This is a genomic window from Pseudomonas sp. GW823-FHT06B06, from assembly GCF_058795195.1.
Genome location: NZ_JBXAHO010000001.1, coordinates 166,466 through 278,282, shown reverse-complemented (window position 1 = coordinate 278,282; position 111,817 = coordinate 166,466). Strand labels below are relative to the sequence as shown.

Genomic DNA, 111,817 nt, shown 5'->3' with positions numbered 1-111,817 from the left:
CCAACTTTTTGTTGGCGATGGTGTTTTTCTGGGCGTTGGCGATGCTCGGTACCGAGCAGGTTCGCCCGGTCATCGGTGCTGTCGAATCCGGCAGCCTTGCTGCCAAGGCGGGCCTGGGCGCCGGCCAGGAAATCATTGCCATCGACGGCGAGCCGACTTCAGGTTGGGCTGCAGTCAATCTGCAATTGGTCCGTCGCCTGGGTGAAAGCGGCTCCCTGCAACTGCTAGTTCGTGAGCAGGGATCCACCGTGGATTCGCCTCGTGAGCTGGTGTTGGACAAGTGGCTCAAGGGTGATGATGAGCCGGACCCGATTCGTTCACTGGGTATTCGTCCATGGCGCCCGGCATTGCCGCCGGTATTGGCTGAGCTGGATTCCAAAGGTCCGGCCAAGGCTGCTGGCCTGAAGACCGGCGACCGACTGTTGGCAGTGGATGGCAAGGCGGTAGATGACTGGCAGCAGGTCGTCGATACGGTCCGTATGCATCCTGATACCAAAATCATGCTGCGGGTCGAGCGTGACGGTGCTCAAATCGACATCCCCGTGATGTTGGCTGCCCGTGGCGAAAGCAAGGCGCCCACCGGTTACCTTGGGGCGGGGGTGAAAGCGGTCGATTGGCCACCAGAGATGATTCGCGAAGTCAGTTACGGGCCGTTGGCAGCCGTGGGGGAGGGGGCTCGACGCACTTGGACGATGAGCCTGCTGACCCTGGATTCGCTGAAGAAAATGTTGTTCGGCGAGCTCTCGGTAAAAAACTTGAGTGGACCGATAACCATTGCTAAAGTGGCGGGCGCTTCGGCCCAGTCGGGCGTCGCTGATTTCCTGAATTTCCTTGCTTATCTGAGTATTAGCCTGGGGGTTCTGAATCTGCTGCCCATTCCTGTGCTGGATGGGGGGCATTTGTTGTTTTATCTGATTGAGTGGGCGCGTGGTCGTCCCTTGTCGGATCGGGTGCAAGGTTGGGGGATACAGATTGGCATCAGTTTGGTAATCGGAGTGATGTTGCTCGCTCTGGTTAATGATCTGGGTCGTCTGTAACGTCGCTGAATTGCGAATCTGCCGCATTTTGCGGCAGTTTGTTTATTGCCAGTTGGAATAAGAAAGGACTTCATGAAACGTCTGCTGCTAACTGCGGTTCTCACCGTATTGATGATCGCCGAAGTTCACGCCGAGTCCTTCACTATCTCTGATATTCGCGTCAATGGCCTCCAGCGGGTCTCCGCGGGTAGCGTCTTTGGTGCTTTGCCGTTGAACGTCGGTGAACAGGCGGATGATCGACGCCTGGTGGAATCCACTCGTGCGCTGTTCAAAACCGGGTTCTTTCAAGATATCCAACTGGGCCGCGATGGCAACGTCCTGGTCATCACGGTAGTCGAACGTCCGTCGGTTGCCAGTATCGAGATCGAGGGCAACAAGGCGATCTCCACCGAAGACCTGATGAAAGGCCTCAAGCAATCCGGTCTGGCCGAAGGCGAGATCTTCCAGCGCGCCACCCTCGAAGGCGTACGTAACGAACTGCAGCGCCAGTACGTCGCCCAGGGTCGCTACTCCGCTACCGTCGACACCGAAGTGGTGCCGCAGCCGCGCAACCGCGTTGGTTTGAAGGTCAACATCAACGAAGGCACCGTTGCAGCTATCCAGCACATCAACGTGGTAGGCAACACGGTCTTCCCTGATGAAGACCTGATCGACCTGTTCGAACTCAAGACCACCAACTGGCTGTCGTTCTTCAAGAACGATGACAAGTACGCCCGTGAAAAACTCTCCGGTGACCTGGAGCGCCTGCGTTCCTACTACCTGGACCGTGGCTACATCAACATGGATATCGCTTCGACCCAGGTGTCCATTACCCCGGACAAGAAGCACGTCTACATCACCGTCAACATCAACGAAGGTGACAAGTACACCGTTCGTGACGTGAAACTCAGCGGTGACCTGAAAGTCCCTGAAGACCAGGTCAAGTCCCTGTTGCTGGTGCAGAAAGGCCAGGTGTTCTCGCGCAAGCTGATGACCACCACGTCCGAGCTGATCACCCGTCGCCTGGGTAACGAGGGCTACACCTTCGCCAACGTCAACGGGGTTCCTCAGCCCCACGATGACGACCACACCGTAGACATCACCTTCGCTGTCGATCCAGGCAAGCGTGCCTACGTGAACCGCATCAACTTCCGTGGCAACACCAAGTCGGAAGACGAAGTACTGCGCCGTGAAATGCGCCAGATGGAAGGTGGCTGGGCGTCGACTTACCTGATCGACCAATCCAAGACTCGTCTGGAGCGCCTGGGCTTCTTCAAGGAAGTCAACGTTGAAACCCCGGCCGTACCGGGTGTCGATGACCAGGTAGACGTCAACTACAGCGTTGAAGAGCAGGCATCCGGCTCGATCACCGCCAGCGTCGGTTTCGCCCAGAGCGCGGGCCTGATCCTCGGTGGTTCGATCACCCAGAACAACTTCCTGGGTACCGGTAACAAGGTCAGCATCGGCCTGACCCGCAGTGAATACCAGAGTCGCTACAACTTCGGTTATGTCGACCCCTACTGGACTGCCGACGGCGTGAGCCTGGGTTACAACGCTTTCTATCGTACAACTGACTACGACGACCTCGACGTCGACGTTGCCAGCTATGCCGTGGACAGCCTGGGTGCAGGCGTGAGCGTCGGCTACCCGATCAGCGAGACTTCGCGCCTGACCTTCGGCCTGACGGCCCAGCAGGACGAGATCAAGACCGGTGTATATACCGTTGACGAGATTTTCGACTTCGTTAACAAGGAAGGCGACAAGTACCTGAACTTCAAGGCTTCGGCCGGTTGGTCCGAGTCCACCTTGAACAAGGGTGTACTGGCGACGCGTGGCCATTCCCAGAGCCTCGTGCTGGAAACCACTACGCCGGGCAGCGACCTGTCGTTCTTCAAGCTCGATTACCGTGGCCAACTGTTCCAGCCTTTGAGTGACAACTACACCATGCGCCTGCACACCGAGTTGGGTTATGGCGATGGCTACGGTTCGACCGATGGCTTGCCATTCTATGAAAACTACTATGCTGGTGGTTTCAACTCGGTTCGTGGCTTCAAGGACAGCACCTTGGGTCCTCGCAGTACGCCAAGTACCGGCAAGAACCCTGGCACTGCGTTCGACCCGGACCAGGATCCGCTGCCGTTCGGTGGTAACGTGTTGATCCAGGGTGGTGTGGAAGTTCTGTTCCCGCTGCCGTTCGTCAAGGACCAGCGTTCCCTGCGTACTTCGGTATTCTGGGATGTGGGTAACGTATTCGATTCGTCGTGCTCTGATACCACCAACGCTGATGGCACGAAGTCCAACACCAAGTGCAACGACATCAGTCTGAGCAATATGGCCAGTTCCGTCGGTGTGGGTGTGACCTGGGTCACCGCACTGGGTCCTCTGAGCTTTGCGCTGGCCATGCCAGTCAAGAAACCGGATGACGCTGAAACTCAAGTGTTCCAATTCTCCCTCGGCCAGACGTTCTAAGCGTCTGCCCCAAGATAACGACAATGGATTTTGTAGGAGTGCATCGTGCGTAAGTTGACTCAATTGGTTCTCCTGGCTTCCGTACTGGTTGCAGGCCCGGCATTTGCCGACATGAAAATCGCTGTTCTGAACTATCAGATGGCTCTGCTGGAGTCGGATGCGGCCAAGAAATACGCCGTGGATGCCGAGAAGAAATTCGGCCCTCAGCTGAGCAAGCTCAAGACGCTGGAAAGCAGCGCCAAGGGCATCCAGGATCGCCTGATGGCCGGTGGCGACAAAATGCAGCAAGGCGAGCGTGAGCGTCTGGAGCTTGAGTTCAAGCAAAAGGCGCGTGACTTCCAGTTCCAGTCCAAGGAACTGAACGAAGCCAAAGCCGTTGCCGACCGTGAAATGCTGAAGCAGCTCAAGCCGAAACTGGACAGCGCTGTGGAAGAAGTCATCAAGAAAGGTGCTTTTGACCTGGTCTTCGAGCGTGGTGCAGTGATTGATGTCAAGCCTCAGTACGACATCACGCGCCAGGTCATCGAGCGCATGAATCAGCTGAAGTAATCCATGACCGTGACCATTAAGCTCGGCCAGCTGGCCGAGTTCCTCGGCGCCACGCTACGTGGCGACCCGGAGAAAGCAATTACTGGGCTAGCCACCTTGCAGGAGGCTGGCCCAACTCAGTTGAGCTTTCTCGCAAACCCCCAATACCGCAAATACCTGGCAGGCAGTCAGGCGGCAGCGTTGTTGCTCAAGACCGCTGATGCCGAAGGTTTTGCCGGCGATGTATTGGTGGTGCCTGACCCTTACGCAGCGTACGCGCGTATTTCCCACCTGTTCGACCCAAAGCCCAAGGCGGCGGCCGGAATTCATCCGACGGCGGTGATTGCGGCGGATGCGGTGGTCGATCCGACGGCGAGTATCGGTGCATTTGCGGTCATCGAAAGCGGGGCGCATATTGCTGCCGGTACGAGCGTGGGCGCGCACTGCTTCATCGGTGCCCGTAGCGTTATTGGCGAGGGAGGCTGGCTTGCCCCGCGCGTCACGCTGTATCACGACGTGCGCGTCGGCAAGCGGGTGGTGATTCAGTCAGGTGCAGTGCTTGGTGGTGAAGGCTTTGGCTTTGCCAACGAGAAAGGCATTTGGCAAAAAATCGCCCAGATTGGTGGTGTGCTGGTCGGCGACGACGTGGAAATTGGCGTTAACACCGCCATTGACCGCGGTGCGCTGGCTGATACCGTCATTGGCAACGGCGTGAAGCTCGACAACCAGATTCAGATCGCCCACAACGTCCAGGTAGGTGATCACACCGCCATGGCAGCGTGCGTGGGGATTTCCGGCAGCACCAAGATCGGCAAGCACTGCATGCTCGCCGGTGGCGTAGGGCTGGTGGGGCATATCGATATTTGCGACAACGTTTTCATCACCGGGATGACCATGGTGACCCACTCGATCACCGAGCCGGGTGCCTATTCCTCCGGTACGGCGATGCAGCCAGCCGCCGAATGGCGCAAAAGCGCGGCACGTATTCGTCAGCTCGATGACATCGCGCGACGTCTGCGACAGCTGGAAAAGCAAACAGGGGAAGTGACCCCTGGCGGTAATGCTTCATCAGATGGCTGATACCATTTCCATATCAAGTGTGCACAGCCGCTAGACTGCGTCCTTGATTTGCTAGCGGAGTGTGCGTCAGTCGCGCGCTCCCAATCTTTACATAGGCTTCCCCCCGAAATGATGGACATCAACGAGATTCGCGAATACCTGCCTCACCGTTACCCGTTCCTGCTGGTGGACCGGGTCGTGGATCTGGATGTGGAAGGCAAGCGCATTCGCGCCTACAAGAATGTCAGCATCAACGAACCGTTCTTCAATGGTCACTTCCCCGCGCATCCAATCATGCCGGGCGTTCTGATCATCGAAGCGATGGCTCAGGCTGCCGGGATCCTTGGTTTCAAAATGCTCGACGTGAAACCGGCCGATGGCACCCTTTACTACTTCGTCGGCTCCGACAAGCTGCGCTTCCGCCAGCCTGTATTGCCGGGCGATCAGCTGATCCTCGAGGCCAAGTTCATCAGCTGCAAGCGTCAGATCTGGAAGTTCGAGTGCCAGGCTTCGGTCGATGGCAAGCCGGTCTGCTCCGCTGAAATCATCTGTGCGGAACGCAAACTATGAGTTTGATCGACCCTCGCGCAATCATCGATCCGACAGCCGTCCTGGCTGACGGTGTCGAGGTCGGCCCGTGGTCGATCGTCGGCGCAGGTGTGGAAATCGGCGAGGGAACGGTAATCGGGCCACACGTTATTCTCAAAGGCCCGACCCGAATCGGTAAGCACAACCGTATCTACCAGTTTTCCTCGGTAGGTGAGGACACGCCCGACCTGAAATACAAAGGCGAGGAAACCCGCCTGGTGATCGGTGACCACAACGTCATCCGCGAAGGCGTGACGATTCACCGTGGAACCATCCAGGATCGTTCGGAAACGACCCTGGGCGATCACAACCTGATCATGGCCTATGCGCACATCGGTCACGACAGCGTTATCGGCAACCACTGCATCCTGGTCAACAACACGGCGCTGGCTGGCCACGTGCACGTGGAAGACTGGGCGATCCTGTCCGGTTTCACCCTGGTTCACCAGTATTGCCACATCGGCGCCCACAGCTTTTCCGGCATGGGGACCGCCATTGGCAAGGACGTCCCGGCCTATGTCACGGTGTTCGGCAACCCGGCCGAAGCCCGTAGCATGAACTTTGAAGGCATGCGCCGCCGCGGTTTCAGCGAAGACGCGATCCACGCCCTGCGTCGTGCCTACAAGGTGGTCTATCGCCAGGGGCTGACGGTTGAGCAAGCGCTCGCCGAACTGGCCGAATCCTCTGCCCAGTTCCCGGAAGTGGCGGTGTTCCGCGATTCCATACAGTCCTCGACCCGCGGCATCACCCGCTAATCATGGCCAATCTGCGTATTGCGCTGGTGGCGGGCGAGGCTTCCGGCGACATTTTGGGTGCGGGTCTGATGCGTGCGCTCAAGGCGCGCCATCCGGCGGTCGAATTCATCGGTGTCGGCGGCCCATTGATGCAGGCAGAAGGCCTGGTGTCCTATTTTCCCATGGAACGCCTGTCGGTCATGGGCCTTGTCGAAGTGCTGGGTCGGTTGCGTGAATTACTCAAGCGCCGAAAAAAGCTGGTAGCCGACCTGATCGCTGCGAAGCCGGATGTCTTCATCGGTATCGACGCCCCGGACTTCAACCTCAATATCGAACTAAAGCTGCGTCAGGCCGGGATCAAGACTGTGCATTACGTCAGCCCGTCCGTCTGGGCGTGGCGCCAGAAGCGCGTGCTGAAGATTCGCGAAGGTTGCGACCTGATGCTCACGCTGTTCCCGTTCGAAGCGAAATTCTACGAAGAGAAAGGCGTGCCCGTGCGGTTTGTCGGGCATACCTTGGCCGATGCCATTCCGCTGGAAGCCGACCGCGCTGCTGCGCGGGCCGAACTGGGATTGCCTGACGGGCCGTTGGTTGCGTTGATGCCCGGTAGTCGTGGCGGCGAAGTCGGCCGTCTCGGCGCCTTGTTTCTCGATACGGCCCAACGCCTGCGGGCCCTGCGCCCCGGAGTGCGGTTTGTCGTGCCTTGCGCGAATCCGCAACGCCGGGCACAGCTTGAAGAGCTGTTGGCCGGTCGCGATTTGCCGCTGACCTTGCTCGACGGCAAGTCCCATCTGGCGCTGGCGGCGTGCAACGCTGTGCTGATTGCCTCCGGTACAGCAACCCTTGAAGCGTTGTTGTACAAGCGACCGATGGTCGTAGCCTATCGCCTGGCACCGCTGACGTTCTGGATTCTAAAGCGCATGGTGAAAAGCCCCTACGTGTCCTTGCCGAACCTGCTGGCCCAACGCCTGTTGGTGCCTGAGTTGTTGCAGGACGATGCGACAGTTGAAGCGCTGGCCCAAACCTTGTCGCCACTGATCGAAGGTGGTGAAGAGCAAACCCGCGGTTTTGATGAAATTCACCGGACCCTTCGTCTGGATGCCTCCAACCAGGCTGCGGATGCAGTGCTGAACCTGATCGACCCGGTAAAATGAGTAAAGAAAGTATGCAGATGGGGCTGGATTTCACCTTGGTCGCGGAGGTTGAAGAATTGGTAGCCGGAGTCGATGAAGTCGGTCGCGGGCCGCTCTGTGGCGCGGTGGTGACGGCGGCGGTGATCCTTGATCCGAATCGTCCGATCCTCGGTCTCAACGACTCGAAGAAACTCACCGAAGCCCGACGCGAAAAGCTCTTCGACGAAATCTGCGAAAAAGCCCTGAGCTGGTGCATTGCCCGCGCCGAAGTCGAAGAGATCGACGAGCTGAACATCCTTCACGCCACCATGCTGGCCATGCAGCGCGCGGTTGCCGGGCTGCACATCCAGCCGAAACTGGCGATGATCGACGGCAACCGTTGCCCGAAATTACCGATGCGCGCCGAAGCCGTGGTGCAGGGCGATGGCAAGGTACCGGCCATCGCCGCGGCATCGATTCTGGCCAAGGTCAGTCGTGACCGTGAAATGGCGGCTTTCGAGTTGATCTACCCCGGTTACGGCATCGGCGGACACAAAGGCTACCCGACGCCCGTTCATCTGGAAGCGCTGGCTCGTCTGGGCCCGACGCCGATTCACCGACGCTCCTTTGCCCCGGTGCGGCTGGCTTATGAGGCTCGGGAGAGTCTCATCGAGAGTTAGTTGTAAGGCTGATTTTTTTTACCAAGGCCCGGTACAATCCGGGCCTTGTTGTTTTCATGACTTAACGCAGGATCACTATGCCGGCTTCATTCGTTCACCTACGCCTGCACACTGAATACTCCCTGGTCGACGGTCTGGTGCGGATCAAACCGCTGGTCAAGACCCTGGTCGGCATGAACATGCCTGCCGTAGCGGTCACTGACCAGAACAACATGTGTTCCCTGGTCAAATTCTATAAAAACGCCATGGGTGCCGGGATCAAGCCGATCTGCGGCGCTGACCTGTGGCTGTCGAACAAGGACCCGGATAACCCCCTGAGCCGGATCAGCCTGCTGGTGATGAACGCCGCGGGTTATCGCAACCTCACCGAATTGATTTCTCGCGGGTTCATCGAGGGTCAGCGCAATGGCTCGATCATCATTGAGCGCGAATGGGTGGCCGAGGCCAGCGATGGCCTGATCATGCTGTCTGCGGCCAAAGAGGGCGAGATCGGCCAGGCCATGCTCAGTGGTAACCCGCAAGAAGCGGAAAACCTGGCGCGTGAATGGATGGCCGTGTTTCCGGATCGCTTCTATCTGGAAATCCAGCGCACCAACCGCCCCAACGATGAAGAACAACTGCATGGCGCCGTGGCGTTGGCCGAGAAAATCGGCGCACCGCTGGTCGCGACCAACGACGTGCGTTTCCTCAAACAGGAAGATTTCGCCGCCCACGAAACCCGCGTGTGCATCGGCGAGGGCCGTGCCCTCGACGACCCGCGACGATCGAAGAACTACAGCGATCAGCAGTATCTCAAAAGCGCCGAGGAAATGGCCGAGCTGTTCAGCGACATTCCCGAGGCGCTGGAAAACACCGTCGAGATCGCCAAGCGCTGCAACATCGAGGTCAAGCTGGGCACGCACTTCCTGCCCAATTTCCCAATCCCCGATGGCATGACCATCGATGAGTATTTCCGCAAAGTTTCGTTCGATGGCCTGGAAGAGCGGCTCTCCGTCCTGCTGCCCAAGGACACCACCGAAGACTATGAGGCCAAGCGTCAGGTCTACGTCGACCGGTTGAATTTCGAGCTGGATATCATCATCCAGATGGGCTTCCCCGGTTACTTCCTGATCGTGATGGACTTTATCCAGTGGGCCAAGAACAACGGCGTGCCGGTAGGCCCCGGCCGGGGGTCGGGTGCCGGCTCGCTGGTGGCCTACGTGCAGAAGATCACCGACCTCGACCCGCTGGAATATGACCTGCTGTTCGAACGTTTCCTTAACCCGGAACGGGTCTCCATGCCCGACTTCGACGTCGACTTCTGCATGGACGGTCGCGACCGGGTGATCGACTACGTGGCTGAAAAATACGGCCGTAACGCCGTAAGCCAGATCATCACCTTCGGTTCCATGGCGGCGAAAGCGGTGGTCCGTGACGTGGCGCGGGTGCAGGGCAAGTCCTACGGCCTGGCGGATCGCCTGTCGAAGATGATCCCGTTCGAAGTTGGCATGACCCTGGAAAAGGCCTACGAACAGGAAGAGATCCTGCGTGACTTCATCAAGGTCGATGAAGAAGCCGCAGAAATCTGGGAGATGGCCCGCAAACTTGAAGGCGTTGTGCGAAACGTCGGCAAGCACGCCGGTGGCGTGGTGATCGCGCCGACCAAACTGACGGACTTCTCGCCGATCTATTGCGACGAAGCCGGCGATGGCCTGGTAACCCAGTTCGACAAGGACGACGTGGAGGCGGCCGGCCTGGTGAAGTTCGACTTCCTCGGCCTACGAACCCTGACGATCATCGACTGGGCGCTGAAGACCATCAACCGCGACCGCGCCAAGGTCAACGAACCGCCGTTGGACATTGCGTTCATCCCGCTGGACGACAAACCGACCTATCAGCTGCTGCAAAAAGCTGAAACCACCGCGGTGTTCCAGCTTGAATCGCGCGGCATGAAAGAGCTGATCAAAAAGCTCAAGCCCGACTGCCTCGAAGACCTTATCGCATTGGTGGCCCTGTTCCGTCCGGGCCCGCTGCAATCGGGCATGGTGGACGACTTCATCAACCGTAAGCACGGTCGCGCCGAGCTGGCGTACCCGCACTCCGACTATCAGTACGAAGGCCTCAAGCCCGTATTGGCCCCGACCTACGGCATCATCCTGTATCAGGAACAGGTGATGCAGATCGCCCAGGTCATGGCCGGCTACACCCTCGGCGGTGCGGACATGCTGCGTCGGGCGATGGGTAAGAAAAAGCCCGAGGAAATGGCCAAGCAGCGCGGCGGTTTCATTGAAGGTTGTGCCACCAACAACATCGATGCGGACCTTGCCGGTAACATTTTCGACCTGGTAGAAAAATTCGCCGGTTATGGCTTCAACAAATCCCACTCCGCGGCCTATGGCCTGGTGTCATACCAGACCGCGTGGCTGAAAGCGCACTACCCGGCACCGTTCATGGCCGCAGTGCTCTCGGCGGACATGCACAACACCGACAAGGTCGTGACCTTGATCGAAGAAGTGCGCACGATGAAGCTGCGTCTCGACGCGCCGGACGTGAACACTTCCGAGTTCAAGTTCACGGTAAACGACGAAGGTCGGATCATCTATGGCCTGGGCGCAATCAAGGGGGTGGGCGAGGGCCCGGTAGAGGCGATCACCGAGGCGCGGCTGGACGGTCCCTTCAAGGACCTGTTCGATTTTTGCGCCCGGGTTGACCTCAAGCGCATCAACAAACGGACCCTCGACGGCTTGATCCGCAGCGGTGCGCTGGATCGCCTGGGGCCGTACTTCCATGACGAAGCCAAAGCCTACCAGGCCAATATCGACCGTAACCGCGCGGTCTTGCTGACCGCGATGGAAGAGGCAATCAAGGCCGCCGAGCAAACTGCCCGGACCCACGACAGCGGCCATGCCGACCTGTTTGGCGGGCTGTTCGTGGAAGAAGACGCTGACGTCTACGCCAATCATCGCAAAGCCAAGGAACTGACCCTCAAGGAACGTCTCAAGGGCGAGAAAGACACCCTGGGCCTGTACCTGACCGGTCACCCGATCGACGAATACGAAGGCGAAATCCGCCGTTTCGCCCGCCAGCGCATCATCGACCTCAAGCCGGCGCGCGATACCCAGACCGTTGCCGGCATGATCATCGCCCTGCGGGTGATGAAGAATAAAAAGGGCGACAAGATGGGCTTCATCACCCTCGACGACCGTTCGGGGCGGATCGAAGCATCGCTGTTTGCCGATGCGTTCCATTCCGCGCAATCGCTGTTGCAGACCGATGCGATGGTGGTGGTCGAAGGCGAAGTCAGCAACGACGACTTCTCCGGCGGCCTGCGGTTACGGGTCAAGCGGGTGATGAGCATGGAAGATGCGCGCACCAACCTGGCCGAAAGCCTGCGCCTGAAGCTGCATGCCAAGGATCTCAAGGGCGATCAGCTACGCTGGCTGGGTGAGCTGTTGAAGCGTCACCGCGGTGCGTGCCCGATTACCATGGACTACACCAGTCCCGATGCGAAAGCCTTGCTGCAGTTCGGCGAAGGCTGGCGAATCGACCCGGCGGATGCGTTGATTCAAGCCCTGCGTGACCAGTTCGGGCGAGACAACGTCTTCCTCCAATACCGTTAAGGTCAGGGTGACATTACGCAACCCTGGGCTTGAGCAGAATTTTTAATCTCGACCTTAGCGCGCCTCTCCCTTATGGTAGGGCGCGAATAGACAACCGGCCGGCCCAAGCTCCCTTGGACGCCGACCCAAGACGGACGCCTATGAACCCGAATTTTCTGGATTTCGAACAGCCGATCGCCGACCTGCAAGCCAAGATCGAAGAGTTGCGCTTGGTCGGTAATGACAATTCGCTGAATATCGGCGATGAGATCTCCCGCCTGCAAGACAAGAGCAGCACGTTGACCGAAGACATCTTCGGCAAGCTGACCAGCTGGCAGATCGCGCGTCTGGCGCGTCACCCGAAGCGTCCATATACCCTGGACTACATCGAACACATCTTCACCGAGTTCGATGAGCTGCACGGCGACCGCCACTTCTCCGACGACGCCGCCATCGTCGGTGGTATTGCCCGTCTGGAGGACCAGCCTGTGATGGTCATCGGCCACCAGAAAGGCCGCGAAGTACGCGAAAAAGTTCGCCGTAACTTCGGCATGCCGCGTCCGGAAGGCTACCGCAAGGCTTGCCGCCTGATGGAAATGGCCGAGCGTTTCAAGATGCCGATCCTGACCTTCATCGACACCCCGGGCGCCTACCCCGGCATCGACGCCGAAGAGCGTAACCAGAGCGAAGCGATTGCCTGGAACCTGCGCGTGATGGCGCGCCTGAAAACCCCAATCATCGCCACCGTGATCGGTGAGGGTGGTTCCGGTGGTGCGCTGGCGATCGGTGTTTGCGATCAGCTGAACATGCTGCAGTACTCGACCTACGCGGTGATCTCGCCGGAAGGTTGCGCATCGATCCTGTGGAAAACCGCCGAGAAAGCCCCGGACGCCGCTGAAGCCATGGGCATCACCGCCGAGCGCCTCAAAGGCCTGGGTATCGTGGATAAAGTGATCGGCGAGCCCCTGGGTGGCGCTCACCGTGACCCGGCGGCTGCGGCTGCATCGATCCGTGCCGAGCTGAGCACGCAACTGGCGATGCTGAAGAAGCTCGACCACAAGGCGCTGTTGGATCGTCGTTACGAGCGTCTGATGAGCTACGGTCTGTAACAGACCTCGCGGTACCCTTGTAGGAGCTGCCGCAGGCTGCGATCTTTTGATCTTGCTTTTTCAAGATCAAAAGATCGCAGCCTGCGGCAGCTCCTACAGTGGATTTATGTGAAGTGATCGATCTCTATGAATCCTTTCAATATCGATCTATCTGCCAGGCTCCTGCTGAATCTAAAGCCGTGGCGCAACGCCACAACCTGGCGCATCGCCTTCTCCGGTGGTCTCGATTCCACCGTCCTCCTGCACCTTCTCGCACACCTCGCGAAAACCCAGTCCCTGCCTGCGCTCAGCGCCATCCATGTCCATCACGGCCTTCAGGCTGTGGCCGACGCATGGCCGGATCACTGTCAGTCGGTCTGTGGTGCGTTGGGCGTGCCGCTGCACGTCGTCCGCGTGCAAGTGCAACCCGGCGCCAGCCTCGAGCGAGCCGCCCGCGATGCACGTTATGCGGCGTTCAGTGAGGTCACTCAAGCCGATGAAGTGCTGCTGACGGCCCAGCACCGTGACGATCAGGCGGAAACCTTGCTGTTTCGCTTGTTGCGCGGCGCCGGGGTAAGGGGTCTGTCGGGGATGCCGCGCCAGCGTCCTCTGGGAAAAGGGTATCTGCTACGACCCATGCTCGATGTTACGCGCGCTGAGCTGGAAGCCTATGCATCGGAACACAAGCTGAGCTGGATCGAGGATCCTTCCAATCAAGACCGGCAGTTCTCGCGCAATTACCTGCGTCATCAGGTGTTCCCGGCATTGACTGCGCGGTGGCCACAGGCACTCGTGACCATGGCTCGCAGTGCTGCGCATCTCAGTGAGGCGCAGGGATTGCTCGATGATCTTGCGCAAATCGACTTGAGCCAGGCGAACACGCCAAGTGATTTCGATTGGCTGGGTCTGCCGTCGCTCGACCTCGCTCCCTTGGAAAAACTCTCCGCCGCTCGCCAGCGCAATGCGCTCAGCCATTGGCTCGAACCCCTGACCCGACTGCCGGACAGTGACCATTGGTCGGGTTGGGTCGATTTACGCGATGCCACCGGCGATGCCCGGCCGATCTGGCGCCTCGCCGATGGCCAGCTGCACCGGGCGGGTGGGCGTATCTGGTGGTTATCCGGTGCCTGGTTGCGCGCGGTGCCCGCGCCTGGAGCATGGCTTGAACCCGCGCAGCCGCTGGTGTTGCCCGATAACGGCGTACTCACGCTCAGTGGACAAATCCCCGCAGGCATACTGCAGATCCGCTATCGTGAGGGGGGTGAGGTGATGGATCTGCCGGGTCGTGGGCATCGCGATCTCAAGCGCTTGCTCAATGAAACCGCGGTGCCGCAGTTCGTGCGCGGCAGATTGCCGCTGCTGTACAAGGGCGAGCAATTGCTGGCGGTGGCGAACCTGCCGGGGTTGGACGGCAAGGCCCAGGGTGACTGGCATTTACATTGGCAACCACCAGGCGAAGATCAAGGTTTGAGCTGAAAGGGGCTTTCCGGTAGACTACGCTCCCTTCTTGATACAACTTCTGTGGATTCGCCTGAATTGCAGGAGTTGCCGATTACCAAGCAGTCTTTGCTGGGCGATTCCAAAAAATGTGTAGCGAGCAACGAACCGGTGTTTCATTTCCCGGTCTGTCCCAACGCGGCGGTTTTTTTGAAAGGTGCACTGTGATTAATGCAGGTGATCGGGGGCTTCGGCCTTCCTTCGCTTTCCCCGGCGGCTCGGACCGCTTTAACGCAGACTTCTAGGGTTTTTCATGACGCGCTACATATTCGTCACGGGCGGTGTTGTTTCTTCATTGGGGAAAGGCATTGCATCGGCATCATTGGCGGCCATCCTGGAGGCGCGGGGACTTAAGGTCACCATGCTGAAGCTGGACCCGTACATCAACGTCGACCCGGGCACCATGAGCCCGTTCCAGCACGGTGAAGTGTTCGTCACCCACGACGGCGCCGAGACCGACCTGGACCTGGGCCACTACGAGCGGTTCATCCGCACGACCATGACCCAGAACAACAACTTCACCACCGGCCGTGTCTACGAACACGTGCTGCGCAAGGAGCGTCGTGGTGACTACCTGGGTGCAACCATCCAGGTGATCCCGCACATCACCGACGAAATCAAGCGCCGCATCATCAAGGGCGCCGGCGATGCCGACGTGGCGATGGTCGAGATCGGTGGCACCGTGGGTGACATCGAGTCGCAACCGTTCCTCGAAGCCATCCGCCAGTTGCGTTTCGAAGTCGGCGCCAAGCGCGCGATGCTGATGCACCTGACGCTGGTGCCGTACATCGCCACTGCCGGCGAAACCAAAACCAAGCCAACCCAGCACTCGGTCAAGGAGCTGCGCTCCATCGGCCTGCAACCAGACGTGCTGGTGTGCCGCTCCGATCACCCGATCGATGTTTCTTCGCGTCGCAAGATCGCGCAGTTCACCAACGTTGAAGAACGTGCGGTGATCGCGCTGGAAGACGCCGACACCATCTACAAGATCCCGGGCATCCTGCACTCCCAGGGCCTGGACGATTTCGTCGTCGAACGTTTCGGCCTGCAATGCGGCGGTGCCGACCTGTCCGAATGGGAAGCCGTGGTCGACGCCAAGCTCAACCCTGAGCACGAAGTCACCATCGCCATGGTCGGCAAGTACATGGAGCTGCTGGATGCGTACAAATCGCTGATCGAAGCGATGAGCCACGCCGGTATCAGCAACCGCACCAAGGTCAACCTGCGCTACATCGATTCCGAAGACATCGAGAACCAGGGCACCGCTCTGCTCGAAGGCGTCGACGCGATCCTGGTGCCTGGCGGCTTCGGCCTGCGTGGCGTGGAAGGCAAGATCACTGCCGTCCAGTACGCTCGCGAAAACAAGGTTCCATACCTGGGCATCTGCCTGGGCATGCAGGTGGCCGTGATCGAGTTCGCTCGTAACGTGTTGGGCTGGAAAGACGCCAACTCCACCGAGTTCGATCGTGCCAGCGGTCACCCGGTCGTGGGCCTGATCACCGAGTGGGAAGATGCCACCGGCGCCGTCGAAACCCGTACCGAAGCCTCGGACCTGGGCGGCACCATGCGCCTCGGCGCGCAGGATTGCCTGCTGGAGCCGGGTTCCCTGGTCCATGACTGCTACGGCAAGGACGTGATCGTCGAGCGTCACCGTCATCGCTACGAAGTGAACAACAACCTGCTGCCGCAGATCATCGAAGCCGGCCTGAAAATCTCCGGCCGTTCCGGCGATGGCGCTCTGGTTGAAGTGGTTGAAGCCCCGGATCATCCATGGTTCGTCGCCTGCCAGTTCCACCCTGAGTTCACCTCGACGCCTCGCGACGGCCACCCGTTGTTCAGCGGTTTCGTTAAAGCAGCTTTGGCTCAACACCAGAAGAAGGCTTGAACCCCATGGCGCAGAAGATCATCCGCGTAGGCGATATCGAGATTGCCAACGACAAGCCAATGGTTTTGTTCGGTGGCATGAACGTGCTGGAAAGCCGCGACATGGCGATGCAGGTCTGTGAAGAGTACGTGAAGGTTACCCAGAAACTGGGTATCCCTTACGTGTTCAAGGCCAGCTTCGACAAGGCTAACCGTTCCTCCGTGACCTCTTACCGTGGTCCCGGCCTGGAAGAGGGCATGCGGATTTTCCAGGACATCAAGCAAGCCTTCGGCGTGCCGATCATCACCGACGTCCACGAGCCGGAGCAGGCCGCGGTCGTCGCTGAAGTCTGTGAGATCATCCAGCTGCCGGCCTTCCTGTCTCGCCAGACCGACCTCGTGGTCGCGATGGCCAAGACCGGCGCGGTGATCAACATCAAGAAAGCCCAGTTCCTCGCACCTCATGAAATGAAACACATCCTGAGTAAGTGCGTGGAAGCGGGTAACGATCAGTTGATCCTCTGCGAGCGTGGTTCGAGCTTCGGCTACAACAACCTGGTCGTCGACATGCTCGGCTTCGGCATCATGAAGCAGTTCGAATACCCGGTGTTCTTCGACGTGACCCACGCGCTGCAAATGCCTGGCGGTCGTTCCGACTCCGCCGGTGGGCGTCGCGCCCAGGTCACCGACCTGGCCAAGGCCGGCATGAGCCAGTCCCTGGCGGGCCTGTTCCTCGAAGCCCACCCGGATCCGGACAACGCCAAGTGCGACGGTCCTTGCGCCTTGCGCCTGGACAAACTGGAGCCATTCCTGGCCCAGCTCAAAGCCCTGGACGAACTGGTGAAGAGTTTTCCGACGGTAGAAACCGCGTAATCCTCAATTCTCCGGTAAAGTACCGCACGATTTAATGCTCAGGCCCTCGGGCCTGATCCTTATCGTCCGCAAGCCTGCCCGCTGCAACTCACTTGCCGACGGTAAAAGATTTCCTCTAGCTGCGTCGTTTTCGTCAACTTTGGAGTGTTTACAACAATGGCTAAAATCGTCGACATCAAAGGTCGTGAAGTTCTCGACTCCCGTGGCAATCCCACCGTGGAAGCGGATGTGCTTCTCGATAACGGCATCATCGGCAGCGCTTGCGCGCCGTCCGGTGCTTCCACTGGCTCGCGTGAAGCGCTCGAGCTGCGTGATGGCGACAAGAGCCGTTACCTGGGCAAGGGTGTACTCAAGGCCGTGGCCAACATCAACGGTCCGATCAAAGACCTGTTGAAAGGCATGGACCCAAGCGACCAGAAAGCCCTCGACCTGGCGATGATCAAGCTCGACGGTACTGAAAACAAAGGTTCCCTGGGCGCCAACGCGATCCTCGCCGTTTCCCTGGCCGCGGCCAAGGCAGCAGCACAGGACCAGGACCTGCCGCTGTACGCGCACATCGCCAACCTGAACGGCACCCCGGGTGTTTACTCGATGCCGGTTCCGATGATGAACATCATCAACGGTGGCGAGCACGCCGATAACAACGTCGACATCCAGGAATTCATGGTGCAGCCGGTTGGCGCCAAGTCTTTCTCGGAAGGCCTGCGCATGGGCACCGAGATTTTCCATCACCTCAAGGCTGTTCTGAAGGCCCGTGGCCTGAGCACTGCAGTGGGCGACGAAGGTGGTTTCGCACCTAACCTGGCTTCCAACGAAGACGCTTTGAAAGTGATCTCCGAAGCTGTGGCCAACGCCGGTTACACCTTGGGCACCGACGTGACCCTGGCCCTGGACTGTGCAGCCAGCGAATTCTACGAAGACGGCAAGTACAACCTGTCCGGCGAAGGCCAGGTGTTCACCGCTGAAGGTTTCGCCGACTACCTGAAAGGCCTGACCGAGCGTTACCCGATCATCTCCATCGAAGATGGCCTGGACGAGTCCGACTGGGCTGGCTGGAAAATCCTCACCGACAAGATCGGCGAGAAGACCCAGCTGGTAGGCGATGACCTGTTCGTAACCAACACCAAGATCTTGAAAGAAGGCATCGACAAGAAGATCGCCAACTCGATCCTGATCAAGTTCAACCAGATCGGCACCCTGACCGAAACCCTGGAAGCCATCCAGATGGCCAAGGCCGCCGGTTACACCGCCGTGATCTCGCACCGTTCGGGCGAAACCGAAGATTCGACCATTGCCGACCTGGCCGTGGGCACTTCGGCTGGCCAGATCAAGACCGGCTCCCTGTGCCGTTCCGACCGCGTTTCCAAGTACAACCAACTGCTGCGTATCGAAGAGCAGTTGAACGGTAAAGCCAAGTACAACGGCCGCAGCGAATTCCGCGGTTGATAGAGTGCCGTGCCTCGCCAATACTGCTCATTTTTGACGGTGCCTGTTGTCGTCATACTGCGTTGCCGCTCCTCGCCATAGCCAGCTATGACTCGTCGCGGCGCCTTGTCTGACAACAACAGTCACTCGTCAAAAAGGAGCGTATTGGTGAGGCACGGCACTGGCTGGTAAAAAAGACACCGGATTGTGTCGGAAAAATCGCAACAGCGACGCTTTTGCCACTAATCTGATGCCTTGAAAGCACAAGCCTGGTTCTTCCAGGCTTCGTGCTATCAGTAGCTTCACGTTTTGGTATGGCTGTCTTTTTTCACTGGATACCTGATATTCGATGCGCAGTCCCAATTGGTTGTTTCTCGTCTTGCTCCTGTTGCTGGCTGGCCTGCAATACCGCCTGTGGGTGGGTAATGGCAGTCTGGCGCAAGTGGCTGAGCTGACGCAGCAGATTGCGGATCAGCAGGCCGAGAACCAGACATTGCTGGAACGTAATCGCGTGATGGACGCGGAAGTCAGTGAGTTGAAAAAGGGCATGGAGACCGTTGAAGAGCGGGCTCGCCATGAGTTGGGCATGGTCAAGGACGGTGAAACCCTTTACCAGTTGGCGCAATGAACCTGTCTCTGCCGGCCTTCTGGGCCGTGATTCCTGCCGCGGGCGTCGGTGCCCGTATGGCCGCGGACCGTCCCAAGCAATACTTGCAACTGGGCGGGCGCACTATTCTCGAACACAGCCTTGGCTGTTTTCTCGATCATCCTTGCCTGAAAGGCCTGGTGGTCAGTCTTGCTGTTGATGATCCTTATTGGTCGAGCCTGACGCTTGCCGGCGATCCGCGTATAACACGGGTCGAGGGTGGCGCCGAGCGTTCCGGATCGGTGCTCAACGCATTGCTGCATTTGCATGCCCAAGGTGCCGATGATGAGGATTGGGTGTTGGTTCACGATGCCGCACGGCCAAACCTGAGTCGGAACGATCTGGACAAGCTGCTGGCGGAGTTGGCGGATGATCCTGTCGGTGGACTGCTGGCGGTTCCGGCGCGGGATACGCTCAAACGGGTCGACAAGCACGGTCGTGTGGTCGAAACCGTGGATCGCAGTGTGATCTGGCAGGCCTACACGCCGCAGATGTTTCGCCTCGGTGCGTTGCATCGGGCATTGGCGGACAGCCTGGTGGCTGATGCCGTGATTACCGATGAGGCTTCCGCCATGGAGTGGGCGGGGCTGGCACCGCGCTTGATTGAAGGACGGTCGGACAACCTCAAGGTTACTCGCCCTGAAGACCTCGAGTGGTTGAGACAACGTTGGGCCAACCGCCGCTAAAAGATCGCAGCCTGCGGCAGCTCCTACAGTAGACCGCATTCAATGTAGGAGCTGCCGCAGGCTGCGATCTTTTGATCTTAGGTTCGATACTCCGGCCTCTCGGCCAACCCCTCCTTCAAATAATCCACCAGCTTGCGCACCTTCGGCGACAAATGCCGCTGCTGCGGATACAGCGCCCAAACAGCTGTATTCGGCGGTTGATGGGCTTCGAGCAACGAAATCAACGCGCCGCTTTTCAGGTGCTCCAGCACGTAATAGTCCGGCAGCTGACACAACCCCACACCCTGTAGCGCCGCGTCCAGCACCGCTTGCCCACTGTTGCACCGCCAGTTTCCCTGGACTCGCTGGGAAAATTCCCGCCTGTTCTGTTCCAGTTGCCAGAGGTCCGAGCTGCCAACAAGACAATTGTGCCGGCTCAGTTCCGACAAGCTGTGTGGTCGACCATAGCGTTCCAGGTAGGACGGCGACGCACAGAGGAACATGCGCCGAGGAGCGAGGCGGGTGGCGACCAGTCGTGAGTCCTGCAGGCGCCCCAGGCGGATCGCCAGGTCCAGGCCTTCATGCACCAGGTCGAGTTGTCGATTGCTCAGTTCGATGTCGATCCGCAGTTGTGGATATAGCCCCATGAAACGGGTCACCAGCGGCACAATGAAACGTTCGCCGTACGCCACGGCACAGGTCATGCGCAACATGCCCTTGGGTTCGCTGGTCAGGTCACCGACCGCTCGCAGCGCTTCTTCGCGGCCATCCTGCAAACGCTGACAATGTTGCAGAAAGGTTTGCCCAGCCTCGGTCAGCGTGACCCGCCGGGTGCTGCGATAGAGCAGGCGGGTTTGCAGGCGCTCTTCGAGGCGTACGATTTGTCGACTGATGTGCGAGGAAGAAACCCCCAGGCGTTCGGCCGCGGCAGTGAACTGACTGCATTCGGCGACAGCCACAAATTCGTCGATACCTTCCCAGCGGTTTTCCGACATCGAAGATTATCCCTGTGCAGCAATAATGTTTTGCTTTTGTCCTGATTATTCACCGTAAGGCGATGTATTACACTCCTTGTCTCGTTTTTTTTCACTGGAGAATCACCATGATCAAGTCGCGCGCCGCCGTTGCCTTCGAGGCCAAGAAACCTCTGGAGATCGTTGAAGTCGATGTCGCCATGCCCAAGGCCGGTGAAGTGTTGCTGCGCGTGGTGGCTTCCGGTGTCTGCCATACCGATGCCTACACCCTCTCGGGCGCTGACCCGGAAGGCATTTTCCCGTCCATCCTCGGTCACGAAGGCGGGGCTATCGTCGAAGCGATCGGCGAAGGCGTGACCTCGGTGGCGGTTGGCGATCATGTGATCCCGCTGTACACCCCGGAATGCCGTCAGTGCAAATTCTGCCTGTCGGGCAAAACCAACCTCTGCCAGGCGATTCGCGCAACCCAGGGCAAAGGCCTGATGCCGGACGGCACAACTCGTTTTTCCTACAAGGGCCAGCCGATTTTCCACTACATGGGGACTTCGACTTTCTCCGAGTACACCGTGCTGCCGGAAATTTCCGTGGCCAAGATCGCCAAGGAAGCGCCGCTGGAAAAAGTCTGCCTGTTGGGTTGTGGTGTCACCACCGGCATCGGCGCCGTGTTGAACACGGCCAAGGTGAAACCGGGTGATACCGTGGCCATTTTCGGCCTCGGCGGTATTGGTCTGTCGGCCATCATCGGCGCAGTTAAAGCCAAGGCGGCACGGATCATCGCCATCGACATCAACCCGGCCAAATTCGAGATCGCCAAGCAGCTGGGTGCAACCGATTGTGTAAACCCGAAAGACTTCGACCGTCCGATCCAGGAAGTCATAGTCGACATGACCGACGGCGGCGTCGACTTTTCCTTTGAGTGCATCGGCAATGTGCAACTGATGCGTGCTGCCCTCGAGTGCTGCCACAAGGGTTGGGGCGAGTCGGTAATCATCGGTGTAGCCGGTGCTGGCCAGGAAATTTCCACCCGTCCGTTCCAACTGGTCACCGGTCGCGTCTGGCGCGGTTCGGCGTTCGGCGGCGTGCGCGGCCGTACTGAATTGCCGAGCTACGTGGAAATGGCCGAGACCGGTGAGATCCCGCTGGATACCTTCATCACCCACACCATGGGCCTGGAAGATATCAACAAGGCGTTTGACCTGATGCATGAAGGCAAGAGCATCCGTTCCGTCATTCATTTCTGAGGTCAGTCATGAGCCTGGAAAATATCTCCTGCCAGAAAAGCTTCGGTGGTTGGCACAAGCGTTATCGCCATCGCTCGGAAACGCTCGGTTGCGACATGGTGTTTGCCGTGTACCTGCCGCCGCAAGCCGAGCAGGGCGGCAAGTTGCCAGTGCTGTACTGGTTGTCCGGCCTGACCTGCACAGACGAGAACTTCATGCAAAAGGCCGGCGCCATGCGCATGGCCGCCGAATTGGGACTGATCATCGTCGCACCGGACACCAGCCCTCGCGGTCCCGACGTGCCGGGCGATCCGGACGGTGCCTGGGACTTTGGCCTCGGCGCCGGGTTTTATCTGAACGCCACCCAGGAACCCTGGTCGCGCCACTATCGCATGCATGACTATGTCGTGCAGGAACTGCCGGCATTGGTCGAAGCGCATTTCCCGGCGTCAGACAAGCGCGGCATCAGCGGTCACTCCATGGGTGGCCACGGTGCGCTGGTTTGTGCCTTGCGCAATCCGGGGCGTTATCTGTCGGTATCGGCATTCTCGCCGATCAACAATCCGATGGATTGCCCGTGGGGGCAGAAAGCCTTTTCCCGCTATCTGGGAGAAGACCGTTCAAAATGGCGTGAATGGGATGCCTGTGCATTAATCGCCGAGGCCGATGAAAAGCTGCCGCTGTTGGTTGACCAAGGCGATCGCGACGATTTCCTCGCCAATCAGTTGAAGCCTGAAGCCTTGCAACAGGCGGCCAAACTGGCCGGTCACCCGCTGACGTTGCGCCTGCAACCGGGCTATGACCACAGCTATTTCTTCATCGCCAGTTTCATCGATGAACACTTGCGGCATCACGCGCATGCTCTAGGTGCCTAATGCAGGTAGAATCACGCCCTGACAAAATTCGGGGCGTTTTTTTATGCGTATTGGCCACGGCTATGATGTGCACCGTTTCGCTGAAGGCGATTTCATCACTCTGGGCGGCGTGCGCATTGCACACGGCTTCGGGCTGCTCGCTCACTCCGACGGTGACGTCCTGCTGCACGCCTTGAGCGATGCCTTGCTCGGCGCTGCTGCGCTGGGTGACATCGGCAAGCATTTCCCGGACACCGACCCGCAATTCAAGGGCGCCGACAGCCGAGCGCTGTTGCGTCATGTCGTCGCATTGATCCACGCCAAAGGCTGGAAGGTCGGTAACGTCGATAACACCATCGTTGCCCAGGCGCCAAAAATGGCCCCACATATCGAATCGATGCGCGCGCTGATTGCCGCGGATCTCCAAGTTGAGTTGGATCAAGTGAACGTGAAAGCTACCACCACCGAGAAGCTCGGCTTCGTCGGTCGCGAAGAGGGCATTGCCGTGCATTCCGTTGCCTTGTTGCTGCGCGCATGAACGAACTGCAATTGCTCGGCCCGCGGGCCTATGGGGAACCGCTCGGCAGCGCCGTACTGAAAGCCATCGCGGAAGATTTCCAGGTCGATGAAGTCCTTGATATTCCCTTGAGCGGTGATGGCGAACACCTGTGGATCTGGGTGGAAAAACGCGGCCTGAATACTGAAGAGGCGGCACGTCGAATCGCCAAGGCCGCCGGGGTGTCATTGCGCACCGTCAGCTACGCCGGACTCAAGGATCGCCAGGCGCTGACACGCCAGTGGTTCAGCGTACAACTGCCGGGCAAAGCCGATCCGGATCTGTCCGCGGCAGAAAACGACACGCTTAGAATCCTCAAGACCAGCCGGCATAAACGCAAGCTGCAACGCGGTGCCCACTCGGCCAACGGCTTCACCTTGCGCCTGACACAGTTCGCGGGTGACAAGGCTGCCATCGAAGCGCGGCTGCAGCTGATTGCCAAGCAAGGCATCCCCAATTATTTCGGTGCCCAACGCTTTGGGCATGACGGCGGCAACGTGGTCGACGCCCGCGCCTGGGCTGCGCGCAAGGCCTTGCCGGAGCAGCGCAACGTGCGTTCGCGCCTGCTTTCCACAGCTCGCAGTTTTCTGTTCAACCAGGTGTTGGCGGCGCGTGTCGCCGACGGTACCTGGCAGCAAGCGCGGGTCGGCGATCTGTTGGCATTCACCGACAGCCGCAGCTTCTTTGCGGCCGGCGAAGCTGAATGCAGTGACCCGCGACTGGCGATTCTCGATCTGCACCCGACCGGTCCACAGTGGGGCGAAGGTGACTCGCCGGCCATGGGCGCTGTCCATGAACTGGAGCAGGCGATAGCCGCGCGCGAAGTGGAACTTCGCGATTGGTTGGTCAACGCCGGAATGAGCCATGAACGTCGCATCCTGCGGCTGCCCATTGCCGGGTTGACGTGGCATTATCCCTCGCCTGACATTCTGCAACTGGAATTCGTCCTGCCGGCCGGATGCTTCGCCACCGTATTGGTGCGCGAGCTTGTCGATCTGGTGCCGGTGGGGCAGACGGACAGCCCATGCGTATTCTGATTTCTAACGACGACGGGGTAACCGCACCCGGACTCGCCGCGCTTTATGCTGCGCTGGCGGATTACACCGAGTGCGTGGTGGTTGCCCCGGACCAGGACAAAAGCGGCGCGAGCAGTTCGCTCACGCTGGACCGTCCGTTACATCCACACACGCTTGCCAACGGCTTTATCAGCGTCAATGGCACGCCGACCGATTGTGTGCACCTGGGCCTCAACGGCTTGTTGGAGCGTGAAGCGGACATGGTGGTGTCCGGCATCAACCTGGGCGCCAACCTGGGGGACGACGTGCTCTACTCGGGTACGGTTGCGGCGGCGCTCGAAGGTCGATTCCTGACGCGGCCTGCGTTTGCCTTTTCGCTGGTCTCGCGACAGGTCGACAACCTGGCCACGGCGGCCCACTTTGCGCGCAAACTGGTCGAGGCCCATGCGGATCTCGAGCTGCCACCGCGTACGGTACTGAACGTGAACATTCCCAATTTGCCGCTGGAGCACATCCGCGGTATCCAGTTGACCCGCCTCGGGCATCGCGCCCGCGCGGCAGCGCCGATGAAGGTGGTCGACCCGCGAGGCAAGTCCGGGTACTGGATCGCTGCGGCGGGGGACGCTGAGGATGGCGGTCCTGGCACCGATTTCCATGCCGTAATGCAAGGCTATGTTTCCATCACCCCTTTGCAGCTTGATCGCACCTTCAATGATGCCTTCAGGAGCCTCGACGGATGGTTGGAGGGCCTGCGACCATGACGCGTGGACAAGACGACATGATGCGTCGCGGCATCGGCATGACCTCGCAACGGACCCGCGAGCGCCTGATCCAGCGCCTGTATGAGGAGGGGATTTGCAACGCCAAGGTGTTGGAAGTCATTCGGCGTACTCCGCGTCATCTGTTCGTCGACGAGGCATTGGCGCACCGAGCCTACGAAGACACGGCGCTACCCATCGGCCATAACCAGACCATCTCCCAGCCCTACATGGTGGCTCGCATGAGCGAGTTACTGCTCGAAGCCGGGCCATTGGACAAGGTCATGGAAATTGGTACGGGGTCGGGGTATCAGACGGCGGTGCTGTCGCAACTGGTCGAACGGGTCTTTTCCGTGGAACGTATCAAGGTGCTGCAAGACCGGGCCAAGGAACGCCTGGTCGAGCTGAACTTGCGTAACGTGGTATTTCGCTGGGGCGATGGCTGGGAGGGCTGGCCAGCACTGGCGCCCTACAACGGCATTATCGTTACGGCGGTGGCAACAGACGTTCCTCAGGCGCTGCTCGATCAACTGGCCCCGGGTGGGCGCCTGGTGATCCCGGTGGGCTCCGGTGAGGTGCAACAATTGATGCTGATCATCCGGGAAGAACATGGCTTTTCCAGGCGTGTCCTGGGGTCGGTGCGCTTCGTCCCGTTACTCAATGGTCCACTGGCCTGAGCATTTATTTAAACGCGCTGAATTCTCTTCGATTGCCTCTGTCTTACAGCGGGGTCGATTGGTTAAACGGGTTGTTTCGGCGGACAGCAAACGTGTGCGCCAAGCGAGTTCGCTTCATTAAGGGTAAAGCCGGCACGGCCCGTTATACTTGCGACACTTCGTGCCGGAACACGGCAAATTACATTTTCAGCCACCACAAAGGGAGCGGCGGGTGAGTCTCACAGTCATAGCGCAGCGTATGGGTACAACGAGCTTTCAGCGCCTGGTGACTGGCCTTGTCATGAGCACCCTGCTGGTCGGTTGCTCCAGTAACAAATCCAGCGACGTACGCGTTGTCGACCGCAACAATGCCGCCGCCCAGCGTCCGGCCGTGACCACCGGGCAATACGTCGTTCGCCCCAAGGACACGCTGTTTTCCATCGCCTTTCGCTATGGCTGGGATTACAAGGCACTGGCGGCGCGCAATAACATAGCGCCGCCGTACACCATCCATCCGGGTCAGACGATTCGCTTCGATGGACGCAGCGGTTCAACGCCGACAACGGTGGTCAGCTCCTCCAGTTCTTCGCCTTCATCGTCAAGTAAGACCACGGTCATCCGTCGCTCTGCAGACGGTACGACCACGACGACACCGGTGGTTGTACCGTCCGTCGCGAACAAGCCGGCACCCACTCCACTGCCTCCACCGGGTCCAGCCCCGACCGGCTGGGGGTGGCCATCTAATGGCATTTTAATCGGCAAATTCTCCTCAAACGGTAGTTTGAATAAAGGAATTGATATCGCAGGGGATTTGGGACAGCCTGTTTTAGCTGCGTCTGATGGGACGGTGGTATACGCCGGGAGTGGCTTAAGGGGCTACGGCGAATTAGTCATCATCAAGCACAGTGAAACCTACGTCAGTGCCTACGGACATAACCGCAGGCTGTTGGTTCGGGAGGGGCAGCAGGTCAAGGTCGGACAGACAATTGCCGAAATGGGGTCAACGGGTACAGACCGGGTGAAACTGCATTTTGAGATTCGCCGCCAAGGTAAACCTGTAGATCCGCTGCAATTCCTGCCGCGTCGTTGATCGCTTTCCAGCCTGTTCCGTCACGTAGAGGGGACAGGCTCCAGCGTTGCCAGGGATAAAGGCGCCGCTTGAGCTTGAGGTCGAACTCACCAAAGGACTATAACAATGGCTCTCAGTAAAGAAGTGCCGGAGTTTGACATCGACGATGAGGTTCTCCTGATGGAGGCCGACGTCGGCACGGATTCGATGTCGAATGATGAAGGGGCGGCTCCACCTTCCGTTCGTGCCAAATCCAAACACTCCGCGACATTGAAGCAACACAAGTACATCGATTACACGCGGGCACTCGATGCCACGCAGCTGTACCTCAATGAAATCGGCTTTTCCCCTCTACTGTCCCCCGAAGAAGAAGTGCATTTTGCGCGCCTGTCGCAAAGTGGTGATCCGGCCGGGCGCAAACGCATGATCGAAAGTAACCTGCGCCTGGTGGTGAAAATCGCCCGACGTTACGTCAATCGGGGCCTTTCGCTGCTCGATCTGATCGAAGAGGGCAACCTCGGATTGATCAGGGCGGTGGAGAAATTCGACCCTGAGCGCGGCTTCCGCTTCTCAACCTACGCAACCTGGTGGATTCGTCAGACCATCGAGCGCGCAATCATGAATCAGACCCGGACCATCCGGTTGCCGATCCATGTGGTCAAGGAGCTCAACGTGTACCTGCGGGCCGCACGGGAGTTGACGCAAAAACTCGATCATGAACCCTCACCCGAGGAGATCGCCAACCTGCTGGAAAAACCGGTAGCGGAGGTCAAGCGCATGCTGGGCCTCAACGAGCGGGTTTCTTCGGTCGACGTCTCGCTGGGTCCGGATTCGGATAAGACCCTGCTGGACACCCTTACCGACGATCGCCCAACCGATCCATGCGAGCTACTGCAGGATGACGACCTGTCTCAAAGCATCGACCAATGGCTCTCGGAGTTGACCGACAAGCAGCGCGAGGTGGTTGTACGCCGCTTCGGCCTGCGCGGTCACGAGAGCAGCACCCTTGAAGATGTGGGCCTGGAAATTGGCCTGACCCGGGAGCGGGTTAGACAGATTCAGGTAGAAGGCCTGAAGCGTCTGCGGGAGATCCTGGAGAAAAACGGGCTATCGAGCGAGTCGCTATTTCAATAAGCCATTCGTTTGCTGGATAACAAGAAGCCCCGACTGGTTCGGGGCTTTTTGTTATCTGCAATTCTGGTTTTGATCTCGGGGACGCCAGCGCGGCTTTGTAGCTTCAGGGTGTAAGTCTTCGCTTACTCTTTGCGTAAGTGTTCACTATTTTTACAGGTTGGCAGTCGACCATATTTTTCGCAGGTCTTTTTTATCCGACTGATAAACAAGCAGATTTTCTAACATGAACGGGATGTGACAAGCCATCAGGGCCTGATCGGACGATTGCTCTTGGCGGTAAAAACTCTAGTATCGGTGTTGTGTCAACGGATAGACACGCCCTTCAAGGATGAGGGGAAAGGACATCGCAGGAAGCGATTCATCAGGATGATGAAAAGGAACACAGGGAATAGGGAAAAAATGTGGGCGGGTCATACCGCCCCTTTTTTTTGCCTGCACCTGTAGGAGCTGCCGAAGGCTGCGATCTTTTGATCTTAAAAAAAAGGCCCTTGCGGGGCCTTTTTCAGGAACGCGGGGATAATCAGCGTTCGAGGTGTTCGATCTTGCCTGGCTTGCCATCCCACTCAGCGGCATCGGGCAACGGATCTTTGCGTTCGGTAACGTTCGGCCAGATCTCGGCCAATTCGAGGTTCAGCTCGATAAAGTTTTCCATGCCTGCAGGCACCTCATCTTCGGAGAAGATGGCCACGGCAGGGCATTCAGGTTCGCACAGTGCGCAGTCGATGCACTCATCCGGGTGAATCACCAGGAAATTCGGGCCTTCGTAAAAGCAGTCCACCGGACAGACTTCTACGCAGTCGGTGTACTTGCACTTGATGCAGTTGTCGGTGACGACGAAGGTCATTTCTAATTTTCTCCTCAGGCGCGGCTTGCAGCGCCCCTTCACGTAGGGGTCGCAGGTTTGGGAACGATAGTCTGCAAGCCAGGCTAATAGCCCGCAGCATCCCAAACCGCGCGAGATTCTAACAGCTTGCAAGCCTGTGCGTTAGACCCGTGTCTTTAGTGTATAGAGCATTTCGAGTGCGCGACGTGGCGTCATGTTGTCCAGATCAAGTTTGGCCAGTTCATCCAGCACCGGATGCGGCAAGCTCGCGAACATGTCGCTCTGCTGCGGCGTGGCCGGTTTGCCTTTGGCTGGCGCAGGCGCCTCATGGGGCAGGGCGGTGTCTTCCAGCCGGCTCAAGTGCTCACGGGCGCGTACGATCACTTCGTTCGGAACACCAGCCAACTGCGCGACTGCCAGGCCATAGCTCTGGCTGGCCGGCCCTGGCAGTACATGGTGCAGGAACACGATGCGTTCGTTGTGCTCGGTGGCATTGAGGTGCACGTTGGCCACCAATGGCTGGGCTTCCGGCAGTACCGTCAGCTCAAAGTAGTGGGTGGCGAACAACGTGTAGGCCCGCAGGTGTGCCAGGCGTTCCGCCGCCGCCCACGCCAGGGACAGGCCGTCGAAGGTGCTGGTGCCGCGCCCGACTTCGTCCATCAGCACCAGGCTGCGTTCGGTGGCGTTGTGCAGGATGTTGGCGGTTTCGCTCATCTCGACCATGAAGGTCGAGCGCCCGCCGGCCAGGTCATCGCTGGAGCCGATTCGGGTGAAGATGCGGTCGACCAGGGACAATTCACAACTGGCCGCCGGCACGAAGCTGCCGATGTGTGCCAGGAGTACAATCAAGGCGGTCTGGCGCATGTAGGTGGACTTACCGCCCATGTTCGGACCGGTGATCACCAGCATGCGGGTGTTGTCGTCGAGACTCAGGTCGTTGGCCACGAAAGGCGTGGTCAATACTTGTTCAACCACAGGGTGACGACCCTGGGTGATCCGCATGCACGGCTCGCTGACAAAACGCGGGCAGTTCAGGTCGAGGTTCAGCGCCCGTTCGGCCAGGTTACTCAGTACGTCGAGCTCGGCCAGCGCTGCAGCAGTGTCCTGCAAGGGTGGCAGTTGGGCGATCAGGTCTTCGAGCAGCGCTTCGTACAGCATCTTCTCACGTGCCAGGGCACGGCTCTTGGCAGAAAGAGCCTTGTCTTCGAAGGCCTTCAGTTCCGGCGTAATGAAGCGCTCGGCGCCTTTGAGGGTCTGGCGGCGAATGTAGTCGGCGGGTGCGGATTCAGCCTGCTTGCTCGGCAGTTCGATGAAGTAGCCGTGGATGCGGTTGTAGCCGACTTTCAGGTGAGACAGGCCGGTGCGGGCTTTTTCGCGGGCTTCGAGGTCGATCAGGAATTGCCCGGCGTTTTCGCTGAGTGATTGCAGTTCATCGAGTTCGCTGTCGTAACCGGTTTTCAACACCCCGCCGTCACGGATCACCGCGGGCGGGTTGTCGATGATGGCTTTTTCCAGCAAGGCCGCCAGCTCCGGGTAGGTGCTGGTAGTGTCTGCCAGTTGGTTGAGGTGCGGCGCTTCAAGTTCGGTCATTGCCGCTTGCAGTTGCGGCAGCGCGCCGAGGGCATCGCGCAGGCGCGCGAGGTCGCGCGGACGGGCATTGCGCAGGCCGATCCGGGCGAGAATGCGCTCGATGTCGCCGATTTCCTTGAGCTGCGGCTGCAGCTTTTCGAAACGGTAGCCGTCCAGCAGGCAGGTGATCGAGGTCTGCCGCGCCAGCAACACGTTCAGGTCACGCAGCGGGCGGTTCAGCCAGCGAGTCAGCAGGCGGCTGCCCATGGCGGTCTGGCAACGATCGACCACCGACTGCAGGGTGTTGTCACGACCGCCGGCCAGGTTGGTGTCCAGTTCCAGGTTGCGGCGACTCGCCCCATCCAGCACCACGGTATCGTCCAGGCGTTCGTGGCGCAGGCTGCGCAAGTGCGGCAGGGCGGTGCGCTGGGTTTCTTTCGCGTAGGCCAGCAGGCAACCGGCGGCGCCGATGGCCAGGGTCAGGTTTTCACAACCGAAACCCTTGAGGTCCTGGGTCGAGAATTGCTGGCAAAGACTCTTGAAGGCCGAATCACGCTCGAAATCCCACGGCGCACGGCGACGAACGCCACGACGTTTCTCGGCAGGCAGATCCTTGGGCCAGTCATCCGGGATCAGCAATTCCACCGGATTGACGCGCTCCAGTTCCGCCAGCAGGTTTTCCCAGCCCTTGATTTCCAGCACGCTGAAGTTGCCACTGGTGATATCCAGCACCGCCAGGCCGAACAGGCGCTCGTCGCCCAGGACGGCGGCGATCAGGTTGTCCCGGCGCTCATCGAGCAGCGCTTCGTCGCTCACCGTGCCCGGGGTGATGATCCGCACTACCTGGCGATCCACCGGGCCTTTGCTGGTGGCCGGGTCGCCGACCTGCTCGCAGATCACCACCGACTCGCCGAGCTTTACCAGTTTCGCCAGATAACCTTCCGCCGCATGGTAAGGAATGCCGCACATCGGAATCGCCTGGCCGGCTGACTGCCCGCGAGCGGTCAGGGTGATGTCGAGGAGCTTGGCGGCCTTCTTCGCGTCTTCATAGAAGATCTCGTAGAAGTCGCCCATGCGATAGAACATAAGCTGGTCAGGGTGCTGGTTCTTTAGCCGCCAGTATTGCTGCATCATCGGCGTGTGCGAGGACAGGTCGGAGAGGGCTTTATTCATCGGATTGCCAGGAAAACTCATTCAAAAGGTGTGGGGCAAAAGCGAGCATGGGCACGGCTTTTCCGCGATGGGCGCAAGGTTACCATGGGCAGTCTGGTTGACGCAGGCATCACGGCCGGGTGACGTCTTCATTGATCAATCATGCATCGTTTATGCAATTAAGCATTTGTCGTGGCAAAAAACATCGAGCATTATGCGCATTATGCAAAAACGCAATGTTTCGACCGTTTTAAGAGCGCTGCTCGATCAGCACGGTATCTCCCCAACGGAGCTTCACCGTCGCACCGGCGTGCCTCAATCCACACTTTCGCGCATCCTCGGCGGGAAGATTGTCGACCCCTCTGATAAGCACATTTCGAAGATCGCCGAATACTTCGCCGTCAGTACCGATCAATTGCGTGGCCGGGTGCTTATCGCGCAGGCGTTGGGTGCCCGGCGTGAAGCCGCGCACTCGCAACTTACCGACATCAGTCTGTGGGACGACGATACCCCTATTGATGACGACGAGGTCTCGGTACCCTTTCTTCGCGAGGTTGAATTGGCTGCAGGATCAGGAATATTCGTCATCGAAGAGAGCGAGCGCGCCAGCCTGCGCTTCGGCAAGCGTAGCTTGCGCCATAACGGCGTGCAGTTCGACCAGGCCAAATGCGTGACGGTGCGCGGCAACAGCATGCTGCCGGTGTTGCGCGACGGTGCCACGGTGGGCGTCAACGCCGGCAAGTGTGGGATTGGCGATATCGTCGATGGCGACCTCTATGCCATCAATCATAACGGCCAGTTGCGAGTGAAACAGCTGTATCGGCTGCCGACAGGGATTCGCCTGCGTAGCTTTAACCGCGAAGAGCATCCTGACGAGGACTACACCTTCCTGGAAATGCAGGAGGAGCAGATCCTGATCCTGGGTCATGTGTTCTGGTGGGGCATGTACGCGCGTTGACCTTTGGTTTGCCGCCTCGCAGGAGTCAGGCTTGCCGGCGAACCAGACACCGCGGTTTTTCTACAATACGGCGTTATCGTTGTTCGCCCTTACGAAGCTAAGTATTTTACTCGGCAAATAAATGCATTAATGCATTTACTGTATATGCATACATGCATAATCTTGCGCTTAACCGCTAGCATCACAAGCCAGGCATCCTGGAGGCCCGACATGACAAACGAGCAGCAACTGTTGCTGGACCTGCCTATCTGGCTCGTCGTCGCGCTCGCAGTGGTCAGTGGGGTGTCCGGGGAAATGTGGCGCGCCGACAAGGAGGGCGCCCGTGGCTGGTCATTGCTGAGACGCCTGGCTTTGCGTTCCGGGGCCTGCATGGTGTGCGGCGTCTCGGCGATGATGTTGCTGTACGCCGCCGGGATGTCGATCTGGGCCGCCGGCGCCTTCGGTTGTCTCACCGCGATAGCCGGGGCTGACATGGCCGTAGGATTGTACGGGCGCTGGGTGGCCAGGCGTATCGGTATCGATGATGCACCGCCGCGCGATTCTCGCTCCGACCCATAGTGAATGGCTGGCGCTCTGCGCGCTGCGCTGGCAACACAACACGGTGCAACAATTACCGGCGGGGCTTGCGTGGGAGAGGTGTGTAGTCTGGCGTTCGGGATGCGGCGTTCAATACGCTGCCGGCGTATTTCTCCCGGCGCCATCTTGCGAATTTCATGCATCAATCAAAGGAACGAGCGATGCGCCTCACTGAGCAGCAGTTACTCATGATTTTCCCAGGTGCCCGCACTCGATCGGGCCTGTTCATTCTCGCCCTCAATAACGCCATGGCACGTCGTAACATCAGTACCCCCGGGCGTATCGCCGCCTTCCTGGCGCAAATCGGCCACGAGTCGGGGCAACTGCAATATGTGCGAGAGTTGGGCGGCGAAAAATATCTCGAGAAATACGATACCGGGGACCTGGCCATGCGCCTGGGCAACTCCCCTGAAGCCGACGGTGACGGTCAACGCTATCGGGGGCGTGGGCTGATCCAGATCACCGGTCGCAGTAATTATCTGCAGTGCAGTCGGGCACTTTTTGGTGATGAGCGTTTGTTGCAGCAACCCGAACTGTTGGAGTTGCCACAATGGGCCGCTGAATCCGCGGCCTGGTTCTGGGAGCGAAACGGCCTCAATGAACTGGCCGACGTCGATGAGTTCAACAGTATTACTCGACGTATCAATGGCGGTTTGAACGGGCTGCAGGAACGTTTGCTGCTTTGGAAGCAGGCAAAGACGGTGTTGCTCCCGCCTGCAAGCCTGTGAGATGTGTGTCCGGGCGGCTCGTGCCTGTAACTTGCAAGCACCATTCGCTCGTGTACGTTAAGCCTCATTCCGTTCGATCAGGAGATGACCGTGAAAGAAATCACACAGCTGGCCGCTGAACTCGGCAGGCGCCTGCAGGTTCTCAATGCCCATGTCACCGCCGCCGAATCCTGTACGGGCGGGGGCATCAGCGAGGCGATTACCCGGATACCGGGTAGCTCGGCGTGGTTCGAGGCCGGTTATGTCACCTATTCCAACCGACAGAAGACGCTCCAACTGAATGTGCCGCCCGAGCTGTTTTCAACGGTAGGGGCGGTCAGTCGGGAAGTGGTCGAGGCCATGGTCCGTGGTGCGCAGGAAAAAAGCCATGCGCGTTTTGCCGTGGCGGTCAGTGGGGTGGCGGGGCCGGACGGTGGTTCACCGAAGAAGCCGGTGGGCACCGTATGGCTGGCCTGGGGCGTCGACGATCAGGTGTTCAGCGAGGTGCAGCACTTTGCCGGTAACCGTGACGAGGTTCGCCGACAAACGGTGAAGGCCGCGCTAGAGGGGCTGCTGCGCCATGCTGCGGGAGAAATCTCAAATCAGGGGTAGGCGATCCGCAAACGCTGTGGAATAATACTGGCTACTTATACAGGTGTTGGCCGTCAGGCCTTATTGATTACGTGAGGACTTTAATGGACGACAACAAGAAGAAAGCCTTGGCTGCGGCCCTGGGTCAGATCGAACGTCAATTCGGCAAGGGTGCCGTAATGCGTATGGGCGATCAGGACCGTCAGGCGATTCCGGCCATCTCCACTGGCTCTCTGGGTCTGGACATCGCTTTGGGCATTGGCGGTCTGCCAAAAGGTCGCATTGTTGAAATCTACGGTCCTGAATCTTCCGGTAAAACCACACTGACATTGTCCGTGATCGCCCAGGCTCAGAAAGCCGGCGCGACCTGCGCATTCGTCGATGCCGAACACGCCCTGGACCCTGAGTACGCCGGCAAGCTGGGCGTCAACGTCGACGACCTGCTGGTGTCCCAGCCTGACACCGGTGAGCAAGCCCTGGAAATCACCGACATGCTGGTGCGTTCCAATGCGGTCGACGTGATCATCGTCGACTCCGTGGCGGCGTTGGTGCCGAAAGCTGAAATCGAAGGCGAAATGGGTGACATGCACGTGGGCCTGCAAGCCCGTCTGATGTCCCAGGCTCTGCGTAAAATCACCGGTAACATCAAGAACGCCAACTGCCTGGTGATCTTCATCAACCAGATCCGCATGAAAATCGGCGTGATGTTCGGTAGCCCGGAAACGACTACCGGTGGTAACGCTCTGAAGTTCTACGCGTCGGTTCGTCTGGATATCCGCCGCACGGGTGCGGTGAAAGAAGGTGATGAAGTCGTCGGTAGCGAGACCCGCGTCAAGGTTGTAAAGAACAAGGTGGCTTCGCCGTTCCGTCAGGCCGAGTTCCAGATTCTTTACGGCAAGGGCATCTACCTCAACGGCGAGATGATCGACCTGGGTGTTCTGCACGGTTTCGTCGAGAAGTCCGGCGCCTGGTATGCCTATAACGGCACCAAGATCGGTCAGGGTAAGGCCAACTCGGCCAAGTACCTGGCGGATAACCCGGATATTGCCGCAACGCTTGAGAAGCAACTGCGTGACAAACTGCTGTCTCCGGCTTCGGTAGCGGATGCCAAGGCTTCTGCGGTCAAAGAGACCGAAGACGATCTGGCTGATGCTGATATCTGATTGATCCGATGACCGCTGTACTCGATACCCTCGTCGCGGTGCGGCGAACCGCAATGGACCTGCTCGCACGACGCGAGCATGGTCGAGTCGAGCTGACGCGTAAACTGCGTCAGCGCGGGGCTCTCCCCGAAATGATTGAAACAGCACTCGACCGATTGACGGAAGAGGGTTTGTTGTCCGAATCCCGCTACCTTGAAAGCTTCGTTTCCTACCGTGCCCGTAACGGCTATGGCCCTTTACGCATTCGTGAAGAGTTAAGTCAGCGTGGGCTGCAGCGTAGTGATATCGAACTCGCCCTGCGCGAGAGCGGCATCGACTGGCAGGAACAATTGCAGGACGCCTGGCGACGCAAGTTTTCCGGGCAATTACCGATAGATGCCCGGGAGCGCGCCAAACAAGGCAGGTTCCTGGCGTATCGGGGATTCTCCATGGAAATGATCAGCCGCTTGTTCAGCGGCCGAGGGATGGACGATTGACTGAAACGGCTCACTATTTCGATAGCGGGCCGTTTTTTTGTCTCACGTAACCTTTAATGGCTCTCGCGTACGCTGCTGTGCCGGTGGCTGGGTTTGGGCCCAGTTTTCCGCCAGGTTGATGTAATCCACCAACTCGCGAAGCCGGCCGTGGTCACGAGCGGTAAAGTTAAAGGCCAGCCGCGCCAGGTGGCTGAACCGTGCTTCGTCCTGCTCCTCGCCGTTATAGGCATGTTGATGAAATTGATCGCTCAGGCACAAGTCTGCGAATGATTCCTGCATGTGTTCGAGTGCCCTGTCACTGAGCTTGTGGTTCATGCGAATCACGAACTGATGTTTGAGCCAGCGGCTGGAGTGGTAATTGCTGTAGAACTGGTTGATCTGCTCCACCGCTTCTTCGGCGCTGTAGACCAGTTTCACCAGCTTCATGTCGGTAGGCAGGATGTAACGATTCTCCTCCAGTTGATGGTGAATGAAGTCCAGTGCGCCCTGCCAGAATTTGCCGCCCGGCGCGTCCAGCAGCACTACGGGCACCAATGGGCTTTTGCCCGTCTGGATCAGCGTCAGTACTTCCAGCGCTTCGTCCAGGGTGCCGAAACCGCCTGGGCACAACACCAGTGCATCCGCTTCCTTGACGAAGAACAGCTTGCGCGTGAAGAAAAAATGGAAGGGCAGCAGGTTGGTAGTGCCCTGGACGGTGGGGTTGGCATGTTGCTCGAAGGGCAGGGTGATGTTGAATCCCAGGCTGTTTTCCAGGCCTGCACCTTCGTGGGCTGCAGCCATGATGCCGCCGCCCGCACCCGTGATGACCATCATGTCGGAGCGAGCCAGGGCGGCGCCGAGTTCGCGGGCGAGACCATACAAGGGATGTTCCACTGGCGTGCGCGCGGAGCCGAAGACTGTGACTTTGCGTCGCCCCTTGAACTGCTCCAGCACTCGGAAAGCGTGCTCCAGTTCGCGCAGGGTTTGCAGGGTTATCTTGGCATTCCAGCGATTGTGGTCTTCCTGCGCCATGCGCAGCACGGTCAGGATCATGTCGCGGTAGATCGGGGTATTCGGGCTGTTGGGTGAAACCAGGTTGAGTTGCTCTTCGACCTTGCTGATGAGGTCGTGGCCGCTTTGTTCAAAATGGCGGCTTAGGAGGTCATTCGGTTGGTAAGGCATTCAACTTCTCCTTCTGGACAGAACCGTCGGCTTCGACCATTGACGCGTCGGCGCCACGACACTTCATGTGTCGCTGTTTGCCCAGGCCCATGCCTGGGCGATTCACTTGACCCTGGTCGGGTCACCATACCGGCTCTGTTTTTCCCTTGGATGAAAGAAACGTTCGCACAGCGCAAGACCAAACGGGCGGCGCCTTTTCCAGTCCTGACACAATGAACGTAGATACCTGAAATCTAGACCGTCGCGATGATTGTTGCCTTGATCATTGCGCCGCAAAGTCTTTCCTGGCAACCGGTTATTGACGATTTGCAAGGTGATTTCACCGCCCGTCTGAACCCGCCCCGAGTGTTCAGTACTCTGATTTACTTAGGTACAGGTATTACACGACAACTTGGCGTCAAGGGCAGGGCGCAGGGTACAAGCGGTTCAAGGATTTGCCGCTCATCACGAGTGAGGTGCAGGGAGCCGGAAAGCCATGGCCAGGGTCATTCTGGAGATCGATACGCAACTGTATCGATTGCTGAAGTCATCAGCCGAGATCAATCATTTGAGTCTCGAGGAGGAGTGCTGCCGGCGTCTTATGGACGCGCATCAGCGTTCACGTTATTTGCAGGCGCTGGTGGCGGAACTGCGCGCCGAGGATGAGCAGCGGCGCGCAAAATCCCACTGACTTACTTTTTCTTCTGGGTCGCTTTCGGGCAATCCGATTCCTGGTAGCTTGCAGAACCGACCGCGCGGTTGGTCTTTACCTCGGTGAAGTCATAACGCATGACCGCCCCCTTTGCCATCAGCTTGCGGAAGGACGGGTTGTTGCATACCGAGGCACCAAGCTGGAAGTACACAGCCTTGGGGTCGGCACGCATCTTGTTGGCGTGGCTGCTTTGCACACTCAGGTGGTTGATCAGCACATTGCCTTCGACCGTGTAGCCCTGATCGAGAATGTCTTCATTGATCGCCCGCGGAGTGCCGACGCTGCTTTGGGTGGCGACGTTTCGCAGCTCTCTGTTCAGATTCTGCTCACTCAAGGACGCCGCCTGGGCGTTGAAGGTCGACGCCAGCAGAATGGCAGCGGTGGGAACGATAAGGCGCAGCATGAAACTCTCCTGGGGCAGTGATGGGTGTTTGACCCATCACATGACTGTGCGTTCAGTGGCGACGAATTATAGGGGAGCAGGCCTGCACGGTACAGGTTTGCACCGGCGGGTCTGGTAAACTGCCGGCACTTTCACCCATCCGAGTGCTTTTCGTGTCGATCTCTTTTGTCTGCCGGTGTGGCCTGCGATGAACCATGCCCCCAACGCCGTAGCCCGCCTGCGCGACCAGCGCGAAGAGGAAGGTATCAAGCCGATTCAGGCCCGTGGATGGCGGGCAACACGGTGCCGCGCTTGCCGCGTGATCGAGAGTCACTGCCTGTGCGCCTGGCGTCCGCAGGTTGAGACTCGCTCCGGGGTATGCCTGATCATGACAGGCAAGGAAGTGTTCAAGCCCAGCAACACCGGTTGGTTGATTGCCGATGTGGTGCGTGACAACCATGCCTTTATCTGGTCGCGTACCGAAGTCGATCAGCAGTTGCTGGCCTTGCTGTCCGACCCGCAATGGCAGCCTTATCTGGTGTTCCCGGGTGAATATGTCGCGCCTGAGCGGGTGACTCATAGCGTGGCGGTCGATCAAGGCAGGAGGCCGCTGTTCATCTTGCTCGACGCGACGTGGACCGAAGCCCGGAAGATTTTCCGTAAAAGCCCCTATTTCGACGCGCTTCCGATCCTCAGTTTGTTGCCCGAGAAGCTTTCACGCTATCAATTGCGCCGCTCCACCCGTAGCGAACACTTGTGTACTGCGGAAGTCGCGGCGTTATGTCTCGATCTTGCAGGCGATGTAGAGGCGGCCTCGGCGCTCGACGCTTATTTCGATGTGTTCAGCCAGCATTACCTCGATGCCAAGCGTCAGCTGGAAATGGATGTTTCGACCCCGGCGCACACCGAGTTGATGGCCTATCTTCAACCAGCAGTGGCAGTGACGGCCTGATTGTCTCCGATGCTGCAATAAAGTGTACCGGCCATGTCGCTTGACCACCCCGGTTTGGCTGGGCATGCTTGGCGCCCATTAGGGTGCGGCCAGAGTTTGAAACGCCGTTTTTTGCGTTGAACGTGCCCCGTTGGAGCGGCTGCGTGGCTGTTACCTCGAGTTGTTTGGCGATACCCGAATGCATCGGGCATCCCATGAAAAACAGGATCATTTGAAAAATGGCCACATACGAAATCCTGATTGCCGATGACCACCCTCTTTTTCGTTCCGCCCTGCATCAAGCGCTGACCCTGGGCCTGGGCCCGGATGTCCGGTTGGTGGAAGTGGCGAGCATTGCCGAGCTGGAGGCACGCCTGAGCGAAAAGGCCGACTGGGATCTGGTGCTGCTGGACCTGAACATGCCGGGCGCGTATGGTTTTTCCGGGTTGGTACTGTTGCGCGGCCAGTATCCGCAAATTCCTGTGGTCATGGTCTCGGCCCAGGAAGAAGCGACGATCATGGTCAAGTCCCGTGAATTTGGTGCAAGCGGTTTCATACCCAAGTCCAGCGATTTGAGTGTTATCCAGAAAGCCGTGCGCGCGGTGCTCGATGGCGATGTTTTCTGGCCACCGCAAGCATTCGAAGCCGTCAGCGTTTCCGATGAGGTCAAGGCGGCCAGTGAAGGCCTTGCGAGCTTGACTCCGCAACAGTTCCGGGTGCTGACGATGGTTTGCGAAGGGTTGCTGAACAAGCAGATTGCCTACGAACTGAGCGTTTCCGAAGCGACCATCAAGGCCCACGTCACCGCGATTTTTCGTAAACTGAATGTGCGGACCCGCACCCAGGCGGCGTTGCTGCTGCAACAACTCGAGTCAATTTCAAGCCATTAAGCGCTGGCGCCTTCACGTTTTTTTGACTTTGGTTAATCTAGCTTTCCCACTCCTTTTTTGGTCAGTTCCTACTCTATGTCACCTTTCAAAGGCCAGACCGGCCTGAAACGTATCCTCAATGCTTCCGGCTACTCGCTGGACGGCCTACGCGCAGCATTCACCGGCGAAGCGGCTTTTCGGCAATTGGTGTTGCTCAACGTCATTCTGATCCCGCTGTCGTTCTTCCTGAACGTGAATCGTGTCGAGCAGGCGTTGTTGATTGCGGTCTGCCTGTTGGCGCTGATCGTCGAGCTGCTCAATTCGGCCGTGGAAGCGGCCATCGACCGCATTTCCCTTGAATTGCACCCGTTGTCGAAAAACGCCAAGGACATGGGCAGTGCCGCGCAATTGGTGGCCTTGACCATGATCGCGCTGGTCTGGGCGGTGATTCTGCTTTAAGCGATCGCCGGCAGGACGATCTCGTCGCTGCGCTGCACCCCGGCGGTGAATGCGCGGCACAGTTCGAGGAATTCACGCATCGCCGAGGTCTGGTACTTCTGCTTGTGCCAGATGAAATAGAACTGTCGCGCCAGGTCCAGGTCCGGAGTCTCCACTGCTACCAGGCTGCCGCGACGGAACGCGTCCCGTAGCGCCAGCCGCGAGATACAGCCGATCCCCAGGCCGGACTCTACGGCGCGCTTGATGGCTTCGGTGTGTTCCAGCTCCAGGCGGATGTTCAGCGCGCTCCGGTGATGGCGCATGGCTTGATCGAACGTCAGGCGTGTGCCTGAGCCTTGTTCACGCAAGATCCAGGCTTCCTGGCTCAGTTCCTCCATGCTCGCTGTGCCCCGCTGGGCCAGCGGATGCTGTGGCGCACAGAAGACCACCAACTCATCTTCGACCCAACTTTGCACTTCGATGTCAGGGTGGTTGCAATCGCCTTCGATCAGACCCAGGTCAATTTCGTAGTGGGCGACCTGTTGCACAATATTGGCGGTGTTCTGCACATGCAGCTTTACCTGGCTTTCCGGGTGGCGCTGCATGAAACCGCCGATCAGCAGGGTCGCAAGATAGTTGCCAATGGTCAGGGTCGCGCCCACTGCCAATGAGCCGAATCCGGACTTGCCATTGAGCAGGTCTTCGATTTCCTTGGCCTGGTCGAGCAAGGCAACGGCTTGGGGCAGCAACTGTTTACCCAGGGCGTTGAGGCTCAATCGCTTGCCGGCGCGGTCGAACAGTTGGCAGCTGCACTGGCGCTCCAGCTCGGTAATCGATGTACTCGCCGCCGACTGTGAGAGGTTGAGCAGACCCGCAGCACGGGACACGCTTTCCTGCTGGGCGACGGCAACGAACACTTGAAGTTGACGGAGAGTAAATCGCATATCGATATAACCGATAACCCTTATCTTAATAATCCAGTTAACAGATATTGTCGTCGCTATTAGAATGCGATGCAATTGCGCACCGCAGGTCTGTTCCTGAAAGAGCTAGCGCAGATCCAATCTCCAGGAGTCCCCGTACATGAGCAACATGAACCACGAGCGTGTCCTCAGTGTTCATCACTGGAACGACACTCTGTTCAGCTTCAAGTGCACCCGTGATCCGGGCCTGCGCTTCGAGAACGGTCAGTTCGTGATGATCGGCCTGCAACAGCCCAACGGCCGCCCGCTTATGCGCGCTTACTCGATTGCCAGCCCGAACTGGGAAGAGCATCTCGAGTTCTTCAGCATCAAGGTGCCTGATGGTCCGCTGACTTCCCAGTTGCAGCATCTGAAGGAAGGCGACGAGATCATCATCAGCAAGAAGCCCACCGGCACGCTGGTGCTGGATGACTTGAAGCCTGGCAAACATTTGTACCTGCTCAGCACCGGTACCGGTCTGGCGCCGTTCATGAGCGTCATCCAGGACCCGGAAACCTACGAGCGTTTCGAAAAAGTGATCCTGTGCCACGGCGTGCGTTACGTCAACGAAGTCGCCTACCGCGAGTTCATCACCGAGCACCTGCCGCAGAACGAGTTCTTTGGCGATGCATTGCGTGACAAGTTGATCTACTACCCAACCGTGACCCGCGAGCCGTTCGAAAACGAAGGTCGCCTGACCGACCTGATGCGCAGCGGCAAGCTGTTCAGCGACATCGGCCTGCCACCGATCAACCCGCAGGACGACCGCGCCATGCTGTGCGGCAGCCCGAGCATGCTCGACGAGACCAGCGAAGTGCTGAACAGCTTCGGCCTGAAAGTGTCGCCGCGCATGCGCGAGCCGGGTGATTACCTGATCGAGCGTGCGTTCGTAGAGAAATAAGCACCGCCTCAAAAAAAGCCCGCATTGCCTATACAGGTAATGCGGGCTTTTTTATGCCGGACGCGTTCTCTGTAGGAGCTGCCGCAGGCTGCGATCTTTTGATCTTGATCTTCTATCGCGATTTCAAGATCAGAAGATCGCAGCCTGCGGCAGCTCCTACATGTTGGATGCGGGAATGACCTCAAGCACGCGGATCATCTGCGGCGTTGGATAATGCCAGCGCACATCCACGTCCCAGAATTGCGCACCATATTCGCGTTCCGGGGTAGGCGTCTGGTACGCCGGGCGCGGATCCTGCGCCAAGCATTGCTCGATCAACTCAACCAACGGCTCTGCAAGGCGTTCAGCGTGCCCATGAGCCTGTTGCAGGGCGCTATCTGTCCATTGCACGGCAATCAACTGCGGCGCGGCGCTGGCGATGCTATTGATGGCTGTGTCGATGATGTCTGCGTAAGGCACGTAGGGTTTGATGTCGAGGATCGGCGTGCCATCGAGCAGGTCGATGCCGGATATCCACAGGCGATTGGCCTCGACCTTGTCCAGCTTGACCACGGACTGGCCAATGCCATTGGGCCGGTGAGTCGCGCGCGTGGCGAACACGCCCATGGACTTGTTGCCGCCCAGGCGCGGCGGACGAACTTTCAGGCGCGGCTTTTCTTCCAGTGCCTGATGGAACAGGAACAACAGCCAGACATGGCTGACCTGTTCGAGGCCCTGCACGGCATCACCCTGATCGAATGGCGCCACCAGTTCGAGCACGCCGCGCGCGGCGGGGGCCAATTGCGGCTGCCGAGGGATGGCGAACTTCTCCTTGAAGCAGGAACGCACGAAGCCGATGGGGGAAACGCTGTAGGTCATGGTTTGGGGTCGAGTCGGGATGGTGGCGGGCATGATAACCCGATCGACCTGTATTCAGTGGTGGCTGTGCCGGCCCCTTCGCGGGCAAGCCCGCTCCCACAGTGGAGCTCGGCCGGCCACAGATTTTGTGAGCACCAAAGAAACCTGTGGGAGCGTGGCTTGCCCGCGATGGCAGCACCGCCGATTTCAGAGGCTGAACCCACCATCCAGCGGAATGATATTCCCGGTCATGTACGCCCCGGCCGTACTCGCCAGGCTGATCGCCAGCGCCGCCATCTCTTCCTCCCGGCCCCAACGCTTCATCGGAATCAGCGCCGTATCCTGCGCCAATGCCTGCGCATCTCTGTCGATGTGTTGGGTCATCTTGCTCGGAAAGCGACCCGGGGCGATCACATTGACGTTGATGTGCTGGCTCACCAGTTCCCTTGCCAGAATCCGTGAGAGTTGATGCAGGGCGGCTTTGCTCGGCCCGTAGGCATACGCCTGTTCGCCAAAGGAAGAAATCCCGGCGACTGAGCCGATATTGATGATTCGGGCCGGGTTCGCGGGGGAACCGGCTTTGCGCAGCAGTGGCAGAAATTGCTGGATGCAGTTGAATACTGACGTCACATTCAGTTGCATGACCTTTTCCCAACCCTTGATCGGGTAGCTTTCCAATGGCGCCCCCCAAGTGGTGCCGGCGTTGTTCACCAGGATATCGAGATGGGTCATCTGCTCACCCAGGCGTGTTGCCAACTGCTGCACGCCTTCTTCAGTGGCCAGGTTGGCGGCCACCGCGTGACAGCGGCCCAATGCACCGAGCTCATCGGCAGTTTGCCGGCAGGCTTCGACGTCGCGGGCACAGACGTAGACGGTGGCGCCAGCCTCGACATAGGCCTTGGCGATCATTTTGCCGATACCACGGGTGCCGCCGGTCACCAGTGCGGTGCGGCCTTGCAGGGAGAAATAGGGGTGCATGGCGAATCCTGAGCGCTGTAGGTCATTACACCCTAGTCGTCAGGCTCGATCAGTGGAGCCACTATTTTTGCGCGGAATGGGGGGGCATACGGCCTTGTAGGAGCGAGCATGCTCCGGGCGGCGCTCCGACGAAAAACTCCAGAACAACACGGGCATTCAGACAGCCCTCGTGATCGTTGACGTCCATCGCGAGCATGCTCGCTCCTACAGGGTAGATCCGCGTCGCACGTTATTGCGGGCGAACGCGCAGGGTCAGGCCCTTGAGGAAGTTGCGCAGCAACTGGTCGCCGCACGGGCGATAGTTGGTGTGGCCGAATTTGCGGAACAGAGCGCTCAGCTCAGGCTTGGATACCGGGAACTCGGCGGCCTTGAGGATCGCGTGCATGTCGTCTTCTTTCAGCTCGAAGGCTACGCGCAGCTTTTTCAGGATGATGTTGTTGGTTACCGGCACTTCGATTGGTTGCGGAGGGCGGCTTTCGTCCTTGCCGCGCTTGAAGATCACCAGGCCGTCGAGGAAATGCGCCATGACTTCGTCCGGGCAGCGTACGAAACCTTCCTCGTCTTCCTCTTTCTTGTCGAGGTAGCTCACCAGGTCGGCCAAGGCCACGTCCATGCCGCCGAGCTTGATGATCTCGATGACTTTCTTGTCGCTGATGTCGAGCATGTAGCGCACGCTGCGCAGTACGTCATTGTGAATCATGGTGTGCAATCCTGATATTCAGCAGTGGGCGCCGCACAAGCAGCGGCGCCAGAATGTGTGGCGGCGGGAGAAGCCTCAGAACTTCTCTTTGCCGGACAGGTAGCGCCATTGCCCCAGGGGCACCTTGCCGATGGACACGCCGCCGATACGAATGCGGCGGATGCCTACGACTTTCAGGCCGACGGCCTGGCAGAACAGGGCGATCACGCCCGGTTGCGGGTTCTTCATGGCGAAACGCAGGCGGTTTTCGTTCTGCCAGCTGGCCTTGACCGGAGGCAGTTCCTTGCCCTTGTAGGTCAGGCCGTGTTGCAAGCGATTGAGGCCATGTTCAACCATGTCACCTTCGACTTCGACCACGTATTCCTGCTCGATCTTGCTGGAGTCGGCAGTGAGCTTGCGCAGGATCTTCCAGTCCTGGGTGAACACCAGCAAACCGCTGGCATTGGCTTGCAAGTCAGTGCTGGCGGTCAGGCGCTGGAAGTGGCCCTTGAGCGGACGTTTGCCGTAGCGGTGCTCTTCACTCAAGGTCTCGGCGCTGATGGTCGCCATGGCGGTGTCCGCGTCCATGCCGGCTGGCACATTGAGCAGGATGGTGACGGGCTCTGGTGCCGTGGCCTTGGCCTCTGGATCCAGCTCGACTTTTTGATTGGCGACCTTGAACTGCGGCTCGTCAACGACTTCGCCGTCGACGGTGACCCAGCCGCCCTCGATGAACAGCTCAGCCTCCCGACGGGAGCAGCCGACGAGTTCGATGAGGCGTTTGGAGAGTCGAATCGGGTCAGTCATGACAGGGCCGTAACAAAAAAGGGGTGGGCATTGTACCTGCCTGGCGCCGGTTAATCCCGGAACCATTTGCCGCATATGTTTTTTTAATGGGGGAGCGAGCCTGCTCGCGAAAGCGTCATCAGCTTCAACACGAATGTCGACTGATAGGTCGCTTTCGCGAGCAGGCTCGCTCCCACAGTGGTTTCATGTTGTGTCAGCCATTGCGTGTCTTTTGTTGAGCCTGGCGCAAACGCATGTGTAACAGCGGATACGGCTGGCCCATGCCGTCGACTTCCGAACGACCGATCACCTCGAAGCCCTGCTTGAAGTAAAATCCCAGGGCTTGCGGGTTCTGTTCGTTGACGTCCAGTTCATCGGCGTTGAGGTTCTCCAGGGCATAGCGCAGTAACCGCTTGCCCAGGCCCTGGCCTCGATGCGCCGGGTCGATGAAGAGCATCTCGATCTTGCCCGCCGCGACACCAGCGAATCCGGTGATTCGCTGCTGCGGGTCTTTGGTGCAAATCAGCATCACGGCGTCGAGGTAACGGGTCAGCACCAGGTTCTTCAACAGTTCGATGTAGCTGTCCGGCAGGAAGTCGTGGGTAGCGCGGACCGAGGCCTCCCAGACCCTGGTCAATTCTTCGTAGTCGCTTTGTTTTGGGGTATGAATGACCGAATGTTGGCGCATGCCAGCCTGCCCTTGGGTTATTGGAGATGAGAATCCGTTCCTCATCAAACGATAGCCGTAAAAAAGCCCCGCATCTCGTCAAGAGAGCGGGGCTTTGCATATTTTTTGCGACTAGATCTGTTCAGCCCACAGGTCGTATTCGTCGGCGTCGGTCACTTTGCACCAGACTTTGTCGCCCGGTTTCAAGTTGCTGCCATTGTCGATGAATACGTTGCCGTCGATTTCCGGGGCATCGAAGAAGCAGCGGCCTACCGCGCCTTGCTCATCGACTTCATCGACCAGCACTTCGATTTCACGGCCGATGCGCATTTGCAGGCGCGCCGAGCTGATGGCCTGCTGGTGCGCCATGAAGCGCTCCCAACGGTCCTGCTTGACGTCGTCCGGCACGACTTCCAGGTCCAGGTCATTGGCCGGAGCCCCTTCAACCGGCGAGTACTGGAAGCAGCCGACGCGGTCGAGCTGGGCTTCGGTCAGCCAGTTCAGCAGGTACTGGAAGTCTTCTTCGGTCTCGCCGGGGAAGCCGACGATGAAAGTCGAACGGATGATCAGGTCCGGGCAGATTTCGCGCCAGTTCTTGATTCGCGCCAGGGTCTTGTCTTCGAACGCCGGGCGTTTCATCGCCTTCAGCACTTTCGGGCTGGCGTGCTGGAACGGGATGTCCAGGTACGGCAGGATCTTGCCGGCGGCCATCAGCGGGATCAGCTCGTCAACGTGCGGGTACGGGTAAACGTAGTGCAGGCGTACCCAGACACCGAGGGTGCTCAGGGCTTCGCAGAGTTCGGTCATGCGGGTTTTCACCGGCGCGCCGTTCCAGAAACCGGTGCGGTACTTGACGTCGACCCCGTAGGCGCTGGTGTCCTGGGAGATCACCAGCAGCTCCTTGACGCCGGACTTGACCAGGCGCTGGGCCTCGTCGAGTACGTCACCGACCGGGCGGCTAACCAGCTTGCCGCGCATCGACGGGATGATGCAGAAGCTGCAGCTGTGGTTGCAGCCTTCGGAAATCTTAAGGTAGGCGTAGTGGCGCGGGGTCAGCTTGATGCCTTGTGGCGGCACCAGGTCGATCAGCGGGTTGTGGTCCTGGCGTGGCGGCACGACTTCGTGCACGGCGTTGACCACCTGCTCGTACTGCTGCGGACCGGTGACGGCCAACACGCTCGGGTGTACGTTGCGGATGTTGCCTTCTTCGACGCCCATGCAGCCGGTCACGATGACCTTGCCGTTTTCCTTGATGGCTTCGCCGATCACTTCCAGGGACTCGGCCTTGGCCGAGTCGATGAAGCCGCAGGTATTGACCACCACGACATCGGCGTCCTGGTAGGTGGACACGACGTCATAGCCTTCCATGCGCAGCTGGGTGAGGATGCGCTCGGAGTCGACCAGTGCTTTGGGGCAACCCAGGGATACGAAGCCAACCTTGGGATTGGCCGGCGCAGGAGTGGTGGACATGTCTAACCTCGGTGTTTTGTGACGCCGCTTGCCGAACTGGGCAAAACCGACGGACGGGCGCTTGAACTGCGCCTCTGATCAAAAAGTGCGCAATTCTAGCGATGAGACGATCACTTGACCAGCTTTATGCAGGGAAATACGACGAGTGCTGCGCTATGCTTCGCGCCGTTGGGCTTTACCGATTTTTTACAGTCAATAAAACGTCTGTAACAACAAGTAAAACGGCGCATGCTGCATGACAAAGCATAGTGCTTCTTCATAGAAGCCCGGGTCTGGGTAGTAGGAGTGGTGGATGGGGCAGGCAAGTAGTCAGACTGCGGGCGCCGCGCATACGTCGGCGAATCCGATTGGCATGTTGGTCGCGGCGGTCGGGGTGGTGTATGGCGATATCGGCACAAGCCCGCTGTACACCCTCAAAGAGGTATTTACCGGTGGTTATGGCGTAGCGGTCAACCACGATGGGGTGCTTGGGATTCTGGCGTTGATCTTCTGGTCGTTGATCTGGGTCGTGTCGATCAAGTACATGATGTTTGTACTGCGTGCCGACAACCAGGGCGAAGGCGGAATCATGGCCTTGACCGCGCTGGCTCGGCGAGCGGCGGCAGGTCATGCGAAATTGCGCACGCTGCTGGTGGTCTGCGGGCTGATCGGCGCGGCGCTGTTCTATGGCGACAGCATGATCACGCCCGCAATTTCGGTGCTGTCGGCCATTGAAGGCCTGGGGCTTGCATTCGAGGGTATCGACCATTGGGTGGTGCCGCTGTCATTGGTGGTGCTGGTCGGGTTGTTTCTGATCCAGCGACACGGTACGGCGCGGATCGGCATTCTGTTCGGGCCGATCATGGTCACCTGGTTTCTGGTGTTGGCGGCTCTGGGCCTGTATGGCATTGCCCAGCATCCGGAGGTGTTACAAGCGGTGAACCCGATGTGGGGTGTTCGTTTCTTCAGGGAGCATCCCGGCATGGGCGTAGCGATCCTTGGCGCCGTGGTGCTTGCACTGACCGGTGCCGAAGCGCTGTATGCCGACATGGGCCACTTCGGCCGCAAGCCGATTGCCCGCGCGTGGTTCATTCTCGTGCTGCCAGCGCTGGTGCTGAACTATTTCGGCCAGGGCGCCTTGCTGCTCGGTGATCCAGAAGCTGCGCGCAACCCGTTCTACCTGCTGGCGCCAAGCTGGGCGTTGATCCCACTGGTCGGGTTGTCGACACTGGCCACGGTCATCGCTTCGCAAGCGGTGATTTCCGGGGCGTTCTCCCTGACCCGCCAAGCCATCCAGCTCGGCTATATCCCGCGTATGCATACCCAGCACACGTCCAGCGCCGAACAGGGCCAAATCTACATTGGTGCCGTCAACTGGGCGCTGATGGTTGGTGTGGTTCTGTTGGTCCTGGGCTTCGAGTCTTCCGGCGCCCTGGCGTCGGCCTACGGCGTGGCGGTGACCGGAACCATGCTCATGACCACTATCCTGGTGTCGGCGGTCATGTTGCTGCTGTGGAAGTGGCCACCGATTCTGGCGGTACCGGTGTTGTTGGGCTTCCTGCTGGTAGACGGTCTGTACTTCGCCGCCAACGTGCCGAAAATCGTCCAGGGCGGTGCCTTCCCGGTGATTGCCGGTATTGCGCTGTTCGTATTGATGACCACCTGGAAGCGAGGCAAGCAACTGTTGGTGGAGCGTCTGGATGAAGGTGGACTGCCGCTGCCGATTTTCATCAGCAGTATCGCCGTACAACCACCGCATCGCGTTCAGGGTACCGCTGTATTCCTCACTGCGCGGCCAGATGCCGTGCCTCACGCCCTGTTACACAACCTGTTGCATAACCAGGTGCTGCACGAGCAAGTCGTGCTGTTGACGGTGGTGTATGAGGATATTCCGCGCGTGCCGCCGTCGCGACGCTTTGAGGTCGACTCCTACGGCGAGGGTTTCTTCCGGGTGATCCTGCACTTTGGCTTCGTCGACGAACCGGACGTGCCGCAAGCGCTGAAGCTGTGTCATCTGGAGGACCTGGATTTCAGTCCGATGCGCACGACCTACTTCCTCAGCCGCGAGACAGTCATCGCCTCCAAGCTCGAAGGCATGGCCCGCTGGCGGGAGGCGCTGTTCGCCTTCATGTTGAAAAACGCCAACAGCAACCTGCGCTTCTTCAACCTGCCGCTGAATCGGGTGATTGAGCTGGGGACGCAAGTGGAGATGTAGGCCCACTGTAGGAGCGAGCATGCTCGCGATGGTCGTCAACGCTCACGCGGGAATCCTGGATAAACGCGGTGTATCTGAGATCATCGCGAGCATGCTCGCTCCTACAGGGGGTGTGGTGTGGAACGAAAAAGCCCCCGGAGCCTTCAGGCTGCGGGGGCTTTTTTGTGCGACTCAGATCACTCCTGGGCTTCAGTTTCCTGCACTTGCCGCTTCTGGATCACATCCACCAACCGCTGCGCGAGGGCTGGGTAGTTCTCGTCGAAGTGGTGGCCGCCAGGTAGCTTGATGGCTTCGCCCACCGCGCTCTTGTCGGTGCAGCCGCTTTCGTCGACTTCTTCTTCGCCGTAGATGCACACCACTTTCGCGGCGGGCAGCTTGGCCATTTCCGGGCCGGTGGCGGCTTCTTTGCCGGCGTTGCCGAGCCAGCCTTCGACTTCGATTTCAAAGCTGCCGGTGCGAGCGAAGGCCAGCAGGATAATGGCGTCGACGCGTTGCTGCTCGGACTCTGCCAGGCGGTTGTAGATGGCTGGCAGCACATCGGCGCCGAACGAGTAGCCGGTCAGGATGAAGCGCTTGGTACCCCATTTCTGCCGGTAGTGCTGCATCAGCTCGGCGAGGTCCAGGGCGCTTTGCTCGGGGCTCTTGTGCTGCCAGTAGTAGCGCAGGGTGTCGATGCCGACCACCGGGTAGCCAATCTTGGCCATTTCACCGGCGACGTCGCGGTCCAGGTCACGCCAGCCGCCGTCACCAGAGAGGAACAAGGTGACGGTGTCCTTGGCCTGGCCGGCGGGCACTTCAACCACTGGTATCTGCAAGCCACCGGCGTCCTTGTCGCCACCGACCAGCAGTTTGCGCAGTTCGTTGTTCAGCACTTGCGGCAGGTTGATGTCGTAGTCGCTGATGCTGGTTTCGGCGTTGGGCTGGTCGCGCACGAAGCCGGCGCTGGTGTCGTCCGGGTTGTCATTCCACGCCACCAGCCAGTGGCCATGGGCGGCGCTCTTTGGCAGCAGGTGGGTGCAACCGGGTTTTTCCAGGGCCAGGTCAACCGACACGGCTTGTGCCTTGTCGTTCTTCTGTTCGGACAACCAGCGCCAGGCCAGCACCGCGCCCGGGCCGATCCCGCTGACCAGGGTCGCCGGGCCGTTGAGTTCCCGCAAGCCCGACTGTAGGGCACGGCTTTGCAGCAGGCAGTCCTTGGGCAGGATCACCTGGACGATCTGCGCAGCGCCGCTGCGGCTCAGGGTCAGCAATTGCTTGTCGCTGAGTTTCTGGTCTTCGTTGACCGCCACCAGTACCTGGGCCTTTGGCGTGGTGCCGGGGATCACGCGGGTCATCGCCGCGCCATCGGTTGGGGTCAGCAGTTCGAGGGTCGGTTCCGGTGCCGGGCGTTTGAGGTACCAGTAGCCACCACCGAGAATCAGGGCCACCACTACCAGGGTGCCCAGTACATAGCGCAGGGAGCGTTGAATCATCAGCGTTTCACCAATCCAGTCAAGCCGCCCGCGATCAGGGCGGCAGTGTCGGCCAAGGCCACCAGCGGATCGAGTCCGGCGGGCACGGCCATATAACGGGGTTCCCAGTCAGGCTGGAACTTGTCTTTGAAGCGGCGCAAGCCTTGGAAGTTGTAGAGCTGCTCACCACGGCGGAAGACCATCGAGCCCAGGCGCTGGGTCAAGGGTGCACCCCGACGGGGTTGCAACCCCGACAACGGCACCATGCCCAGGCTGAAACGCGCGTATCCGTGACTCTTATAATGTTGGATCAGGCCGACCATCATGAACTCCATGGTCAGCTTGGGGGCGTCCGGGTGCGCGCGCATCAGGTCGAGGCTGGCCAGGTCATGGCTGTAGGTCTCGAGCAGGTTGGCGAACGCCACCGGGCGCCCTTCGAAACGGATCACGGCAATGCGAAAGTGCTTGAGGTAATCGTCGCTGAAGCGGCCGAGGGAGAAGCCTTTCTCGCGCACGTTCTTGCCGGTCAGCCAGGCATCTGAAATCACCTTGAGCTCATCCATGGGCGCCTGGCCTGGTTCATGGATTTCCAGCGACAGGCCATCGCGGGTGCCACGGTTCCAGGTGTAGCGCAGGTCCTTCATCTCTTTGCCCTTGGCCTCGAGGTCAAAGCGCTTGAGGTCGACCCTGGCTTCTTCGCCGAGCTTGATCGCGGTCAGGCCGATGTCCATGTAGTACGGCAGGTTCTCCGCACGCACTTGATAGAACACGGGGCGGGCGTGATGGATGTCGCACAGGTCGCGGAACTGCCAGATCATTTCCGCCCGTTGCTGGCCGGGACCGATCGGGTCATACAGTGCTACAAGGCTGCGGCCGCGGCGGGCGTACATCAGGAACGCCTCGTCGTTGGGGTGGAACAGCAGCGCCTTGTCTCCCGTCAAGGCCAGGCCGCCATCCGGTTGCGCGGATGCCATGAGGATCTTGCTTGCGCGCTCCAGTTCATCGGCTGTCGGCAGGTGGATGACCGGGCGAGCGGTGCGTAGCAACCAGGTCAGGGATACCACCACCAGCAAGACCGCCGCGCCGAGCAGCGAGCGCAAGCCGCGGGGGGCATCGGCATCGAGGGTGAACTGCCACCAGAGTTGATGGCTGTATGGCACGTCCTGGTACGCGAACAACAGCAGCCACATCGAGGCGCCGAGTACGCACACGCTGGCCACCAGGTATAACGGGGAGAACGGCACTTCGGTCAGGCGACTGGGGCGATAGAAGGAACGCCGGAACACCCCCAGCAGGCTCGCCGTCAGCACCATCAGGCTGGCTTCCTCCCAGTCGAAACCCTTGAGCAGGGAGAGCAGGGCGCCAACCAGCAGCAAAATGGTGGTCAGCATCCAGGCAGCCGACAGTCGACGACGCAGGCCCTGGGCCAGCAACAGGCACAACACGCCGATCAGGCTGGCGCCAAAGTGCGAAGCATCGACCAGGCGGTGCGGGATCAGAAAGCCGATATGTTCAAGGCGCGTGTCGATTTCCGGGGTCGCGCCGGAGAACAGCAGTACAACGCCGGACAGGAACACCAGCACCGCCAATATCGGCGCGGCCAGGCCTGAGGCAGCGCGCAAGGTCTGGCGCGTCTGAAACAGGCGCTGGCCTTCGCTGATCAACAGAAACAGGCAGGCCACCAGCATCGGCAGCACCACATAGATCAAGCGGTAGAGCAGCAGGGCGGCGGCCAGCGGCGCGGCACCGAGTTTGTCGGAGAAGGCCGCGAGCAAGATCGCTTCGAACACGCCGACCCCGCCCGGAACATGGCTGAGCACGCCAGCGGCCAGGGCCAGCAGGTAAACCAGGAGAAACGCGCCGAACGGCGGCGCTTCGGGCAACAACAAATAGAGCACCGTGGCGGCGGCGGCCACGTCGAGTGCGGTAATGACCAGTTGCAGGAACGTCAGGCGGCGCCCGGGCAGGCGCAAGGTGCGGCGGCCGATCTGCACCAGGAGGTTGTCGGCGTACGGTTGTTCCGGCAGGCGCCGACGGTAGATGCCGATGGCCAGTACCGAGAACAGCAACAACACAGCCGTCGCGATGCTGCCCAGCAGAACCGGCGAAAGCCTTAGGGCGGCGGAGGCTTCGGACAGGTCACTGAGTGTCGCCAGCGCGGCGAGCGGTGGCAGGGCGCAGCCGAGCGAGAGGCTGGCGAACAGCGTCATGCGTGCGACTTCAGTGGCCCCCAGGCCATGGCGCGCATACAGGCGGTAGCGGACCGAGCCGCCGGACAGCATCGAAAGACCGATGGCATTGCCGATCGCGAAGGCGGTGAAACCGCCCAGCGCCAAGGTTTGCGGTGCCAGATTGACGCCTGCGTAACGGCTGGCCGACCATTCGTATCCCAGCAGAATGATGAAGCCCGCGACGGTAGCGCCCAGCGCACCCAGCAGTGCCGGTTGCGGAACCTCGAGGATCGAGTCGTGCAAAGCGTCCAGGTCGAGTTCGCTCAACAAGTGACGGCAGGCGATCAGCGCAATGGTGAACAGCAGCAGGGTGACCGCCAGGCCGATGGGTTGGCGGTATTTGCTGATCAAGTCAAGCAAACGCAGCCGCTGCGCCTTGATCGGTTGGGTAGCTGTGACGGTGTCTTGTGGATCAGACGAGTTGGCGCGCATCAATCACCTCTTGGATTGTGCGCGACAGGATGGGGGTATCCAGCCAAGTTACCAATCCCTGTAGAAAAAAATAATCACGAATATTAACGCCTGGCACCGGGTCCCGGTGGCAGTTCGTCTTCAGTCGTAGGGTGTGGAATGTGCGATTGAGCATAGTCGGAACCCAGCGCATCGGTGGCCCGCAAGGCTCACCACACAGTGACAGATCATTGTTGCGAAAGGACTTTTTCTACAGATACAAAAAAGGCCACTCTTTCGAGTAGCCTTTTTTGATGTTTGGTTGCGGGAGCCGGATTTGAACCGACGACCTTCGGGTTATGAGCCCGACGAGCTACCAGACTGCTCCATCCCGCGTCTGTGTGGCGGCATTCTATAGAGAATCGCAGGGGTGTCAACCGTTAATCCAGAAATGAATCAAATAAGTGTGAGAAAGAGCAAAACAGCAGGCGGAGGGGCGTAAGTTTCGGAATCACAACGATTTCTCTTGTCCACGTGCTCTAGGCGGCCATGAGGGGGGAGAGGGGGCCTTAGGACAAAACTGACGCGCACAAAAAAGGCCACTCTTTCGAGTAGCCTTTTTTGATGTTTGGTTGCGGGAGCCGGATTTGAACCGACGACCTTCGGGTTATGAGCCCGACGAGCTACCAGACTGCTCCATCCCGCGTCTGTGTTGGCAATTCTATAGAAATGCGCGGGGGTGTCAACCTGCAATTTTGATAAAACCTGTTCCTGTTCAATCGCTTAGCTGCAAATTGGGACGCTCGATCGGCCTGAGAGGCAGGCCTGGCAAGGCCTGCGGCTCTATTAGAGGTAACTTTTCGATTGAGAAAATAAATTTATGGTGGTTCGCCTACGACTGAAAAGAACCGTCAAGGTACTGGTGCTATATACAGTTGTCAGTGAGATACTGTTTTTTCCTACATCGCGTGACGCTATTTCTACTCCATGAACACCGCGTTGAAATGACCCAGCGAAAAATCATCCACGTCGATTGTGATTGCTTTTACGCCGCCATCGAGATGCGGGACGACCCGCGCTTGGCTGGAAAGCCCCTGGCGGTCGGCGGGTCGGCGGACCGGCGCGGGGTGATCGCCACCTGCAACTATGAAGCCCGGGCGTATGGCGTGCGCTCAGCCATGTCTTCGGGGCACGCATTGAAGCTGTGTCCGGACCTGACGATCGTCAAGCCACGAATGGACGCCTATAGAGAAGCGTCCAGGGAAATTCACACGATCTTTCGCGACTACACCGAGATCATTGAGCCGCTTTCCCTGGACGAGGCTTACCTCGATGTGTCGGACAGCGCGCATTTTGGCGGCAGTGCGACGCGAATTGCCCAGGACATTCGCCGGCGCGTCTCCAATCAGTTGCATATCACCGTCTCCGCCGGCGTGGCCCCCAACAAGTTTCTGGCCAAGATTGCCAGCGACTGGAAAAAGCCCAACGGGTTATTTGTGATCACCCCGGATCAGGTCGAGGCGTTTGTCAGTGGCTTGTCGGTGAGCAAGCTGCACGGGGTCGGTAAAGTCACTGCCGAAAGGCTGGGCAAGCTCGGTATTGTCGACTGCTCACAGCTACGCGAGTGGGACAAGTTGGCTTTGGTGCGCGAATTCGGCAGCTTTGGCGAACGACTCTGGAGCCTGGCACGTGGGATCGATGACCGCTTGGTCCATAACGACAGTCGCCGCCAGTCCATCAGTGTCGAAAACACCTACGACGTCGACTTGCCGGACCTGCGCAGTTGCCTGGAAAAACTGCCGGAGCTGCTGGATACCCTCGCAACCCGCATGGCGCGAATCGACAGCAGTTATCGGCCGGGCAAACCCTTCGTCAAAGTGAAATTTCATGATTTCACCCAGACCACGCTGGAGCAGGCGGGGGCGGGGCGGGATTTGGGCAGTTATCAGTTGTTGCTGACGCAGGCGTTCAACCGTGGCGGTAAGCCGGTGCGGTTGCTGGGCGTAGGGGTGAGGCTGGAGGATTTGCGGGGCGGGTTTGAGCAAATGGAGTTGTTTGAGCGTTAACAACCTTAAAGTCAAAAGATCGCAGCCTACGGCAGCTCCTACATGAGCGCGCGTTCCCCTGTAGGAGCTGCCGCAGGCTGCGATCTTTTAAAAGGCCTTAGTTCGGTCCCGGATCCGCCACCAGCCGCCCGGCATCCTTGGTCAAGGACTTGAGGAATTCGGTCTGCAGCTCCGGGTCGTTGCGAGTCAGTTCGATCAGGCTCTGTTCAAGCTCGGTGGCTTCTTCCTCCAGGCCCAGCTCCGACAGGCGCTTGACCCGGTGAACCCACTGGCTCACTTCGTCATCTTCAAGGTCGTCGTAAATCAAACCGTGGGCTTCGAGCAACTTGCCGCGCAAGGTGTTGCTCAGTGCCAGCGACGAATCGCTGTGCACATCGTCCTTGGCGTCCTGGACGTTGATCTGCAGCTTGCTCAGGTGATTGAGGTCATGTTCGGCGAACGGGCTGTCCAACAGGTTCAGGCGCAATACGCCATTCTTGTCGGTGCTCAACTGGAAGGTTTCCTTGCCAGCCTTGACTTCGACGGGGCGCTCGCTCCAGGGCAGGCTCGAGTACTCCGTGCGCTTGTCGAGCTGCACTTCGTCGATGCCCGCCAGGTTCTGCTGGGCGCGTCCATGGGACTGCACGTTCATGAACGGGTTGAGCCCGGCGAAGCCGTAGCTGAACCAGTCCCTGGTCATGCTGTCTGGCAGATTGCCCAGGGCAAACACGTTGGCCACATTGGCGCCGACCCCGGCCACCACCGCGACCGCGCCCAGCGGGATCTCATAGACCTCCCGCCAGGGTTGGTACGGCGTGTAGCGATCGTAATGGCGGGTAACCTCGAACTCGGTGACTTCGAAAGTCTTCTGCTCGTGGATTTTCACCCGGCGTTGAGGCAGCTCAAGCACCTTGGGCTCACCCACATCGATCTGCAGGCTGTGATCAAGCAGTTTGCGCTCGATGCGTTCCTCGTGCTCGCTGCGTTGTGACATGTGATTGGCACAGCCGCTGACCAGCAGGGTGCCGCACAGGGCGGCACCACCGAGGCCTAAGGTGTTTCGCTTGAACATGACGTCTCTATCTGGTTTCAGCGGCGGATACGGGCCTGAAGGAAAGGCAGCACGTCGGCGACCGGCAGCGCTTGCGGCTCGGCCTCGGTACGGCTCTTGTATTCCAGGTTGCCTTCGGCAAGGCCGCGGTCGCTGACCACGATCCGGTGAGGAATGCCGATCAGCTCCATGTCCGCGAACTTGATGCCCGGGCTGGTTTTCTTGTCGCGGTCGTCCAGCAACACTTCAAAGCCTGCCGCAGTCAGTTCTGCATACAGCTTGTCGGTGGCTTCGCGAACCAGGTCGGTTTCGTAGCGCAGGGGTACCAGGGCAACCTGGAAGGGTGCCAGGGTGTCGCTCCAGATGATGCCCTTGTCGTCGTTGTTCTGCTCGATGGCAGCCGCAACCACGCGGGAAACGCCGATGCCGTAGCAGCCCATTTCCAGGGTGACCGGCTTGCCGTTTTCCCCCAGTACTTCGCACTTCATCGCCTTGCTGTACTTGTTGCCCAGCTGGAAGATGTGCCCGACTTCGATGCCGCGCTTGATTTCCAGGGTGCCCTTGCCGTCCGGGCTTGGGTCGCCGCTGACCACGTTACGCAAGTCGGCCACGGTCGGCACGGGCAGGTCGCGTTCCCAGTTCACACCGAAGTAGTGCTTGTCGTCGATGTTGGCACCGATGCCGAAGTCGCTCATCAGCTCAACGGAACGGTCGATGATGATTGGCAGCGGCAGGTTCAGCGGGCCCAGGGAACCGGCGCCGGCACCAATGGCGTCGCGCAGTTCCGCTTCGGAAGCCATGACCAGCGGGCTGGCGACGCCAGGCTGGTTGGCGGCCTTGATTTCGTTCAGCTCGTGGTCGCCACGGATGATCAGGGCAATCAGCTTGCCTTTCTCTTCAGCGTGCACCACCAGGGTCTTGATGGTCTTTTCAATCGGTAGATTGAATTTTTCCACCAGCGCGGCAATGGTCTTGGTCTCTGGCGTGTCGACCAGGCGCAGCTCTTCAGCCGGTGCCGGACGGGAAGTCTCACGCGGCACGGCTTCGGCTTTCTCGATGTTCGCCGCGTAGTCGGAACCGTTGCTGAAGACGATATCGTCTTCGCCGGACTCGGCCAGTACGTGGAACTCGTGGGAGCCGGCGCCGCCGATGGAGCCGTTATCGGCCTCAACCGGGCGGAACTTCAGGCCCAGGCGGGTAAATACGTTGCAATACGCCTGATGCATGCGGTCGTACGTGACCTGCAGCGATGGCTGGTCGGCGTGGAACGAGTAGGCGTCCTTCATGATGAATTCGCGACCGCGCATCAAGCCGAAGCGCGGACGGATCTCATCACGGAATTTGGTCTGGATCTGATACAGGTTGATTGGCAGCTGCTTGTAGCTGCTCAACTCGTTGCGCATCAGGTCGGTGATGACTTCCTCGTGAGTCGGGCCGGCGCAGAAATCGCGACCGTGGCGATCCTTGAAGCGCAGCAATTCAGGGCCGTACTCTTCCCAGCGCCCGGATTCCTGCCACAGCTCAGCCGGTTGAGTGCTCGGCATCAACACTTCGAGCGAGCCGGCGGCGTTCATTTCTTCGCGAACGACGGCTTCGACCTTGCGCATCACTCGCAAGCCCATCGGCAGCCAGGTATACAGGCCCGAGGCGAGTTTGCGGATCATGCCGGCGCGCAGCATCAGCTGATGGCTGATCACGACCGCGTCGGAAGGCGTTTCTTTCTGTGTGGCAAGCAAAAATTGACTGGTGCGCATGGTTGGCCGTTATCGATTGCTGATGACGAGAAATGACGGAGCATTGTACGGGCGAGTTCCGCTGCCGTACAGGCGTGCGGTCGGTGCGGTGGCAGGAGGACGGGATTGACCCCGTCCTCTGTAGGATTTCTGCGCGTGTTCCCTACGATTCTTCCGCGACCTGGGTAGGCGCCGGCTCCGATTTCGGTGTCGGACCGGCGCGACGGTTCTCCTGGAACCAGTGCAAAGCGATCAGCAGGAGCGTCGGAACCCCGAGCAGGGCGGTGATCAGGAAGAAGTTGTGATAGCCGAACTTCTCTACCATGACGCCTGAATAGCCGCCGATCAGGCGCGGCAGCAAGAGCATGATCGAGCTGAGCAGAGCGTATTGGGTGGCGGAGAACTTGAGGTTGGTCAGGCTCGACAGGTAGGCAACGAACGCCGAGGTCGCCAGGCCTGAACTGAAGTTGTCCAGGGAGATGGTGAGGACCAGCATGTTGAGGTTGGCGCCCATGTCGGCGAGCAACAGGAACAATATATTGGTGCCCGCCGACGCGACACCACCAATGAACAGGATCGGCAAGATGCCAAAGCGCACGATCAGCAGGCCGCCCATGCCGGCGCCCACCAAGGTCATGATCAGGCCGAAGATCTTGCTGACGCTGGCGATCTGGTCCTTGGTGAAACCCTGGTCGATGTAGAACACGTTCGCCATCACGCCCATCACCGTATCGGACATCCGGTAGGTGGCGATCAGCCCCAGCAGCAGCAGCGCTTGCCAGCGATAACGCAGAATGAAGTCGTTGACCGGCGTCAGCACGGGAGCCAGGCCGCGACGGCCCATGGCCGACAGGCACAGGGCGGTGAGTGTGGTGTAGAGGATCGCGCGCAGGAGCGCGCGGTCTTCGAGCAGCAGGTCGAGCAGGCTCACGCCTTCGAACAGCACGCTGGCAAAGTCGGTGTTATAGAGCTGGGTAAACATGGCCGGCACGGACACCAGCAGTACGATCAGGACGAAAACCGAGGCCAGTTGATGCACAAAGCTGTAGCGCCCGGCCTGCAATTGCGTGCGCAGAGGCACCGCAGGTTCACGCATGAACAGCGAAGTGAGCAATGCCGGCACCATCAAGGCGCCGAACAGCAGGTAAGTGCCAGCCCATGCCGAATGCTTGTAGTTGAAGCCGGTTGAACCGAAGCCCTCGGCGAAGAACAGCGCGCCGGCCGTGGCCAGCAGTGCTGCTATGCGATAGCCGGACATATAGCTGGCGGCGAGCGCTGCCTGGCGACTGTCTTCGGCGATTTCCAGTCGGTAGGCGTCCACTGCAATGTCTTGCGTCGCCGAGGCGAAGGCGACGACCACTGCGATGGCGATCAGCCAGGACAAATGCTTTTGCGGGTCACAGAAGCCCATCCCGACCAGGCCAAGAATGACCAGTGCTTGCGACAACACCAGCCAGGAACGTCGTCGGCCGAGTTTGCCGAGCAACGGCAGGCGCCATTGGTCGAGCAGGGGGGACCAGACCCATTTGAAGGCATATGCCAGTCCGATCAAGCTTGCATAACCGATGGTTTCGCGCGCCACACCGGCTTCACGCAACCAGACCGAAAGCGTCGAGAACACCAGCATGTAGGGCAAGCCGGCGGCGAAACCCAGCAATAACAGTACGAGCGTCGAAGGGCTGGCATAGGCAGCAAGCGCGGCGCGCCAGGTTTTACGGGGCATGGGCTGGAGTCTGCCTCAAGAAATACGGAAACAAAGCGCGCACTCTAACCGCTGTGCTCTACCGGGCGCCACCCATGACGCTGAATATCAACACGATTGTTCTGGATACTGATGCCCTCCATGCGCAGTCGCGCGCGCTGTTCGTCCCCGGATGGGCTGCCTGCGGGCAGGCTCAGGCGCCCGCCGGCACCGAGTACGCGGTGCCAGGGCAATTTGCTGTCGCCGGGCAATTGACTCAATGTCCTGCCGACCCAGCGAGCGGCGCGTCCCAGTCCCGCCAGTTCGGCGAGTTGACCATAACTCACGACCTTGCCTTCGGGTACTTGCGCGAGCGTCAGGTACAGCGCCGTGCGTCGGATTTGCGCGGCACTCTCGGGTTTTTCGGTCAGCTCGATCACGTTCGCAGTTCCTGAAGTCGTTCGCAGTACCGTCTGTAGAGTAAATGCTGGATTGCCAGTTGAGAAATGAACTCAATAGAAAAAGTTGGGTCACTCCTTGCTAGGGTCTTATTCCTGAGGATAATGCCGACTTTTTTTCGCGAACCTGAGCCTGTATTTGCTTATGTTGTCCAGAACCTTGCTATGCCTCGCTGTCGTCAGTGCTTCCACTCCCTTGCTCGCGGACACCGTCTGGTTGAAGAACGGTGACAAGCTGAGCGGCAAGATCATCCTGTTCGACGGTGGCAAGCTGTTGGTCCAGACGGAGTACGCCGGTGCCGTGCCGATCGACTGGAAACAGGTCAAGACCCTGGAAAGCGATCAGGAGCTGCTGGTCAAGCAGGACGCCTACACCGGCGAGAAGGCCAAGTCGCTGCACGCGGCGGAAGATGGCAAGGTAACCCTGGAAAACGGCGAGGCGCCCAAGACTGTTGAGCTGGCGAGCGTCCAGCAAATCCTCAAGCCCAAGCCTGTGGTCGAGGATCTGGTGTGGAAAGGCAATATCGATGCGGCGCTGGATTATCAGCGGGCAGACAAGGATACCGACGACTACGACATCGACTTCAAGACGACGGCGCGCCATGGTCGATGGAGGCATATTGCGGAAGGCGAGTACAACCGCGAATTCCAGGATGACGTGGTGACTACGGACAATTGGCGGGGAGAATACTCGCTAGACCGTTTCCTGACGGAAAAATGGTTCTGGCAAGGTCGCCTGGTGTACAAGCGTGACAAGGTCGAAGACCTCTCCCGCCAGCGTACTGTCGGTACCGGTCCAGGTTATCAATTTTGGGATAACGAGCTGGGGGCATTCTCCCTGGGCTCTCTGATCAACCGCACTGATTACCAATTCAGCGATGGCAGCAAGGAAAACTTCTACTCTGTCGCGATGAAGTGGGACTACAACCGTTACCTGATTGGCAAGAAAGTGGAGTTCTTCACCAATGGCGAGGTGGGCAAGCCGTTGTCGGGCGTGGCTGAGTATGCACTGGATGCCGAGATGGGCCTGCGTTACAAGGTTACGGACTGGGCGTCGCTAAACCTCAAGGCCGAGCGAGATATTATCGACGGAACTGACGATGCCGATCTGGACAAGACCCGCTACACGGCAGGATTTGGCGTGACCTGGTAAGACGCATAAAGATCGCAGCCTGCGGAAGCTCAGAGGATTGATGTACATCCGGTAGGAGTTGCCGCAGGCTGCGATCTTTTTTGGCCTGCGAAAAACCTGCAGGCACAAAAAAGCCCCGCTTTTGAGAGCGGGGCCTTTTACTAAAGCAAGTACAAGTTAGATAACTTGAACTTCTTCAGCTTGCATGCCTTTCTGACCGCGGGTAGCGATGAAAGAAACCTGTTGGCCTTCTTTCAGGCTTTTGAAGCCGTCGGATTGGATAGCTTTGAAGTGAACGAACAGGTCGTCACCGGATTGTGGAGTGATGAAGCCGAAGCCTTTTTCATCGTTGAACCACTTAACGGTACCGGTTTGGCGATTAGACATGGTGTAACTCCTTGAACAAAGATAACTGCGACTCAGGAAGAACCCTGGCCGAGACTGAGTGCAAAGAGCAGGAAAAATTCTTGTAGATGGTTGGATCGAAATTCAACATATCGTGTAGAGATTCTCAGTGACACAAGCAGCACAGTGGCGCCACCTTAACCCTTTTTCCGGAACGTGCCAATGCTTCTTGCGAAGGTTTATCTGTTTTAAGGATCGACGGTGTGACGCTTCGTCGCCATTGCAGGTAATTCCTGGCTGTTTGGCGAGAATTGCAGCGCGGACTTTGAACCCGGCGGCGCGCCCGGTAAGATGCCGGACAGATTTTTTCGACCTCGCTATTCAGGACACCCGCCATGAGCATCAAATCGGACAAGTGGATTCGCCGCATGGCGCAGGAACACGGCATGATCGAGCCTTTCGTCGAGCGCCAGATGCGCGGCAGCGATGACAGCCGCGTGATCTCCTACGGCGTGTCCAGCTACGGCTACGATGTGCGTTGCACCAATCACTTCAAGGTGTTCACCAACATCAATTCGGCGATCGTCGACCCGAAAAACTTCGATGCCGGCAGCTTCGTCGACATCCATAGCGACGTGTGCATTATTCCGCCGAACTCCTTCGCCTTGGCCAGCACCGTCGAGTACTTCCGCATCCCGCGTAATGTATTGACCATTTGCCTGGGTAAAAGCACCTACGCGCGCTGTGGCATCATCGTCAACGTCACGCCGCTCGAGCCTGAGTGGGAAGGTCACGTGACCCTGGAGTTCTCCAACACGACCAACCTGCCAGCGAAGATCTACGCGAACGAAGGCGTCGCGCAGATGCTGTTCCTCGAATCTGACGAAGAGTGCGAAGTCTCCTACAAGGACCGTGGCGGCAAGTATCAGGGCCAACGTGGCGTCACCCTGCCACGCACCTGAGTCAGCCGTCCGACGAACCTTGGGAATTCCTGGGCGAGCGTACACTCTATGGAATGTACTGTTCCGATTCGCGTAAGGCGGATCGGGCCATCGCCCAGGAGTGCTTTATGAAGATCGATCCGCGTATAAGTGCCGAACTGGCAAGGCTTGAGCCCAATCAGGTTGGCGTCCTGGCCTGGTCCTTGTTGGCACATCCGCCCGTCAGCATGGCGGGGGGCATCCCCGGCCAACCTGATCCTGATACGCCCAATGAACAACCGAGCGAACCCGGTGAGCCGACCCTGCCGGATGAGCCACCTCCCGCGCCAGTTGTCTGAGACCCGCTGCCTTCTTCTGTAGGAGCGAGCATGCTCGCGAAGAACGTGAGGGCGCTGAGTTTTCCAGAAAGCCCGCATTAACGTTAACTTCCATCGCGAGCAGGCTCGCTCCTACAGGGACACCGGCCAGATTTCGTCGTCGCCGATGACGAAAATCCTACAGTCGTCGTCCTGTTCCACCAGATAACCTCCGGTAAACGCCCCGAAGGCCGGTAGCAGGCTGATGTCCCCGCCCAGTCTGAAACATGGCAGCCGCAGGCTCTGCCGACCCCGACCGTTGAGTCGATAAACTGGATGCACGTGACCGGCGAGTACATGTCGATCCGCATGCGGCTGGGGTTCGTGCTGCAAAGCGAACGGCCCCAGCAGCAACGGCTCAGGCACCACTCGAATGTTCAGCGAGGCCGGCGGGTCCCCGGCACGCTTGTCATGGTTGCCGCGAATCAGCGTCATGGCCAGCTTGGCATTGCGTGTTCGCCAGTCAATCAATGCTTGCAGCGTGGCGCTGGCATGGGAACCCGGTCCGTGAAGAAAATCGCCTAGGAAAATCAGCTGTCGGCAGGGCAATGTGGCCAGCAGTTCGTCAAGCACGGCGATGTTGCGGCGGGTGGTACCTTGGGGGACTGGTTGGCCAAGGCTTCGGTAAGCGGCGGCCTTGCCGAAGTGCACGTCAGCGATCAACAACGCTTGCTGAGCAGGCCAGTAGAGGGCTTTTTCCGGCAGCAGCCAAAGCTCTTCGCCGGCCAGTCGCACGGGGTAGGGCGTACTCATCAGGCTTTCCCTGTTCCGGCTGTTATCTCAAGGTCGCTGACCATGCGTCGGATGCGGTCGGCGAGTTTTTCTGAACTCATGCTCTCTCTCATACGTTCCACCAGCAGCGGAAACCCGAGGGGTGTAGGACGTTTGACTTGATGCAGGTCGAGACGTAGCTGACTGATGTGCGCCAACGTCTGTTCCAGGCGATGAATATCCAGTTCCTCGCGCAGGACTTCTTCTCCGGCCTGGGCCAATAGCAAATTGCCCGCGTCGTACTGTTTGAACACTTCGAAAAACAACCCGCTCGAGGCTTGAACCTGGCGTGTGCTCTTGGCTGCACCGGGGTAACCGGCGAACACCAGTCCGGCGATCCGGGCGATTTCCCGAAAGCGCCGCAAGGCCAGCTCTCCGGCATTCAGGCTGGCGAGTACGTCCCTGAGCAGATTGTCTGGGCTCAACAAGTCCGGACTCAGGGCTTGCACCCAGTCCACCGGGGTGGCGCTCAGCAATTCCAGCCCGTAATCATTGACCGCGATGGAAAACGTCACGGCCTGCTGCTGACTGACTCGCCACGCCAGCAAGCTGCCCAGGCCCAGATGCACCTGACGGCCGGCGAAGGGATACAGGAATAGATGCCAGCCCTCACGGGACTTCAACGCCTCGGCCAGCAACGATTGCGACGTTGGCAAGCCAGACCAGCGTTGCTGTACCTCCAGCAGCGGGCGCAATGCCTGCATTTGCGGGCCGCTGAACTCGCCGCGCGCCGCCTCACTAAAGCGCGTGACCACCGCTTGCGCCAGCTCATTGGAGAGGGGCATGCGACCGCCATTCCACCGCGGCACCGCGGCTTTCTTTACGGTGCTGCGTTTGACATAGGCGGTCATGTTTTCCACGCGTACCAACTCCAGCAGCCGCCCGGCAAACAGAAAGCCATCGCCCGGCTTAAGTCGCGCGATGAAACCTTCTTCAACACTGCCCAGTTGTTTGCCGCCGCCGCCCTTGCTCCAGAATTTCAACTGAATGCACGCATCGCTGACAATCGTGCCGATGCTCATGCGATGGCGGCGGGCCAATCGTGCATCGGGTACACGCCAGATTCCCTGTTCATCCGGCTCGACCCGGCGGTAATCCGGATAGGCTGTCAGGGAAAGCCCGCCGTGACGTACGAAAGCCAGCGCCCAGGTCCAATCCGCCTCAGTGAGATCACGATAAGCCCAGGTGGTGCGTACCTCATCAAACAACTGATCGGGCACAAAACCGCCACCCAGTGCCATGCTGACCAGATGCTGGACCAGCACATCCAAGGGTTTATGCGGTGATATTCGAGGTTCGATCCGTCGCTGCGCCACTGCATCCTGTGCCGCTGCGGCTTCGATCAGCTCCAGGCTGTGCGTCGGCACCAGCGTCACCCGGGAAACGCGTCCCGGCGCATGCCCGGAACGCCCGGCGCGCTGCATCAGGCGGGCCACGCCTTTGGCCGAGCCAATTTGCAGCACCCGTTCCACTGGCAGGAAATCCACGCCCAGATCCAGGCTGGAGGTGCAGACCACGGCTTTGAGGTGACCTTCCTTGAGGGCACTCTCCACCCAGTCACGGGTTTCACGGGACAGCGAACTGTGATGCAACGCGATCACCCCCGCCCAGTCCGGTCGGGCTTCAAGCAACGCTTGATACCAGATTTCCGATTGCGCACGCGTATTGGTGAAAACCAGGCTGCTGGCGCTGTCATCCAGTTGCGCGACGACCTGCGGCAACATTTTCAGGCCGATATGTCCGGCCCATGGAAAGCGCTCGATCGCGGGCGGCAGCAGCGTATCAACCTGCAGTTTTTTATCCGTCTGGCCTTGAACGTTGATACCGCCGCCCTGTGGGATTAATACCTGCTCGGCGTGGTCCTGATTGCCCAGCGTCGCGGAAACGCCCCACACGATCAATTGCGGGTTCCAGCGGCGCAGGCGGGCGAGCGCAAGTTGCAGTTGCACGCCGCGCTTGTTGCCGAGCAATTCGTGCCATTCGTCGACCACGACCATGCGCAAGGTCGAGAGTGCTGTGTGTGCATCCGCTCGGGCGAGCATCAACGTCAGGCTTTCCGGGGTGGTGATCAGCGCGGTAGGCAAGCGTCGGCTCTGGCGTGCACGTTCGCTGCTGCTGGTATCACCCGTGCGCAGGCCGACGTTCCAGGGGATCTGCAAGTCGAGCAGCGGCGCCTGCAGTGCGCGGGCGGTGTCGGCAGCCAGGGCGCGCATCGGGGTTATCCAGAGAGCGGTCAGGGGATCGGCTACGGGTTTTCGTTTGCGTGGTGTTTCAACCGCAGGTGCAGAGCGTGCGAAGCGATTGAGCGCGCCGAACCAGACCGCATAGGTTTTGCCGGCGCCGGTGCTGGCGTGCAGCAGACCGGATTGTCCTTGTTTGACGGCTGCCCACACCTGTTTCTGAAAGGTGAACGGCTTCCAGCCGCGAGCGGTGAACCAGCGTTTGGCGAAGTCGGTGGTGGTTCCCATACCGGCGGCGTGCGCTCTGAGAGTGTTCTTTGACTGACCACGGCGCAACGCGAAAGGTTTAATGACTGATGCGTGCGGTCTTCGCCGAGCAGTTCTCATATTCGGAAATAACTGTGTTTGTCTTTGAAACCTATTGGCCGATGGGCCGTGGTTTTATCGCTGCGCTGTTCGTCCTGCGCGTCTTGCCAGGGCCGACAGCGAGCCCGTCGACCATGAATATGAAAAGGAACATTCAGATGAAGTCAGTTCGTGCAGGGCATTTGCGCGCCGATTTGATCACGGAGAGTGGGAAGCTCCTCGCGTTTCGGGCAGCGCCAACGCTCGACTATTTCGAACAGCCAGGCTTGCACTGCCTTGGCGCGAGCGATGGTCTGGACAAGGCGTTTTATCTCTATCTGCCGCAGGGTATCGACAGCGGCAGGTTTCATCTGGGATTGAGTGAACGCTCCCCGATGATCATTCATGTGACGGGCAGTTCGGAAGCGGAGTTGTATCGAGGCGCGCTTGAATTGACGGTGGGAGGCGACGCACAGTTTGCCGGAAGTTTCCGCGGCCTGGATGCCGACGGCATCGAGGTGGAAAACGGCAGCTTCAGGCTTGAGCGTGAAGCCAGTTGAGTGACGGAAGCCAGTCAGCCTGGCTCCCGTTTCAAGGGTTGAACGCTTATTTCAAGTTGCCGCTGAGGAACTGTTTCAGACGCTCGCTCTTCGGGTTGCCCAGCACATCCTCCGGCGCGCCTTCTTCCTCCACCAGGCCCTGGTGCAGGAACAACACCTGGCTCGATACTTTGCGCGCGAAGCTCATTTCATGGGTGACCATGATCATGGTCCGGCCTTCTTCGGCCAGGCCCTGGATCACCTTGAGCACTTCACCCACCAGTTCCGGGTCGAGCGCCGAGGTCGGTTCGTCAAACAGCATCACTTCCGGTTCCATGGCCAACGCGCGAGCAATCGCCACCCGTTGTTGCTGGCCACCGGAAAGGAATGCCGGGTATTGATCCGCTACGCGTGCTGCCAGCCCGACCTTGTCGAGGTAACGTCGGGCGCGGTCTTCGGCTTCCTGCTTGCTGCAGCCCAGCACCCGGCGTGGGGCCATGGTGATGTTTTCCAGCACCGTCATGTGGCTCCACAAGTTGAAATGCTGGAACACCATGGCCAGGCGGGTGCGGATTCTTTGCAGTTCATCGGCATCGGCCACGTGCATGCCATGACGATCCTTGATCATGCGAATGGCCTGGCCGTCGAGGCTCATGGCCCCATCGTTGGGCTGTTCGAGGAAGTTGATGCAGCGCAGGAAGGTACTTTTTCCGGAGCCGCTGGCACCGATCAGGCTGATGACATCGCCCGTGTTGGCCTTGAGCGAAACGCCCTTGAGCACCTCATGATCGCCATAGCTTTTATGCAGGCCTTCAATGGTCAGTTTGTACATGGAGCATGCATCCTCAAGGCGAAAGTAGGTAGCCGCTGCGATAGGCTTCGGCGCCCGCGACGTGGGCGATCACCATGCCGGCGGTGGCCATGCGGCGCAGCGAGCGGGCGTACATCAGGCCGGCGGCAGTGCAATGGACAGGCGTGACACGGTCGCTGATGGGGTCAATGATTTCGGCGATCAGTTGCCCGGCTTCCAGGTATTGCCCCGGCAGCGCACTGAACACCAGCAGCCCGCCAACAGGCGTCGCCACGGGTTCCACTCCGGCCAGGGGGGTGGCCGGGTAGGGCAGGTCGGGCAATGGCGCCGACTCGCCGGCAATCGCGCCGAAATGAATCAGATAGTCGATCAGCGCCTGGCTGTCCTGGCTGGCCAGCGGGTGGTTGACGTCGCCCTGGCCGCGCAGCTCGACGGTGACCGAAAAGCTCCCCGGCGGAATATCGAAGTGCTCGCCGAAGCGCTCCTTCAATTGCCACCAGAGCAGCGTGAAGCATTCATCGAACGACTGGCCACCGGAGTCGGTGGCCAACAGGCTGGCTTCGGAACCGATGTAGCGAGCCAGCGGCTCGACCTGTGGCCAGGCTTCGGGCGTGGTGTACAGGTGCGCCACTGCTTCGAAGTCACAATGCAGGTCCAGCACCATGTCGGCATCGCAGGCCAGCCGTTGCAGGGTCAGGCGCTGGGATTGCAGCTGGGTGCTGGCGGTCTGCCGCGCCAATGCCTGGCGCAGGTTGTTGCGGATCAGTTCGAGGTTGCGCTGCGGGTCGTCGCCGAGTTGGCCTTCGATCGCGTTGCCCACCTCTTCGCTCAAATCGATGAACCAGCGGTTGAAGTTCTGCCCACTTTCGAGCTCATAGCGCCCCAGCGGTACATCCATCAACACTTGCTCCAGGCCCGGCGGGTTGGCCACGGGCACCAGGACGATTTCACTGCGCAGCCGGCCGACGGCTTCCAACTCCGCCAGGCGTTGCTTGAGGTGCCACGCCACCAGCATGCCGGGCATTTCATCGGCGTGCAGGGACGACTGGATGTAGATCTTGCCATTGGCCGGTTGCGGCCCGAAATGAAAACTGTGGATCTGTCGTGCGGTCCCCGGCAGTGGGGCCAGCAAGTCATGTATCTGGTGGCGCATTTGTCGTGTTTCCCGAAGCGGGGTCCTAGTGAGTCGGCCCGAGGAAGGCCAGCCATCGGCGTTCGGCGAGGCGGAACAGGCCGACCAGCGCAAAGGTGACGGTCAGGTAGATCAGCGCGGCGATCCCGAACGACTGGAAGGTCAGGAAGGTCGCCGAGTTGGCGTCCCGAGCGACTTTCAGGATGTCCGGGATAGTCGCAGTGAACGCCACGGTGGTCGAGTGCAGCATCAGGATCACTTCGTTGCTGTAGTACGGCAACGAGCGACGCAGCGCCGAAGGCATGATCACGTAGGCATACAGCTTCCAGCCTGTCAGGCCGTAGGCCTTGGCGGCTTCGACTTCGCCGTGGGCCATGCTGCGGATCGCCCCGGCGAAAATCTCCGTGGTGTAGGCGCAGGTGTTCAGGGCGAACGCCAGGATGGTGCAGTTCATCGCATCGCGAAAGAAGCTGTCGAGCAGCGGTTGTGCGCGCACGGCGGCCAGGCTGTAGATCCCGGTGTAGCAGATCAGCAGCTGGATATACAAAGGCGTGCCGCGAAACAGGTAGGTGTAGAACTGCACCGGCCAGCGAATGTAGAAGTGCGGTGAAACCCGGGCGATCGACAACGGAATCGAGACGATGAAGCCGATGAAGATCGATGCACTGAGCAACCACAGGGTCATGGCCAGGCCGGTGATGTTCTGACCGTCGGTGTAGAGGAAGGCTTTCCAGTATTCCTGCAGGAGTTCGATCATCGCACAGCCTCCCGGGTACCCGCGGCATAGCGGCGTTCGAGCCAGCGCAGAATGACGTTGGAGGCGCTGGTGATCGCCAGGTAGATCAGGGCGGCGAGCACCAGGAAGTAGAACAGCTGATAGCTGCTTTTACCCGCATCCTGGGCCGCCTTGACCAAGTCGGCGAGGCCGATGATCGACACCAGTGCAGTGGCCTTGAGCATGACCATCCAGTTGTTGCCGATACCCGGCAGGGCATAGCGCATCATTTGCGGAAACACCACGATACGGAACCGCTGGCCGCGCTTGAGTCCGTAGGCCGTGGCTGCTTCGACCTGCCCGCGAGGCACGGCGAGGATCGCGCCGCGGAAGGTTTCGGTGAAGTAGGCGCCGTAAATGAAGCCCAGGGTCAGTACCCCGGCGCTGAACGGGTTGATCTCGATGTATTCCCATTCCATGTAATCGGTGAGCGACGTCAGCCAGGTTTGCAGGCTGTAGAAGATCAGCAGCATCAGCACCAGGTCTGGCACCCCGCGAATCAGCGTGGTGTAGCACTGTGCAAGCAGGCGTAGCAGTTTGACTTTCGACAGCTTGGCACTGGCGCCGAGTAGACCGAGCAATACGGCCACCAGCAGCGACATCGCCGATAACTTGATGGTCATCCAGGTGCCTTCCATCAGCAGCGGGCCAAAGCCCTTGAGGCTGAAGGCGGAGAGCCCCAGTGTGTTTAAGAGGTTTTCGAACATAAATCAGCAACCTGATCGGATGAAAAAAGCGCCCATCGCGAGATGGGCGCCGGGCATTACTTGCCGCTGTACAGGTTCAGATCGCCGAAGTGTTTCTTTTGAATAGTGGCGTAGGTGCCATCATCGTGTAACGCTTTGATACCTTTATCCAAAAGTGCTTTCAGCTCGGTGTTACCTTTCTTAATGCCGATTGCCGTCTTGGCGGGCAGCAGTTCGCTGTCAACCGGCTTGCTGACTTCGTAGCCTTCCCCTTTTGGCGACTTCAAGAAGCCCAGTTCGGCTTGCAGCATGTCCTGGATCGCGGCGTCCAGACGGCCGGAAGTCAGGTCGGAATACACCTGGTCCTGGTTCTGATAGGCCTGGGTCTTCACGCCGGCCTTATCCAGCACAGCCTTGGCGTAGGCTTCCTGGATGGTGCCTTGTTCGTAGCCGACGGTCTTGCCCTTGAGCGACGCGACGTCTTCGGTCAGGCCGGAACCTTTCTTGAACACGTAGGCGGTTGGACCGGAGAACAGTTCGCTGGAGAAGTCGATGACTTTTTCGCGGGCCGGGGTGACGGTCATCGAAGAGATCACGCCGTCGAATTTATTGGCCTTGAGGCCAGGAATCATGCCGTCGAAGTCGCTTTCGACCCATTTGCACTTGACCTTCAGCTCAGCGCAGATCGCGTTCCCCAGGTCGATGTCGAAGCCTACCAGGCTGCCGTCGGCCGCTTTCGACTCGAACGGCGCGTAGGAAGGGTCAACACCAAAACGCAATTCCTTGTATTCCTTTGCCAGCGCGGAACCGGCTGCCACGCACAACGCCAGTGCAGAAAGGGTCAGCAATGCTTTTTTCATTATTCAATCCCTAAGAACCAATATGAGCGCTTGTGGCGCAGAATTATTGTTACTGGTAAGCGTAAGCCCTAATGAAAGTAGCAATTTCCGAACCAGAGTACCGAACAAGCGTTTAAAAGGTATTCGGGAAATTGCAGGAGGGGATTAGTGCACGAAAATGGGCGTCGTGAAAAGCCTGCACTTTTCTGGTTCTGCACAGCGATCGCATACAGCGGTTCAGCCGAGCAGATCCTGTAATGTACCCAGGTGATCAGCCTCTTCGACCGATTTGTCCTGCCGCCAGCGCAGCATCCGCGGAAACCGCACCGCAATCCCGCTTTTGTGCCGTTTGGACAAGGCGATGCCTTCGAAACCCAGTTCAAACACCAGGCTCGGCTTGACGCTGATCACCGGGCCGAATTTTTCTACCGTGGTTCTGCGCACGATGTTGTCGACCTGGCGCATTTGTTCATCGGTCAACCCTGAATAGGCCTTGGCAAACGGCACCAGCGCGCGTTCGCTGGCGTCGGGTGGCGCGTCCCAGACGGCGAACGTGTAATCGCTGTAGAGACTGGCGCGGCGGCCATGGCCGCGCTGTGCATAAATCAGCACCGCGTCGACACTGAACGGGTCGACTTTCCATTTCCACCAGACCCCCATGTCCTTGGTGCGACCGACGCCGTAGAGCGCGTCCCGAGCCTTGAGCATCATGCCTTCGACCCCGAGCCGGCGCGATGCTTCCCGCTGGCGGGCGAGGTCGAACCAGTCTTCGCCGGTCAATAAGGGCGAGGCGAGCAGCAGAGGATTGTTGGCCTGGGTGATTACCTTCTCCAGTTGACTGCGCCTCCGGTTTTGCGGCTGATTGCGCCAATCCTCGCCTTGCCATTCCAGCAAGTCGTACGCGAGGATGACCACCGGCACGTCATTGAGAATCTTGCGGGTGAGGTTTTTCCTGCCGATCCGCTGCTGCAACAGGGCGAAAGGTTGTACGGCAGGGGAATCCGGAGGCGGATCGAAGGCATCTTCGGTCCCTGTGTGAGCGGCTTTCCAGGCGACGATCTCGCCGTCGATCACGGTGCCGTCGGGCAAGCAGTGGATCATACTGTCAAATTCAGGAAAGCGATCGGTGACCAATTCTTCACCGCGCGACCAGATCCATAGGCGTCCTTCGCGTTTGACGATCTGGGCGCGGATGCCATCCCACTTCCATTCGACCTGCCACTGGCTGGCGGTGCCGAACAGCGCTTCGAATTGTTCGACCGGTTGTGCCAGGGCATGGGCGAGGAAAAACGGATACGGCTGACCGCCGCGTTGCGCATGTTCGTCGGGAGATTGCGCGGCGATCAACTTCAAGTAGCTGGCGGCAGTGGGGCGGTTGGACAAATCGGTGTAGCCGACCATTCGTTGGGCCACGCGCTTGCTGTCCAGGCCAGTCATGGAGGCCAGCGCTCGGGTCACCAGCAACTTCGAGACACCGACGCGAAAGCTGCCGGTGATCAACTTGATGCACAGCATAAGGCTGGGGCGGTCCAGTTGCGACCAGAGAGCGGGCAGGCGTTCGGCGAGCACCTGCGGGGATTCGCCGCGCAATGGCAGCAGTTTTTCTTCGATCCATACCGCCAATCCGTCGCTGGAGCGATAAGGCGATTCGGGCAACACCAGGGAAATCGTTTCCGCCAGGTCGCCCACCGCCTGGTAGCTTTCTTCGAACAGCCACGCCGAAAGCCCGGAATACGCGACTGCCAACTCCCGCAGGACGCGCACCGGCACTAATTGCCTGGGGCGTCCTCCGGACAGAAAGTACACCGCCCACGCGGCATCTTCCGGCGCGGCCTGAGCAAAATACTCTTGCATCGCCGCCAGCTTGGCGTTGCTCGATGTCGTGGCGTCGAGTTCGGCGTACAGCTGGGCGAAAGCCTTCATGGCAGTGCCTCGACGCTCTCGGCTTCGGCGGTCGATGCCTCCTCATCGTCACCGTACTCGGTGCGAAAGCCCTGGGCATCGAGGCCTTGTTCACGCAGGTGGCGCACCAATACCGCGACGGAACCGTGCGTGACCATTACCCGCTCAGCGCCAGTCTGTTCGATGGCCCACAGCAATCCCGGCCAGTCTGCGTGATCGGACAACACGAAACCGCGATCCACCCCACGTCGCCGACGCGTTCCGCGCAAGCGCATCCAGCCGCTGGCGAAACCGTCGCTGTAGTCGCCGAAACGGCGCATCCAGGTGCTGCCACCGGCCGAAGGCGGAGCGATGACCAGCGCTTTGCGCAGAATCGGATCGTTTTTTTGGAAATCGCCAGCGTAGAGCGTTGGCGGCAGGTCTATGCCGGCCTCGCGATAGACACGGTTCAGCGGCTCCACCGCGCCATGCGTCAGGATCGGCCCGAGGCTGGCATCGATGCCATGGAGAATGCGCTGGGCCTTGCCGAAGGAATAACAGAACAGCACGCTGGCTTTATCTAGCTCGGCATTGGCCTGCCACCATTGATTGATCTCGGCAAAGACCTGCGCCTGGGGCTGCCAGCGATAGATCGGCAGGCCGAATGTCGACTCGGTGATGAAGGTGTGACAGCGCACCGGTTCGAACGGTGCGCAGGTGCCGTCGGGTTCGATCTTGTAGTCACCTGACGCCACCCAGACTTCCCCGCCATATTCCAGGCGCACCTGGGCCGAGCCGAGGACGTGGCCGGCGGGGTGGAAACTCAGGGTAACGCCGTGATGCAGCAACCGCTCGCCATACGCCAGGGTTTGCAGGTCGATGTCCTGGCCCAGTCGTGCCCGCAGTATCCCTTCACCGGGTGCTGCCGCCAGGTAGTGCTGGTTGCCGGTGCGGGCGTGGTCGCCATGGGCGTGGGTGATGACCGAACGCTCGACCGGCCGCCACGGATCGATGTAGAAATCGCCGGCGGGGCAGTACAAGCCTTCAGGGCGCGCGATGACAAGGTCCACGTTGCTGTCCAAGTGCAGGGGCTTGTTAGCTAGGAGGCTGGCGCGGGCGAAGAAGTTCTATCGGGAATTCCCGGGTAAACAACCTACCCCCTGTAGGAGCTGCCGCAGGCTGCGATCTTTGACCTTGTTTTTTCAAAGATCAAGATCAAAAGATCGCAGCCTGCGGCAGCTCCTACAGGGAATGTGGTTATTTTCCAGGTGTCAGGGTCAGGCGCTTGGTTCCATACACCCGGTCGAAATTCTCCGGCTGCATTGGCAAGCTCTGATACTGCCCCTTCAGCCATGGCTCGATACCGTTGAGGTAGTTCGGGCTGGCCGGGTTGCCGGACTGGCCGGTGGCGATCTGGCCCATCAGTGGTTCGGGTTGGCCGAAGTCGACGATCAGGCGCATGGCCGGCACCCGTGTGGTGTTGAAGTCTTGGCCCACGGAATAGGCGGCCGTGTTGAGGGTGGTGTGGTCGCCGCCGGCTGGCTGCGAACCTCGCACGGTCTGGCCGCTGGCGTTCTTCCACTCATAGCGGTGAAGTTTGCCCCACTGCCAGGCTTTATGATCGCCACCCAACTGACTGTCGCCAGCGGTGATCGCCGCCGCCAGGCTGCGGGCGAGGATCGCCGGTTTGTCTTCTTTCTGCGCGGTGTGCACATCATCCCAGAATGGACTGTCTTCGCGCCCCAGCAAGTGATCGGCCTGCGCCGCGTAAGACAAGCTGCCATTGGCGATGAAAGCTTGCCACGCCGGGCTGCCTTGTGGCCCCAATTCATCGAGGAAAATCTGCCGGGTGCTTTCCTGCAGGAACAGCTGGTAGATGGCCGCATCGGCGGAGGTCGGGCTGAGTTTGCCGTCAAATGCCATCAAGCGGGTCAGGGCCTCGCGTGCCTTGCCGCGATCCGCCACGGGCAAGGCCTCGATGGCCTGCTTGAGCGGCTGTGACATCCCCGGTGCTTCGAACATTTTCTTCAGTTTGGCGGCGAAGGTGGTGGTCTGGTCGTACTGCATGGCGATCAGGCTACGGGTGTCGTGCTTGCCCACGCCGGCCAGTTCGGCCAGGCGCTCGCCACGTTCCGGTGCCGACCAGGAGTTGGATAGCTGCATGCCATAGCCATGGGGAATGACCCGCTGGTTGGCGGTGCCGAGCCAGCCTTGGGCCGGGTCCTGATCGTAGGGGTGCAGCATCGGGTCGGCGTAACCGTCCCAATCGTAACGTCCCTCCCAACCAGGCGAGGGCAACAGGCCTTCGCCTTCGCGGCGGTTTGGATAGCGGCCGGTGACTTGCCAGCCAATGTGGCTGGCATCGGCGAACATCAGGTTCAAGGTAATGGCGCGAATCTCGCGGCTGGCGTCCGAGGCTTTCTCGACATTCTGCGCCCGGGACAGGTCAAAGAAGGCGTCCAGGCTCTTGTCGTCGGTAAAGTTCGGCGTTTGCAAGGCCAGGCCGAAACCGCTGCCCTGCGCCAGGCCCTGGGCACTGTTGAGCAGGGGACCGTGGCGGGTTTCGAATATCGCTTCGCGAATCGGCCGCTGGCCTTTGACGAAGTAGGTTTCATTGCGCACGATCGCCGGCTGCCACTTGCCAGCGGTTTCGTAGGACAGCCCATTACCCTGGCGTTTGATTTTTTCCAGGAACAGGTCCTGGTTGTCGCCCATGACGCTGGTCATGCTCCAGGCCACTTTGCCATTGAAACCACCCAGGATCATCGGCAACCCGGCGAGGGTCACACCGGAAGCCTGGTACTTCGATGTGCGGATCTGCACGTAGCTAAACAGCGCCGGTACCCCCATCGGCCCGTGGCTGTCGCTGGCCAGCAGGCTTTTACCGCTGCGGCTGCGCTGCGGGGCAATGGCCCAGTTGTTCGATGAGGTGGCGGCCAGCAGATTAAGCTCGGACAGCTGGCCGGTGGCCTTGCTGATCTCGGCCAGCCCCGGTACTTGCCCGCTGAGCTTGATGCCCTGCAGCTTTTCACTTTCGGCCAGTGGCAGTTTTTCATCCGGGGCCGAAGGGGTCAGCCACGGCAGTTTGTCGGTAGTGACGCTCTGGGCCAGCACCAGCGAGGCAATTTCCTCGGGCAGGTTGGCTGACTGACTGAAGTTGAGCAGGCAGAAAATCAGCGCCGAGTCTTCCGGCTTCCAGTACTCGGGCTTGTACCCGGTGGCGGCGAGGTCGGCAGGCAGCTTGTCGCGGTAGCGGAACAGATAGGCGTTGACCCCGCGGGCATAGACTTCGAAGAAGCGCTTGAGTCGCGGTGAGGAGGCCTTGTACAGCTCGCCAGCGCTCTTCTTCAGGTTGACCGCGCGCATATAGCGGTCGGCGTCCAACAGGTCCGCTCCCTGCATCTCGGCCAATCGACCCTGGGCGAGCAAACGCAGGGTGACCATCTGGGTGATGCGGTCACTGGCGTGCACATAGCCGAGGGCGAACAGTGCGTCGTGGAAAGTGCTGCTTTCGATCAACGGTATGCCCATCGCATTGCGCCGAACCGAAACGTTCTGCGCCAGGCCTTTGAGCGGCTGTACGCCGGAGGTGGGCGGGAGGGTGTCCTGGGCATTGAAGCTCTGACAACCGGTCAGGCTCAAGACACCCGCCACTGCTGCGGCAACGCCGAACCGGGGTAGAAAATGTGAAAGGGCTGGCGAGGCCATGGCAAAGCTCCTGCGGGGGGTAAAGGCGGCGGCGCGCAATAAAGGCGCTACGTTAGTGAGCAGGAGGGGGGCGCGCAAGCGGGATGCGGGGTTATTTCTACAATCGACCGGGCGGTGCCATCGGTCGAGCCTGTTATTTCTGACAGTAGACATTCCATTGTGCCGGGAAGACGCTGTTTTCCTGCTCACGCTGACTGTGTTCAGCGTTCCTGGCAAATGGAGTCTCTACATGAACAGCAAATGGCTGGTTGCGTTCGTGGCACTCTGCCTCGGAGTTGGCGCACTGTTTTTTTCGGCGAAACAGGCGACAGTCGAGCGCAGCCCCTATGCGTTGTTCGAGCCCGGCATGACGACTGAGCAAAAAGTCATGGTGCAACGACAAATCGAGCGCCAGCTCAGTCGAAAATCGGGAGGCAAGCAAATCAGTACCACTCAAGTGGTATATGACAATGGTGCCGCTGTGGTGACGTTCCCGGTACCCGGCGACGCAGGTCAGTCCGATCGCAACTGTGATTACGGTTACGTCTGTTTCTGGACCGCGTCGGATTTTGCCGGCAGGAAACTGTCATTGCTCAGTACGGCGAAAAATGGGCCCGTCAATCTGTCCGACTATGACATGAGCGCCCAGGTCCTCTCCTGGCAGCACAACAACAAGACCGGCACAGTAAAGATCTTCGGAGTGGATGGGCCGGGCGCGAAGGGCAACATGGTGATGAGCAATATCAGGGAGGTGATCCTGGGTAAGGGCTGTTGTCCGTTCAGCGTTCCCGAAGATGCCCGCGTCGTCGGTACCTGGACGGAGATCAATGCCCAGAGCCGACTGACCGAGAATAACAATAGGATCATGAGCATCGCGTTTGCGCCCATGTTCATGTTATTTGCCCATTAGAGGTCGAGCTTCCCACCGGAGCAGCCCTTGGGCGCGCTGAACCGATTTTGTCCTCGATACTGGCCGACTAGTGGCCTTGCAAGCCGAAGACCGATGTCTATGCTGACGTCTAACTAACCATGCCGACCGTTATCGCCGGCATTGGATCATCGAGCCAAGCTGCCAGAGTGCGCAATTCAAGGCACCGACACACTTGCAGGAAGCTGTCTGGAAATGGAGTTCGCTTATGAGCACGTTAGGGCTGGCCCGACGCCGGGCTATCAAGAGAAGGATGTCTTGATGGGAGTGTCGCGATAAGGACTTCCTTCGATCGAACATCACCTATCACCTGTTCATTCCTCCTTTTTGGAGGGATGCGTGTACCTGTTCTATTGAACGTAGTGGTGGATTTGAAAGACCAGCAACTTTCATAAACGCGCATAGGTGGTACGACCATGTTTAACCTGCATCACAAGGCTGACCTGCTGGAAATCGAACGTTTCAGCTGCGCGCTGACTGAGGCCAACGCCAAGCTGGCTGCCGTCAGCCGGTCGATGGCGATGATTGAATTCAGTCCCGATGGCATTGTCCTCGATGCCAACGAGAATTTTTGCAAGGTCATGGGTTACAGCGCCGACGAAGTGCGCGGCAAACATCACCGGATGTTCTGTGAAGAGGCGTTTTACCGCAGCGAGGAGTACGCCAAATTGTGGCGCGATCTGGCTCGGGGCGAACCGATCAGCGGAACCTTTCTGCGCTTGGACAAAAGCGGCAAGGAGATCTGGCTCGAAGCCAGCTACATGCCGGTATTGGGTCCTGATCGGCAGGTGCGCAGCGTGATCAAGGTGGCCACCGATATTTCTGCCAGGGTCATCAAGGAACACGAAAACGAAAGCCGGCTCGCCGCCATTGGTCGCTCCATGGCAGTGATCGAATTCACCCCGGAAGGCCGAGTGATCAGCGCAAACGAAAACTTCCTGAAAACCACCCAGTACTCGCTCCATGAAATCGTCGGTCAGCATCACAGCATGTTCTGTCATCGTGCCGAAGCGGAATCCCAGGGCTACAGGAATTTCTGGGCCTCGCTGAACCGAGGCGAATATCACTCGCATCGTTTCGAGCGCAAGAACAAGCAGGGCCAGACGATATACCTGGAAGCTTCCTATAATCCGTTATTCGACGCCAAGGGCCGCCTGTACAAAGTGGTCAAGTTCGCCAGCGACATCACCCAACAAATGACGACCCTGCAAACCGCCGCGGATTCTGCCCACAGTACCTCGGTGCAAAACGACGCCTGCGCGCGCAAGGGCTCCGAGGTGGTGCAGCAAACGGTGCAGATCATCCAGGACATCTCCAGGGACTTGAACCAGGCGGCGCTGAGCATCGATGCGGTGAGCCAACAGTCCGACATCATCGGCACCATCGTCCAGACCATCCGCGGGATTGCCGATCAGACCAACTTGCTGGCGCTCAACGCCGCCATCGAAGCGGCCCGTGCCGGCGAGCATGGGCGAGGGTTTGCCGTGGTGGCCGATGAAGTGCGCAGCCTTGCCGCACGCACCAGCCAGGCCACCCTGGAAATTGTCGATGTGGTGCGCAAGAACCACGACCTGTCATTGAGTGCGGTGTCGAGCATGCAGTCGAGCCTGAGTCGAACCGGGCTGGGCGTGGAGCTGGCGAACGAGGCGGGGGAGGTGATCCTGGAAATCCAGCAGGGATCGCGACATGTGGTGGACGCGATCAGCCAGTTCAACTCGACCTTGCAGTTGAACTGATCACCCCCTTGATTTCCCTGTAGGAGCGAGCTCTGCTCGCGATGGTCGTCAACGATGACGCGGGGATCCTGGCGCCCCGCGTCGTTCTCGGGTTCATCGCGAGCATGCTCGCTCCTACAACAACCATCACCGCGTCGTTACAGCGAGGCGATGAGCTTGTCCACACCCTCGATACTGGTGTGTTCACCCCTGCGCTGGTCTTTCTCGGCTGCAGCCATCTGCGCCTTCTCCCGCACGCGCTGGGCTATTTCTTCGCCGATGGCTTGTTGTTTCTCCGGTGGCATCTGATCGATCTCCTCCTGGGTCAAGCCCATCTCTTGCAGGATCGCATCGCGCATGCGCTGTTCCGGGGTCTTGCTCATGTAGTCCTTGAATTCGGCTGTCGCTGAACCATCGCCGATCCTGTCCTTGACGTCGTCGGGCAGCGGCGCGGAGGTTGCCTGCAGGCCAACGCGGGTCTTGGCGAACGCTTCGTCGACGTTATCGCTGATGCGAGTGGCTTCATTCACCTGTTGCGTGGACAGTTGCGTAGCGGATTCCTCGACCTGGGTGCTGGTTTGCGTGGTTTGCGCCTGCAGGTTGTTCTGCAAGGCCTGCGTCATGACGCTTTGCAGGCCGGCGGCGGCTTCAGCTGTCGGATCCTCACCGGGGCGCTTGGGAAGGGGGGTTACCAGGTTTGATTTTGCACTGACCAACATGATAAGCAGACCTTGTAGGTATTGGCGGTACAGTGCTTCAGCAAATAGTATGCCCGTAGATAAAATATCAATTAAATCAGATTGTTAGAATTATTTAACCCGGTAGGCAAGGTGGGTTTGCGGTCAGGCCTTGCCGCCGGGCGGCAGCGGTCGACCGCTATCGGAAGTGGCTCAAGGCAAGCCGTTACAGCAGTGTTTGAGAAAACCCGGGTGTTGCGCCAGGCGTTTGAAATACTCGTCGACGGCCGAATAGTCGGGACGCTCGATGGGCGTCATCAGCCAACGGTTGACCGAGAGGCCGATGACAATGTCGGCCACGGTGAATTTTGCCCCGGCGACATACGCCTTGGTGGTTGCGAGCTGATGTTCGAGGATGGCCATTTTCTGGTTCCAGCCGCGCACACTGATGTCGATGCGATGAGCATCCTGGTATTCCGGATCCTTGCGCACCAGCGCCATGAACGCATAACTCCACGACGAGTTGAGATCGGTGGCTTGCCAATCCATCCACTGTTCCACCCGGGCGCGGGCGGCCGGTTCGCCGGGTAGCAGCTCCGTGTGGTGATGCTGGTGCCTGGCGCAGAGGTAGCGGCATATGGTGTTGGACTCCCACAGCACACCGGCCTCATCGATGATCACCGGTACCTGTGCGTTGGGGTTGTACCGGAGAAACTCAGGGCTGTGGGTCGAGGCGAAACCGCTGCCCCAATCCTCGCGTTCGTAGGAAAGGCCCAACTCCTCACAGGTCCACAGGACCTTCCTGACGTTGATCGACGAGGCTTTTCCCAGAATCTTCAGTGTGTGTTCCATTGTGCTACTCCGTTAGCGTATGTGCGCTTCAGGAAATTAACAGTTTTTCAGCCACAGCGAGCACTCAGCGGGATGAGAAACACATTCAAGACTAGTTGAAATCCCAAGGCATGGGCGTCGCACCGCTTGACGGTACGGCGTGTTGGATCGGGTGACTTTCGCTCCTTATTTCTCGCCTTGGAATAGACCGGCCCAGATAGGCCAAGAGCAGGCGCTGGGAATCTGTTGGTTGAGGATGGGTTGGCGCAGGACCCAGCCCTGAAGCTGTTGGTCGATGAACACCGGGGTGGATACGATGCACTCGCCTTGGGGCGCAACCTTGGCTTGATCCACTGAAACGAACAGCGGACCAGGCAGATCGAACACGGTCTTGGACCGGCTTACCAAGCCTGTGTCCTTGCTGGCGTAGCATTCATTTCTACGTCCTGTGAGGTCAGTGGTCATGACGCCTGCATCTTCCATGCTCGAATGCCAGACATCCATTACGACGGCAGGGCCCTCGCCCTTCGGGTGAGCGGCCAGACAGTTTTTTATCGCTGGAATGAAGCGTGGATCTGTCAGGAGGTGAGTCCAATCACTCGGCTGCGACACTTGCGCCTCAGATACCTGTCCGAGCGAGAGCATCAGCAGGGAGGTCATGAAGATCGTCTTGCGCATAGGAATGTCAGCCGGGAACGGAATTTGCGGATTCTGTATCCGCCATCCGTGAAGCGCAGGACAAAATGTGTTTCGAAATACCGCTGCGGGGCCGGACTGCCTCGTAGGCGTGGTCACCAGGAGGCATCCGGTTTCGCGGCGCTATCGTTTCACAGCGGGGAAGCACCGGTCTCACGTACTCTCGCGCACCTTCAACTCAAACCCCATGTCCTGCACCGGTTTGGCCACGGTGTTACCGGCCATCAATGTGAGCATCTGCTCCGCCGCACGACGGCCGATGGCTTCGCGCGGTGTGTTGATGCTGCTCAGGCGCGGGACCATGTGTTCCGACATCGGCAAATCGTTGAAGCCAAGAATCGCCACCTGTTCGGGAATCTTGATCCCGCAGCGCATGGCCTCAAGCAGGGCGCCCTGGGCCAGGTCGTCGTTGCCGAAGAAAATCGCATCGACGTCCGGGTGACTGGCCAGCAGTTGCAGAAACAGCTCGCCGCCCAAGCCGACGGACGAGGCGCGCGGGGTCAGCACTTCCAGGTCGGGGTCATACAGGCCGGCCTTTTTCAGGGCTTTGCGAAAACCTTCACCGCGCAACAGAGTGCGTTGGTCCAGCTGCGCACCGATGTAGGCCAGGCGCTTGCGCCCACGCGAGAGTAAATGCTCGGCCGCCGTTTCGCCGGCAGCCAGTTGCGAGAAGCCGACGCAATTGAGCCCGGCAGCACTGTCGAGTTCCATCATGTACACGCACGGGATGTTGCTGGCTTCGATCATCCGTCGCGAACTTTCGGTGCGGTCGAAGCCGGTCAGCAGCAAGCCTCGGGGTTGATAGGCCATATAGTTGCGCAGCAGGTTTTCTTCTTCGTCGCGCGAGTAATGGAAGTTGCCGATCAGCACCTCGAAGCCCTTGGGGCGCAACACCTGATGAATGGCTTCCAGGGTGTCGATGAACAGCAGGTTGGACAAGGACGGCACCAATACCACCACCGAATGGCTCTGCGCCGAAGCCAAGGCACGGGCCGCGGGGTTGACCACGTAGTTGAGTTCCAGCGCGGCTTTCTGGACTTTTTCCACCAGTTCGGTGGCCACCGTACTGACCCCGCGCAAGGCGCGCGAAGCGGTAATCGGACTGACACCGGCCAGGCGTGCCACTTCGTTCAGGGTTGGGCGGCCAGTGGTGCGGGTATTTTTATCGTTTTTAGTTGAAGTCATCGACGGCTTGCCAAACAAAATTCAAGGCACTAAGGTAGCGCTGTCTCGATGCAGCTGCAAATGCGTAAGTGGGGGTTCGCCTGATCCTCGCTTTTTGGCATTGGGACAAACATGCTGCAACCCACAAAAATGACAAGAAGGCGTCGGCAACTTCTACTTTTGATCCAGTGTCATAGCTTGCAAAGGTAGCGCTGTCTGCGCGCTGAGGTGTTACATGAATCATCCCATCACCGCCCTGGTCATCATGGGCGTTGCCGGTTGCGGCAAGACGTGCGTCAGCGAAGCCCTGTGCCAACTGAGCGGCGCCACTGCCATTGAAGGCGACTCTTTCCATCCTGCCGCCAATATCGAAAAGATGAGCGCGGGAATTCCCCTGAACGATGAAGACCGTGCCGGCTGGCTCGACAGCCTGTGCGATGAGTTGCGCCGCATCGATGCGCTGGGTCAGCGCCCGGTGTTGACCTGCTCGGCGCTCAAGCACATCTACCGCGAACGCCTGCGCAGTGCCTTGCCAGGCCTGGGTTTTGTGTTCCTGGAGCTGACCTCGGAAGTCGCCGCCGAACGCGTCTCCCATCGGCCAGGCCATTTCATGCCGGCAACCTTGATCGAAAGTCAGTTCGCCACCCTCGAGTCTCCCAAGGGCGAGCCACTGACATTGGCGCTCAATGCCTCGATCCACAGCGTTGACGAACTGGCTGTCCAGGCACACCTCTGGTGGCTCGAGCATGGCTTGAAGCGCGCCAGTTAATTTTTTGCTTGTAGAGATAGCGCTGTCCTTATGGCTTTCGAATTACCCGCTTTAATAACAACAACAACCAGGAGACACCCCTAATGTTTGGCATGTCCCACGAGACGTTTCTGCTGCTTGACGCAGTGGTCACGGTTATCGGGCTTATCGTCCTGATCACCAAGTTCAAGTTCCACCCTTTCATTGCCCTGATCATCGCCGCCGCTTTCCTCGGGCTGACCTCAGGCATGCCGATCGGCACCATCATCAAGGCGTTCCAGGACGGCTTCGGTGGCGTGCTCGGTTTCGTCGGGATCATCCTGGCGCTGGGGACCATGCTCGGAAAAATGATGGCCGAGTCGGGCGGGGCGGACCAGATCGCCCAGACCCTGATCCGCGCCTTCGGCAAGGACAAGGTGCAGTGGGCAATGATGTTCGCTGCCTTCCTGGTGGGCATCCCGCTGTTCTTCGAAATCGGCTTCGTACTGTTGATCCCGCTGGTGTTCATCGTTGCCCGCCGCACTGGCGTGTCGATCATCAAGATCGGTATCCCGCTGCTGGCTGGTCTGTCCGCGGTGCATGGCCTGGTGCCGCCGCACCCGGGTCCGTTGCTGGCCATCGGTGTGTTCGGTGCCGACATCGGTAAAACCATTCTGTACGGCCTGATCGTTGCGCTGCCGACGGCGATCATTGCCGGCCCGATCTTCGGTACGTTCATCGCCAAGCACATTCCCGGTCATCCGAATCAGGAACTGGTGGACCAACTGGCGCGTGAGTCGGATGCAGGCGATCTGCCGAGCTTCGGCATCACCCTGGTCACCGTGTTGTCGCCAGTGTTCCTGATGCTGCTGAAAACCTTTGCCGATGTGGTGCTGCCGGACGGCAACTTCTTCCGCACTTTCATGGACCTGATCGGTCACCCGATCTCCGCGCTGCTGTTGGCGTTGCTTCTGTCGCTGTACACCTTCGGCTACAAGCAGGGCATCGGTTCGCAACAGATGCTCAAATGGCTGGACGCGAGCCTCGCACCGACTGCCGCGATCATCCTGATCATCGGTGCCGGTGGTGGCTTCAAGCAGATGCTGGTGACCAGCGGCGTGGGTGACGTGATCGGCCACATGGCGGTGGCCGCGCAGATTTCGCCGATCCTGCTGGCGTGGCTGGTGGCGGCGGTGATTCGTATTGCCACCGGTTCGGCGACCGTTGCAACCATTACTGGCGCGGGCATCGTGGTGCCGGTGGTGGGGATGATTCCGGGTGTGAACCGTGAGCTGCTGGTCCTGGCCACCGGTGCCGGTTCCTTGATCCTGTCTCACGTGAACGACGCCGGTTTCTGGTTGGTGAAGCAGTACTTCAACATGACCGTGGCAGAGACGTTCAAGACCTGGACAGCGATGGAAACCATCCTGTCGGTGGTGGGGTTGGGCTTTATCCTGTTGTTGTCGTTGTTCGTCTAAGCGTTTCGCCAGACAAAAAAAAACCGCAGCGATGCGGTTTTTTTGTGGGTGATGATCTCAGGAAGAACGAGATCCAGTGTGGGAGCGGGCTTGCTCGCTCCCACAGGGTTTTGTGTCAGGCGTTGGTTTTGGTGCCTAGCCCATCCGCCCGGAACATCCCGCGAATCCCGCGTACGGCCTGACGAATCCGGTCCTGGTTTTCGATCAGCGCGAAGCGCACGTGATCGTCACCATACTCACCAAAGCCCACACCCGGCGAGACGCAGACCTTGGCCTCGGCCAGCAGTTTCTTGGCGAACTCCAGCGAGCCCAGGTGCGCGTACGCGTCGGGAATCTTGGCCCAGACGTACATCGACGCTTTCGGGTTTTCCACCATCCAGCCCAATTCATGCAAGCCTTTGACCAGCACGTTACGGCGCTGCCGATACTGTTCGGCGATATCGCGCACACATTGCTGATCGCCTTCAAGCGCCGCAATGGCCGCCACTTGCAGCGGGGTGAAGGTGCCGTAGTCGTGGTAGCTCTTGATCCGCGCCAGGGCGTTGACCAGTTCCGGGTTGCCGACCATGAAACCGATACGCCAGCCCGCCATGTTGTAGCTCTTGGACAGGGTGAAGAATTCGACGGCGATGTCCTTTGCGCCGGGCACCTGCATGATCGACGGGGCTTTCCAGCCGTCGTAGACGATGTCGGCGTAGGCCAGGTCATGCACCACCAGCACGTCGTACTGCTTGGCGAGAGCGATCACCCGTTCGAAAAAATCCAGCTCCACGCACTGGGCGGTGGGGTTGGACGGGAAACCAAGGATCATCATCTTCGGTTTCGGGATCGAACCGCGAATGGCTCGTTCCAGTTCAGCGAAGAAATCCACGCCCGGCACCAGCGGCACTGAACGCACCTGGGCGCCGGCAATAACGGCACCGTAGATGTGGATCGGGTAGCTCGGGTTGGGTACCAGCACGGTGTCGCCCTGGTCGAGGGTGGCCAACATCAAGTGTGCCAGGCCTTCCTTGGAACCGATGGTGACAATGGCCTCGCTTTCCGGGTCGATGTCGACCTCGTAGCGCTCCTTGTACCAATTGGAAATGGCTCGGCGCAGGCGCGGAATACCCTTGGACGTGGAGTAGCCATGGGTGTCTGCGCGCTGGGCGACAGTGACCAGTTTTTCGACGATGTGTGGCGGGGTGGCGCCATCGGGGTTGCCCATGCTCAAGTCGATGATGTCTTCGCCACGACGACGGGCGGCCATCTTCAGCTCGGCAGTGATGTTGAAAACGTAAGGGGGGAGTCGATCGATGCGCGCAAAGCGGCGCGGCGAACCTTGTTCGGCCATTGTTGCCTCGGATAACGTAAGCGCCCGGAACCGTCCGAGCGACGCTGGCCACTGCGGTGGCCTGTGGCGGAATGTACGATCAGCTATGGCAGGCTGTCCAGCCTCAACGTAAACAAATTTTTCCGAAGGAAAGGGTCTGATGGAATTTACCAGTGGCTTTTTGTTGAGCCTGTCGCTGTGCCTTGACATCGGCGTGGCCAATATCGCCATGATCACGTTGGCGATGCAGCGCGGCTATTTCCAAGGCTTCGCCCTGGGCTTGGGCACCTGCGTCGGTGACCTGATCTACGCCGTGCTGGCACTGGCCGGCATGACGGTTTTGCTGCAATACGAAACCGTGCGCTGGGTGCTGTGGATCGGCGGTTCGGCGCTGCTGGTGTACTTCGCGGCGAAGATGATTTACTCGGCGATCCACCATGAGGCGCTGCTGGCCGAAACCGCCGAGGTGGGACATAACTCCCATCGCAAAGAGTTTTTCCGTGGGATTTTTCTCGCCATGTCGTCGCCGAGCGCGATTCTCTGGTTCGCCGCGGTGGGTGGCACGTTGATCGCCCGTTCCGGTGGCGGCGGTCCGCTCAGCTCCGCGCTCTTTCTTGGCGGGTTTCTCTGCGCTGGCTTGCTGTGGTCCGCCGGCCTATGTTTCGCAGCGAGCCACGGCGGCAAGATGCTCGGCGACAAGCTGCTGCGTTATTCCTACCTGGCATCGGCGGCGATCTTCTGCTATTTCGCGGTGTACGTGATTCTATCGGGTTACAACGAATTTGTTGGCGCAGGTGCCGTCGAGCAGTTGCACGCCCTGTAAGTGGGCGAATCGGGTTTGGCTTCTATACTCCCAGCCGAACCCACTTTTTACCTTCCAGGAGTCGAGTCATGGAAGAACAAACAAACGTCGAAGTGACGGAACCCCGCTTCGAACATGGACACTTCCTGCTGATCGCAGGGCTTGGCGGACACTTCACCCAGCAAACCGTAAAAGACATTCCCGAACTCTGGGAAAAATTCATTCCTCATATTGGCAATGTTCCAGGGCAAAAGGGCGAAGTGACCTACGGCGTCTGCTGCAATTTCGATGGCAAGGGCGGCTTTGATTACATCGCTGGCGTCGAGATCAGCAAGCTCGACGATTTACCGGACACCTACCGCTGGGTCGAGGTCCAGCCTCAGCAGTATGTGGTGTTCGAACACAAGGGGGCGCTGGCGTCCTTGGCGCAAACTTTCCAGTACATCCATGGCACGTGGTTACCGCAGTCCGGGCACGAACTGTTGAATGCACCGGAGTTCGAGCGCTATAGCGAAGACTTCAACCCCAGGCTGAAGACCGGGAAGCTGGAACTCTGGCTGCCGCTCAAGGCGTGACCAGTGCATCGGGAGGCGGATCAGCCGATTCGTCTCTCGATGTCGCGCCGAGGCTGAATTATCATTCCCGGTCTTTCCCCGCCGATTCCGAGCTGCCATGAACACCGTCATCCGCCACGTCACGCCCGCTGATCTGGACCGTTGCTTCGCCATCGAAACCGTTGCCTACGAAGGTGACGAAGCCGCCACCCGAGAGAAAATCGCCACCCGCATCGCCACCTGGCCCGAGGGTTTCATCGTCGCCGAAGTGGACGGCGTTGTAGCCGGTTTCATCAATTCCGGAGCGGCGTTCCAGGTGGAAATGTCCGACGAAGCGTTCAAGGAACTGATCGGCCACGACCCGGCGGGCCCACACGTGGTGATCATGTCGGTGGTCGTGCACCCGGATTACCAGGGGCAGGGCCTGGCGAAGCGCTTGATGGGCGAGTTCATCGAACGTATGCGTGCGATGGGCAAGGTCAGCATCAACCTGATGTGCAAGGAACGACATATTCCTTTGTATGCGGGCTTTGGTTTTGCCTACATCAAGCCATCGGCGTCCGACCATGGCGGCATGGCGTGGCATGAGATGGTGCTGAATCTCTAAACCCGACGCAGAATCCTTGTAGGAGCGAGCCTGCTCGCGAAAAACCAGAGGGCACCGCGGGGCGTCAGGTTTCCCGCGTCATCGTTGACCTCCATCGCGAGCATGCTCGCTCCTACAGGGGGGCGTGTGTGCCAGTCAGAACACCAGGCCCATCCGCCGCTCATAGCCGATCCGCCCCTTGTATGCCTCGCCACTGTCGACAAATCCATACTTGGCATACAACGCAATCGCAGACTCATTGTCCGCGTCCACCGACAATTCCAGCCCCCTGATTTCCGGCCACGCCATGCGTGCCACCTCGGGTAGCGCTTGCAGGCAAGCCTTGCCGTAACCTTTGCCTTGAACGCGCTGATCGACTTGCAAGGCGTGCAGTGTGGCGCTGTGTTCGTTGGCCCAGGCGGGCAATACCGGTGGGCGTTTGAGCAGCAGGAAGGCCACGGGCACCGCATCGGCCAGCAGGGCAAATCCCTTGACGCCGGGGCCGGGCTTGGACAACAGGGTGTGCAACGCACCGTGAATGTCGCCTGAAAACCTGGTTTGTTCCGGATGCACTTCGATGGCCTCGACTTGCTGGCGCTGCAGCGCATTCAGGCTTTCGTAAGGCACGAGTCGGGCTGTCACTGGAGTGTCCTTTTTCCAACAGGAATGAGTCTTGGATTCTAGCGAGTTTGCGTTCATGGATTTTTTTTATTTCGACTGTCGATCAGGCGGATCGCCAGTCGACTAAGGGTGTCTTCACTCTAAAAACCACGGAGAACCACCATGAGCGATACCCACGAAATCCAGACCCTGATCGCCACCTACCGTGAAGCGGTCATCTCGAAGGACGTCGAAAAAATCATGGCCTTGTACGCCGACGACATCGTCTCCTACGACGCCGTCAAGGCCCTGCAATTTCGCGGCAAGGCCGCCTATCGCGCGCATTGGCTGGAGTGCATGGAAATGTGCCAGGGCCAGCACACATTCGACTTCGACCACATGAACATCGTGGCCGATGAGCACATCGCCTTCGCCCATTGGCTGGCCCATTGCGGCGGCACTAACGAACAGGGTGAAACCCAGGCCTGCTGGATGCGCGTGACCGCCTGCTATCGGCGCGAAGCCGGGCAATGGCGCATCGTCCATGAACACTGGTCGGCCCCGTTCGACATGACGAGCGGCACGACCTTGTTCAATCTGGAGCCCTGATCATCGGGAAACCGCACGAAACTGCCAATCTGCAGCCATAGTTATCCGTTCAATCAGGAGAGTGCGATGAAGTATTTATGCCTGGTCTACAGCGAAGAGCACTTGCTGCATTCGCTGCCCGAGAGCCCCAAGGACGAGGAATGCCTGGCCTATGCCGAGGCTGTCCAGGGCAGCGGCCGGATGATCGCCGCCGAGGCCCTGGAATCGGTGCAGACCGCCACCACGGTGCGCATGCGCAACGGAAAGATGTCGATCACCGACGGCCCGTTCGCCGAAACCAAGGAGCAGTTGGCCGGCTTTTACCTGATCGATGCCAAGGACCTCAACGAAGCCCTCCAGATTGCCGGGAACATCCCGGCGGCGAGGGTTGGCAGTGTCGAAGTGCGCCCCGTCCGACAGTTGAATCCTTAAGATGCCGGCGCTGTCGGTACAGGCCAGGGTCGAGCAGGTTTATCGCCAGGAATCGCGACGCATTCTTGCGACCCTGATTCGCCTGCTCGGCGATTTCGACCTGGCCGAAGAGGCGTTGCATGAGGCGTTTTTCGTAGCGGTCGAACGCTGGCAGCAGGACGGTGTGCCGGACAATCCGCGCGCCTGGCTGGTCTCCACCGGGCGCTTCAAGGCCATCGATGTGCTGCGCCGGCGCGCACGTTTTGCCGCGTCCCGACCGCTGCTGGTCGCGCAGCTGGAGGCACTGGAGCAGGCCGACTGGAGTGACGAAGACGTGGAAGACGATCGCCTGCGCCTGATCTTCACCTGTTGCCACCCGGCATTGGCGCCTGACGCGCAGGTGCCGTTGACCCTGCGCGAAGTCTGCGACCTGACCACCGAAGAAATCGCCCGGGCTTTTCTATCGGCGCCGGCCACCATCGCCCAGCGCATCGTGCGCGCCAAGGCGAAAATCCGTGATGCGAAAATCCCCTATCAGGTGCCATCCCTTGCGGAACTGCCCGAGCGCCTCGACAGCGTGCTGCGGGTGATTTACCTGGTGTTCAACGAAGGCTATTCGGCGTCCGTCGGCGCGCAAGTGACCCGCGAAGACTTGACCCGTGAAGCGATCCGCCTGGGGCGTTTGTTGATGGAGTTGCTGCCGGAACCGGAGGTCATGGGCTTGCTGGCCCTGATGTTGTTACACGAGTCTCGGCGCCTCGCCAGGACCTGCGCGGACGGCGACCTGATTTTGCTGGACGACCAGGACCGCACGCTGTGGGACGCGCAAATGATTGCCGAAGGCTGTGCACTGGTGGAGCGGGCATTGGGCTCCAGACGATTTGGTCCGTATTGCCTGCAAGCGGCGATTGCGGCGGTGCACGCCGAAGCGCCGTCGATCGAGGAAACCGACTGGGCGCAGATCGTCGGGCTGTATGAGGTGTTGCTGCGGGCGTGGCCGTCTCCGGTGATCGAATTGAACCGGGCGGCGGCAATCTCCAGGCGCGATGGACCGTTGGCAGGGCTAACGCTGGTCGAGGGGATTCTGGGCCGTGGTGAGCTGCTCGATTACCACTTGGCGCATTCGGCGCGGGCGGAGTTCTGTCGACAGTTGGGCAGGGTGGAGCAGGCGCGGGCGGCCTATGAGCGGGCGCTGGAGTTGACGCAGCAAGCACCGGAGCGGCGGTTTATTGAGGCTCGATTGCGGTCGTTGGAGTGATGTGATTTTTGCTGGCCTCTTCGCGAGCAGGCTCGCTCCCACAGGGAATGACGTGCACCACAAACCCCTTGTGGGAGCGGGCTTGCCCGCGAAGAGGCCAGTAGCGACACCCCTATTCCAGCATCTTGCCCAGCAACCAACTCCCAGCCGGCCCCGGCGGATGCAAGCGTGACCACAGCGCATCCACCGACACCGTTTTTGGCCAGCCACGCACCTGCAGCTCTTGCAAGGTTCCCGGGCCGAAGCGCGCCACCAGCCAGCGTGGCAGCGGTGCCCAGCCAAAACCACCCTGGGCCATTTCCAGCAGCATCAAATAACTCGGCGCCGACCAGACGCGCCCTTTTGCACGGCTCTCATACGGATTGACGATGGTCGCCAGGCGCAGTTCGCGATGCTGTTGCAGTACGTCCTGGTCGATGTGTTCCAGCGTCGCCAGAGGATGTTCGGGTGACACGAACAGGGCGATTTCCGTGCGTTCGTCCACCGTCGAATTGACCAGGTCCGGTGGATAACTGTCCTGCATTTCGGCAAAGGCTATCTGCGCCCGGCCACTCTGCACCAAGGCCACCAGATCGTCGCATTCGGCGATCAGGCATTCGAGCTCCAGGTCCGGATAACGCTGTTCGAACGCACTGAGCGAGGCTTCGAAGCGGTCGGATTGATAAGTGTCCGAGAGCGCCACGGTCAGCTTCGCCTCGACGCCTTGGGACAGTTGGCTGGCGGTCATTTCCAGGCGGCTGGTGGCGGCCAGGATCTCTTCGGCCCGTTGCAGCATCACGTGCCCGGCCGGGGTCAGGCTGGGCTTGCGGCTGCTGCGGTCGAACAGCGTCAGGTTCAGATCGATTTCCAGGCTGGCGACGGCGGCGCTGATGGTCGACTGACTGCGGCCCAGCTTGCGCGCTGCCGCGGAAAACGAGCCTTGGGTCGCCGCCTGGACGAACGCCTGCAACACTTCCTGGGACGCCATGAACTATCGCCTTGATCGATGGTTATTGGTTATGAAGTATCGGTCTGAAGTTGGATGATGGCAATCGTCGTCACTCAAGGAGTCAGGCCATGAGCGCCAATAAATCCATTACCGAACGTATTTTCCAGGCCATTGGTTTCGAACTGCTGGCGATCCTGATTTGTACGCCTTTGCTGGCATGGATCATGGACAAACCCATGGTGGAAATGGGCGTCGTCACCGTCGTCATTGCCGTATTGGCCCTGGCCTGGAACGTGGTCTTCAACGGCCTGTTCGACCGCGTGCTCAAGCGTTTCGCCATTGCGCACAACGCCTGGGTCCGCGTGGTGCACGCGCTGTTGTTCGAAGGCGGCCTGGTCGCTCTCGGCGTACCGTTGATTGCGTGGTGGCTGAATGTCAGCCTGTGGCAAGCGTTCCTGCTGGATATCGGCGTGCTGCTGTTTTTCCTGCCGTACACCTACGTTTACCACTGGGTGTATGACGTGGTGCGCGAGCGGGTGCTGATGCGCGAATCCTGTAACGCATGACTTTGTAGGAGCGAGCATGCTCGCGATGGTCGTCAACGATAACGCGGGGCGTTTGAAACCCCACGGCGTTTTCGAGTCCATCGCGAGCATGCTCGCTCCAACAGGTAAAATGCTAGAACATCTGGGTGAACAGCCAATACAGACTGCCCGACAACACAATCGCCGCCGGCAAGGTCAACACCCAGGCCATCAGCAGATTGCGGATGGTCTTCATCTGCAAGCCTGCGCCATTGGCAACCATGGTCCCGGCCACCCCCGAAGACAGCACATGGGTGGTCGAGACCGGCAAGCCGAACATGTCGGCAGCACCGATGGTCAGCATGGCCACGGTCTCCGCCGAGGCACCTTGCGCGTACGTCAGGTGGGTGTTGCCGATTTTCTCGCCCACGGTCACCACGATACGCTTCCAGCCGACCATGGTGCCCAGGCCCAGCGCTATCGCTACGGCGATCTTCACCCACAACGGGATGAAGCGCGTGGCGTTGTCAATTTGCTGCTTGAACAGCTGCAGTTTGCCGGTGGTGTCGGCGTCGAAGTTACCGACCTTGTTCTTGTCCATCAGGCGAATGGTTTCGCTGGTCAGGTACATGTCGTTGCGCACGTTGCCCATGGCCTCGGCCGGCACTTTGGACAGCGAACCATACCCCTTCACTTCGTTGCCGATGTTGCCGGCCAGCGCCGCGAGGGCGGGGATCAGTTGCGGCGTGACATCCTTGCTGCGCACGAAATCGGAGAGGATCGCTCGCGGGTCGGCCGGAGCCGGCAACGGCGCACTCTTGACCAGCGCCTGTTGGGTCACTTCAGCGACCGCGGCGAACTGCAACGTCTGATCTGCGGGCATGGTGCGGTTCAGCGCATACGCCATCGGCAAGGTCCCGACCAGGATCAGCATGATCAGCCCCATGCCTTTCTGGCCGTCGTTGGAGCCGTGGGCGAAGGACACGCCGGTGCAGGTCAGGATCAACATGCCGCGAATCCACCACGGTGGCGGTGTATTGCCCTTGGGCGCCTTGTACAGCGCGCGATTCTTGACGAAAACCCTCAAGGCCAACAGCAGCAGTGCGGCGCAGCCGAAGCCGACCAGTGGCGAGAGCAGCAGGGCGTAGCCGACCTTGGTCGCCTGCGCCCAGTCCACACCGCTGGTGCCGTCACGCCCGTGCATCAGGGCATTGGCCATGCCGACTCCGATGATCGAGCCGATCAGGGTGTGCGACGACGATGCTGGCAAGCCCAGCCACCAAGTACCGAGGTTCCACAGGATCGCGGCGATCAGCAGGGCGAAGATCATGGCGAATCCGGCCGAGGAGCCGACTTGCAGGATAAGCTCCACCGGTAACAACGCGATGATGCCGAACGCCACCGCGCCACTGGACAGCAGCACTCCGAGGAAGTTGAAGAACCCGGACCAGACCACCGCGAAATTCGGTGGCAGCGAGTGCGTATAGATCACCGTGGCGACAGCGTTGGCGGTGTCGTGGAAACCGTTGACGAACTCGAAGCCCAAGGCAATCAGCAAGGCCACGCCCAGCAGGAGGAATGGCGTCCAGGTGGTCACCACCGTGCCGAGTTCATTCACGTCGCGCATCAGGCTGTACGCGGTGAACAGCAGTCCGATACTCAGTACTGCAAAAAACACCACCAGGGTGAATACACCGGGTTTCTTGTCGAAATGTGGATGGGCGCTACGGGCGGGCGCCGGGGCGGCAATAAAGGAGGGGCTGGCCATGCCGGACATTCCTGGGAAGGGTAGGAGTGTCGCCCATGATCGTTGCGAAGTTTTACCGGAGAACTGCGCTGGATCAGGGTTTGGTTTTTTTGCGGCGACCACCCGTCGAAAGATCGCTCGCGTCTACAAATCCTGACGCTTGCGAAACGCCCAACGTCCTGCAATCAGGGTAAAGGTCGCAACCAGCGCCACCAGAATCCAGAACCCCTCCGGGTCCTGTGAGAGCGGCACCCCACCCACGTTCATGCCGAAGAAACCGGCAATGATGTTGATCGGCAGAGCCAGCACCGTCACCACCGTGAGGGTGAACAGGGTGCGGTTACTCTGTTCGTTGAGGTTGGCGGCGATTTCCTCCTGCAGCAGCTTGATCCGTTCGCCCAGTGCCGTGAGGTCGTTGATGATCAGCGCAAACTCCTCGGTGGACTTGCGCAACTCCTTGACGTCTTCCTTCTGCAACCAGGGGGGCGGGCGATTGAGCAGGCGCAGCAACGAGCCGGGCTCCAGCGCAAGCAGGCGTTGCAGACGCACCAGCACCCGACGATTGGCCCCCAGTTCCGCACGGTTGGTCGACAGGCGCGAGGACAGCAGCTCATCTTCGACCTGATCCACGCTCAGGCTGGACTTGCGCACGATCTGGGTCAGAATTTCCCCCTGGTCACGCAGCAGATGCACCAGTAACTCCAGCGGCGAGCGGAAGCATTCGCCAGCCTTAACCGACGAACGAAGCTTGTCCACCGAATGCAGCGGTTGCAGGCGTGCGCTGATGAGCAGTCGACTGCGGGCGCAGACCCACAGGGTCGAGACATCCGAGGACGTCATGCTGCTGAGGTTGAACACCACGTCGTTGACCACCGCCAGCAATGCCGAATCCACATGTTCGATGCGCGTCGACCGTGAGCCCTCATGCAGGGCCTCGAAAAACTCGTCGGGCAGTTCCAGATGGCTCTTCATCCAGCGTTCGCACGCGGCATGGGCGAGGTTCAGGTGCAGCCAGAGAAATTGCTCGGTGTCTTGCGGATGTTGCAGGTACTGCAAGGCCCTGGCCGAATCGATTTCCTGGCCGCGCTCACCGGGACGAAAGCTGAAACCGTAGAGCAGGCCGAACAGATCCGGATCGCGATGACTGTGATCGATGCTGTGGTTCATGAGGGCTCGCATGGGGGGCGCCTGTCGCGTGTTTTACAGGTTCACGTGAGCCGCATCATCGCAAGGCTGGATGACGAATTTGTGACCGTGGCCGGATCGGTCACTCAAACGCAAAAAAGCCGCACGAGGGGGAAATCGTGCGGCTTTTTTGTGGTGTGCATCAGTCGTCTTTTTTGTTCTTCAGGACTTCGCCGGTGGCGGCATTCAGGTCCACGTCCCATTCAACTTTGTTGGCATCGAGCAACTCGACTTCGTACTCATAGCCGTTGAAGTGGTTGTCCAGCTCGCTGTCAGTAATCGTGGCACCCGGGTGCAGCTTCATTACGATCTGGTTCAGCTCTTCCAGCGGCTTGATCTTGCCATCCTTGACCAACTGAGGGATCTGGTCGACGGGCACGTCTTTGGCCTGGGCCAGGCCGGCGGTGAAGGTCAGGGCGGCAGCGGTGAACAGTGCGGTCAGGGTTCTCATGAGGTTCATTCCTTGGGTGAGCCGTTTAAGTGGGATCAGATTAATTGTGGCAACTTAATTCACGCTTAAATTCCCTTGAACCGAATGATCAATACCCATTATTGCGCAGCACCTGCGCCACACTTGCCGTCGCCGGGCGCTTGTAGAACTTGAGCAATTCGCTGGCGCGGTTGGTGAAAATACCGTCGACCCCGGCATCCATGACTTTCTGGAAGTCCGCCGCCTCATCAATGGTGTAGACATGCACCAGCAGGCCCTGATCGTGGGTGTACTGGTTCATCCACGGCTGCACCAGGTCGGCGTAGCTCTGATCGCCCCCGTGGGTCAGTGCAGCGGACGGGCCTGTGCCGATCGCACCCTGAGACTTGGCGTAGTCGACCCAACGCTGGAATTCGGCTTGGTCTTTCGGTTGCTGTTTAGCGTAGTAAGCGGCCTTATCCTTTTCGCCGGACTCGGCAAAGCTCACTGTCGATTTTGGCTCGATGCTGCCTTCGCCGACCCACAACAACAGGATCTTCGGCACCTGCGGCATTTCCTTTTGCAACAGTTCGAGGCTGCTCTTCTCGAAGGTTTGCAGCACCACCTTGCCTTTGCCCTGGCCAACGCCCAGTGCGCTTTTGGCCAGCTTCGACCCCGCGGGGCTCAGCCAGCCGCGATCCTGGAGTTTTTCCTTGAGATCGTGTTCGATGCCGGGAAACTGCTTTGGCTCCTTGGTTTCGATATACAGGCCAGGCTTGTGCAGTGGATTGCCTTGGGCGATGTCGATGATTTCATCGAGGGTGAGGATTTTCAGGCCGGCAAACGCAGGCTGCGCGCGATCTGGATAGGCCGTGTTGAACCAACTGCCGGCGTCCAGGGTTTTCAGCTCGGCCATGGTGAAGGCGTTGGCCGGGCTGTCCTTGCGTTCGGGGAACTTGCTGGCGACGTCGGTGGTGCGTTGCAGATTATTGTCATGCAGGGCGAACAGCACGCCATCCTTGCTGCGCTGCAGGTCCAGTTCCAGATAATCGACGCCCAGGTCGCGGGCCAATTTATAGGCGGCAGCGGTGGATTCCGGTGCATCGAAAGACGCGCCACGGTGGGCAATCACCGCCGGGTGTGGAATGCCCGCGCGGGTCGCCAATGCAGCGGGGCCGGGTTCGCTGGCGGCCTGGGCTTGACCCAGCAATAGCAGCAAGCTCAGGAGCAGGGCGCTTTGGGTGGAGGTGGCCGGCATGGTCGAGATCCTTTCGCGATAGGTTTCAAAGAGGTCTCTTTTAACAAGTGAACCGGACAAGCGCTATCGTCAGACCGACATAAATCTGTTCAAAGCAGATGTTTACTGCGCTTTTGTGCACTGTCGCTGCTTTTGCTTTTCTTGCCCCCTCACACCTTGAGGCTGTCACAGGTTGACAGAGCGCTAGCTGAAGTTGCCGTAGGGGCCGATCACGTTTTTGGTTCATCCTTGCGCACCAGATGCTGATGCAATTCTGTGGTCAGGTTCTCGATGCGTTCGCTGAGGGTTTTGGTCATTTGCGTGAGGCGGGTGTTTTGCTCAAGCAGTTCCATCAGTTGTGCGGTGTTTTTCGCCGCTTCCGCCTGTCGTTCACTGTTGGCGATCGCCAGCGCTTCGCGGTGCTGCGCATCGGCATCGGATTGGGCTTTGTCCCGTGCGGCCTGGCGGGTCTGGGCCAACAGAATCAAAGGGGCGGCATAGGCCGCTTGCAGGCTGAAAGCCAGGTTAAGCAGGATGAACGGGTAGGCGTCGAAGTGGGTGAAGCCAAATAGATTCAGGCACATCCAGATCACCACGATCAGTGTTTGCGCACCCAGAAAAGTCGGTGTGCCGAAGAACCGCGCAAAGGCTTCGGCACGCAGGGCGAACTTGTCATTGCCAAAGGTTGGCGCCAGATGGGCATGTGCGCGATGGAACCGCAGGTGATCGACGGGGGCGGGGGCTTCGTTGCTCGAGGAGGTCATGATGCTCTCTGCAGGGCGCTAGGACTGAGATTCACTATAGCCTCAGCGCGAGTTTCATTCTGAAACACATACCCCCGTAAAAAACGCCGCGATCAATCGTTCGGCGCCGCCGTCGAATTGTCATTTATTGCAACTCGTAGCAGGCCAGGAACATGTCCAGCGCCGATTCCACCACAGTGCTCCGCATCTCGGCCGACAAGCCCGGTAACCCCATTGAGATCTGCGGCCAAAAGGCAAAGGACTTGAGCATTCCATAGACTTGTTGCGCGGCAAACGCCGGGTCGACCGCTTTCAAGCGTCCATCGGCCTGGGCAGCGCGAATCCACAGGGTCAGGTTTTCTTCGCGCTCACCCATCCGGGTCACCATGCTTTGCGCGCGCTCGGGAGAATGAATAGTGGCGGCTATGGCCACCCGCGCCAGGTCGAGCAGATTTTCATCGCTGAGCATCTGCAGTTTTGCCGTCAACAGGTGGTGCATCTGTTCACGCAAGGGCAGGTCGGGGCGGTAGGGTACTTCCTGTTCCGCCGTTACCCGGACCCACAACTGATTGAGGATTTCGGCGAACAGTTCTTCCTTGCTGGGGAAGTGGTTGTACACCGTGCGCTTGGACACCCCGGCGGTGGCGGCAATCTTGTCCATGCTGGTGATGTCGAAACCATTGGCACGGAACTCGACAATTGCCGCCTGAATGATGGCTTCGCGTTTACGGTCGGTGAGGCGCTGTGGAGCTGTCATAAATACGCTTCGGCAGGAAAAAAAGGAAAATTACACTCAGCAGTTTACTTGTCGACGGCTTTGCTGCAACCTTAAAACTACACTGTGCAGTGTAATGTTTTGTTAATCCTGCCCGGTAAAAGTAGAGTATTCGGCTGATGCGTGCGTGCCTTGGCCATTTATCGTCCCAAAACGAAAAATCGTGAAACGTGCGGTTTTTCTGGAGTCATTTCCTCATGGCCAAATCAACTCCCCCGGCGAACGGCACCTCCAGGCCTGAAGCTTCCCGACAGGCTCAAGGGCAGTTTCAAAACCACAGGCCGATACAGCATTTGAGCCTTGGCAAAACCCTGCGCATCCTCTGGAATGCGATGTTTCACAAACCACGCAACACCCGCCCGACGGCGCCTGTTCCAGTGCAACCGCTGACGCAAGCGGCATTGATGGCGGCGCCCAACCACAGCGTCTATCGCCTGGGCCATTCCACTCTACTGCTCAAGCTGCGGGACAGATTCTGGATTACCGACCCGGTGTTCGCCGAGCGTGCTTCCCCCGTGCAATGGGCCGGCCCCAAGCGTTTTCACCAGCCGCCGATCAGCCTCGACCAATTGCCGCCAATTGAAGCGGTGATCCTGTCTCACGATCACTACGATCATCTGGACTATCACGCAGTGCGTAAACTGGCCGACAAGGCCAAGTACTTCCTCACTCCGTTGGGGGTGGGCGACACCCTGATCAAATGGGGTATCGACGCCAGTAAAATCCGCCAACTGGACTGGTGGCAGGGTACCGAGGTGGAGGGTATCCAGTTCGTTGCCACCCCCTCGCAGCACTTTTCCGGTCGCGGCCTGTTCGACGGCAACAGCACCCTCTGGGCCTCTTGGGTGATGATCGATGGCGATACGCGGATCTTCTTCAGTGGCGACAGTGGATACTTTGACGGCTTCAAACGCATCGGCGAACAATACGGCCCTTTCGACCTGACCCTCATGGAAACCGGCGCCTACAACGTCGACTGGCCCCATGTGCACATGCAGCCTGAGCAGACCCTCCAAGCCCATCTCGACCTCAAGGGGCGCTGGCTGCTACCGATTCACAATGGCACCTTCGATTTGTCGATGCATGCCTGGTACGAACCCTTCGACCGCATCCTGGCCCTGGCCTGGGAGCGCAATGTATCGATCACCACGCCACGGATGGGCGAGGCATTCAATGTGCTGGCTGCCAAGCGTGGCATTGCGTGGTGGTATGAAGTTGAAGAGCAGGTCTACCAGAACCAACAAAGCCTCGGGTGAAGCATCTACAAAAAGAGGCGAGCATTCCTGGATGGATCAGGTCGTAGCTCCAGTATTGAAGTTGCGACCTTATTCAACCATTGCAAAATCCGCCCGCCCCACCGGATTCGGCGTAGACCCTTGCACATTCATCCCTCTACCCGGCGCAAACCCCGGGAAGAACACCAGCCCCTCCGATTCAAGCCGATACGCCAATGCCAGGCGGGTGACATCCAGCACCTCCTGCCGCGCCTCGAAGCGCTCAATGGCTTGCACCGAAACCCCGGCTTCGCGGGATAACGTTTCCACGCTCCAGCCCAGCATCGCTCGGGCCTGGGCGCAGTGGGCCGGGGTGAACTGGAAGAGGGCGATACGTTCCAGGGTGATTTTCATCGCTTGAGAGGCCATGGGGTTCTCCGGGCTCGAGAGTGTTGAATTCAAATATACTGTGTTTTTGTACAGTTGTTTTCGCTCCGGATCAAACGCATTTTTCGATTTTAGCTATTTCCCGCCCATGGCCAGACGGAAGGTCGCGGGGTCACCACTGCGCGCGATGTGCTCCCAGTTCAGATGCCGCAAGCGTCCACTGCAGTGGGGTCCCGGTGATTTTCAGCGGCACGTGCAAGCGATGCGCCGGGCCCCATGGCGTTTGCTCGACCAGCATGCCCTGATCGTGCTCATCCTCGGCCCGTAATGGCGTGTTGCTGCCGGGACCATTTTCGATCAACAGTTTTGCCGTACGCGCCAATGACAATCGCGCCGAACCACCCTGTCCGCTGTTCAAGCGTTCTGCCAACAACTTGATCGCGCTGGCCGCCATCAAATACCCGGTGGCATGATCGAGCGCCTGCAACGGCAAGGGCGTCGGTTTCTCCGCTTGGGTGAGGTGCATCCCCGCGTCAGCGATGCCGCAGCTCATCTGCACCAGGCTGTCGAAGCCGCGGCGGTTCTGCCACGGGCCACTCCAGCCGTAGGCGTTGAGGCAAACGTCGATCAGGCCAGGGAACCGTTGCTGGCGTTCGGCGGCACCATAGCCCAGACGCTCCAGGGCATCGGCGCGGTAACCGTGGATCACGATGTCGGCGTCCTTGAGCAGGCTTTCGAATACCAATCGATCGGTTTTATCGTGCAGATCCAGGCGTGCGCAACGCTTGCCCAGTGTCATTTCCGGCACTACGCCCGGCTCGTTCCAGGAGAGTGGGTCGATGCGCAGCACATCAGCGCCCAGGCCCGCGAGAAAACGGCTGGCGACGGGGCCAGCAAGCACGCGGGTCAAGTCCAGCACCTTGATGGCAGCCAGTGGTCGCGCCACCGAACCTTGCCAGGGTGTGCCGGGTCGGTTGTGGCCGGCGATGAATTGAATCAGCGGTTCGGCGTTGACCGCGAGTCCTTGCGCATGGACCTGCCATTGGTCCCAGCTGCGCATTTCGGCGGCACAGCCACCGGCCTCGACCACGGCCTGTTCCAGATCACTCTTGGCCCATTGCGCCACTTTGCTGGCCATCGCCTTGCGGTCGACGCAGGCGCCCAACACCGATTCGGCGGCGGCGCGGTGATGGGGCGCATTGGTGTGCAGGCGGATCCAGCCATCTTTGGTGGCGTAGTCACCGGCGATCGGGTCCCACAGCGGTGGTACGTTCCAGCCTAGCGGGCGGATCGAGCTGGAGAACCAGAATGACGCCAGGCGCCGGTCGACTTCCAGGCCTGGCAAGCGACCGGTTTGCTGGTGCAACAATTCGCTGACAGCCTGGCCGGCGGCGGCGATGCTGGCGCAAGCCAGGTCGGTAACGGCAAACACCGAGGGCAGGGCGCCGCTGGAGGTGAACGCAACAGGGGTGTGCGGCATGCCGAGTTCGGCTTGAATGGACGTGAGTAAATCATTCATCGACGGGCCCTCCGGAACGAGAGCCCGAGCATAAATCAAAAAACCTTTACACCCTGAACTGATCCATCAGTTTCATCTGCTGGGTGGTCAGGGCATTGAGCTGGCTGCTGATCTGCGCCGATTCGGTGGCTTGTCCGGTCAGGGTTTCGGTGACGGTACGAATCGCCGAAACGTTGCGGTTGACCTCTTCAGCCACGGCGCTTTGCTGTTCGGCGGCGCTGGCGATCTGCAGGTTCATGTCGCTGATCACCGTGACCGCGTCGCTGATTTTGCCCAGGGCCTGGACCGCTTGCTGGATCTGCCCGGCGTTGCTGTGGGCCTGGGTCTGGCTTGAGTGCATGGTGGCGACCACGCCGCGGGTGCCGCTCTGGATGCGTTCGATCACCAGGCGAATTTCTTCCACCGAGTCCTGGGTGCGCTTGGCCAGGTTGCGCACTTCGTCGGCGACCACCGCAAAACCGCGACCGCTCTCGCCGGCACGGGCGGCTTCGATCGCCGCGTTGAGCGCCAGCAGGTTGGTCTGTTCGGCGATGCTGCGGATGACTTCCAATACCGAACCGATCTGCTCGCTGTTGACCGCCAATGCCTCGACTTCAGTCACGGCCTTACTGACTTCGTCGGCCAGTTGATTGATGTCGCGGGTGCTGCGCTCGATGATCTGCATGCCATCGCGGGCCGACTGATCGGCACCCTTGGCCGCGTTGGCGGCGTTCGACGCGCTGTTGGCGACGTCGTGGGCGGTGGCGCTCATTTCATTGGACGCAGTGGCGACCTGGTCGATTTCGCGAAATTGCACCTGCATGCCTTCGCTGGTCTGGCGCGCGATTTCCGAAGACTGGTCGGCGGTGCCGCGGGCATCGGTGATGCTCTGCTTGATCTGCGCGATGGTCGGCTGCAGCTTGTCGAGGAAACGATTGAACCAGTTGACCAGTTCGCCCAGTTCGTCCCGCTTGCCGTAGTTCAGGCGCTGGGTCAGGTCGCCGTCGCCACTGGCTATCGCCTTGAGCATTTGCGCCACGCTGTTGATCGGCCGGGTCACGCCCGAGGCGGTCAGCCACATCAGCAGCAGGCCAATCAGGCCGGCAATGATCGCCACGCCCACCGCTTTGATCGTGCCGCTCTGCTGGGCGTCATCGAGTACCGCTTGCAGTTTTACCGAATCGGCCAGCAGCACTTGCCTGGGCAGGTCGATCACCACGGCCCACGCCTTGGCGTCGGCAATCGGACTGACCGGGTACACCGCCCGAATCAGGTCGCCCTGTTGGAGAATCTTCGGCGCACCGCTGGCAAGCAATTGCAAGATGTCCTTGCCGTCCGCACCCAGGGTGTCACCGATGCTCTTGCCTACCTTCGTCGGATCGACGCTGTACGCCGCCACCACGCCGGTGCCGGAAACGATCAGCATGTGGCCGGCGTTGTTGAACAACTCACGCTGGGAGTCGACCGCCGCTGCTTGCAGCGCGTCGAGGGCGATGTCGATACCGACCACGCCGATGGACTTGCCATCCACCAGCAGCGGTACGGAAATGGTGGTCATCAACACTTCCTTGCCGCCAACGGTATCGGCATAAGGGTCGAGCAGGCAGGTGCGCTTGCTGTCCCGAGGGCAGGTGTACCAGACGTTGTAGGGCGTGCCGCTGAGGTTCAGGGTGGTCTTGGTCATGTCCTCCTCGACCATGATCGTGTTCAGCGCTTCGCCCCCGGCACGGCTCCAGTAAGTGGCGAAGCGTCCGGCTTCGTTGGATTGGCGGGCCGCGTCATTGACGAAATCGCTGTCCTTGCCGTCCAGGCCATTGGGTTCGAATGCCAGCCAGATGCCCAGCACTTTACCGTTGCGTTCGAAGGCGGTTTTCAGGCTCTGGTTCAACTCTTCACGCAGGGCGCCGGGCTCAAGCGACCGCTTGGCGGCCATGTTGCGCATGTCCTTGATCTGGTCCGCCAGGGCGGTCACCACGGTCTGGGTTTCAGCAAACGTCTTCTGCATCCGCACCCCTTGCTCGGCGGCCTTGGCTTGCAGCAGGTTCTGTACGCTCTCGGTGAGCATCCTGCTACTGGAAGCGCTGACCAGTTCATCGTTCTGATTGGTCTGGTAGAGGTTCATGCCCACTATCGAGGCGACCACGCCAAGCAGGCACAGACCGGACAGCAGGACGATTTTCAGGCGGATGGACAGTGAGTCGAACATAGGGCGAGCTCGCGAATGGATGAGGGGGCGGCTGTGAGCCATTGCGGCTCGACACGCCAAATCCATTTAGCGCCATTCAATGCACATCGGCCTGGGGCACAGATTGCATGAGCGCGCGTCCGACGAACGGTCGTGGTTAAACGTTTGCGCGGAAAAATATGCCGAAAAGTGGATAAAAAACGGAGAAAGTCGCGGCGACCTCTAAGGTTGTCGCGCCAGTGACTCCGGTCGCGACCAGATCCACAAATTGCCCAGGCCCATCCCGGTAATTGCCAGGTAGATCGGCCAGCCGTGATCGAGCATGACCAGCATCAGCGTGGCGCACAGCAGCATGCTGACGGTGGCGCTGACCTTGGCCCGGCGCGCGATGATCTTGCCGTTGCGCCAGTTACTGAGAATAGGGCCGAACAGCCGATGATTGTCCAGCCAGGCACTCAAGCGCGGCGAGCTTCGGGTGGCAGCCCAGGCGGCCAGCAGGATGAATTCGGTGGTCGGCAGGCCGGGTATGACGATGGCGACCAGGCCGATGGCGAGGCTGACATAGGCCAGCAGGCCGAAGAGGAGGCGGGCGAGTTTGGAGGAGGCAGGCATGGGCTCTGTTGGCATGAGGCGGGTCGGGATCTTACAGACTTGCTCGGTCCATTGTGGGAGCGAGCCTGCTCGCGAATGCGGTGTGTCATTCGACATAAACGTCGCATGTGCTGACCTCTTCGCGAGCAGGCTCGCTCCCACAGGGGAGGGTGTTTCTTCAGGCAAGTTCTGGGGCGTAAGCCTGTTCCAGCAACACCGTGAAGCGGTTGAAGGCATCGATGGCGCCTTTGTCCAGCTCGGCTTCTTCCTGGGCGCTGAGCTCCAGTTCATCGAGGGTCTTGACGAAGTTTTTCCAACCTTGCGCACGACCACCGGCCGGTTCGCCAAGGTGACGGGCACCGAGGGTCTCGCTCAGGCCGAGGCCCACGGCACGCTTGAGCAAAAACGCTGCGCCCAGCTTCGAGCCTTCGGAGACGAAGAGCCAGCCCATGGCCTGGGCCTTGGTCGGGTTTTGCAGTGCGCCTGCAACCGGCGCCGGCACCTCGGTGTCAAGGTCCGCCAGGTCCGCCTTCGCCGCCTCGGCACGGCAACGGGCTGGCAGGTCCGGAACGACGGCTGTCAGTTCGGCATCGTTGTATAGCGCCACCAGTTCCGACTGGAACAGGTATTGCGCTACCACGAAGCGGGCGAAATTGGCCTGGGTTTCAAAGGGGGCATGGGCTTTGACCAATGCATCGAGCTTGCTGTGCGGCTCGTTGGTGACCTGGTTCAAGCGTTGCGAGCGCAGGGTGGGGCGTTGGGCGGTGTCCTGGGTGGTCATGGCAGATCCTTGGGAAAGAAGAGGCGCTTGGTAACGAGACGAATGAGCAGGTGCATGACAGTAAAAAATCCTCATCGGGCGGCTGTTACAGCGCCCGGTGAGGTGCACGGGGTCAGATATCCCACACCAGATTGATCGCGAAATTGCGTCCAGGCTGGGTCAGGCGATCGAGGTTGGCGGGCTGTGTCACCGAGGCTTCGCCGACGCTGTCGTAGCCGCGTACGTCATCCCACTGCCAGTACTTTTTGTCGGTCAGGTTGTACAGGCCGGCATTCACGGTCAGGTCGTCGGTCACCTTGTAGAAACCCGCCAGGTCGAGCACGCCGTAACCCGGTGTCTTGAACTGCGTGCTGGTGCCGTCCGGGGTGTTGAAGCTGGTGCTGTCGACCCGGGTCTTGCGTTTGACCAGGGTCCAGCTCAGCAATGTGCCGTACTTGTCCTGGTCATAGCCCAGACCGAATACGCCGGTCAGCGGGTTGATGCTGTTAAGCGGTTCGCCGCTGTCATCGTTGCGACCATACAGGTAGGCCACCGAGCCCTGTGTATAGAGGCCGCTTGGCGCGCCGAAGGCATCCAGGTTCAAGCGCCCCTTGAACTCCATGCCCTTGATGGTGGCGTGCTTGATGTTGTTGCTCTGGAAAGTGGTCTCGGTGTAGCCGGGAGTAATGGCGTTCTCGTCGATGAAGTCGCGATATTTGTTGTAGAACACCGCGATATCGAAAGTACCGGCCTCGAACTGCCCGCGCAGGCCGGTTTCATAACTCTTGCTCTTTTCTGGTTCGAGGTCGGGATTGGGCGCGACCTGATACCCGCCAGCCAGGTTTTCGAAGCGACCATAGAGAGCCTTGGCGGTCGGCGTGCGGAAGCCTTCAGCGTATTGGCCGTACCAGGTGTAGTTGTCATCGAAGCGGTAGGTCGTGCCGAATTTCGGTGACAGGCGATGCCAGGTTTTTTCGTCGTCGTTCACCTCACCGTTGCCGCTCTGGTCGGCAGTGGCCAGGAACTCTTTGGTCAGGTGCGGCTTGAGCTGGGTGTAGTCGTAGCGCAGGCCGGGCACGAAGGTCCAGTTGTTCCAGGCGATCTGGTCCTGGGCGAACAGGCTGTAGGTGTTGATGGTCGGATCCGGAAAATCACTGGCCGGGGTCAAAGTGTCGGCAGCGCTCGCAGCACCCATGACGCGGCAAGCACCGGCCACGGTCAGGCAGGTGCCGCTACCGGTGCGCAGGCCGGTGACTTTGTCCTGCTTGATAGTGGTGCCATAAGTGATCGCATGGTCGGTGTCGGCAATGGCAAACGCCTTGTCAGCCTGGGCATCGAATACCCATTGGCGATCCTTGTAGGTGGTATCGCGGTGACGCAGCACCGTGCGTGACGGTGCGTAGATTTCTTCGGTGCGCTGGTCGGTCTTGGCAATCTGGTAATTCAACGTCCACTTGATGTTGTCAGCCAGGAGGCTGTCCACAGCGAAACGGTGATCCAGGCCGAAGCGCTCGCGGGTGATGGTGTCGTTGCCGGTGCGCGATTTGTAGAAGCCGAAGCCGCGTCCTGCGTTGAACGGGCCACCCACGGCGCTTAGCTGATTGGTGTCGCGATCGTCCTTGTAGTGCTCGTAAGTCAAGCCGAAGCGCGCATCGTCGGCGTAGTTCCAGTCGAGCTTGGCCAGCACGTTGGTGGTGCGCACGTCCTCGGGGTTGGCTTCGGTGCGGTCCAGGCCGGTTCCACCGGTTTCGCCATGGGACTGCGTTTCGTGGCCATTGCGCTGGCTCAGGTGCAGCAAGCCGTCGAAGTCGCCGGTGCGACCGGCCACGGTGCCGGAGGTGAGCCAGCTTTCATCGGCCGAGCTGTAGCCGGTCTTCAGGCGAGCACCGACGTCCTGGCCTGGCTTGATGATGTCGTCCGGGTCCAGCGTGTAGTAGCTGACCGCGCCACCAATGGCGCTGCTGCCGTACAGCACCGAAGCCGGGCCGCGCAGTATTTCCACGCGCTTGACGATTTCCGGGTCGACATAGTTGCGGTTGGTCTGGGCGTACGGACCATTGAAGAAACCATCGGGCACCTGGACTCCGTCGACCTGGGTCAGCACGCGGTCACCGTCGATACCGCGGATGTTGTAGCCGGAAAGGCCCGCGCGGGTACCGGTGCCGCCTACCGATACACCCGGTTCGTAGCGCACCAGATCCTTGATGCTGTTGACGTTGTTGCGGTCGAGTTCCTCGCGGGTGTGGACGGTGACGGTGCTGGGCACGCTGCTCACGTCCTGTTCCTGGCGCGTGGCGCTGATGGTCACCTGTTCCAGATTCAGGGTCCCGGCGCTGCTTCGGCGCTCCAGCACGATGTTGTTGTTGCCGAGTTTGCGATAGCTCAGGTTGGTCCCCACCAACAGGCGATCCAGGGCTTTTTCCGCTGGCAGCGATCCGCGCACGCCCGGTGAGTCCATCCCTTGCGCCAGTTCGGCTGAAAAGCCGACCTGCCAGCCGGTCACTGCGGTGAACGAATTGAGTGCCGACACCAGCGACTGTGGCGCAATGGCGAATGCGTAATCGCCCATTTTGCGCGCCGACTGTTCAGGGGCCGTGGCGGCCATGACGGGCACAGCACCGGCCATCAGAATGGCGGCGGTCAGCAGCGACAGTACGCAAGAAGGTGAACTAACTGGGCGGGTAAGGCGAGAGGACATCGATAGCGCTCCGTGTCGCACGAATCTTTATAGGTGCTGATTGGCATTTAGAGATGCGAATCAATTGCATTGGCTATAACGAGACGTACGAGGTTCAGCTATCGAGTAAAAATAATTCTCATTTAGTTCAAGATGACCAGCGCCGGGTATTCCTTGAGCTGTGCCGAGGCAATGTGAGCCAGCGAGCGGACCACGTCCAGCGGCTGGTCGAGACGATAATTTCCGGTCACGGCAACATTCGCCAACTGCTCATTGTTGTTGATGATCCAGCCCGGATAGTAGCGACGCAGCTCTGCCAGCACCTGGCTCAGCGGGCAGTTTTCAAACACCAGGCGACCCTGGACCCAGGCCAGGTCAGTGGCCGCATCCAGTTTGGCCGGCTGGTCGAAACCATTGGGGCCGATGCGGATGCTTTCCCCGGCTGTCAGGCGCACCCTCGCATCGTCGTCGCCGGTAGCGCGCAAGTCGACATCCCCGCGCTGCACTCGAACTTGGGTTACGCCGTCGAGGTAACGCACGGCAAATGCCGTATCGCGAACACTCGCGGTAACCAGGCCCGCGTCAATTTCCAACGGCAGACCGCGATGCGGCTGCACGTCGAAAAACGCCTCGCCCTGATACAGGCGGGCCACGCGCTTCTGGTCGTTGATGGTGCTGGAAAACGCCGAGTTGGTATTGAGCAGGACTTTCGAGCCGTCCTCCAGTTGCAGGCGCTGGCGTTCACCGACCACGGTCAGGTGATCGGCCTGCAGGCGCATCGGCAGATTGCTGAAGCTGAACAACCCGAGGATCAGCACGGCGGCGGTGGCCAAGGGTCTCCAGTGCGGGCGCAGACGCGACAGCGCAGTGACTTTGACTGGGCTCGATGCCAGTTTTTGCGCGCATTGCGTGACTTGCGCACCGTTCCATATCGCCTGCGCCCTGGCGAACGCCTCGGCGTGCGCAGGGTCTGCCGCGAGCCATTGGTGGAACTGGCGGGTCTGTTCTTCGCTCGGGCTGTCCAACACGATCAGCCAGTCCAGGGCCTGGTCCATCGCCTCGGCTGTGGCCTGCGCCGGTGAGGGCGAAGGGGCGCGGTGGGTGTCCGTCACGGTGTTTCCTCGGCGTGTCTGTGCACGGCTGTTTTTTTAGTGAAGCGCAAAAGAGGGCCAAGGGTAGCCCTGATGAACAAGGTCGTCGAGCCGCGGGTGGCTCAGTGGCCTTTCGACCGGTCGGCGACGCCGATGCAGATGGTCATGATCAACTTCAGCTCCTTCTGCACGGTACTGAGTGAGACGCCGAGTTTCTCGGCAATCTCCAGATAGCTATGGCCGTGCAGGCGGCTGAGGATGAAAATTTGCTGCTGGCGGGAGCTGAGTTGACTGAGGCGCACATTCAAACGCTCGAGCAATTGTTCGGCATGGGCGGCGTCCTCGGCACTGCTGGCGGGGGCGGCGATGCTGTCCACCACGTCCGGTGGCACGTCATCGACCATGGTGCGCGAGTGGATGCGCCGCGCGCGCAAATGGTCCAGTGCCAGGTTGCGGGCAGTCTGGAAAACGAAGGGTTCCAGGTGATCGATGGCCCGCTCGCCGAGTGCACGGCTCACCCGCAGGTAAGTCTCCTGCAAGAGGTCTTCGGCGGTGCTGTGATTGTTGACCATCCGCTCCAGCGTGCGCAGCAGAGAGATTCGCTGGGAGATGAAGACGTCGTTGAAACGCGATTGACTCACGGGAGGACCTGATCCATTTCGAGTGAATGATAATGCTTATCATCCGCTCGAATGGTCAAGCCTTGATTTGTGAAGGGCTACGCCCGACCCTGCAGATACATGGGGTAATCCGGAATCCGATGCCCGTGTGCCTGATCCATCAGCGGGCTGCTGAGCAGGTAGTCGGCGCTGCATTCATTGCACGCCACCGGAATGTTCCAGACCGCTGCGACCCGTAGCAATGCCTTGATGTCGGGGTCGTGTGGCTGAGGTTCGAACGGGTCCCAGAAGAACACCAGCATGTCGACCCGTTGCTCGGCGATTCGCGCGCCGAGCTGTTGGTCTCCGCCCAATGGGCCGCTGATCATGCTCTCCACCGGCAGGTCGAGACGTTGTTGCAATAACAAACCGGTGGTGCCGGTGGCGACCAGTTCATGTTGCGCGAGCCGGTCTTTCTGCCGTTCGGCCCAGTCCAGCAAAAACACTTTGCAGTGGTCATGGGCGACCAGGGCGATACGCTTGCGCGCGGCCATGGTTTTTTGGGTAAACGTAATGCCGATCATGGGTACAGCTCCAAAGCTTTATGCGTCCTGTGTAGGAGCTGCCGCAGGCTGCGATCTTTTGATCTTGTTTCTAAAAAACAAAATCAAAAGATCGCAGCCTGCGGCAGCTCCTACAGGATTGCGTCAACGCGGAACGAGTCGTCGTAATTCGTCGCTTATTCGGCGTTGCACAGCGCCAGGCAGTTATCGAGCATGCGGTTGGAGAAGCCCCATTCGTTGTCGTACCAGGCCAGCACCTTGAGCAGCTTGCCGCTGGACTTGGTGTGGTTGGCGTCGAAGATCGACGACAGCGGGTTATGGTTGAAGTCGCTGGAGACCAGCGGCAAGGTGTTGTAGCCGAGAATTTTCGAGTGCTGGCTGGCTTGCTTGAGCAGTGCATTGACCTCTTGTGCGCTGGCTTCTTTTTTCAGCTGCACGGTCAGGTCGACCAGGGATACGTTGATCACCGGCACGCGCACCGCCATGCCCGTCAATTTGCCCGCCAGTTCCGGCAGCACCAGGCCGACCGCTTCAGCCGCACCGGTCTTGCTCGGGATCATGTTCTGCGTGGCCGAACGGGCGCGGTACGGGTCGGTGTGGTAGACGTCGGTCAGGTTCTGGTCGTTGGTGTAGGCATGGATGGTGGTCATCAGGCCACTTTCGATGCCCAGTTCGCGGTGCAGCACCTGGGCCACCGGGGCCAGGCAGTTGGTGGTGCACGAGGCGTTTGAAATAATCTGGTGCGACTGGCGCAGAATGTCGTGGTTGACCCCATATACCACGGTGGCGTCGGCACCCGTGGCCGGGGCCGAGATAATCACTTTGCGTGCACCGGCCGTAATATGCGCGGCGGCTTTGGCGCGGTCGGTGAACAGACCGGTACATTCGAACACCACAT

General features: G+C 59.6%; 105 protein-coding genes, 2 tRNA genes and 2 pseudogenes (2 of these 109 cut by a window edge). 54 read left to right on the top strand and 55 right to left on the bottom strand.

The annotated features are described in order from the left end of the window. The 16 genes from rseP to ispD all read left to right on the top strand — a co-directional run. On the top strand, positions 1-1,037 hold the 3' portion of the coding sequence (gene rseP, locus AC1Q8Q_RS01355; protein WP_042955726.1) for an RIP metalloprotease RseP. 316 nt of this gene lie to the left of the window's left edge; the window shows 1,037 of its 1,353 coding nt (coding positions 317-1,353); the start codon falls outside the window, past its left edge; it ends in the stop codon at positions 1,035-1,037. A gap of 72 nt (positions 1,038-1,109) precedes the next feature. Then, entirely contained in the window at positions 1,110-3,485 is a 2,376-nt protein-coding gene (bamA, locus tag AC1Q8Q_RS01350) for an outer membrane protein assembly factor BamA (RefSeq protein ID WP_020799861.1), read from the top strand. A gap of 45 nt (positions 3,486-3,530) precedes the next feature. Further along, entirely contained in the window at positions 3,531-4,034 is a 504-nt protein-coding gene (locus tag AC1Q8Q_RS01345) for an OmpH/Skp family outer membrane protein (RefSeq protein WP_008057318.1), read from the top strand. 3 nt (positions 4,035-4,037) lie between these two features. Continuing rightward, complete coding sequence (lpxD, locus tag AC1Q8Q_RS01340) at positions 4,038-5,093, top strand: UDP-3-O-(3-hydroxymyristoyl)glucosamine N-acyltransferase (RefSeq protein ID WP_020799860.1); 1,056 nt, start codon at positions 4,038-4,040, stop codon at positions 5,091-5,093. 108 nt (positions 5,094-5,201) lie between these two features. Next, on the top strand, positions 5,202-5,642 hold the full coding sequence (gene fabZ, locus AC1Q8Q_RS01335) for a 3-hydroxyacyl-ACP dehydratase FabZ (RefSeq protein WP_007940511.1): 441 nt from the start codon (positions 5,202-5,204) through the stop codon (positions 5,640-5,642). Further along, positions 5,639-6,415 carry an acyl-ACP--UDP-N-acetylglucosamine O-acyltransferase gene (gene lpxA, locus AC1Q8Q_RS01330; RefSeq protein ID WP_180203254.1) on the top strand — a complete coding sequence of 259 codons (777 nt, stop codon included), beginning with the start codon at positions 5,639-5,641 and terminating at the stop codon, positions 6,413-6,415. Before fabZ ends, lpxA begins: the two co-directional genes overlap by 4 nt. Positions 6,416-6,417: 2 nt before the next feature. Beyond that, positions 6,418-7,548 carry a lipid-A-disaccharide synthase gene (gene lpxB / locus AC1Q8Q_RS01325; protein ID WP_492614754.1) on the top strand — a complete coding sequence of 377 codons (1,131 nt, stop codon included), beginning with the start codon at positions 6,418-6,420 and terminating at the stop codon, positions 7,546-7,548. A gap of 11 nt (positions 7,549-7,559) precedes the next feature. Beyond that, positions 7,560-8,186, top strand: a complete 627-nt coding sequence (gene rnhB, locus AC1Q8Q_RS01320) for a ribonuclease HII (protein ID WP_033041566.1) — start codon at positions 7,560-7,562, stop codon at positions 8,184-8,186. A 77-nt stretch (positions 8,187-8,263) separates the two neighbouring features. Next, positions 8,264-11,785, top strand: a complete 3,522-nt coding sequence (gene dnaE / locus AC1Q8Q_RS01315) for a DNA polymerase III subunit alpha (protein WP_020799856.1) — start codon at positions 8,264-8,266, stop codon at positions 11,783-11,785. A gap of 140 nt (positions 11,786-11,925) precedes the next feature. Continuing rightward, the gene (locus AC1Q8Q_RS01310) at positions 11,926-12,873 is read left to right on the top strand and encodes an acetyl-CoA carboxylase carboxyltransferase subunit alpha (RefSeq protein ID WP_008057327.1); all 948 of its coding nucleotides are present in this window, start codon (positions 11,926-11,928) and stop codon (positions 12,871-12,873) included. A 126-nt stretch (positions 12,874-12,999) separates the two neighbouring features. After that, entirely contained in the window at positions 13,000-14,328 is a 1,329-nt protein-coding gene (gene tilS, locus AC1Q8Q_RS01305) for a tRNA lysidine(34) synthetase TilS (protein ID WP_492614753.1), read from the top strand. A 274-nt stretch (positions 14,329-14,602) separates the two neighbouring features. Then, the gene (gene pyrG, locus AC1Q8Q_RS01300) at positions 14,603-16,234 is read left to right on the top strand and encodes a CTP synthase (protein WP_020795983.1); all 1,632 of its coding nucleotides are present in this window, start codon (positions 14,603-14,605) and stop codon (positions 16,232-16,234) included. Between the two features lie 5 nt (positions 16,235-16,239). After that, positions 16,240-17,085, top strand: coding sequence for a 3-deoxy-8-phosphooctulonate synthase (gene kdsA / locus AC1Q8Q_RS01295; protein WP_020795984.1), 846 nt, complete (start codon positions 16,240-16,242; stop codon positions 17,083-17,085). 156 nt (positions 17,086-17,241) lie between these two features. Then, a complete protein-coding gene (gene eno / locus AC1Q8Q_RS01290) occupies positions 17,242-18,531 on the top strand; it encodes a phosphopyruvate hydratase (protein WP_008057334.1) in 1,290 nt (429 codons plus the stop codon). Between the two features lie 328 nt (positions 18,532-18,859). Continuing rightward, a complete protein-coding gene (gene ftsB, locus AC1Q8Q_RS01285) occupies positions 18,860-19,138 on the top strand; it encodes a cell division protein FtsB (RefSeq protein ID WP_008057335.1) in 279 nt (92 codons plus the stop codon). Next, positions 19,135-19,842, top strand: coding sequence for a 2-C-methyl-D-erythritol 4-phosphate cytidylyltransferase (gene ispD / locus AC1Q8Q_RS01280; protein ID WP_020795985.1), 708 nt, complete (start codon positions 19,135-19,137; stop codon positions 19,840-19,842). The genes ftsB and ispD overlap by 4 nt, the downstream gene beginning before the upstream one ends. 77 nt (positions 19,843-19,919) lie before the next feature. On the opposite strand, the gene AC1Q8Q_RS01275 is transcribed toward ispD, so the two are convergent. After that, positions 19,920-20,816 (bottom strand): LysR family transcriptional regulator, encoded by an 897-nt coding sequence (locus AC1Q8Q_RS01275; protein ID WP_489327537.1) that lies wholly within the window; start codon positions 20,814-20,816, stop codon positions 19,920-19,922. A 107-nt stretch (positions 20,817-20,923) separates the two neighbouring features. Between AC1Q8Q_RS01275 and AC1Q8Q_RS01270 the strand changes: the two genes are divergently transcribed. The 8 genes from AC1Q8Q_RS01270 to rpoS all read left to right on the top strand — a co-directional run bounded on the left by AC1Q8Q_RS01270 (position 20,924) and on the right by rpoS (position 28,058). Continuing rightward, positions 20,924-22,036, top strand: a complete 1,113-nt coding sequence (locus tag AC1Q8Q_RS01270; protein ID WP_020795987.1) for an S-(hydroxymethyl)glutathione dehydrogenase/class III alcohol dehydrogenase — start codon at positions 20,924-20,926, stop codon at positions 22,034-22,036. An 8-nt stretch (positions 22,037-22,044) separates the two neighbouring features. After that, positions 22,045-22,890 carry an S-formylglutathione hydrolase gene (gene fghA, locus AC1Q8Q_RS01265; protein ID WP_020795988.1) on the top strand — a complete coding sequence of 282 codons (846 nt, stop codon included), beginning with the start codon at positions 22,045-22,047 and terminating at the stop codon, positions 22,888-22,890. 43 nt (positions 22,891-22,933) lie between these two features. Then, positions 22,934-23,407 (top strand): 2-C-methyl-D-erythritol 2,4-cyclodiphosphate synthase, encoded by a 474-nt coding sequence (gene ispF / locus AC1Q8Q_RS01260; protein WP_020795989.1) that lies wholly within the window; start codon positions 22,934-22,936, stop codon positions 23,405-23,407. Beyond that, positions 23,404-24,462: a tRNA pseudouridine(13) synthase TruD gene (truD, locus tag AC1Q8Q_RS01255; protein WP_083348326.1), complete on the top strand. Its 1,059-nt coding sequence runs from the start codon at positions 23,404-23,406 to the stop codon at positions 24,460-24,462. The genes ispF and truD overlap by 4 nt, the downstream gene beginning before the upstream one ends. After that, on the top strand, positions 24,450-25,202 hold the full coding sequence (surE, locus tag AC1Q8Q_RS01250) for a 5'/3'-nucleotidase SurE (RefSeq protein ID WP_020795991.1): 753 nt from the start codon (positions 24,450-24,452) through the stop codon (positions 25,200-25,202). Before truD ends, surE begins: the two co-directional genes overlap by 13 nt. 38 nt (positions 25,203-25,240) lie before the next feature. Next, on the top strand, positions 25,241-25,876 hold the full coding sequence (locus AC1Q8Q_RS01245) for a protein-L-isoaspartate(D-aspartate) O-methyltransferase (RefSeq protein WP_173667175.1): 636 nt from the start codon (positions 25,241-25,243) through the stop codon (positions 25,874-25,876). Positions 25,877-26,087: 211 nt separating this feature from the next. Then, positions 26,088-26,945, top strand: a complete 858-nt coding sequence (locus tag AC1Q8Q_RS01240) for a peptidoglycan DD-metalloendopeptidase family protein (RefSeq protein WP_033040739.1) — start codon at positions 26,088-26,090, stop codon at positions 26,943-26,945. A 105-nt stretch (positions 26,946-27,050) separates the two neighbouring features. After that, complete coding sequence (rpoS, locus tag AC1Q8Q_RS01235) at positions 27,051-28,058, top strand: RNA polymerase sigma factor RpoS (RefSeq protein ID WP_020795994.1); 1,008 nt, start codon at positions 27,051-27,053, stop codon at positions 28,056-28,058. 520 nt (positions 28,059-28,578) lie between these two features. On the opposite strand, the gene fdxA is transcribed toward rpoS, so the two are convergent. Both fdxA and mutS read right to left on the bottom strand, forming a co-directional pair. Beyond that, positions 28,579-28,902, bottom strand: coding sequence for a ferredoxin FdxA (gene fdxA / locus AC1Q8Q_RS01230; protein ID WP_083348328.1), 324 nt, complete (start codon positions 28,900-28,902; stop codon positions 28,579-28,581). Between the two features lie 141 nt (positions 28,903-29,043). Further along, complete coding sequence (mutS, locus tag AC1Q8Q_RS01225) at positions 29,044-31,623, bottom strand: DNA mismatch repair protein MutS (protein WP_033045311.1); 2,580 nt, start codon at positions 31,621-31,623, stop codon at positions 29,044-29,046. A 202-nt stretch (positions 31,624-31,825) separates the two neighbouring features. Here mutS and AC1Q8Q_RS01220 point away from each other — a divergent pair, with 202 nt between their 5' ends. From AC1Q8Q_RS01220 to recX, 6 genes are all read left to right on the top strand, one after another. Further along, positions 31,826-32,560, top strand: a complete 735-nt coding sequence (locus tag AC1Q8Q_RS01220) for a LexA family transcriptional regulator (RefSeq protein WP_492614761.1) — start codon at positions 31,826-31,828, stop codon at positions 32,558-32,560. A gap of 210 nt (positions 32,561-32,770) precedes the next feature. Then, entirely contained in the window at positions 32,771-33,118 is a 348-nt protein-coding gene (locus AC1Q8Q_RS01215) for a phage holin family protein (RefSeq protein ID WP_020795998.1), read from the top strand. A 179-nt stretch (positions 33,119-33,297) separates the two neighbouring features. Further along, a complete protein-coding gene (locus AC1Q8Q_RS01210; RefSeq protein WP_020795999.1) occupies positions 33,298-33,864 on the top strand; it encodes a glycoside hydrolase family 19 protein in 567 nt (188 codons plus the stop codon). Between the two features lie 90 nt (positions 33,865-33,954). Next, complete coding sequence (locus AC1Q8Q_RS01205) at positions 33,955-34,455, top strand: CinA family protein (protein WP_020796000.1); 501 nt, start codon at positions 33,955-33,957, stop codon at positions 34,453-34,455. Positions 34,456-34,538: 83 nt separating this feature from the next. After that, the gene (recA, locus tag AC1Q8Q_RS01200; RefSeq protein WP_008060630.1) at positions 34,539-35,597 is read left to right on the top strand and encodes a recombinase RecA; all 1,059 of its coding nucleotides are present in this window, start codon (positions 34,539-34,541) and stop codon (positions 35,595-35,597) included. Positions 35,598-35,605: 8 nt separating this feature from the next. Beyond that, the gene (gene recX / locus AC1Q8Q_RS01195; protein WP_492614752.1) at positions 35,606-36,073 is read left to right on the top strand and encodes a recombination regulator RecX; all 468 of its coding nucleotides are present in this window, start codon (positions 35,606-35,608) and stop codon (positions 36,071-36,073) included. Between the two features lie 42 nt (positions 36,074-36,115). Here the strand turns inward: recX and AC1Q8Q_RS01190 are convergent, their stop codons facing one another. Next, positions 36,116-37,234 (bottom strand): LOG family protein, encoded by a 1,119-nt coding sequence (locus AC1Q8Q_RS01190; RefSeq protein WP_020796002.1) that lies wholly within the window; start codon positions 37,232-37,234, stop codon positions 36,116-36,118. A gap of 475 nt (positions 37,235-37,709) precedes the next feature. Between AC1Q8Q_RS01190 and AC1Q8Q_RS01185 the strand changes: the two genes are divergently transcribed. Next, positions 37,710-37,904, top strand: a complete 195-nt coding sequence (locus AC1Q8Q_RS01185; RefSeq protein WP_020796003.1) for a hypothetical protein — start codon at positions 37,710-37,712, stop codon at positions 37,902-37,904. A 1-nt stretch (position 37,905) separates the two neighbouring features. On the opposite strand, the gene AC1Q8Q_RS01180 is transcribed toward AC1Q8Q_RS01185, so the two are convergent. Continuing rightward, positions 37,906-38,328 carry a PA3611 family quorum-sensing-regulated virulence factor gene (locus tag AC1Q8Q_RS01180; protein ID WP_020796004.1) on the bottom strand — a complete coding sequence of 141 codons (423 nt, stop codon included), beginning with the start codon at positions 38,326-38,328 and terminating at the stop codon, positions 37,906-37,908. Positions 38,329-38,515: 187 nt separating this feature from the next. Between AC1Q8Q_RS01180 and AC1Q8Q_RS01175 the strand changes: the two genes are divergently transcribed. The 3 genes from AC1Q8Q_RS01175 (at position 38,516) to AC1Q8Q_RS01165 (ending at position 40,566) form a co-directional block, all read left to right on the top strand. Continuing rightward, positions 38,516-39,259, top strand: a complete 744-nt coding sequence (locus AC1Q8Q_RS01175) for a tRNA-uridine aminocarboxypropyltransferase (protein WP_020796005.1) — start codon at positions 38,516-38,518, stop codon at positions 39,257-39,259. Positions 39,260-39,477: 218 nt separating this feature from the next. Continuing rightward, positions 39,478-40,128: a response regulator transcription factor ErdR gene (gene erdR, locus AC1Q8Q_RS01170; protein ID WP_492614751.1), complete on the top strand. Its 651-nt coding sequence runs from the start codon at positions 39,478-39,480 to the stop codon at positions 40,126-40,128. 75 nt (positions 40,129-40,203) lie between these two features. After that, the gene (locus tag AC1Q8Q_RS01165; RefSeq protein ID WP_020796007.1) at positions 40,204-40,566 is read left to right on the top strand and encodes a diacylglycerol kinase; all 363 of its coding nucleotides are present in this window, start codon (positions 40,204-40,206) and stop codon (positions 40,564-40,566) included. Here AC1Q8Q_RS01165 and AC1Q8Q_RS01160 read toward each other — a convergent pair. Further along, the gene (locus AC1Q8Q_RS01160; protein ID WP_033045309.1) at positions 40,563-41,489 is read right to left on the bottom strand and encodes a LysR family transcriptional regulator; all 927 of its coding nucleotides are present in this window, start codon (positions 41,487-41,489) and stop codon (positions 40,563-40,565) included. The two genes, AC1Q8Q_RS01165 and AC1Q8Q_RS01160, sit on opposite strands and share 4 nt — an antisense overlap. A gap of 139 nt (positions 41,490-41,628) precedes the next feature. Here AC1Q8Q_RS01160 and fpr point away from each other — a divergent pair, with 139 nt between their 5' ends. Continuing rightward, positions 41,629-42,408 carry a ferredoxin-NADP reductase gene (gene fpr, locus AC1Q8Q_RS01155; RefSeq protein WP_008054100.1) on the top strand — a complete coding sequence of 260 codons (780 nt, stop codon included), beginning with the start codon at positions 41,629-41,631 and terminating at the stop codon, positions 42,406-42,408. A 156-nt stretch (positions 42,409-42,564) separates the two neighbouring features. Here the strand turns inward: fpr and tsaA are convergent, their stop codons facing one another. The 6 genes from tsaA to rimO form a co-directional block, all read right to left on the bottom strand. Continuing rightward, positions 42,565-43,266 (bottom strand): tRNA (N6-threonylcarbamoyladenosine(37)-N6)-methyltransferase TrmO, encoded by a 702-nt coding sequence (tsaA, locus tag AC1Q8Q_RS01150; protein ID WP_033044229.1) that lies wholly within the window; start codon positions 43,264-43,266, stop codon positions 42,565-42,567. Positions 43,267-43,452: 186 nt separating this feature from the next. Next, entirely contained in the window at positions 43,453-44,223 is a 771-nt protein-coding gene (locus AC1Q8Q_RS01145) for an SDR family oxidoreductase (protein WP_020796010.1), read from the bottom strand. A gap of 229 nt (positions 44,224-44,452) precedes the next feature. After that, entirely contained in the window at positions 44,453-44,923 is a 471-nt protein-coding gene (locus AC1Q8Q_RS01140) for a YehS family protein (RefSeq protein ID WP_020796011.1), read from the bottom strand. A 75-nt stretch (positions 44,924-44,998) separates the two neighbouring features. Then, the gene (locus AC1Q8Q_RS01135) at positions 44,999-45,709 is read right to left on the bottom strand and encodes an rRNA pseudouridine synthase (protein WP_020796012.1); all 711 of its coding nucleotides are present in this window, start codon (positions 45,707-45,709) and stop codon (positions 44,999-45,001) included. A gap of 193 nt (positions 45,710-45,902) precedes the next feature. After that, on the bottom strand, positions 45,903-46,376 hold the full coding sequence (locus tag AC1Q8Q_RS01130; protein ID WP_020796013.1) for a GNAT family N-acetyltransferase: 474 nt from the start codon (positions 46,374-46,376) through the stop codon (positions 45,903-45,905). Positions 46,377-46,487: 111 nt separating this feature from the next. Then, on the bottom strand, positions 46,488-47,825 hold the full coding sequence (gene rimO / locus AC1Q8Q_RS01125) for a 30S ribosomal protein S12 methylthiotransferase RimO (protein WP_020796014.1): 1,338 nt from the start codon (positions 47,823-47,825) through the stop codon (positions 46,488-46,490). Positions 47,826-48,117: 292 nt separating this feature from the next. Here rimO and AC1Q8Q_RS01120 point away from each other — a divergent pair, with 292 nt between their 5' ends. Further along, a complete protein-coding gene (locus AC1Q8Q_RS01120; RefSeq protein ID WP_020796015.1) occupies positions 48,118-50,019 on the top strand; it encodes a potassium transporter Kup in 1,902 nt (633 codons plus the stop codon). A gap of 176 nt (positions 50,020-50,195) precedes the next feature. Here AC1Q8Q_RS01120 and AC1Q8Q_RS01115 read toward each other — a convergent pair whose 3' ends face one another. From AC1Q8Q_RS01115 to AC1Q8Q_RS01100, 4 genes are all read right to left on the bottom strand, one after another. Beyond that, complete coding sequence (locus tag AC1Q8Q_RS01115) at positions 50,196-51,491, bottom strand: virulence factor family protein (protein WP_020796016.1); 1,296 nt, start codon at positions 51,489-51,491, stop codon at positions 50,196-50,198. After that, positions 51,491-54,133: a bifunctional lysylphosphatidylglycerol flippase/synthetase MprF gene (mprF, locus tag AC1Q8Q_RS01110; protein WP_020796017.1), complete on the bottom strand. Its 2,643-nt coding sequence runs from the start codon at positions 54,131-54,133 to the stop codon at positions 51,491-51,493. Before mprF ends, AC1Q8Q_RS01115 begins: the two co-directional genes overlap by 1 nt. Before the next feature lie 277 nt (positions 54,134-54,410). Beyond that, positions 54,411-54,487: transfer RNA gene (locus tag AC1Q8Q_RS01105), tRNA-Met, on the bottom strand. A gap of 233 nt (positions 54,488-54,720) precedes the next feature. Next, a tRNA-Met gene (locus AC1Q8Q_RS01100) sits at positions 54,721-54,797 on the bottom strand. A gap of 298 nt (positions 54,798-55,095) precedes the next feature. Between AC1Q8Q_RS01100 and dinB the strand changes: the two genes are divergently transcribed. Beyond that, entirely contained in the window at positions 55,096-56,157 is a 1,062-nt protein-coding gene (dinB, locus tag AC1Q8Q_RS01095) for a DNA polymerase IV (protein WP_151140649.1), read from the top strand. 97 nt (positions 56,158-56,254) lie between these two features. Here the strand turns inward: dinB and AC1Q8Q_RS01090 are convergent, their stop codons facing one another. The 4 genes from AC1Q8Q_RS01090 to AC1Q8Q_RS01075 all read right to left on the bottom strand — a co-directional run bounded on the left by AC1Q8Q_RS01090 (position 56,255) and on the right by AC1Q8Q_RS01075 (position 61,068). After that, entirely contained in the window at positions 56,255-57,208 is a 954-nt protein-coding gene (locus AC1Q8Q_RS01090) for a hypothetical protein (protein ID WP_020797099.1), read from the bottom strand. 17 nt (positions 57,209-57,225) lie between these two features. Continuing rightward, positions 57,226-58,941: a proline--tRNA ligase gene (locus tag AC1Q8Q_RS01085; RefSeq protein WP_020797098.1), complete on the bottom strand. Its 1,716-nt coding sequence runs from the start codon at positions 58,939-58,941 to the stop codon at positions 57,226-57,228. A gap of 142 nt (positions 58,942-59,083) precedes the next feature. Further along, on the bottom strand, positions 59,084-60,643 hold the full coding sequence (locus AC1Q8Q_RS01080; protein WP_168757326.1) for an AmpG family muropeptide MFS transporter: 1,560 nt from the start codon (positions 60,641-60,643) through the stop codon (positions 59,084-59,086). Positions 60,644-60,687: 44 nt separating this feature from the next. Beyond that, positions 60,688-61,068, bottom strand: coding sequence for an MGMT family protein (locus tag AC1Q8Q_RS01075; RefSeq protein WP_218646588.1), 381 nt, complete (start codon positions 61,066-61,068; stop codon positions 60,688-60,690). Positions 61,069-61,204: 136 nt separating this feature from the next. Between AC1Q8Q_RS01075 and AC1Q8Q_RS01070 the strand changes: the two genes are divergently transcribed. Beyond that, positions 61,205-62,212, top strand: a complete 1,008-nt coding sequence (locus AC1Q8Q_RS01070; RefSeq protein ID WP_033045526.1) for a DUF481 domain-containing protein — start codon at positions 61,205-61,207, stop codon at positions 62,210-62,212. A gap of 156 nt (positions 62,213-62,368) precedes the next feature. On the opposite strand, the gene AC1Q8Q_RS01065 is transcribed toward AC1Q8Q_RS01070, so the two are convergent. Continuing rightward, the gene (locus AC1Q8Q_RS01065; protein ID WP_002554837.1) at positions 62,369-62,578 is read right to left on the bottom strand and encodes a cold-shock protein; all 210 of its coding nucleotides are present in this window, start codon (positions 62,576-62,578) and stop codon (positions 62,369-62,371) included. Positions 62,579-62,931: 353 nt separating this feature from the next. Here AC1Q8Q_RS01065 and dcd point away from each other — a divergent pair, with 353 nt between their 5' ends. Continuing rightward, positions 62,932-63,498: a dCTP deaminase gene (dcd, locus tag AC1Q8Q_RS01060; protein ID WP_007940589.1), complete on the top strand. Its 567-nt coding sequence runs from the start codon at positions 62,932-62,934 to the stop codon at positions 63,496-63,498. A 107-nt stretch (positions 63,499-63,605) separates the two neighbouring features. After that, entirely contained in the window at positions 63,606-63,815 is a 210-nt protein-coding gene (locus AC1Q8Q_RS01055; protein WP_020797093.1) for a hypothetical protein, read from the top strand. 111 nt (positions 63,816-63,926) lie between these two features. Here the strand turns inward: AC1Q8Q_RS01055 and pdeM are convergent, their stop codons facing one another. Then, on the bottom strand, positions 63,927-64,586 hold the full coding sequence (pdeM, locus tag AC1Q8Q_RS01050) for a ligase-associated DNA damage response endonuclease PdeM (protein WP_020797092.1): 660 nt from the start codon (positions 64,584-64,586) through the stop codon (positions 63,927-63,929). Beyond that, positions 64,586-67,072 (bottom strand): ligase-associated DNA damage response DEXH box helicase, encoded by a 2,487-nt coding sequence (locus tag AC1Q8Q_RS01045; protein WP_492614750.1) that lies wholly within the window; start codon positions 67,070-67,072, stop codon positions 64,586-64,588. Before AC1Q8Q_RS01045 ends, pdeM begins: the two co-directional genes overlap by 1 nt. Before the next feature lie 68 nt (positions 67,073-67,140). Here AC1Q8Q_RS01045 and AC1Q8Q_RS01040 point away from each other — a divergent pair, with 68 nt between their 5' ends. Continuing rightward, positions 67,141-67,689, top strand: coding sequence for a hypothetical protein (locus AC1Q8Q_RS01040; RefSeq protein ID WP_168757328.1), 549 nt, complete (start codon positions 67,141-67,143; stop codon positions 67,687-67,689). Between the two features lie 46 nt (positions 67,690-67,735). On the opposite strand, the gene AC1Q8Q_RS01035 is transcribed toward AC1Q8Q_RS01040, so the two are convergent. The 8 genes from AC1Q8Q_RS01035 to AC1Q8Q_RS01000 form a co-directional block, all read right to left on the bottom strand. Further along, positions 67,736-68,500: an ABC transporter ATP-binding protein gene (locus tag AC1Q8Q_RS01035; RefSeq protein ID WP_020797089.1), complete on the bottom strand. Its 765-nt coding sequence runs from the start codon at positions 68,498-68,500 to the stop codon at positions 67,736-67,738. 13 nt (positions 68,501-68,513) lie between these two features. Beyond that, on the bottom strand, positions 68,514-69,632 hold the full coding sequence (locus tag AC1Q8Q_RS01030; RefSeq protein WP_492614749.1) for a succinylglutamate desuccinylase/aspartoacylase family protein: 1,119 nt from the start codon (positions 69,630-69,632) through the stop codon (positions 68,514-68,516). Positions 69,633-69,657: 25 nt separating this feature from the next. Beyond that, positions 69,658-70,368: an ABC transporter permease gene (locus AC1Q8Q_RS01025; protein WP_020797087.1), complete on the bottom strand. Its 711-nt coding sequence runs from the start codon at positions 70,366-70,368 to the stop codon at positions 69,658-69,660. Next, entirely contained in the window at positions 70,365-71,093 is a 729-nt protein-coding gene (locus AC1Q8Q_RS01020; protein ID WP_020797086.1) for an ABC transporter permease, read from the bottom strand. The genes AC1Q8Q_RS01025 and AC1Q8Q_RS01020 overlap by 4 nt, the downstream gene beginning before the upstream one ends. A gap of 56 nt (positions 71,094-71,149) precedes the next feature. Then, on the bottom strand, positions 71,150-71,932 hold the full coding sequence (locus AC1Q8Q_RS01015) for a transporter substrate-binding domain-containing protein (protein ID WP_020797085.1): 783 nt from the start codon (positions 71,930-71,932) through the stop codon (positions 71,150-71,152). Positions 71,933-72,148: 216 nt separating this feature from the next. Further along, positions 72,149-73,834 (bottom strand): ATP-dependent DNA ligase, encoded by a 1,686-nt coding sequence (locus AC1Q8Q_RS01010; protein WP_168757329.1) that lies wholly within the window; start codon positions 73,832-73,834, stop codon positions 72,149-72,151. Then, on the bottom strand, positions 73,831-74,862 hold the full coding sequence (locus AC1Q8Q_RS01005; RefSeq protein WP_151140655.1) for a ligase-associated DNA damage response exonuclease: 1,032 nt from the start codon (positions 74,860-74,862) through the stop codon (positions 73,831-73,833). The genes AC1Q8Q_RS01010 and AC1Q8Q_RS01005 overlap by 4 nt, the downstream gene beginning before the upstream one ends. Positions 74,863-75,049: 187 nt before the next feature. Then, the gene (locus AC1Q8Q_RS01000) at positions 75,050-77,500 is read right to left on the bottom strand and encodes a penicillin acylase family protein (RefSeq protein ID WP_492614748.1); all 2,451 of its coding nucleotides are present in this window, start codon (positions 77,498-77,500) and stop codon (positions 75,050-75,052) included. Between the two features lie 229 nt (positions 77,501-77,729). Here AC1Q8Q_RS01000 and AC1Q8Q_RS00995 point away from each other — a divergent pair, with 229 nt between their 5' ends. The 3 genes and pseudogenes from AC1Q8Q_RS00995 (at position 77,730) to AC1Q8Q_RS00985 (ending at position 80,143) form a co-directional block, all read left to right on the top strand. Beyond that, positions 77,730-78,389 (top strand): peptidase inhibitor family I36 protein, encoded by a 660-nt coding sequence (locus AC1Q8Q_RS00995; RefSeq protein WP_492614747.1) that lies wholly within the window; start codon positions 77,730-77,732, stop codon positions 78,387-78,389. 434 nt (positions 78,390-78,823) lie between these two features. After that, positions 78,824-79,597: pseudogene (locus tag AC1Q8Q_RS00990) on the top strand (PAS domain-containing protein); the annotation flags it as partial. A gap of 6 nt (positions 79,598-79,603) precedes the next feature. Then, entirely contained in the window at positions 79,604-80,143 is a 540-nt protein-coding gene (locus AC1Q8Q_RS00985; protein WP_225441926.1) for a methyl-accepting chemotaxis protein, read from the top strand. 137 nt (positions 80,144-80,280) lie between these two features. On the opposite strand, the gene AC1Q8Q_RS00980 is transcribed toward AC1Q8Q_RS00985, so the two are convergent. The 4 genes from AC1Q8Q_RS00980 to gntR form a co-directional block, all read right to left on the bottom strand. After that, on the bottom strand, positions 80,281-80,841 hold the full coding sequence (locus AC1Q8Q_RS00980; protein WP_020797079.1) for a hypothetical protein: 561 nt from the start codon (positions 80,839-80,841) through the stop codon (positions 80,281-80,283). Positions 80,842-81,012: 171 nt separating this feature from the next. Next, entirely contained in the window at positions 81,013-81,651 is a 639-nt protein-coding gene (locus AC1Q8Q_RS00975; protein ID WP_020797078.1) for a glutathione S-transferase family protein, read from the bottom strand. Between the two features lie 165 nt (positions 81,652-81,816). Further along, positions 81,817-82,308, bottom strand: coding sequence for a hypothetical protein (locus AC1Q8Q_RS00970; protein WP_492614746.1), 492 nt, complete (start codon positions 82,306-82,308; stop codon positions 81,817-81,819). A gap of 171 nt (positions 82,309-82,479) precedes the next feature. Further along, positions 82,480-83,511 carry an HTH-type transcriptional regulator GntR gene (gene gntR, locus AC1Q8Q_RS00965; RefSeq protein ID WP_020797076.1) on the bottom strand — a complete coding sequence of 344 codons (1,032 nt, stop codon included), beginning with the start codon at positions 83,509-83,511 and terminating at the stop codon, positions 82,480-82,482. A 214-nt stretch (positions 83,512-83,725) separates the two neighbouring features. On the opposite strand from gntR, the gene AC1Q8Q_RS00960 reads away from it, so the two are divergent. Further along, positions 83,726-84,259 (top strand): gluconokinase, encoded by a 534-nt coding sequence (locus AC1Q8Q_RS00960; protein ID WP_492614745.1) that lies wholly within the window; start codon positions 83,726-83,728, stop codon positions 84,257-84,259. Positions 84,260-84,342: 83 nt separating this feature from the next. Continuing rightward, positions 84,343-85,695 (top strand): GntP family permease, encoded by a 1,353-nt coding sequence (locus AC1Q8Q_RS00955; protein ID WP_020797074.1) that lies wholly within the window; start codon positions 84,343-84,345, stop codon positions 85,693-85,695. A 115-nt stretch (positions 85,696-85,810) separates the two neighbouring features. On the opposite strand, the gene alaC is transcribed toward AC1Q8Q_RS00955, so the two are convergent. Continuing rightward, positions 85,811-87,028 (bottom strand): alanine transaminase, encoded by a 1,218-nt coding sequence (alaC, locus tag AC1Q8Q_RS00950; RefSeq protein WP_020797073.1) that lies wholly within the window; start codon positions 87,026-87,028, stop codon positions 85,811-85,813. 139 nt (positions 87,029-87,167) lie between these two features. Between alaC and AC1Q8Q_RS00945 the strand changes: the two genes are divergently transcribed. The 3 genes from AC1Q8Q_RS00945 to AC1Q8Q_RS00935 all read left to right on the top strand — a co-directional run bounded on the left by AC1Q8Q_RS00945 (position 87,168) and on the right by AC1Q8Q_RS00935 (position 88,970). Beyond that, a complete protein-coding gene (locus tag AC1Q8Q_RS00945; protein ID WP_083348339.1) occupies positions 87,168-87,830 on the top strand; it encodes a LysE family translocator in 663 nt (220 codons plus the stop codon). Between the two features lie 68 nt (positions 87,831-87,898). After that, positions 87,899-88,384 (top strand): GyrI-like domain-containing protein, encoded by a 486-nt coding sequence (locus tag AC1Q8Q_RS00940; protein WP_489327567.1) that lies wholly within the window; start codon positions 87,899-87,901, stop codon positions 88,382-88,384. A 97-nt stretch (positions 88,385-88,481) separates the two neighbouring features. Next, positions 88,482-88,970 (top strand): GNAT family N-acetyltransferase, encoded by a 489-nt coding sequence (locus AC1Q8Q_RS00935; protein WP_020797070.1) that lies wholly within the window; start codon positions 88,482-88,484, stop codon positions 88,968-88,970. Between the two features lie 135 nt (positions 88,971-89,105). Here the strand turns inward: AC1Q8Q_RS00935 and AC1Q8Q_RS00930 are convergent, their stop codons facing one another. Beyond that, positions 89,106-89,591 (bottom strand): GNAT family N-acetyltransferase, encoded by a 486-nt coding sequence (locus AC1Q8Q_RS00930; RefSeq protein ID WP_083348340.1) that lies wholly within the window; start codon positions 89,589-89,591, stop codon positions 89,106-89,108. 141 nt (positions 89,592-89,732) lie between these two features. Here AC1Q8Q_RS00930 and AC1Q8Q_RS00925 point away from each other — a divergent pair, with 141 nt between their 5' ends. The 3 genes from AC1Q8Q_RS00925 (at position 89,733) to AC1Q8Q_RS00915 (ending at position 91,806) form a co-directional block, all read left to right on the top strand. Further along, positions 89,733-90,158, top strand: a complete 426-nt coding sequence (locus AC1Q8Q_RS00925) for a YybH family protein (protein WP_083348341.1) — start codon at positions 89,733-89,735, stop codon at positions 90,156-90,158. 66 nt (positions 90,159-90,224) lie between these two features. Then, the gene (locus AC1Q8Q_RS00920; RefSeq protein WP_020797067.1) at positions 90,225-90,569 is read left to right on the top strand and encodes a YciI family protein; all 345 of its coding nucleotides are present in this window, start codon (positions 90,225-90,227) and stop codon (positions 90,567-90,569) included. A gap of 1 nt (position 90,570) precedes the next feature. Further along, on the top strand, positions 90,571-91,806 hold the full coding sequence (locus AC1Q8Q_RS00915) for an RNA polymerase sigma factor (protein WP_033043410.1): 1,236 nt from the start codon (positions 90,571-90,573) through the stop codon (positions 91,804-91,806). A 112-nt stretch (positions 91,807-91,918) separates the two neighbouring features. On the opposite strand, the gene AC1Q8Q_RS00910 is transcribed toward AC1Q8Q_RS00915, so the two are convergent. After that, the gene (locus AC1Q8Q_RS00910) at positions 91,919-92,773 is read right to left on the bottom strand and encodes a LysR family transcriptional regulator (protein WP_020797065.1); all 855 of its coding nucleotides are present in this window, start codon (positions 92,771-92,773) and stop codon (positions 91,919-91,921) included. An 89-nt stretch (positions 92,774-92,862) separates the two neighbouring features. Here AC1Q8Q_RS00910 and AC1Q8Q_RS00905 point away from each other — a divergent pair, with 89 nt between their 5' ends. Next, complete coding sequence (locus AC1Q8Q_RS00905) at positions 92,863-93,300, top strand: multidrug/biocide efflux PACE transporter (protein ID WP_020797064.1); 438 nt, start codon at positions 92,863-92,865, stop codon at positions 93,298-93,300. A gap of 112 nt (positions 93,301-93,412) precedes the next feature. Here AC1Q8Q_RS00905 and AC1Q8Q_RS00900 read toward each other — a convergent pair whose 3' ends face one another. From AC1Q8Q_RS00900 to AC1Q8Q_RS00875, 6 genes are all read right to left on the bottom strand, one after another. Next, positions 93,413-95,026: an inorganic phosphate transporter gene (locus AC1Q8Q_RS00900; protein ID WP_492614744.1), complete on the bottom strand. Its 1,614-nt coding sequence runs from the start codon at positions 95,024-95,026 to the stop codon at positions 93,413-93,415. A 123-nt stretch (positions 95,027-95,149) separates the two neighbouring features. Beyond that, positions 95,150-96,172 (bottom strand): transporter, encoded by a 1,023-nt coding sequence (locus AC1Q8Q_RS00895; protein ID WP_492614760.1) that lies wholly within the window; start codon positions 96,170-96,172, stop codon positions 95,150-95,152. A gap of 160 nt (positions 96,173-96,332) precedes the next feature. Then, a complete protein-coding gene (locus tag AC1Q8Q_RS00890; protein WP_020797061.1) occupies positions 96,333-96,641 on the bottom strand; it encodes a PepSY domain-containing protein in 309 nt (102 codons plus the stop codon). A gap of 88 nt (positions 96,642-96,729) precedes the next feature. Further along, positions 96,730-97,857 carry a glycerophosphodiester phosphodiesterase gene (locus tag AC1Q8Q_RS00885; RefSeq protein WP_033043407.1) on the bottom strand — a complete coding sequence of 376 codons (1,128 nt, stop codon included), beginning with the start codon at positions 97,855-97,857 and terminating at the stop codon, positions 96,730-96,732. A 209-nt stretch (positions 97,858-98,066) separates the two neighbouring features. Beyond that, complete coding sequence (locus AC1Q8Q_RS00880; protein ID WP_020797059.1) at positions 98,067-98,600, bottom strand: DUF1003 domain-containing protein; 534 nt, start codon at positions 98,598-98,600, stop codon at positions 98,067-98,069. A gap of 124 nt (positions 98,601-98,724) precedes the next feature. After that, positions 98,725-99,336 (bottom strand): TetR/AcrR family transcriptional regulator, encoded by a 612-nt coding sequence (locus AC1Q8Q_RS00875; RefSeq protein WP_083348344.1) that lies wholly within the window; start codon positions 99,334-99,336, stop codon positions 98,725-98,727. 215 nt (positions 99,337-99,551) lie between these two features. Between AC1Q8Q_RS00875 and AC1Q8Q_RS00870 the strand changes: the two genes are divergently transcribed. Further along, positions 99,552-100,610: an MBL fold metallo-hydrolase gene (locus AC1Q8Q_RS00870; protein ID WP_042955331.1), complete on the top strand. Its 1,059-nt coding sequence runs from the start codon at positions 99,552-99,554 to the stop codon at positions 100,608-100,610. A 69-nt stretch (positions 100,611-100,679) separates the two neighbouring features. Here the strand turns inward: AC1Q8Q_RS00870 and AC1Q8Q_RS00865 are convergent, their stop codons facing one another. From AC1Q8Q_RS00865 to gap, 11 genes and pseudogenes are all read right to left on the bottom strand, one after another. Beyond that, the gene (locus tag AC1Q8Q_RS00865; protein ID WP_020797056.1) at positions 100,680-100,997 is read right to left on the bottom strand and encodes a helix-turn-helix domain-containing protein; all 318 of its coding nucleotides are present in this window, start codon (positions 100,995-100,997) and stop codon (positions 100,680-100,682) included. Between the two features lie 130 nt (positions 100,998-101,127). Next, on the bottom strand, positions 101,128-102,474 hold the full coding sequence (locus AC1Q8Q_RS00860) for a CoA transferase (RefSeq protein WP_489327578.1): 1,347 nt from the start codon (positions 102,472-102,474) through the stop codon (positions 101,128-101,130). Between the two features lie 46 nt (positions 102,475-102,520). Beyond that, complete coding sequence (locus AC1Q8Q_RS00855) at positions 102,521-103,276, bottom strand: methyl-accepting chemotaxis protein (RefSeq protein ID WP_371259762.1); 756 nt, start codon at positions 103,274-103,276, stop codon at positions 102,521-102,523. A gap of 102 nt (positions 103,277-103,378) precedes the next feature. Further along, positions 103,379-104,386, bottom strand: a pseudogene (locus AC1Q8Q_RS00850) (methyl-accepting chemotaxis protein); the annotation flags it as partial. Between the two features lie 474 nt (positions 104,387-104,860). Beyond that, the gene (locus tag AC1Q8Q_RS00845) at positions 104,861-105,250 is read right to left on the bottom strand and encodes a YbaN family protein (protein WP_083348347.1); all 390 of its coding nucleotides are present in this window, start codon (positions 105,248-105,250) and stop codon (positions 104,861-104,863) included. Positions 105,251-105,407: 157 nt separating this feature from the next. Further along, positions 105,408-106,010 carry a biliverdin-producing heme oxygenase gene (locus AC1Q8Q_RS00840; protein ID WP_020797051.1) on the bottom strand — a complete coding sequence of 201 codons (603 nt, stop codon included), beginning with the start codon at positions 106,008-106,010 and terminating at the stop codon, positions 105,408-105,410. A 112-nt stretch (positions 106,011-106,122) separates the two neighbouring features. Continuing rightward, on the bottom strand, positions 106,123-108,687 hold the full coding sequence (locus AC1Q8Q_RS00835; RefSeq protein ID WP_489327584.1) for a TonB-dependent receptor: 2,565 nt from the start codon (positions 108,685-108,687) through the stop codon (positions 106,123-106,125). Positions 108,688-108,809: 122 nt separating this feature from the next. Continuing rightward, a complete protein-coding gene (locus tag AC1Q8Q_RS00830) occupies positions 108,810-109,778 on the bottom strand; it encodes a FecR family protein (RefSeq protein ID WP_033043401.1) in 969 nt (322 codons plus the stop codon). 101 nt (positions 109,779-109,879) lie between these two features. After that, entirely contained in the window at positions 109,880-110,398 is a 519-nt protein-coding gene (locus tag AC1Q8Q_RS00825) for an RNA polymerase sigma factor (RefSeq protein WP_020797048.1), read from the bottom strand. 77 nt (positions 110,399-110,475) lie between these two features. Next, the gene (locus AC1Q8Q_RS00820; RefSeq protein WP_020797047.1) at positions 110,476-110,940 is read right to left on the bottom strand and encodes a methylglyoxal synthase; all 465 of its coding nucleotides are present in this window, start codon (positions 110,938-110,940) and stop codon (positions 110,476-110,478) included. Between the two features lie 155 nt (positions 110,941-111,095). Continuing rightward, a protein-coding gene (gene gap / locus AC1Q8Q_RS00815) for a type I glyceraldehyde-3-phosphate dehydrogenase (RefSeq protein ID WP_020797045.1) crosses the window boundary here: on the bottom strand, positions 111,096-111,817 show its 3' portion. 280 nt of this gene lie beyond the right edge of the window; 722 of the gene's 1,002 nt are visible here — the last part of the coding sequence; its start codon lies beyond the right edge, outside the window — the gene reads right to left on this strand; the stop codon is at positions 111,096-111,098.

What these genes read in the sequence shown, in the direction of transcription:
- bamA (WP_020799861.1), top strand. Translation starts at nt 1,110, where the DNA reads ATGAAACGTCTGCTGCTAACTGCGGTTCTCACCGTATTGATGATCGCC.
- lpxD (WP_020799860.1), top strand. Translation starts at nt 4,038, where the DNA reads ATGACCGTGACCATTAAGCTCGGCCAGCTGGCCGAGTTCCTCGGCGCC.
- fabZ (WP_007940511.1), top strand. Translation starts at nt 5,202, where the DNA reads ATGATGGACATCAACGAGATTCGCGAATACCTGCCTCACCGTTACCCG.
- lpxA (WP_180203254.1), top strand. Translation starts at nt 5,639, where the DNA reads ATGAGTTTGATCGACCCTCGCGCAATCATCGATCCGACAGCCGTCCTG.
- lpxB (WP_492614754.1), top strand. Translation starts at nt 6,418, where the DNA reads ATGGCCAATCTGCGTATTGCGCTGGTGGCGGGCGAGGCTTCCGGCGAC.
- rnhB (WP_033041566.1), top strand. Translation starts at nt 7,560, where the DNA reads ATGCAGATGGGGCTGGATTTCACCTTGGTCGCGGAGGTTGAAGAATTG.
- dnaE (WP_020799856.1), top strand. Translation starts at nt 8,264, where the DNA reads ATGCCGGCTTCATTCGTTCACCTACGCCTGCACACTGAATACTCCCTG.
- AC1Q8Q_RS01310 (WP_008057327.1), top strand. Translation starts at nt 11,926, where the DNA reads ATGAACCCGAATTTTCTGGATTTCGAACAGCCGATCGCCGACCTGCAA.
- tilS (WP_492614753.1), top strand. Translation starts at nt 13,000, where the DNA reads ATGAATCCTTTCAATATCGATCTATCTGCCAGGCTCCTGCTGAATCTA.
- pyrG (WP_020795983.1), top strand. Translation starts at nt 14,603, where the DNA reads ATGACGCGCTACATATTCGTCACGGGCGGTGTTGTTTCTTCATTGGGG.
- kdsA (WP_020795984.1), top strand. Translation starts at nt 16,240, where the DNA reads ATGGCGCAGAAGATCATCCGCGTAGGCGATATCGAGATTGCCAACGAC.
- eno (WP_008057334.1), top strand. Translation starts at nt 17,242, where the DNA reads ATGGCTAAAATCGTCGACATCAAAGGTCGTGAAGTTCTCGACTCCCGT.
- ftsB (WP_008057335.1), top strand. Translation starts at nt 18,860, where the DNA reads ATGCGCAGTCCCAATTGGTTGTTTCTCGTCTTGCTCCTGTTGCTGGCT.
- ispD (WP_020795985.1), top strand. Translation starts at nt 19,135, where the DNA reads ATGAACCTGTCTCTGCCGGCCTTCTGGGCCGTGATTCCTGCCGCGGGC.
- AC1Q8Q_RS01275 (WP_489327537.1), bottom strand. Translation starts at nt 20,816, where the DNA reads ATGTCGGAAAACCGCTGGGAAGGTATCGACGAATTTGTGGCTGTCGCC.
- AC1Q8Q_RS01270 (WP_020795987.1), top strand. Translation starts at nt 20,924, where the DNA reads ATGATCAAGTCGCGCGCCGCCGTTGCCTTCGAGGCCAAGAAACCTCTG.
- fghA (WP_020795988.1), top strand. Translation starts at nt 22,045, where the DNA reads ATGAGCCTGGAAAATATCTCCTGCCAGAAAAGCTTCGGTGGTTGGCAC.
- ispF (WP_020795989.1), top strand. Translation starts at nt 22,934, where the DNA reads ATGCGTATTGGCCACGGCTATGATGTGCACCGTTTCGCTGAAGGCGAT.
- truD (WP_083348326.1), top strand. Translation starts at nt 23,404, where the DNA reads ATGAACGAACTGCAATTGCTCGGCCCGCGGGCCTATGGGGAACCGCTC.
- surE (WP_020795991.1), top strand. Translation starts at nt 24,450, where the DNA reads ATGCGTATTCTGATTTCTAACGACGACGGGGTAACCGCACCCGGACTC.
- AC1Q8Q_RS01245 (WP_173667175.1), top strand. Translation starts at nt 25,241, where the DNA reads ATGACCTCGCAACGGACCCGCGAGCGCCTGATCCAGCGCCTGTATGAG.
- rpoS (WP_020795994.1), top strand. Translation starts at nt 27,051, where the DNA reads ATGGCTCTCAGTAAAGAAGTGCCGGAGTTTGACATCGACGATGAGGTT.
- fdxA (WP_083348328.1), bottom strand. Translation starts at nt 28,902, where the DNA reads ATGACCTTCGTCGTCACCGACAACTGCATCAAGTGCAAGTACACCGAC.
- mutS (WP_033045311.1), bottom strand. Translation starts at nt 31,623, where the DNA reads ATGAATAAAGCCCTCTCCGACCTGTCCTCGCACACGCCGATGATGCAG.
- AC1Q8Q_RS01220 (WP_492614761.1), top strand. Translation starts at nt 31,826, where the DNA reads ATGCAAAAACGCAATGTTTCGACCGTTTTAAGAGCGCTGCTCGATCAG.
- AC1Q8Q_RS01215 (WP_020795998.1), top strand. Translation starts at nt 32,771, where the DNA reads ATGACAAACGAGCAGCAACTGTTGCTGGACCTGCCTATCTGGCTCGTC.
- AC1Q8Q_RS01210 (WP_020795999.1), top strand. Translation starts at nt 33,298, where the DNA reads ATGCGCCTCACTGAGCAGCAGTTACTCATGATTTTCCCAGGTGCCCGC.
- recA (WP_008060630.1), top strand. Translation starts at nt 34,539, where the DNA reads ATGGACGACAACAAGAAGAAAGCCTTGGCTGCGGCCCTGGGTCAGATC.
- recX (WP_492614752.1), top strand. Translation starts at nt 35,606, where the DNA reads ATGACCGCTGTACTCGATACCCTCGTCGCGGTGCGGCGAACCGCAATG.
- AC1Q8Q_RS01190 (WP_020796002.1), bottom strand. Translation starts at nt 37,234, where the DNA reads ATGCCTTACCAACCGAATGACCTCCTAAGCCGCCATTTTGAACAAAGC.
- AC1Q8Q_RS01185 (WP_020796003.1), top strand. Translation starts at nt 37,710, where the DNA reads ATGGCCAGGGTCATTCTGGAGATCGATACGCAACTGTATCGATTGCTG.
- AC1Q8Q_RS01180 (WP_020796004.1), bottom strand. Translation starts at nt 38,328, where the DNA reads ATGCTGCGCCTTATCGTTCCCACCGCTGCCATTCTGCTGGCGTCGACC.
- AC1Q8Q_RS01175 (WP_020796005.1), top strand. Translation starts at nt 38,516, where the DNA reads ATGAACCATGCCCCCAACGCCGTAGCCCGCCTGCGCGACCAGCGCGAA.
- erdR (WP_492614751.1), top strand. Translation starts at nt 39,478, where the DNA reads ATGGCCACATACGAAATCCTGATTGCCGATGACCACCCTCTTTTTCGT.
- AC1Q8Q_RS01165 (WP_020796007.1), top strand. Translation starts at nt 40,204, where the DNA reads ATGTCACCTTTCAAAGGCCAGACCGGCCTGAAACGTATCCTCAATGCT.
- AC1Q8Q_RS01160 (WP_033045309.1), bottom strand. Translation starts at nt 41,489, where the DNA reads ATGCGATTTACTCTCCGTCAACTTCAAGTGTTCGTTGCCGTCGCCCAG.
- fpr (WP_008054100.1), top strand. Translation starts at nt 41,629, where the DNA reads ATGAGCAACATGAACCACGAGCGTGTCCTCAGTGTTCATCACTGGAAC.
- tsaA (WP_033044229.1), bottom strand. Translation starts at nt 43,266, where the DNA reads ATGACCTACAGCGTTTCCCCCATCGGCTTCGTGCGTTCCTGCTTCAAG.
- AC1Q8Q_RS01145 (WP_020796010.1), bottom strand. Translation starts at nt 44,223, where the DNA reads ATGCACCCCTATTTCTCCCTGCAAGGCCGCACCGCACTGGTGACCGGC.
- AC1Q8Q_RS01140 (WP_020796011.1), bottom strand. Translation starts at nt 44,923, where the DNA reads ATGATTCACAATGACGTACTGCGCAGCGTGCGCTACATGCTCGACATC.
- AC1Q8Q_RS01135 (WP_020796012.1), bottom strand. Translation starts at nt 45,709, where the DNA reads ATGACTGACCCGATTCGACTCTCCAAACGCCTCATCGAACTCGTCGGC.
- AC1Q8Q_RS01130 (WP_020796013.1), bottom strand. Translation starts at nt 46,376, where the DNA reads ATGCGCCAACATTCGGTCATTCATACCCCAAAACAAAGCGACTACGAA.
- rimO (WP_020796014.1), bottom strand. Translation starts at nt 47,825, where the DNA reads ATGTCCACCACTCCTGCGCCGGCCAATCCCAAGGTTGGCTTCGTATCC.
- AC1Q8Q_RS01120 (WP_020796015.1), top strand. Translation starts at nt 48,118, where the DNA reads ATGGGGCAGGCAAGTAGTCAGACTGCGGGCGCCGCGCATACGTCGGCG.
- AC1Q8Q_RS01115 (WP_020796016.1), bottom strand. Translation starts at nt 51,491, where the DNA reads ATGATTCAACGCTCCCTGCGCTATGTACTGGGCACCCTGGTAGTGGTG.
- mprF (WP_020796017.1), bottom strand. Translation starts at nt 54,133, where the DNA reads ATGCGCGCCAACTCGTCTGATCCACAAGACACCGTCACAGCTACCCAA.
- dinB (WP_151140649.1), top strand. Translation starts at nt 55,096, where the DNA reads ATGACCCAGCGAAAAATCATCCACGTCGATTGTGATTGCTTTTACGCC.
- AC1Q8Q_RS01090 (WP_020797099.1), bottom strand. Translation starts at nt 57,208, where the DNA reads ATGTTCAAGCGAAACACCTTAGGCCTCGGTGGTGCCGCCCTGTGCGGC.
- AC1Q8Q_RS01085 (WP_020797098.1), bottom strand. Translation starts at nt 58,941, where the DNA reads ATGCGCACCAGTCAATTTTTGCTTGCCACACAGAAAGAAACGCCTTCC.
- AC1Q8Q_RS01080 (WP_168757326.1), bottom strand. Translation starts at nt 60,643, where the DNA reads ATGCCCCGTAAAACCTGGCGCGCCGCGCTTGCTGCCTATGCCAGCCCT.
- AC1Q8Q_RS01070 (WP_033045526.1), top strand. Translation starts at nt 61,205, where the DNA reads ATGTTGTCCAGAACCTTGCTATGCCTCGCTGTCGTCAGTGCTTCCACT.
- AC1Q8Q_RS01065 (WP_002554837.1), bottom strand. Translation starts at nt 62,578, where the DNA reads ATGTCTAATCGCCAAACCGGTACCGTTAAGTGGTTCAACGATGAAAAA.
- dcd (WP_007940589.1), top strand. Translation starts at nt 62,932, where the DNA reads ATGAGCATCAAATCGGACAAGTGGATTCGCCGCATGGCGCAGGAACAC.
- AC1Q8Q_RS01055 (WP_020797093.1), top strand. Translation starts at nt 63,606, where the DNA reads ATGAAGATCGATCCGCGTATAAGTGCCGAACTGGCAAGGCTTGAGCCC.
- pdeM (WP_020797092.1), bottom strand. Translation starts at nt 64,586, where the DNA reads ATGAGTACGCCCTACCCCGTGCGACTGGCCGGCGAAGAGCTTTGGCTG.
- AC1Q8Q_RS01045 (WP_492614750.1), bottom strand. Translation starts at nt 67,072, where the DNA reads ATGGGAACCACCACCGACTTCGCCAAACGCTGGTTCACCGCTCGCGGC.
- AC1Q8Q_RS01040 (WP_168757328.1), top strand. Translation starts at nt 67,141, where the DNA reads ATGCGTGCGGTCTTCGCCGAGCAGTTCTCATATTCGGAAATAACTGTG.
- AC1Q8Q_RS01035 (WP_020797089.1), bottom strand. Translation starts at nt 68,500, where the DNA reads ATGTACAAACTGACCATTGAAGGCCTGCATAAAAGCTATGGCGATCAT.
- AC1Q8Q_RS01030 (WP_492614749.1), bottom strand. Translation starts at nt 69,632, where the DNA reads ATGCGCCACCAGATACATGACTTGCTGGCCCCACTGCCGGGGACCGCA.
- AC1Q8Q_RS01025 (WP_020797087.1), bottom strand. Translation starts at nt 70,368, where the DNA reads ATGATCGAACTCCTGCAGGAATACTGGAAAGCCTTCCTCTACACCGAC.
- AC1Q8Q_RS01020 (WP_020797086.1), bottom strand. Translation starts at nt 71,093, where the DNA reads ATGTTCGAAAACCTCTTAAACACACTGGGGCTCTCCGCCTTCAGCCTC.
- AC1Q8Q_RS01015 (WP_020797085.1), bottom strand. Translation starts at nt 71,932, where the DNA reads ATGAAAAAAGCATTGCTGACCCTTTCTGCACTGGCGTTGTGCGTGGCA.
- AC1Q8Q_RS01010 (WP_168757329.1), bottom strand. Translation starts at nt 73,834, where the DNA reads ATGAAGGCTTTCGCCCAGCTGTACGCCGAACTCGACGCCACGACATCG.
- AC1Q8Q_RS01000 (WP_492614748.1), bottom strand. Translation starts at nt 77,500, where the DNA reads ATGGCCTCGCCAGCCCTTTCACATTTTCTACCCCGGTTCGGCGTTGCC.
- AC1Q8Q_RS00995 (WP_492614747.1), top strand. Translation starts at nt 77,730, where the DNA reads ATGAACAGCAAATGGCTGGTTGCGTTCGTGGCACTCTGCCTCGGAGTT.
- AC1Q8Q_RS00985 (WP_225441926.1), top strand. Translation starts at nt 79,604, where the DNA reads ATGACGACCCTGCAAACCGCCGCGGATTCTGCCCACAGTACCTCGGTG.
- AC1Q8Q_RS00980 (WP_020797079.1), bottom strand. Translation starts at nt 80,841, where the DNA reads ATGTTGGTCAGTGCAAAATCAAACCTGGTAACCCCCCTTCCCAAGCGC.
- AC1Q8Q_RS00975 (WP_020797078.1), bottom strand. Translation starts at nt 81,651, where the DNA reads ATGGAACACACACTGAAGATTCTGGGAAAAGCCTCGTCGATCAACGTC.
- AC1Q8Q_RS00970 (WP_492614746.1), bottom strand. Translation starts at nt 82,308, where the DNA reads ATGCGCAAGACGATCTTCATGACCTCCCTGCTGATGCTCTCGCTCGGA.
- gntR (WP_020797076.1), bottom strand. Translation starts at nt 83,511, where the DNA reads ATGACTTCAACTAAAAACGATAAAAATACCCGCACCACTGGCCGCCCA.
- AC1Q8Q_RS00960 (WP_492614745.1), top strand. Translation starts at nt 83,726, where the DNA reads ATGAATCATCCCATCACCGCCCTGGTCATCATGGGCGTTGCCGGTTGC.
- AC1Q8Q_RS00955 (WP_020797074.1), top strand. Translation starts at nt 84,343, where the DNA reads ATGTTTGGCATGTCCCACGAGACGTTTCTGCTGCTTGACGCAGTGGTC.
- alaC (WP_020797073.1), bottom strand. Translation starts at nt 87,028, where the DNA reads ATGGCCGAACAAGGTTCGCCGCGCCGCTTTGCGCGCATCGATCGACTC.
- AC1Q8Q_RS00945 (WP_083348339.1), top strand. Translation starts at nt 87,168, where the DNA reads ATGGAATTTACCAGTGGCTTTTTGTTGAGCCTGTCGCTGTGCCTTGAC.
- AC1Q8Q_RS00940 (WP_489327567.1), top strand. Translation starts at nt 87,899, where the DNA reads ATGGAAGAACAAACAAACGTCGAAGTGACGGAACCCCGCTTCGAACAT.
- AC1Q8Q_RS00935 (WP_020797070.1), top strand. Translation starts at nt 88,482, where the DNA reads ATGAACACCGTCATCCGCCACGTCACGCCCGCTGATCTGGACCGTTGC.
- AC1Q8Q_RS00925 (WP_083348341.1), top strand. Translation starts at nt 89,733, where the DNA reads ATGAGCGATACCCACGAAATCCAGACCCTGATCGCCACCTACCGTGAA.
- AC1Q8Q_RS00920 (WP_020797067.1), top strand. Translation starts at nt 90,225, where the DNA reads ATGAAGTATTTATGCCTGGTCTACAGCGAAGAGCACTTGCTGCATTCG.
- AC1Q8Q_RS00915 (WP_033043410.1), top strand. Translation starts at nt 90,571, where the DNA reads ATGCCGGCGCTGTCGGTACAGGCCAGGGTCGAGCAGGTTTATCGCCAG.
- AC1Q8Q_RS00910 (WP_020797065.1), bottom strand. Translation starts at nt 92,773, where the DNA reads ATGGCGTCCCAGGAAGTGTTGCAGGCGTTCGTCCAGGCGGCGACCCAA.
- AC1Q8Q_RS00905 (WP_020797064.1), top strand. Translation starts at nt 92,863, where the DNA reads ATGAGCGCCAATAAATCCATTACCGAACGTATTTTCCAGGCCATTGGT.
- AC1Q8Q_RS00900 (WP_492614744.1), bottom strand. Translation starts at nt 95,026, where the DNA reads ATGGCCAGCCCCTCCTTTATTGCCGCCCCGGCGCCCGCCCGTAGCGCC.
- AC1Q8Q_RS00895 (WP_492614760.1), bottom strand. Translation starts at nt 96,172, where the DNA reads ATGAACCACAGCATCGATCACAGTCATCGCGATCCGGATCTGTTCGGC.
- AC1Q8Q_RS00890 (WP_020797061.1), bottom strand. Translation starts at nt 96,641, where the DNA reads ATGAGAACCCTGACCGCACTGTTCACCGCTGCCGCCCTGACCTTCACC.
- AC1Q8Q_RS00885 (WP_033043407.1), bottom strand. Translation starts at nt 97,857, where the DNA reads ATGCCGGCCACCTCCACCCAAAGCGCCCTGCTCCTGAGCTTGCTGCTA.
- AC1Q8Q_RS00880 (WP_020797059.1), bottom strand. Translation starts at nt 98,600, where the DNA reads ATGACCTCCTCGAGCAACGAAGCCCCCGCCCCCGTCGATCACCTGCGG.
- AC1Q8Q_RS00875 (WP_083348344.1), bottom strand. Translation starts at nt 99,336, where the DNA reads ATGACAGCTCCACAGCGCCTCACCGACCGTAAACGCGAAGCCATCATT.
- AC1Q8Q_RS00870 (WP_042955331.1), top strand. Translation starts at nt 99,552, where the DNA reads ATGGCCAAATCAACTCCCCCGGCGAACGGCACCTCCAGGCCTGAAGCT.
- AC1Q8Q_RS00865 (WP_020797056.1), bottom strand. Translation starts at nt 100,997, where the DNA reads ATGGCCTCTCAAGCGATGAAAATCACCCTGGAACGTATCGCCCTCTTC.
- AC1Q8Q_RS00860 (WP_489327578.1), bottom strand. Translation starts at nt 102,474, where the DNA reads ATGAATGATTTACTCACGTCCATTCAAGCCGAACTCGGCATGCCGCAC.
- AC1Q8Q_RS00855 (WP_371259762.1), bottom strand. Translation starts at nt 103,276, where the DNA reads ATGCAGGTGCAATTTCGCGAAATCGACCAGGTCGCCACTGCGTCCAAT.
- AC1Q8Q_RS00845 (WP_083348347.1), bottom strand. Translation starts at nt 105,250, where the DNA reads ATGCCTGCCTCCTCCAAACTCGCCCGCCTCCTCTTCGGCCTGCTGGCC.
- AC1Q8Q_RS00840 (WP_020797051.1), bottom strand. Translation starts at nt 106,010, where the DNA reads ATGACCACCCAGGACACCGCCCAACGCCCCACCCTGCGCTCGCAACGC.
- AC1Q8Q_RS00835 (WP_489327584.1), bottom strand. Translation starts at nt 108,687, where the DNA reads ATGTCCTCTCGCCTTACCCGCCCAGTTAGTTCACCTTCTTGCGTACTG.
- AC1Q8Q_RS00820 (WP_020797047.1), bottom strand. Translation starts at nt 110,940, where the DNA reads ATGATCGGCATTACGTTTACCCAAAAAACCATGGCCGCGCGCAAGCGT.